General features: G+C 57.0%; 77 protein-coding genes, 2 tRNA genes, 2 rRNA genes and 2 pseudogenes (1 of these 83 cut by a window edge). 34 read left to right on the top strand and 49 right to left on the bottom strand.

Features of this window, described 5'->3' with window-relative positions; translation table 11 throughout:
* Positions 1 to 264: 264 nt before the first annotated feature.
* The 10 genes and pseudogenes from DY250_RS10470 to DY250_RS10430 all read left to right on the top strand — a co-directional run bounded on the left by DY250_RS10470 (position 265) and on the right by DY250_RS10430 (position 21,486).
* A 23S ribosomal RNA gene (locus DY250_RS10470) occupies positions 265 to 3,123 on the top strand.
* Between the two features lie 100 nt (positions 3,124 to 3,223).
* Positions 3,224 to 3,339 (top strand): 5S ribosomal RNA (rrf, locus tag DY250_RS10465).
* Positions 3,340 to 3,419: 80 nt separating this feature from the next.
* Positions 3,420 to 4,072: pseudogene (locus tag DY250_RS10460) on the top strand (IS1595 family transposase).
* 102 nt (positions 4,073 to 4,174) lie between these two features.
* The gene (locus DY250_RS10455; RefSeq protein ID WP_115612239.1) at positions 4,175 to 5,938 is read left to right on the top strand and encodes a ShlB/FhaC/HecB family hemolysin secretion/activation protein; all 1,764 of its coding nucleotides are present in this window, start codon (positions 4,175 to 4,177) and stop codon (positions 5,936 to 5,938) included.
* A 19-nt stretch (positions 5,939 to 5,957) separates the two neighbouring features.
* The gene (locus tag DY250_RS10450; protein ID WP_115612238.1) at positions 5,958 to 18,044 is read left to right on the top strand and encodes a two-partner secretion domain-containing protein; all 12,087 of its coding nucleotides are present in this window, start codon (positions 5,958 to 5,960) and stop codon (positions 18,042 to 18,044) included.
* Complete coding sequence (locus tag DY250_RS13785) at positions 18,034 to 18,459, top strand: hypothetical protein (protein WP_143312278.1); 426 nt, start codon at positions 18,034 to 18,036, stop codon at positions 18,457 to 18,459. The genes DY250_RS10450 and DY250_RS13785 overlap by 11 nt, the downstream gene beginning before the upstream one ends.
* Entirely contained in the window at positions 18,438 to 19,496 is a 1,059-nt protein-coding gene (locus DY250_RS10445; RefSeq protein WP_115612237.1) for a polymorphic toxin-type HINT domain-containing protein, read from the top strand. Before DY250_RS13785 ends, DY250_RS10445 begins: the two co-directional genes overlap by 22 nt.
* 3 nt (positions 19,497 to 19,499) lie before the next feature.
* Positions 19,500 to 20,063: an ankyrin repeat domain-containing protein gene (locus DY250_RS10440; RefSeq protein WP_115612236.1), complete on the top strand. Its 564-nt coding sequence runs from the start codon at positions 19,500 to 19,502 to the stop codon at positions 20,061 to 20,063.
* Positions 20,064 to 20,208: 145 nt separating this feature from the next.
* Complete coding sequence (locus tag DY250_RS10435) at positions 20,209 to 20,775, top strand: ankyrin repeat domain-containing protein (RefSeq protein WP_115612235.1); 567 nt, start codon at positions 20,209 to 20,211, stop codon at positions 20,773 to 20,775.
* A gap of 147 nt (positions 20,776 to 20,922) precedes the next feature.
* Positions 20,923 to 21,486: an ankyrin repeat domain-containing protein gene (locus tag DY250_RS10430; protein ID WP_115612234.1), complete on the top strand. Its 564-nt coding sequence runs from the start codon at positions 20,923 to 20,925 to the stop codon at positions 21,484 to 21,486.
* Here the strand turns inward: DY250_RS10430 and DY250_RS13780 are convergent.
* Positions 21,468 to 21,782, bottom strand: coding sequence for a hypothetical protein (locus DY250_RS13780; RefSeq protein ID WP_147293509.1), 315 nt, complete (start codon positions 21,780 to 21,782; stop codon positions 21,468 to 21,470). The two genes, DY250_RS10430 and DY250_RS13780, sit on opposite strands and share 19 nt — an antisense overlap.
* Between DY250_RS13780 and DY250_RS10425 the strand changes: the two genes are divergently transcribed.
* The 7 genes from DY250_RS10425 (at position 21,781) to DY250_RS10405 (ending at position 33,119) form a co-directional block, all read left to right on the top strand.
* Positions 21,781 to 26,553 (top strand): hemagglutinin repeat-containing protein, encoded by a 4,773-nt coding sequence (locus DY250_RS10425; RefSeq protein ID WP_115612233.1) that lies wholly within the window; start codon positions 21,781 to 21,783, stop codon positions 26,551 to 26,553. The two genes, DY250_RS13780 and DY250_RS10425, sit on opposite strands and share 2 nt — an antisense overlap.
* Before the next feature lie 14 nt (positions 26,554 to 26,567).
* Positions 26,568 to 27,107 carry a hypothetical protein gene (locus DY250_RS10420; protein ID WP_147293508.1) on the top strand — a complete coding sequence of 180 codons (540 nt, stop codon included), beginning with the start codon at positions 26,568 to 26,570 and terminating at the stop codon, positions 27,105 to 27,107.
* Positions 27,108 to 27,402: 295 nt separating this feature from the next.
* Positions 27,403 to 29,727, top strand: a complete 2,325-nt coding sequence (locus DY250_RS10415) for a hypothetical protein (RefSeq protein ID WP_147293507.1) — start codon at positions 27,403 to 27,405, stop codon at positions 29,725 to 29,727.
* A gap of 1 nt (position 29,728) precedes the next feature.
* Positions 29,729 to 30,109: a hypothetical protein gene (locus DY250_RS14060; RefSeq protein ID WP_172542332.1), complete on the top strand. Its 381-nt coding sequence runs from the start codon at positions 29,729 to 29,731 to the stop codon at positions 30,107 to 30,109.
* Positions 30,009 to 31,664: a cysteine peptidase family C39 domain-containing protein gene (locus DY250_RS10410; protein ID WP_115612230.1), complete on the top strand. Its 1,656-nt coding sequence runs from the start codon at positions 30,009 to 30,011 to the stop codon at positions 31,662 to 31,664. The genes DY250_RS14060 and DY250_RS10410 overlap by 101 nt, the downstream gene beginning before the upstream one ends.
* A gap of 95 nt (positions 31,665 to 31,759) precedes the next feature.
* Positions 31,760 to 32,176 carry a hypothetical protein gene (locus DY250_RS13775; protein ID WP_006984359.1) on the top strand — a complete coding sequence of 139 codons (417 nt, stop codon included), beginning with the start codon at positions 31,760 to 31,762 and terminating at the stop codon, positions 32,174 to 32,176.
* A gap of 316 nt (positions 32,177 to 32,492) precedes the next feature.
* Positions 32,493 to 33,119 (top strand): hypothetical protein, encoded by a 627-nt coding sequence (locus DY250_RS10405; RefSeq protein WP_115612229.1) that lies wholly within the window; start codon positions 32,493 to 32,495, stop codon positions 33,117 to 33,119.
* A 449-nt stretch (positions 33,120 to 33,568) separates the two neighbouring features.
* On the opposite strand, the gene DY250_RS10395 is transcribed toward DY250_RS10405, so the two are convergent.
* From DY250_RS10395 to metG, 6 genes are all read right to left on the bottom strand, one after another.
* Positions 33,569 to 33,946: a hypothetical protein gene (locus DY250_RS10395; protein ID WP_115612227.1), complete on the bottom strand. Its 378-nt coding sequence runs from the start codon at positions 33,944 to 33,946 to the stop codon at positions 33,569 to 33,571.
* A 109-nt stretch (positions 33,947 to 34,055) separates the two neighbouring features.
* A complete protein-coding gene (locus DY250_RS10390) occupies positions 34,056 to 34,703 on the bottom strand; it encodes a histidine phosphatase family protein (RefSeq protein WP_115612226.1) in 648 nt (215 codons plus the stop codon).
* A 3-nt stretch (positions 34,704 to 34,706) separates the two neighbouring features.
* Entirely contained in the window at positions 34,707 to 35,159 is a 453-nt protein-coding gene (locus tag DY250_RS10385) for a DUF441 domain-containing protein (RefSeq protein WP_006986049.1), read from the bottom strand.
* A gap of 5 nt (positions 35,160 to 35,164) precedes the next feature.
* Positions 35,165 to 35,587, bottom strand: a complete 423-nt coding sequence (locus DY250_RS10380; protein WP_115612225.1) for a GNAT family N-acetyltransferase — start codon at positions 35,585 to 35,587, stop codon at positions 35,165 to 35,167.
* The gene (locus tag DY250_RS10375) at positions 35,588 to 36,385 is read right to left on the bottom strand and encodes an alpha/beta hydrolase (RefSeq protein ID WP_245951109.1); all 798 of its coding nucleotides are present in this window, start codon (positions 36,383 to 36,385) and stop codon (positions 35,588 to 35,590) included.
* A gap of 135 nt (positions 36,386 to 36,520) precedes the next feature.
* The gene (metG, locus tag DY250_RS10370; protein WP_115612223.1) at positions 36,521 to 38,545 is read right to left on the bottom strand and encodes a methionine--tRNA ligase; all 2,025 of its coding nucleotides are present in this window, start codon (positions 38,543 to 38,545) and stop codon (positions 36,521 to 36,523) included.
* 216 nt (positions 38,546 to 38,761) lie between these two features.
* Here metG and DY250_RS10365 point away from each other — a divergent pair, with 216 nt between their 5' ends.
* Both DY250_RS10365 and DY250_RS10360 read left to right on the top strand, forming a co-directional pair.
* A complete protein-coding gene (locus DY250_RS10365) occupies positions 38,762 to 39,130 on the top strand; it encodes a glucarate dehydratase (RefSeq protein ID WP_245951108.1) in 369 nt (122 codons plus the stop codon).
* A gap of 185 nt (positions 39,131 to 39,315) precedes the next feature.
* A complete protein-coding gene (locus DY250_RS10360; RefSeq protein WP_245951107.1) occupies positions 39,316 to 39,801 on the top strand; it encodes a C40 family peptidase in 486 nt (161 codons plus the stop codon).
* Between the two features lie 104 nt (positions 39,802 to 39,905).
* On the opposite strand, the gene dcd is transcribed toward DY250_RS10360, so the two are convergent.
* The 8 genes and pseudogenes from dcd to def form a co-directional block, all read right to left on the bottom strand.
* Positions 39,906 to 40,475 carry a dCTP deaminase gene (dcd, locus tag DY250_RS10355; protein WP_006986043.1) on the bottom strand — a complete coding sequence of 190 codons (570 nt, stop codon included), beginning with the start codon at positions 40,473 to 40,475 and terminating at the stop codon, positions 39,906 to 39,908.
* Between the two features lie 48 nt (positions 40,476 to 40,523).
* Complete coding sequence (locus DY250_RS10350; RefSeq protein ID WP_172542330.1) at positions 40,524 to 41,030, bottom strand: dihydrofolate reductase; 507 nt, start codon at positions 41,028 to 41,030, stop codon at positions 40,524 to 40,526.
* Between the two features lie 309 nt (positions 41,031 to 41,339).
* Positions 41,340 to 42,134, bottom strand: a pseudogene (locus tag DY250_RS10345) (IS5 family transposase).
* Between the two features lie 32 nt (positions 42,135 to 42,166).
* Positions 42,167 to 42,691, bottom strand: a complete 525-nt coding sequence (locus DY250_RS10340; RefSeq protein WP_115612220.1) for a tyrosine-type recombinase/integrase — start codon at positions 42,689 to 42,691, stop codon at positions 42,167 to 42,169.
* Between the two features lie 218 nt (positions 42,692 to 42,909).
* Positions 42,910 to 42,999: transfer RNA gene (locus tag DY250_RS10335), tRNA-Ser, on the bottom strand.
* 78 nt (positions 43,000 to 43,077) lie between these two features.
* Positions 43,078 to 44,337, bottom strand: coding sequence for a 16S rRNA (cytosine(967)-C(5))-methyltransferase RsmB (rsmB, locus tag DY250_RS10330; RefSeq protein WP_115612219.1), 1,260 nt, complete (start codon positions 44,335 to 44,337; stop codon positions 43,078 to 43,080).
* Positions 44,334 to 45,269 (bottom strand): methionyl-tRNA formyltransferase, encoded by a 936-nt coding sequence (fmt, locus tag DY250_RS10325; protein WP_115612218.1) that lies wholly within the window; start codon positions 45,267 to 45,269, stop codon positions 44,334 to 44,336. The genes rsmB and fmt overlap by 4 nt, the downstream gene beginning before the upstream one ends.
* 9 nt (positions 45,270 to 45,278) lie before the next feature.
* Positions 45,279 to 45,827 (bottom strand): peptide deformylase, encoded by a 549-nt coding sequence (gene def / locus DY250_RS10320; protein WP_115612217.1) that lies wholly within the window; start codon positions 45,825 to 45,827, stop codon positions 45,279 to 45,281.
* 135 nt (positions 45,828 to 45,962) lie between these two features.
* On the opposite strand from def, the gene DY250_RS10315 reads away from it, so the two are divergent.
* Genes DY250_RS10315 through DY250_RS10300 form a run of 4 tightly spaced genes read left to right on the top strand, consistent with a single transcriptional unit; the run spans position 45,963 to position 51,107 of the window.
* On the top strand, positions 45,963 to 47,141 hold the full coding sequence (locus DY250_RS10315) for a LysM peptidoglycan-binding domain-containing protein (protein WP_245951106.1): 1,179 nt from the start codon (positions 45,963 to 45,965) through the stop codon (positions 47,139 to 47,141).
* A complete protein-coding gene (gene dprA / locus DY250_RS10310) occupies positions 47,141 to 48,262 on the top strand; it encodes a DNA-processing protein DprA (RefSeq protein WP_115612216.1) in 1,122 nt (373 codons plus the stop codon). The genes DY250_RS10315 and dprA overlap by 1 nt, the downstream gene beginning before the upstream one ends.
* Before the next feature lie 23 nt (positions 48,263 to 48,285).
* Complete coding sequence (gene topA, locus DY250_RS10305; protein ID WP_115612215.1) at positions 48,286 to 50,661, top strand: type I DNA topoisomerase; 2,376 nt, start codon at positions 48,286 to 48,288, stop codon at positions 50,659 to 50,661.
* Positions 50,658 to 51,107 carry a MarR family winged helix-turn-helix transcriptional regulator gene (locus DY250_RS10300; RefSeq protein ID WP_006986742.1) on the top strand — a complete coding sequence of 150 codons (450 nt, stop codon included), beginning with the start codon at positions 50,658 to 50,660 and terminating at the stop codon, positions 51,105 to 51,107. Before topA ends, DY250_RS10300 begins: the two co-directional genes overlap by 4 nt.
* 134 nt (positions 51,108 to 51,241) lie before the next feature.
* Here the strand turns inward: DY250_RS10300 and DY250_RS10295 are convergent, their stop codons facing one another.
* The gene (locus DY250_RS10295; RefSeq protein WP_115612214.1) at positions 51,242 to 52,387 is read right to left on the bottom strand and encodes a thioredoxin domain-containing protein; all 1,146 of its coding nucleotides are present in this window, start codon (positions 52,385 to 52,387) and stop codon (positions 51,242 to 51,244) included.
* A 306-nt stretch (positions 52,388 to 52,693) separates the two neighbouring features.
* On the opposite strand from DY250_RS10295, the gene DY250_RS10290 reads away from it, so the two are divergent.
* Complete coding sequence (locus DY250_RS10290) at positions 52,694 to 53,218, top strand: hypothetical protein (RefSeq protein ID WP_115612213.1); 525 nt, start codon at positions 52,694 to 52,696, stop codon at positions 53,216 to 53,218.
* Positions 53,219 to 53,361: 143 nt separating this feature from the next.
* On the opposite strand, the gene DY250_RS14780 is transcribed toward DY250_RS10290, so the two are convergent.
* The gene (locus tag DY250_RS14780; RefSeq protein ID WP_281270376.1) at positions 53,362 to 53,490 is read right to left on the bottom strand and encodes a hypothetical protein; all 129 of its coding nucleotides are present in this window, start codon (positions 53,488 to 53,490) and stop codon (positions 53,362 to 53,364) included.
* Between the two features lie 38 nt (positions 53,491 to 53,528).
* Here DY250_RS14780 and DY250_RS10285 point away from each other — a divergent pair, with 38 nt between their 5' ends.
* Positions 53,529 to 54,383, top strand: coding sequence for a DMT family transporter (locus DY250_RS10285; RefSeq protein WP_115612212.1), 855 nt, complete (start codon positions 53,529 to 53,531; stop codon positions 54,381 to 54,383).
* A 7-nt stretch (positions 54,384 to 54,390) separates the two neighbouring features.
* Here the strand turns inward: DY250_RS10285 and DY250_RS10280 are convergent, their stop codons facing one another.
* Both DY250_RS10280 and DY250_RS10275 read right to left on the bottom strand, forming a co-directional pair.
* Positions 54,391 to 55,134 carry a phosphatase PAP2 family protein gene (locus DY250_RS10280; RefSeq protein ID WP_115612211.1) on the bottom strand — a complete coding sequence of 248 codons (744 nt, stop codon included), beginning with the start codon at positions 55,132 to 55,134 and terminating at the stop codon, positions 54,391 to 54,393.
* Positions 55,131 to 55,706 carry a DUF1287 domain-containing protein gene (locus DY250_RS10275; RefSeq protein ID WP_425455475.1) on the bottom strand — a complete coding sequence of 192 codons (576 nt, stop codon included), beginning with the start codon at positions 55,704 to 55,706 and terminating at the stop codon, positions 55,131 to 55,133. The genes DY250_RS10280 and DY250_RS10275 overlap by 4 nt, the downstream gene beginning before the upstream one ends.
* A 377-nt stretch (positions 55,707 to 56,083) precedes the next feature.
* On the opposite strand from DY250_RS10275, the gene DY250_RS10270 reads away from it, so the two are divergent.
* Complete coding sequence (locus DY250_RS10270; RefSeq protein WP_115612209.1) at positions 56,084 to 66,814, top strand: immunoglobulin-like domain-containing protein; 10,731 nt, start codon at positions 56,084 to 56,086, stop codon at positions 66,812 to 66,814.
* Positions 66,815 to 66,953: 139 nt separating this feature from the next.
* Here DY250_RS10270 and DY250_RS10265 read toward each other — a convergent pair whose 3' ends face one another.
* Positions 66,954 to 68,243, bottom strand: a complete 1,290-nt coding sequence (locus DY250_RS10265) for a leucine-rich repeat domain-containing protein (protein ID WP_115612208.1) — start codon at positions 68,241 to 68,243, stop codon at positions 66,954 to 66,956.
* Between the two features lie 201 nt (positions 68,244 to 68,444).
* Between DY250_RS10265 and DY250_RS10260 the strand changes: the two genes are divergently transcribed.
* The 5 genes from DY250_RS10260 (at position 68,445) to rbfA (ending at position 73,651) form a co-directional block, all read left to right on the top strand.
* A tRNA-Met gene (locus DY250_RS10260) sits at positions 68,445 to 68,521 on the top strand.
* A gap of 68 nt (positions 68,522 to 68,589) precedes the next feature.
* A complete protein-coding gene (gene rimP / locus DY250_RS10255; RefSeq protein ID WP_115612207.1) occupies positions 68,590 to 69,063 on the top strand; it encodes a ribosome maturation factor RimP in 474 nt (157 codons plus the stop codon).
* Positions 69,064 to 69,074: 11 nt separating this feature from the next.
* Positions 69,075 to 70,565, top strand: a complete 1,491-nt coding sequence (gene nusA, locus DY250_RS10250) for a transcription termination factor NusA (protein WP_006986753.1) — start codon at positions 69,075 to 69,077, stop codon at positions 70,563 to 70,565.
* Positions 70,566 to 70,583: 18 nt separating this feature from the next.
* The gene (gene infB, locus DY250_RS10245) at positions 70,584 to 73,250 is read left to right on the top strand and encodes a translation initiation factor IF-2 (RefSeq protein WP_115612206.1); all 2,667 of its coding nucleotides are present in this window, start codon (positions 70,584 to 70,586) and stop codon (positions 73,248 to 73,250) included.
* Positions 73,250 to 73,651: a 30S ribosome-binding factor RbfA gene (gene rbfA / locus DY250_RS10240; RefSeq protein ID WP_245951105.1), complete on the top strand. Its 402-nt coding sequence runs from the start codon at positions 73,250 to 73,252 to the stop codon at positions 73,649 to 73,651. The genes infB and rbfA overlap by 1 nt, the downstream gene beginning before the upstream one ends.
* 60 nt (positions 73,652 to 73,711) lie before the next feature.
* Here the strand turns inward: rbfA and lpxA are convergent, their stop codons facing one another.
* Genes lpxA through bamA form a run of 5 tightly spaced genes read right to left on the bottom strand, consistent with a single transcriptional unit; the run spans position 73,712 to position 78,948 of the window.
* Positions 73,712 to 74,488: an acyl-ACP--UDP-N-acetylglucosamine O-acyltransferase gene (gene lpxA / locus DY250_RS10235; RefSeq protein ID WP_115612204.1), complete on the bottom strand. Its 777-nt coding sequence runs from the start codon at positions 74,486 to 74,488 to the stop codon at positions 73,712 to 73,714.
* Between the two features lie 2 nt (positions 74,489 to 74,490).
* Positions 74,491 to 74,964 (bottom strand): 3-hydroxyacyl-ACP dehydratase FabZ, encoded by a 474-nt coding sequence (gene fabZ / locus DY250_RS10230; RefSeq protein ID WP_006986757.1) that lies wholly within the window; start codon positions 74,962 to 74,964, stop codon positions 74,491 to 74,493.
* Positions 74,965 to 74,971: 7 nt separating this feature from the next.
* Entirely contained in the window at positions 74,972 to 75,946 is a 975-nt protein-coding gene (gene lpxD, locus DY250_RS10225) for a UDP-3-O-(3-hydroxymyristoyl)glucosamine N-acyltransferase (protein ID WP_115612203.1), read from the bottom strand.
* Positions 75,943 to 76,602: an OmpH/Skp family outer membrane protein gene (locus DY250_RS10220; RefSeq protein ID WP_115612202.1), complete on the bottom strand. Its 660-nt coding sequence runs from the start codon at positions 76,600 to 76,602 to the stop codon at positions 75,943 to 75,945. The genes lpxD and DY250_RS10220 overlap by 4 nt, the downstream gene beginning before the upstream one ends.
* Positions 76,603 to 76,653: 51 nt before the next feature.
* Positions 76,654 to 78,948: an outer membrane protein assembly factor BamA gene (bamA, locus tag DY250_RS10215; RefSeq protein ID WP_115612201.1), complete on the bottom strand. Its 2,295-nt coding sequence runs from the start codon at positions 78,946 to 78,948 to the stop codon at positions 76,654 to 76,656.
* 138 nt (positions 78,949 to 79,086) lie between these two features.
* Between bamA and gloA2 the strand changes: the two genes are divergently transcribed.
* Positions 79,087 to 79,458, top strand: coding sequence for an SMU1112c/YaeR family gloxylase I-like metalloprotein (gene gloA2 / locus DY250_RS10210; RefSeq protein WP_115612200.1), 372 nt, complete (start codon positions 79,087 to 79,089; stop codon positions 79,456 to 79,458).
* 6 nt (positions 79,459 to 79,464) lie between these two features.
* Here the strand turns inward: gloA2 and DY250_RS14360 are convergent, their stop codons facing one another.
* From DY250_RS14360 to DY250_RS10095, 24 genes are all read right to left on the bottom strand, one after another.
* Positions 79,465 to 79,686: a DUF4261 domain-containing protein gene (locus DY250_RS14360; protein ID WP_281270405.1), complete on the bottom strand. Its 222-nt coding sequence runs from the start codon at positions 79,684 to 79,686 to the stop codon at positions 79,465 to 79,467.
* Between the two features lie 54 nt (positions 79,687 to 79,740).
* Complete coding sequence (locus tag DY250_RS14355; protein ID WP_218565580.1) at positions 79,741 to 80,133, bottom strand: hypothetical protein; 393 nt, start codon at positions 80,131 to 80,133, stop codon at positions 79,741 to 79,743.
* A 337-nt stretch (positions 80,134 to 80,470) separates the two neighbouring features.
* Positions 80,471 to 80,992: a lipocalin family protein gene (locus DY250_RS10200; protein WP_115612199.1), complete on the bottom strand. Its 522-nt coding sequence runs from the start codon at positions 80,990 to 80,992 to the stop codon at positions 80,471 to 80,473.
* Between the two features lie 73 nt (positions 80,993 to 81,065).
* Positions 81,066 to 81,857, bottom strand: a complete 792-nt coding sequence (locus tag DY250_RS10195) for a pseudouridine synthase (protein ID WP_115612198.1) — start codon at positions 81,855 to 81,857, stop codon at positions 81,066 to 81,068.
* Entirely contained in the window at positions 81,854 to 82,366 is a 513-nt protein-coding gene (gene scpB / locus DY250_RS10190) for an SMC-Scp complex subunit ScpB (protein ID WP_115612197.1), read from the bottom strand. The genes DY250_RS10195 and scpB overlap by 4 nt, the downstream gene beginning before the upstream one ends.
* A 50-nt stretch (positions 82,367 to 82,416) precedes the next feature.
* Positions 82,417 to 82,932 carry an SMI1/KNR4 family protein gene (locus DY250_RS10185; RefSeq protein ID WP_115612196.1) on the bottom strand — a complete coding sequence of 172 codons (516 nt, stop codon included), beginning with the start codon at positions 82,930 to 82,932 and terminating at the stop codon, positions 82,417 to 82,419.
* 129 nt (positions 82,933 to 83,061) lie between these two features.
* Positions 83,062 to 85,464 carry a DNA topoisomerase (ATP-hydrolyzing) subunit B gene (gene gyrB, locus DY250_RS10180; protein ID WP_115612829.1) on the bottom strand — a complete coding sequence of 801 codons (2,403 nt, stop codon included), beginning with the start codon at positions 85,462 to 85,464 and terminating at the stop codon, positions 83,062 to 83,064.
* Between the two features lie 99 nt (positions 85,465 to 85,563).
* Positions 85,564 to 86,787: an aromatic amino acid transport family protein gene (locus DY250_RS10175; RefSeq protein WP_115612195.1), complete on the bottom strand. Its 1,224-nt coding sequence runs from the start codon at positions 86,785 to 86,787 to the stop codon at positions 85,564 to 85,566.
* Between the two features lie 52 nt (positions 86,788 to 86,839).
* Positions 86,840 to 88,258 carry a tryptophanase gene (tnaA, locus tag DY250_RS10170; protein WP_115612194.1) on the bottom strand — a complete coding sequence of 473 codons (1,419 nt, stop codon included), beginning with the start codon at positions 88,256 to 88,258 and terminating at the stop codon, positions 86,840 to 86,842.
* A gap of 768 nt (positions 88,259 to 89,026) precedes the next feature.
* Entirely contained in the window at positions 89,027 to 91,213 is a 2,187-nt protein-coding gene (locus tag DY250_RS10165) for a TonB-dependent siderophore receptor (protein WP_115612193.1), read from the bottom strand.
* 304 nt (positions 91,214 to 91,517) lie between these two features.
* Positions 91,518 to 92,156 (bottom strand): tyrosine-protein phosphatase, encoded by a 639-nt coding sequence (locus DY250_RS10160; protein WP_115612192.1) that lies wholly within the window; start codon positions 92,154 to 92,156, stop codon positions 91,518 to 91,520.
* On the bottom strand, positions 92,143 to 92,559 hold the full coding sequence (locus DY250_RS10155; protein ID WP_115612191.1) for a F0F1 ATP synthase subunit epsilon: 417 nt from the start codon (positions 92,557 to 92,559) through the stop codon (positions 92,143 to 92,145). Before DY250_RS10155 ends, DY250_RS10160 begins: the two co-directional genes overlap by 14 nt.
* Before the next feature lie 13 nt (positions 92,560 to 92,572).
* A complete protein-coding gene (gene atpD, locus DY250_RS10150; RefSeq protein WP_115612190.1) occupies positions 92,573 to 93,952 on the bottom strand; it encodes a F0F1 ATP synthase subunit beta in 1,380 nt (459 codons plus the stop codon).
* 32 nt (positions 93,953 to 93,984) lie between these two features.
* A complete protein-coding gene (atpG, locus tag DY250_RS10145; protein ID WP_115612189.1) occupies positions 93,985 to 94,857 on the bottom strand; it encodes a F0F1 ATP synthase subunit gamma in 873 nt (290 codons plus the stop codon).
* Positions 94,858 to 94,867: 10 nt separating this feature from the next.
* On the bottom strand, positions 94,868 to 96,409 hold the full coding sequence (atpA, locus tag DY250_RS10140) for a F0F1 ATP synthase subunit alpha (RefSeq protein ID WP_115612188.1): 1,542 nt from the start codon (positions 96,407 to 96,409) through the stop codon (positions 94,868 to 94,870).
* 12 nt (positions 96,410 to 96,421) lie between these two features.
* Complete coding sequence (locus DY250_RS10135; RefSeq protein ID WP_006984349.1) at positions 96,422 to 96,967, bottom strand: F0F1 ATP synthase subunit delta; 546 nt, start codon at positions 96,965 to 96,967, stop codon at positions 96,422 to 96,424.
* Positions 96,968 to 96,970: 3 nt separating this feature from the next.
* Entirely contained in the window at positions 96,971 to 97,441 is a 471-nt protein-coding gene (locus DY250_RS10130) for a F0F1 ATP synthase subunit B (protein WP_115612187.1), read from the bottom strand.
* A 31-nt stretch (positions 97,442 to 97,472) separates the two neighbouring features.
* Positions 97,473 to 97,748, bottom strand: coding sequence for a F0F1 ATP synthase subunit C (gene atpE, locus DY250_RS10125; protein ID WP_006984347.1), 276 nt, complete (start codon positions 97,746 to 97,748; stop codon positions 97,473 to 97,475).
* Between the two features lie 35 nt (positions 97,749 to 97,783).
* Positions 97,784 to 98,581 (bottom strand): FoF1 ATP synthase subunit A, encoded by a 798-nt coding sequence (locus tag DY250_RS10120; RefSeq protein WP_115612186.1) that lies wholly within the window; start codon positions 98,579 to 98,581, stop codon positions 97,784 to 97,786.
* 8 nt (positions 98,582 to 98,589) lie between these two features.
* Complete coding sequence (locus DY250_RS10115) at positions 98,590 to 98,937, bottom strand: adenosylcobinamide-GDP ribazoletransferase (RefSeq protein ID WP_115612828.1); 348 nt, start codon at positions 98,935 to 98,937, stop codon at positions 98,590 to 98,592.
* 165 nt (positions 98,938 to 99,102) lie between these two features.
* Complete coding sequence (locus DY250_RS10110) at positions 99,103 to 99,978, bottom strand: ParB/RepB/Spo0J family partition protein (RefSeq protein ID WP_245951104.1); 876 nt, start codon at positions 99,976 to 99,978, stop codon at positions 99,103 to 99,105.
* A gap of 8 nt (positions 99,979 to 99,986) precedes the next feature.
* On the bottom strand, positions 99,987 to 100,754 hold the full coding sequence (locus tag DY250_RS10105) for a ParA family protein (protein ID WP_115612184.1): 768 nt from the start codon (positions 100,752 to 100,754) through the stop codon (positions 99,987 to 99,989).
* Positions 100,751 to 101,380, bottom strand: coding sequence for a 16S rRNA (guanine(527)-N(7))-methyltransferase RsmG (rsmG, locus tag DY250_RS10100; protein WP_115612183.1), 630 nt, complete (start codon positions 101,378 to 101,380; stop codon positions 100,751 to 100,753). Before rsmG ends, DY250_RS10105 begins: the two co-directional genes overlap by 4 nt.
* A complete protein-coding gene (locus DY250_RS10095) occupies positions 101,380 to 102,831 on the bottom strand; it encodes a leucyl aminopeptidase (protein WP_115612182.1) in 1,452 nt (483 codons plus the stop codon). Before DY250_RS10095 ends, rsmG begins: the two co-directional genes overlap by 1 nt.
* A gap of 85 nt (positions 102,832 to 102,916) precedes the next feature.
* Here DY250_RS10095 and lptF point away from each other — a divergent pair, with 85 nt between their 5' ends.
* Together lptF and lptG are read left to right on the top strand one after the other, a co-directional pair.
* Entirely contained in the window at positions 102,917 to 103,969 is a 1,053-nt protein-coding gene (gene lptF, locus DY250_RS10090) for an LPS export ABC transporter permease LptF (RefSeq protein ID WP_115612181.1), read from the top strand.
* A protein-coding gene (gene lptG / locus DY250_RS10085) for an LPS export ABC transporter permease LptG (protein ID WP_245951103.1) crosses the window boundary here: on the top strand, positions 103,969 to 104,516 show its 5' portion. Its footprint extends 508 nt past the window's final position; only the first 548 of its 1,056 coding nucleotides appear in the window; it begins with the start codon at positions 103,969 to 103,971; the stop codon falls past the right edge of the window. The genes lptF and lptG overlap by 1 nt, the downstream gene beginning before the upstream one ends.

Below are 104,516 nucleotides of genomic sequence, written 5' to 3'. Positions count from 1 at the left end.
TAAATATAGGAGAATATTGTATATATTTTTATTATCATTGTGATAATGATCTTTAAAAACTGGAAACATTCAATTTATATCAACTTAAATTGAGTAGCTGAGAAAAACAAGACGTTGTTACTTATGTTTTCCTCTATTTAGTTTAAAGCAGAAGTTCTACATCCATATTGGGGATAGTAAAATTTCTTTGCTTAAGACGAGTAGTAGATAAAGAAGAGAACAGTAAATTGCAATCATAGAGTTAGAGATAACTTGAGGTTGTATGATCAAGTGAATAAGTGCACACGGTGGATGCCTTGGCGACAACAGGCGAAGAAGGACGTGGTAATCTGCGAAAAGCCCCGGGAAGCTGATAACAAGCTGTGATCCGGGGATCTCCGAATGGGGCAACCCGACCTTAGGGTCATTCATGACTGAATACATAGGTTATGAAAGCGAACCGGGAGAACTGAAACATCTAAGTACCCCGAGGAAAAGAAATCAACCGAGATTCCGCAAGTAGCGGCGAGCGAACGCGGATTAGCCCAATTAAGTTGCGCATGAGTTAGCAGAACACTCTGGAAAGGGTGGCCATAGAAGGTGATAGCCCGGTATGCGAAAGCCATGCGTAATGAATCGAGTAGGGCGGGACACGTGAAATCCTGTCTGAATATGGGGGGACCATCCTCCAAGGCTAAATACTCGTTGTCGACCGATAGTGAACCAGTACCGTGAGGGAAAGGCGAAAAGAACCCTGGTGAAGGGAGTGAAATAGAACCTGAAACCGTGTGCATACAAGCAGTCAGAGCCGGAGAAGACCGGTGATGGCGTACCTTTTGTATAATGGGTCAGCGAGTTACATTTAGTGGCGAGGTTAACCGGATAGGGGAGCCGTAGCGAAAGCGAGTCTTAATAGGGCGAATAGTCGCTGGATGTAGACCCGAAACCGGGCGATCTATCCATGGGCAGGTTGAAGGTTGAGTAACATCAACTGGAGGACCGAACCCACGCATGTTGAAAAATGCGGGGATGACCTGTGGATAGGAGTGAAAGGCTAAACAAGCTCGGAGATAGCTGGTTCTCCCCGAAAACTATTGAGGTAGTGCCTTGTAGATTGACTCACGGGGGTAGAGCACTGTTTCGGCTAGGGGGTCATACCGACTTACCAACCCGATGCAAACTCCGAATACCGTGAAGTATTACTACAGGAGACACACGGCGGGTGCTAACGTCCGTCGTGAAAAGGGAAACAACCCAGACCGCCAGCTAAGGTCCCTAAATGACAGTTAAGTGGGAAACGAAGTGGGAAGGCTTAGACAGCTAGGAGGTTGGCTTAGAAGCAGCCATCCTTTAAAGAAAGCGTAATAGCTCACTAGTCGAGTCGTCCTGCGCGGAAGATTTACCGGGGCTAAACTGTCTACCGAAGCTGCGGATTTGCATGCAAATGCAAGTGGTAGGGGAGCGTTGTGTAAGCTGATGAAGGTGTGTTGAGAAGCATGCTGGAGGTATCACAAGTGCGAATGCTGACATGAGTAACGATAATGCGGGTGAAAAACCCGCACACCGAAAACCCAAGGTTTCCTGCGCAACGCTAATCGGCGCAGGGTGAGTCGGCCCCTAAGGTGAGGCGGAAACGCGTAGCTGATGGGAAACAGGTTAATATTCCTGTACTGATCATAATTGCGATGGGGGGACGGAGAAAGCTAGGCCAGCACACTGTTGGATGTGTGTTTAAGCGCGTAGGTTGAAAACTTAGGCAAATCCGGGTTTTTAAGACTGAAACGTGATGACGAGTTTCTACGGAAACGAAGTGGTTGATGCTCTGCTTCCAGGAAAAGCCTCTAAGCTTCAGATTATGATTAACCGTACCCCAAACCGACACAGGTGGGTAGGAAGAGAATTCCAAGGTGCTTGAGAGAACTCGGGTAAAGGAACTCGGCAAAATGATACCGTAACTTCGGGAGAAGGTATGCCTCTGATGGTGAATAGCTGTTGGAGGCCGCAGAGAATAGGCCGCTGCGACTGTTTAACAAAAACACAGCACTCTGCAAACACGCAAGTGGACGTATAGGGTGTGACGCCTGCCCGGTGCCGGAAGGTTAATTGATGGGGTGCAAGCTCTTGATCGAAGCCCCGGTAAACGGCGGCCGTAACTATAACGGTCCTAAGGTAGCGAAATTCCTTGTCGGGTAAGTTCCGACCTGCACGAATGGCGTAACGATGGCGGCGCTGTCTCTACCCGAGACTCAGTGAAGTTGAAATCGCTGTGAAGATGCAGTGTACCCGCGGCAAGACGGAAAGACCCCGTGAACCTTCACTATAGCTTGACACTGAACGTTGAAACAAGTTGCATAGGATAGGTGGGAGGCTAAGAAGCAGAGACTCTGGTTTCTGTGGAGCCATCCTTGAAATACCACCCTGCTTGTTTTGATGTTCTAACGCTAACCCGTGATCCGGGTTGCAGACAGTGTCTGGTGGATAGTTTGACTGGGGCGGTCTCCTCCCAAAGAGTAACGGAGGAGTGCGAAGGTGGGCTCGGTGCGGTCGGAAATCGCACCAAGAGTGCAAAGGCAGAAGCCCGCTTAACTGCGAGACATACAAGTCGAGCAGATACGAAAGTAGGTCTTAGTGATCCGGTGGTTCTGAATGGAAGGGCCATCGCTCAACGGATAAAAGGTACTCCGGGGATAACAGGCTGATTCCTCCCAAGAGTCCATATCGACGGAGGAGTTTGGCACCTCGATGTCGGCTCATCACATCCTGGGGCTGTAGCAGGTCCCAAGGGTATGGCTGTTCGCCATTTAAAGTGGTACGCGAGCTGGGTTCAGAACGTCGTGAGACAGTTCGGTCCCTATCTGCCGTGGGCGTTGGAGATTTGAGGGAAGCTGTTCTTAGTACGAGAGGACCGGAATGGACGAACCTCTGGTGTACCGGTTGTCACGCCAGTGGCACAGCCGGGTAGCTATGTTCGGAAGGGATAACCGCTGAAAGCATCTAAGCGGGAAGCCCCTCCCAAGATAAGATCTCCCTGAGACTGTAAGTCTCCTAAAGATCCGTTGTAGACTACGACGTTGATAGGCTCCATGTGGAAGTGTAGTAATATATGCAGCTAAGGAGTACTAATTGATCGTGAGACTTGATCATACAACGCTCAAGTTATTTTTAGTGCTCAATAAGTTTTAGATGATGGCTCTCTTAATTTAGATAAGAGAGAACGGTTTAATAATTGAATGTAACCGGTTTTCCTGACGGTCATAGAGCTGTGGTACCACCTGAACCCATGCCGAACTCAGAAGTGAAACGCAGTATCGCCGATGGTAGTGTGGGGTTTCCCCATGTTAGAGTAGGACACTGTCAGGGTCTTATCAAGCCTCCGTATCTAATGCGGAGGCTTTCTTTATGGGGCTGTACTAGATTAGCAGATATGTTACCCTCCGAAAATAAAGATAACACACTGCAAATTAAAGAAAAAAGTACAGAAAGAACTACTCCGTTTTTTGTGCTAGAAGTTACTGCACGTTCCGCCGCCGATATTTTGGATATCCATCCCAATTCGGCAGTCCTGTTCTACCGCAAAATTCGTATGGTTATCAGCCATCGTTTGACCTTGGCTGCCGATGAAGTTTTTGATGGTTCTGTCGAATTGGACGAAAGCTATTTCGGCGGACGTCGCAAGGGCAGACGTGGTCGCGGTGCGGCGGGAAAAGTTGTTGTCTTCGGCATTCTGAAACGCAACGGACGGGTCTATACAGTTGTGGTAGATAATGCCGAATCTGAAAGCTTACTACCTGTTATCAAGAAGAAAATCATGCCTGACAGTATTGTTTATACAGACAGCCTGAGCAGTTATGACAAACTGGATGTGAGCGGTCTTATCCATCACCGCATCAACCATTGCAAAGCGTTTGCCGAGCGCCGGAATCATATCAACGGCATTGAAAATTTTTGGAACCAAGCGAAGTGTGTACTGCGCAAATACAACGGCATTGACCGCAAATCTTTTCCGCTGTTCTTGAAAGAATGTGAATTTCGGTTTAACTTCGGTACGCCGTCCCAGCAGCTAAAAACGCTGCGTGATTGGTGTGAAATTTAGGGCTAATCTAGTACAGCCCCTTTTTTTAAGGGTGTTCAAAACGGTGGTATAATATGATTTATATAATCAAACTACGGATGGACCATCATCCAAGGAAGGCCTATGCGCTACCTGCCCTGTTTCTTGCTGCTTGCCGCGATTCCTGTTACGGCGCAACAACAGCTGGTATCTCCCGCCCAACTGGAACAACAGGCTGAAGCCCGGCAGACAGAAATCAACCGTTTCCAGGCCCCGCGCGGCTTTACGCCGGGCGAGCGGGCGTCCTCTACCCCGTCCTCTCACTCCGATACTGCGGCGCAAACGCGTTGCCTGCCGATACAGCGCGTTGTCCTTGATGGTGAACGGGCGGCCCGTTTCAGCCGTTACCTCAAGCAGGCGCTTTCCCGGCAAGCGCTGCAACCGCGCCGGACAGGGGAGGCGCAATACAGCATCAGCCGCGCGGACAGGGCGGCCTGCCTGAGCGCGGCGGATATTGAGCGTCTGGGCGAGGCGGTACAAAACGCCGTGATTGATGCCGGGCTTGTCACCAGCCGCATTGTGGTTGCCGACCAGGATCTGAACAGCGGCAACCTGCGCCTCACTATCCTGCCGGGCTACGCCGGCGACAAAAGCCTCACCCCTGATACGATAAACAGGCGCACCCCCAGTCTGCGCAGCACTATTCCCGTGCGCCGTGGCGAATTGCTGAACCTGCGCGATATCGAACAGGGGCTGGAGAACCTGCGCCGCCTGCCGACCGTGGAAGCAGGCATTGACATCGTGCCGGGTGGGCAGATGGGGCAGAGCGACCTGCAAGTGCGCTGGCAACAGCAGCGCTGGTGGCGCTTCAACTTTGCCGTGGATGACAGCGGCAGCAAAGCCACCGGCAAATACGTGGGTACGCTGGGCCTCTCCCTGGATAACCCCCTGCGTTTGAGCGATACCCTGGCGCTGAACTACAGCCGTAACCTGCTGCCCGGCAAAAAACAGCGCAGCCGGAGCGGACACAGCGGGCGCGGGCGCAGCGACAACCATGCTGCCAACTACAGCCTGCCGTTGGGCTACTGGACGCTGGAACTGGGGGCGAACCGTTATTACTACGACCAGGCTGTGGCGGGACAAACCCGCACCTACCACTACCAGGGCACGAGCACCCAGGAACAGGCCAACCTGAGCCGGACCCTGTACCGTAATGCGCGGCATAAAGTGGAGGCAAGCGTGGGCGTGTGGCAGAAGACCAGCAAAAGCTACGTGGATGATGCCGAGATTACCGTGCAGCGCCGCCGCCAGGGCGGCTGGCAGGCGGGCATCACGCACACTGCCTACTTGAGTACGGGCAACCTGCAAAGCAGCCTTAACTACAAAAAAGGCACGGGTGCCTTTTCCTCCTTGCCGGCACCCGAGACTGCCTGGGGCGAAGGCACCTCGCGCTTTGCCATCTGGACGGGGGATGTGAACTGGCAGCAGCCCTTCACCCTCGGCCAACAAACCTTTATCTGGAACAGCCGCCTGCACGGACAATGGACGGATGACCGCCTGACCCCGGTGGACCGCCTCAGCATAGGCGGACGCTACAACGTGCGCGGCTACAACGGCGAGATTACCCTCTCCGGCGATAAAGGCGCTTACCTGCGCAACGACCTGCAATGGCGTTACCGGGGACAACATGGTGTCTATCTGGCACTGGACGGCGGCCACGTCAGCGGTCCTGCAACCGCACGCCTGCCCGGCAAAACCCTGCTGGGCGGCGCACTTGGCCTCAAAGGCCGCTGGGATGCGCGCGGCGCCTGGCAGTATGACATCTTTATAGGTACCCCGCTGCACCAGCCGGATACCATGAACGCTGACAAAATCGTCGGCGGTTTCAATATCAACTACAACTACTGAGCCACCAAGGACAACCACCATGAACAAAAACTGCTACAAAACCATTTACAGCCGCAATCTGGGGCGCATCGTTGTCGTCAGTGAACTGGCGCGAAACGTCGGCAAAACCCGCAGCCAGGGGAGTAGCGGCGCATGGCAGCGCCTGTTACCGCTGAGCTGGCGGGTGGCGCTGGTACTGGGCAGCCTCGGCATCCTGCCGGCCGGGGCGGAGATCATCGCCGATAGCGACGCCGTGCGCGAACACCAGCCGCAAGTGCTGCTGAGCAGCGAAGGCGTGCCGCAGGTAGACATCCAGGCGCCAACGGCGGCCGGTGTATCGGTGAACGAATACACACGCTTCGACGTGGGCGGCGAAGGTGCCATCCTCAACAACAGCCGCAAAGGCGCGCCGACCCATATCGGCGGCTGGGTCAGCGGCAACCCCAACCTGCTCAAGAGCGACGCCAGCGTGATCGTCAACCAGGTCAACAGCAGCGACCCGTCGCGCCTGCACGGCACCCTTGAAGTGGCGGGCAAGCGGGCGGACGTCATCATTGCCAACCCGGCGGGCATCAGCGTCAACGGTGGCAGATTTATCAACGCGGATAAAGCCTGGCTGACGAGCGGCAAACCCGAACTGCAAGATGGCGCCTTCCGTGGCGTCAATGTCGGGCAGGGCCGTATCACCGTTGGCGCGGGCGGACTGGACGTGCGCGACAGCAACTACGCCGCCATCATCGCCAAGGCGGCGCAAATCGACGGGCCGGTGCGCGCCGGTGACAAGAAACTGGACATCATCACCGGTACCAACCGTGTTGACAGCGACGGCAACGTGCAAAAAACCGGCGGCGGCAGTGCCGCACCCGTTGCCATTGATACCGGCCACCTCGGCGGCATGTACGGCGGCAGCATCCGCCTCATCAGCAGTGACCGGGGCGTCGGCGTCAACCACGCCGGAGTAGTGCAGGCACAACAACTGCGCATCAGTGCAGACGGCAAACTGGAGAACCGGGGCAGCATCCAGGGCGATAACCTGCAAGTGGATGCACAAGCACTGGCGAATCACGGCAAAATCAGCCAGGGCAACGGCACCCTGAACATCACGGCCGGCAACGTGGATAACCACGGCGGCATCTACCGCAACCGCGTCGCGGCACAAGACGCGGTACAAGACGGCAAAACCCCGGGAAAAGCCAAGGCCGCGACCGGCAAAAGCGCAGACGGACATATCCGCCTCAAGGGTACGCTCGCCAACAACGGACAAATCACCAGCGGCGGCGAAGTGAACCTCAGCGCCGCGCGGGACCTCAACAACAGCGGCGACATTGATGCGGGTACCCTGCGCGTGGCGGAGGGCAGCCATAAAAACAGCGGAAATATCCGCACCCGGAACGCAGCACTGAGTGGTCGCCGTCTGGATAACCGGGGCAGCATCAGCGCGGCGGACACCCTGACCGTCCACACCAAAACCCTCGAGAACGATGGCAGCCTGCGCGCCAGCGCGCTGGATCTTGCTGGTGACAGCCTGTACAACCGGGGTGAAATCAGCGGTACGGGCAGCGGCGAAATGCAGATTACGACGGCCAGCTGGCATAACCTTGGCTACGTTGGTCGTGGTGGCGAAAAAAGCGGCGCGGCAACGGGTGCGGCAACGGATAACAGCGGCGGCGGCACGGGCGGCAGCCGCCTGCGCTACACCCGCATCAACAACGAAGGCAGCATCAGCCAGGCGGGCGGAGTGTCGCTGGATGTGAAAGGCGAGTTTGCCAACCACGGCAGCATGACGCTCAACAGCCTGACCTATCGTGGCGAGACCCTGGACAACCGTGACGGACGCCTGCAAACCCAAAAGGCCGACATCAGCGCGCACACCCTGGATAACGAAAACGGCCTCTTTGCCGCCGAGCATATCAGCCGCCTGGACCTGACGGGCAAACTGAACAACAAAAACGGCACCTTTTACAGCGGTGATGACCTGCGCTTCACCGTGCCGCACTTCGAGAACCCGGAAGGCTCGAGCTTCGGCAGCGGCAAAACCCTCAGCGTCAAAAGCGATACCCTCAACAACGACGGCCGCCTCTTTGCCGCGAACGTGCTGGAACTGCAAACCCAGCAACTGAATAACCGGGGCAGCCTGCAAGGCGGGGCACTGGCCATTGACGCCGGCACCCTGACCAACAGCGGCCAGATCGAACAGACCGGACGCGGCACCCTGACCATGCGTGCACAAAACCTTGATAACCGGCAAACGGGCATCATCGGCAAAAGCCCGGCAGACGGCAAAAACGGCAGCAGCAGTGGTGCGACGAGTGCCACTGCTGCCGACGGTCACATCAGCGTCAGCGGCACCCTGACCAACAGCGGCCGCATCAGCGCGGCGGGCAAACTGCGCCTGGAAGGTGGCGCCAAAATCCATAATGCCGGGCACATCCAGATAGAAGAACTGGCGAGCCGCGGCACCCTGCTTGACAACCACGGCCACCTGCAGGCCGATAACGCCTGGTTAAGCGGCGACGTGCTCACCAACTACGGCACCCTCATCGCCGGCACCTATCACGAATTCCGCTACGACCAGAGCGTGACCAACCACGGCCATATCTATGGCCGGCACGACTACCGTATCGACAGCCCGCAAATCACCAACCACCAGGGCGCCCACATCGGTGGCGCGGCCGGCCTGCAGCTGGGCGGCAACGTGGACAACCGGGGCGACATCCGCGCGCAGCGCCTCGGCATCGATGCGGGCGGCACCCTGACGAACAGCGGCAACCTCATCGGCACGGAACAACTGCAACTCAGCGGCATTCACACCACAAACAGCAGCAGCGGCCTGATCTACGGTGGCCGTACCGACATTGACGGCGGCAGCCTGACGAACCACGGCCGCATTGGTGCGGCCCGCGAACTGCGCTTCACCCTGCCGCAACTCACCAACCACGGCCAGCTGTTCAGCGCCGGCCTGATCACGGGTGAAGTGGCACGTCTTGACAACCATGAACTGATCCGGGGACAAACCGTCACCCTGCGCGGCATGACCCTCAACAACCACGGCCAGATTGCGGCGGATAGCCGCCTGACCCTGGAACAGCAGCAACTGACGAATCACGGCCTGCTGGATGCGGCGCGCTTTGCCATTAGCGGCCGGCAACTCGATAACCACGGCATCATCCGCCAGCGCGGCGGCACCCTGGCCATCAAAACCGGCCAACTGGACAACCGGGGCAACATCGGCCTGCTGCCGGCAGACAAACCCGCCACGGGCAGCGGTAACGGCACGGGCCCTGCCCCGGGCAATAGTGTGGCAAACAGCGGCACAAGCGGCGGTTCCGGCAGCATCGAACTGGCCGGCATTAACAACCACAGCGGCGGAGCCATCCTGAGCGCGGGCCAAACCGACCTCAGCGTTAACCAGCAACAGCTCGTCAACTACGGCAAAATGCAGCTCGGCACCTTCCATTACAGCGGCGACGCCCTCGATAACTACGGGAAAATCCGTGCGCGACGCGGTGAACTGAGCGGCAAAACGCTGACGAACCGCGAAGGCGCCGTCCTGAGCGCTGGCGACTTTGCCACCTTCAACTTTACCGACAACATCAAGAACAGCGGCACCCTCTACAGCGACAGCAACTTCCGCCTGCACAGCACGCACATCGAAAACCACGGTGCGAACAGCCTCATCGCCAGCAGCGGCACACTGGACATCAACAGCGAGCGCGTGGAAAACAGAGGCCGCATCCAAAGCGGCGGCAGCTTGCAGGGCAACATCGGCAGCCTGGAAAACAGCGGCCTGCTTGGCAGCGGTGGCAACCTGCAACTCGACCTGCAACGCCTCGACAACCAGGGCACAGGCCAACTGCTGGCGCGTGGACGCCTCAGCCTGGCTGTTAGCGGCGCCATCCGCCAGTACGGGCAAATAACGGCGGGCGGGCCCCTGCAACTGCACGTCCCGCTACTGGCGAACCACGGCACCATCCAGGGCGCGGCGACCGCCCTGCACATTGACGGCAAACTGGACAACCACGGCACCATCGCCGCGCGCGGCAGCCAGCACATCAACAGCCGGCGCCTCGACAACGCCGGACTCGTCACAGCCGCCAGCCTGCACCTTAAAAGCGACACGCTCGACAACCGGGGCGACATCCGCCAGACCGGCAGCGCCGGCTTCAACATCCGCGTCGCCGAACTGGACAACCGCCAAGGCGCCACCCTGGGCGAAAACCGCGCGGCCGATCATCCCGCACCAGGCGGACGACCCCCAGCAACACCCGCCACACCGCCTGCAACGGGCAGCGGTGCGAACGGCAGCATCACCGCCACCACCCTGACAAACAGCGGCAACATCGTGGCTGGCGGGGCGGTGGACCTCACGACCACAAAGCGCCTCAACAATGACGGCACCCTGCGCGCCAGCCGCCTGCTGGCAGACGGCGAAAAAATGCGCAGCACGGGCGACATTGACGCCACCGATGCCGTCATCCGCAGCAAAGACACCGACATCGGCGGCCGCTTCAGCGGCCAGCGCCTCGACCTGGACATTGAGCACTACACCAACCGTGCCATCCTGCGCTTTGACCACATCAACTGGAACAAACTCAAAACCCTCAGCAACTACGGCGACATCGACAGCAAAACCAGCCTCAACTTCCGCATGACGCGCCTGGAAAACGGCGCGGGCGGCAGCCTGCGCACCGCCGGCACCTTTGACTTTAACGGCGAACACCTCAAAAACGACGGCACCCTGCTCAGCCAGGGGGCGCAAACCATCACCGCCAGACACATCGAAAACAGCGGCCTGCTGGCCAGCGGCGCCGGACAGACCCTGCGCGCCGGAAAAATCAGCCATCACGCCGGCGGCGAAATCGACGCGACCCACATCGACTGGCAGGCGGATACCATCAACAACGACGGCGCCGTCTTCATCGGCGGCAACAGCGCCCTCACCATCAGCGCGCCCGCCATCACCAACCACGGCATCATCGGCCAGACCGACATCAACCTGCCCAACCGCGCCCACCAACTGAGCGAGGCGGTGGCCCGGGCACGACAGGCTGCACAACCACAAAACCCACGGACAGCGCAAAACCCGCCCGCGCCCGCCCCGCAAAATCCCCCGCCGGCACTGCCGGCAAGCAAAGTCGAGGCCAGAAAACAGCTCAGCATCGGCTCCAGCCAGGGCGGCTTTATCAGCAACGGCCGGGTCAGCGTGACCACCCCCAACCTCGCCAACCACGGCAAAATGCGCCTGGCAGAACTCGACGTGGCCGGCACGGCCAGCGACCCCGGCACCTTCACCAACAGCGGCCAGATTGATGCCGATACCACCCGCATCATCACCCCGGACATCCACAACAGCGGCACCCTGGCAAGTGCCAACCTCACCCTGGAAACCGAACGCCTGCAAAACAGCGGTACCCTGGCCGGTGAGCACAGCTACACCGTCAATGCCAAAGAAAGCATCAAAAACAGCGGCAACATCCTCTCGGGCAAGACCCTCACCCTGAACAGCCCGTACCTGGAAAGCAGCGGCGGGCGCATCAGCGCGGTGGACCTCATCCTCAACCTGCCGGACTACCTGCATAACGGCGGCAAAATCATCGCCCGCCACCTCACCCTGAACACCCCGCACCTCAAGAATAGCGGCCACATCTACGGCGAAGCGGACTACCAGGTCAAAGTGGACACCCTGGTGAACAGCGGCATCCTCTCCAGCCCGGGCAAACTGACCGTTGCGGCGCTGCATGACCGGCTCGCCATTGCCAACGACGGACAAATCCTCGCCGGACAAACCGGGCTGACCGCCGACAGCCTGCACGGCAGCGGCACCGTCTCCGGCGCCGATAGCGCGACCGTCCGCGTCGGCAGCGTCAGCGGTTCACAAAGCATCACCGCCGGACGCCACCTGCAACTCGACGTCGCGGGTGAACTCAGCACAAGCGGCACCATCGGTGCTGGCGGTGTGGCGGACATCCGCGCGGCGAACATCCATAACGGCGGCAAACTGCTCGCCGGACAAGAACTCAACCTGACGGCCGGCACCCTCAACAACACCGGCCTCATCAACACCAGCGGCACGACCCGCATCCGCGTCAACCACCTTGCCAACCACGGCCGCCTCTACGGCGACTGGGTAGACCTCATCACCCCCTACCTGAAAAACCACGACGGCGCCGTCATCGCGGCGCGGCGGCACCTCGAAGTGGACGGCGGCACCATCGACAACCGCCTCGGCAGCGCGAATGGCGCCGCACCGCTGATCAAGAGCGACGGCAGCATGCTGCTCAAAGGACAAAGCCTGGATAACGGCGGCGGTACCGTACAAAGTGCGGGGAATATGGAACTGCGCGGCCTGCGCGTCAAAAACGACAACCCCTACTTCCAGACCTACACCAAAGTCGAAGAAAAAAAAGGGCAGCAGTTCATGCGCAGCCTGGACGATAACGCCCCCAATCGCGGCCTGCACGAGCGCAGCAAATTCAAAGAAGGACAGCGCAAATACATCGCCCGCGACCCGGGCGCCGTTGGCGGCATCAAAGAAATCAACCGCACCCAGGAAATCACCGCCGACGTGCGCACCGAAACCACCGAAGTACAGCACAGCACCCCGGGGCGCATCCTCGCCGGCGGCAACCTCATCGTGAATGCCACCTCCATCACCAACGACAAGGGACAAGTCATCGCCGGCGGTGCCATTACCTACCAAAATGGCGGCGACATCCACAATCAGGATGCCGAGCGCACCACCCAAACCTTCTACAACGGCACCTACGAAAACACCGTTGATACCAAAAGAAAATGGGGGATTGGACACAAACGCAGAACCTACGCCAAAGGCGAATACCACGACTCCACCCCGCCCCAGACCGGCAAAATGAACATCGTCAAAACCGCCGCACACAGCGAACCGGGACTGATCGCGCACGACAACAGCGCCGGCAGCGACGTTGCCGCGAGCAGCGGCCCGGTCGAGCGCATCGAAAGCGGCGGCTACGTGACCACCGGCGTTAACCAGCTCCTGCCGGACGGACAACTCTTCCAGAGCGCGGACAACGGGCGCGACCCCCTGCTGCGTACCGACCCGGACTACATCGGCGGCGTCACGGCAGACATCCCCGCCTACCGCAAACCGGCCGCCCCGCAAGGCGGCACACAACCCCCCGCCGTGGCGCAGGCAGACCGCAGCACACCGCAGGCCCGGGCGCGCAACGGCAAAGAAGCGCTGGCGCTGGTTGAAGCCAACCTTGCCGACCGCCTCAAAGCACGGCTGAACCGCATCGAAGGCCGCCTGGCCGATATCAACCCGCAAGATGCGCCGCAAAACGGCGTCAGGTTCGGCGTGGACCAAAACAAAATCGCCGCACTGGAACCCTGGCTGCCGCCGGGCCTGGATCCGCACGACCTGCACAAACCCATTGGCGATCTCTACGCCAACCTCGAACTCGTGCGCCGCCAGCTCGCCCTGCAAACCGGACGCCTGCAACTGCCAGGCGAAGGCGACGAAATCGGGCGCTACAAAGCACTGCTGGCGAGCGGCGAAAAAATCCGCGCCCGCTTCGGCCTCAAACCAGGCGTAGCATTGAGCGCCGCGCAAATGGCCGAACTCACCGGCGACGCCCTGCTCATGGTCAACACCCGCGTACGCGGCGCCGATGGCCGCTGGCACGACGTCAGCGTGCCGCAGCTCTACAGCAAAAAACGCCAGGGCGACGTGGATGGCCGCCGCACCCTGATCAGCGGCGAACACATCGCAGGCCGTGCCGGCAACCTCGACAACCATGCCATCTTCAACGCACGACAAAGCAACACCCTGCAAGTCGCCAAAGCCGACAACCGCGGCGGCACCCTCAGCGCGCGCGACCTGCTACTCGAGAGCGACAGCGCCATTGACAACACCGGCGGAGAAATCCGCGCCCGCCGCATCCTCAACCTCAAAAGCGGCGGCGACATCATCAACGACAGCACCACCAGCAGCGCGGGCGGCAGCAGTGCCAACAGTGCCTGGCGCAAAGAAAACATCAACCGCCGCGGCCGCATCATCCTCGACGGCGGAAACGGCGAAGAAGACAACAGCCAGGGCTACCTGCGCCTCTACGCCGGCGAGAACATCGAAAGCCGCACCGGCGACATCGAGAACCGCAACAGCGGCAGCCAGAGCATCCTCAGCGGCAAACACGTCCACTTTGACGTGCGCAGCCTGGAGAACCGCTTCACCCAGAACAGCGGCGGACAAAGCCGCCTTGGCGCGCCGGGGCGCGAGTACCTGAGCGAGCGGGCCGCAACCGAGTACGGCAGCCGCATCCAGGGCAAAGGCGACATCCTCATCCACGCCCGGGAAGGCAAAGTCCACGGCCGGGGCATGCAGATCAACAGCGATAACGGCACCGTGGCCATCTACGGCCGTGATGGCGTCGACCTGCATAACGGCTGGGAAGAACGCGACCACATCAGCAGCCGGAACCACAAAGACCACCGCCTCACCGGCCGCAAAGAAAACGAGACCTACCGCGAAGAACACGGCAAGAGCGCCATCCCCGGCCTGATCAGCGGCAAGCGGGTCGCCATCGTCGCCGGTTACGACCCGGAAAACCACACCAAACAGAACAGCAACGCCAATGTGAACCTCAGCGGCATCTACGCCGTCTCGGACAAAGGCACCCTGCTCAAAGCCGGGCACGACGTCACCGTGAGCGCGGCAGAAGAAACCTACCGCACCGCCACCCGCAGCTACCAGCGCAAGAGCGGCCTCTTCTACTCCCTGCAAAACCCGCTCAGTGTGGAAATAGGTCGCCGCGAATGGGATAACCGCAACAAGGGCCACGGCAAACACTACGCGCCCAGCCTGGTTGGCGCCCTGGACGGCAACGTCACCATCGAAGCGGACAACCACTACCAGAACAACGGCAGCATCATCCACGCCTCGCGCAAAGAAAACCTCGGCCCGGTGGCGAGCAAAGCCGAACTGGCGGCAATGACGGACGCCGAGCGCGATGCCTACTGGGCCAAACGGAAGCACGCGGGCAACGTCATCATCCGCGCAAAAAGCGCGGCGGAGACAGCGCTGGTTGCCGACCATCACAACGAACAGGAAAACCGCTTCCAGAGCCGTGGCCTGAAAATCGGCCTGATCGGGGGTGCGGCGGATAACATCAACGCCACGGCGAGCAACCTGTACACCCTGAGCCACACCGGCAACAGCCGCGTCAAAGCGATGGCGGCGGGACTTGCCGCCTACAACCTGCAACAAAGCATGATGCAGTTCCAGCAGGGCGGAAAAGGTGGTGCGGGTGGCGGCGGTGGCAACACCAAAATCGCCATCACCTACGGCGTGAGCAAAAGCAAAAGCGAGACCAAGAGCGACTGGCAGGGCGTGCAGGCGGCACAAACCACCGCCGACGGCACCGTCTACATGCAAGTGCGGGGTGGCGGAGGAAACAGCACCTACACCAACACCGGCTCGGACATCGGCGGTGGCGAACGTACTATCTTTGACGTCGAAGGCAAAAAAACCTTCCAGTCAGTGCTGACCAACCAGCACCTGCGCAACGACAACCGCTCCTGGGAAGCGCATGGCGGCATAGCCTTTGACAGAAACACCATCGGCGTTAACGCCGGCGGTGCCATCGCCGGCGGCTACTACGAAGGGACAGAAGGCCTGCACCGCCTGAGCCGCGTTGGCAGCCTGACGGGGCACACCGACCTGGGCGAAGGCAAAACCACCCTGCACGGCGGCCAAGTCTTTGGCCGCAGCATCCGGGCGCGCACCGAAGACCTGACCATCATCAGCCCGCAGGGCACGGGGCGCGAACGCGGCATGCAATATAGCCTCGGCGCAGACATTACCGTCGGCTATGGCTTCGTGAGCGGCAGTGTTGACGCTAACTACAGCCGCCTGGAAGGCGACTACAAAACCGTCAACGCCACCAGCGGTGGCCGCGACGCGGCAGACGGCCTCACCGGCAGCGACACACGCAGCCGTGACCTTGCCAGCAACATCCACGCCAGTGACGCCGCCTACAACGCGCGCCATGCCCATCTGAGCGGCCAAAGCGGCTTCTATGCGGGCGCAGACGGCTTCGACATCGAAAACAAAGGCGAAGCCCGCCTGCTGGGTGGCATCATCACCTCAGACAAAAGTGCAGAACAAAACGGCTACAACCGCTTCGTGACCGACACCCTGTACCTGGAAAACATCGAAAACCACAGCAGCAGCAAAGGCTTTGCGATCGCGGCCAATGCGGGCTACAGCAAAGAGCAGGACGAAAAAACCGGCGAATGGCAGCCGGGCATCCTGAACAGCAGCCGGGGCGCCACCCTGCACCACGACAACCAGCGTGGCACCACCTATGCCGCGATCGGTACAACCAACATCACCATCCGCGACGCCGCACAACAACAGGCGAAGACCGGACACAGCGTGGAAGAAACCATCGCGCAGGCGCAGCGTGACATCTGGACAGACAGCGCGCCCGGCGCAGGCGGGGCAACCCGGAGCAACCTGATCGGACAGGACAAACTGCACGATATGGCGGAAGAAGCGCGGGTCAAGCGCGAAGTGGACCAAACCCGCCAGCAAATCCTGCAGAAAAAAGACAAAGAACTGGAACAACTGCAAGCCCAGCGGGAAGCCGGCACCATCAGCGAAAACGAGTACCAGCGGCGCGCGAACGACATCCACAGCAGCAAACGGCTCATCGATGGCGGCCTGCGCGCCATTACCGCGCCGGGCGGCGGTGCCACCGGAGCGATGATGGGCTTTGTCCAGCCCTACGCGGCGCAGTGGCTCAAAGAAAACACCACCCCGGGCAGCTTCGCGCACGTGGGCGGGCACTTTGCCCTGGGCGCATTCAACGCCCTGGCCAACGGCGGCAACGGCGGCGATGCGCTGCTGAGCGGCACGGCGGCGGGGGCGGCAGAAATCGCCATACCGCAGCTGGCGCAACGCCTGTACGGCACCAGCGACCCGGACAAACTGACGGCGGTGCAGAAAGCGAACCTGAAAGCGGCAGCAGCCCTCTTTGGCACGGCAGTTGGCGGTGCGGGTGGCAACGCGGTCAATGCCGCCAACGCCGGCAGTGCGGCGGAGAATGCGGTGGAAAATAACCAACTTACAAATCCCTATGGTGTAAAACATCTGAACGAAAAAGAATTCGCTGTACACAACATACTCTACAAAGCAGGCGTAGAAGATGTTGAACCTTACCAGCAAGCCTTTAATCAAGCCCAAACCGTAGAAGAGCGGGATGCCATAATCCAGCAAATGAAGGAGGCAGACGAGCGTTCCTCAAAAATAGTTCATAACGTTTATATGCGGGGAGAACTGACACGAGATCAACTTTTAGATACCTACATACTCTCTTATGCAGAAAAAATGATGCATGGTGCAGGTGAAGGAGATAAAGCGAATGGAAAACTTGGCAACGCAGGTTGGTTAGAGACTTCGCCTTACACATATAACAGCCACAGTTGGACACCAGCAGGCATTGAAAAGAATAACTATATTCATAGTGCGAGAGTTCATGCTATAGAGAGCAAACTACAAGATCAAAGTCGCAGTAAAGAAGAACTGGAAGATTTTAGGCTACGTACAGATGCAGTAAAATCCCTAACTGATGGCATTCCTGGACCAGATGTAGGTAGAAAAATATACGCTAGTATTACTAGTGAAGACCCTTTAAAGGCTATTCATACCATTTCTTTGCTTAAAAAGGCGAAACCTCTAAATAATAACATTGATACATTTAAAAATAATTATCCTGAGGATCCGGTAGTTCTACAGCATGTTCCAAGAGAGTTGATTAAAGATAAAAATGGGAGATTTTGGCTCAAAAGCCCAAATGGAAGAATGATTACGCCTTCTGGATCCTATAACTACGTTACGTTGCCAGATGGACGTATAATAGTTGCAAGGCCTAATGTAAATACAGGATTCTCAACGCATTTAGGATTAAGTAGAGGTGGCGAGGTAAGGTATGCTGGGGAAATTAGATTCTTCAATAATGCTGGTCCTCAACGTGGTAATATCTCATATTGGAATTCTAATTCTGGCCACTACACACCATCTTTTGAAGCTAGGCATAATGCTGGGCTACCATTAAATCTATACAAAGAGAATGGTGTATATGGAAAATAAAATGACGTTACTTTATTTACGCAGTCTGTCAAATGAACAGGCGATGGAATGGCTAATAAAAAATTACCCTTTAGATTCAGATAAGTATTATATGGTTTTTTATTTAATCCCACATCTATCTTGGAAAAAGAAATATAGAAGAAAACTTGCTGAATATTATTTTGCAAAACTACCATTTGCAAGCGACATTCCTTTCACATCTTTTTTAAAAATAATGCCACCTCATGAGATGTTAAAAATTATTGATTACGTACTTTCCAATGATAAAAAAGATTTAAAAAGCATTGAACTTTCATTGTATTATATTAATAATGCTCTTGTAAAAAATAATAATGGCAAAGAATGGGATAATAAAAACATGGATGCCATCAATAACTTTTTTACAAAATTCAAATGTATAGTAAACTCTTTATAAAGATAGATAGAGATGCTAGGTTGAATTTATTAGAGTTCAAAACATGCTTGTGCTGGCCAAGCTGGCACAATAGCAAAAGATGCTGCGTCGTTGCCGATCAAAACGGCAAACAGCAAACCATCGTTTCAGACAGCAAACACCCGTACTTTGCCCAATACGGCGACGACCCGACCCCGCCCGCACCATCGGCAGGCAAGCCCTACCACGGCGACATTAAAAACGCCTACTGGGTCAACGCCGCCGACCTTGAAGCAGGCCACAAACTGCTGGATGATCACAACCACTGGCAAACCGTGGTCAGCGTTACCGTCAAAAAAGAGCCGCTCAACAGCTACAACCTCGAAGTCGATACTGACCACACCTACTTCATTCGCGGCTTGCAAGGCGATCGTGGTATCTGGGTGCACAACAAAGACTGTTGGAACCAGCTGCCTGCCAATGCCACCATGGACAAAGTTGGCGGACAAGAGGTCTATCGCTTTACTGACCGCAACAGAACCGTGATGGTCGTCAAAAACGATAAATGGACACCGGGTGGCAAAGAAGCAAAATACTACGAGGTCAATATTGATAACGGCAGAGCGGTTATCGCAAATGCAAACAAACCTGATCTCTATCACTCGGTGGGGAAGCAAGCTAAAAACGATAAAGGCCAGTTTATTGTAGATCCCAATAACCCACGTCAATATACTGGTTATGATCGACCCAAACTCAATGCCAAAACTCAGGAAGAGATATATAAGAATTATAAACCCCTTCCAAATGGTGATTATTGGGATATAAAAAACAACAAGCTCATTGAAGCACCTATCGATATAGGTCATGGCTACGGGCTTGAGCACAGACGCCTGGCATTGGCAGCAGAAGAAGTTGGGCTGACGCAACAAGAGTTCAACAAGTTTGTTAATTCCCATCCTGAGTATTTTCGTTTAGAGAATGCGCCACGAAACCGTGGGCATTTTGATGAAAAACCAGGGATAGATGAAATTGAAAAAATTGTAAGAGATATGAAGAAATTCATAAAACAGAATAGGTGATATATGGAAAAAAGCATTGTAATTGGCATTCAAATTCTTGATGCACTTGACGAAGCTGATTTTGCAGCGCTTGATAAATTATTCGCTGTTGATGCAGATATAAATAAAATCACAGAAAATGATAAATGGTCATGGTTACATAAAGCTTTATTAGGATTTGATTCTCAAAAACCTCCCCGAGAAAGTATTGAATATTTAATAAGGCATGGCCTTGATGTTAATGCACAAGATCGCTATGGCATGACCCCCCTACATTACGCAATGCGCAGTAAGAATGTAGCAGCCGCAACAGCCTTATTAGAAGCCGGAGCTGATCCTAATATTCCCAATATAGAAAACGTAACACCTTTAGCCTGTATAGGGGGGATGCCCGAACAGCTAGGACTATTAAAACTGATGCTAGATAAAGGCGGTAACGTAAATTATTTTAATGGACAACATGGCATATTGGAAGGATTGAAAAAATATGGCAGTGAAATACCGCACTTCCCAGAAGTTATCGCATTAATGGAGAAATATGATAAGACCGCACAAATCAACTCGACAGATAATAAAAGTGAACCATAGAATATTTATTAATGCCCATCCTGAATGTTTTCTTTTATAAAATGCACTACGAAACCGTGGACATCTTGATGAGAAACCAGGAAATAGTGGAATTAGAGATATAGTTGATAAAATGCAGGCTTTTATAAAAAAAGAGAGGTAATTTATGGATAAGGAACTGGAAATAGGCGTAAGCCTTCTTAGAGCTTTTAAGAGAGCTGACCTTTATGAGGCTGAAAGAATAATCTCAGAGAATAATATAGATATACGCAAAGTTACAGAATCTGATAAATGGTCATGGCTACATAAGGTTTTGCTAGGTTTTGAGCCAGATGTGCCGCCTAAAAAAACTGTTGAATATTTGATTCAACAAGGACTGGATGTTAATGCACAAGACCGATATGGCATGACCCCTCTACATTACGCAATGCGCAGTAAAAACGTGGCAGCCGCAACAGCCTTATTAGAAGCCGGAGCTGATCCTAATATTCCCAATATAGAAAACGTAACACCTTTAGCCTGTATAGGAGGGATGCCCGAACAGCTAGGACTATTAAAACTGATGCTAGATAAAGGCGGTGACGTAAATTATTTCAATGGACAACATGGTTTATTGGAAGGATTAAAAAAGTATGGCAGTGATATACCACACTTCCCGGAAGTTATCGCATTAATGGAGAAATATGATAAGACCGTACAAATCAACTCGACAAATAATGAAAGTGAACCATAGAATATTTGTTAATGCCCATCCTGGATATTTTCTTTATAGAAAATTTACTACAAAACCGTGGACATCTTGATGAGAAACTAGGGATTGATGAATTTGAAAAAAATTGTAGAAGAAATGAAGAATTTCATAAAACAAAATAGGTAATATATGGAAAAAAGTATTATGATTGGTATTCAAATTCTTGATGCACTTGACGAAGCTGATTTTGCAGCGCTTGATAAATTATTCTCTGTTGATGCAGATATAAATAAAATCACAGAAAATGATAAATGGTCATGGTTACATAAAGCTTTATTAGGATTTGATCCTCAAAAACCTCCCCGAGAAAGTATTGAATATTTAATAAGGCATGGTCTTGATGTTAATGCACAAGACCGATATGGCATGACCCCTCTAAATTACGCAATGCGCAGTAAGAACGTAGCAGCCGCAACAGCCTTATTAGAAGCTGGAGCTGACCCTAATATTCCCAATATAGATCGGGTAACACCATTAGCCTATATAAATGGCATGCCCGAACAGTTATCCCTGTTAAAGCTTATGTTGGATAAAGGGGGAGATGTCAATTTCCACAATGGTGATCATGGCATATTAGAAGGGGTTAAAAAATATTCTGGTGATGATCCTGCTTTTAAAGAAGTCATTGCGTTAATGGAACAATATGACAAGACAGCGAAAAACAATTCACCAAATTATAAAAACGAACCGTAGTGAGCGTAGGATGGATAACGTTTGTGAACGTCTAAAAAGCCACCAAGCGGGATAAATACCGGCTCCTTGCCGTTTACCCATGCGGCGAGACAGGCACAACGCTCAAAGCCGACACTTTCACCTTGGCGAAAACGAAAATCCGCCGCAGGACGGCGGATTTTTTGCACGAACTCAGCATTTATCTCGCTTGACGCGAAGCCAGCGTTTACCTCGCTTGGCGACGAGCCCAGTGTTTTTCTTGCTTGGCGCCCAAACAGGCATAATGCCCGCATCCTTCCCACGTCCTGTAACCCCATGACCACCACCGCAAAATCGGCACAGCGTACATTCCGCCTGTGGGCAAGGATGGCACTGCTGCCGGTTTTGCTTGTTTCCCTGCCTGCTGCTTTCAGTCATGGCGGCACCCTCAGCGCACGCGACCTGCTACTCGAGAGCGACAGCGCCATTGACAACACCGGCGGAGAAATCCGCGCCCGCCGCATCCTCCACCTCAAAAGCGGCGGCGACATCATCAACGACAGCACCACCGGCAGCGCGGGCGGCAGCAGTGCCAACAGTGCCTGGCGCAAAGAAAACATCGACCGCCGTGGCCGCATCATCCTCGACGGCGAAGGCGGCGAAGAAGACAACAGCAAAGGCGGTATGCACCTCTACGCCGGCGAGAACATCGAAAGCCGCACCGGCGACATCGAGAACCGCAACAGCGGCAGCCAAAGCATCCTCAGCGGCAAAAACGTCCACTTTGACGTCCGCACCCTGGAGAACCGCTTTACCCAAAACAGCGGCGGAGAGAGCCGCCTCGGCGCGCCGGGGCGCGAGTACCTGAGCACGCGGGTCGCAACCGACCACGGCAGCCGCATCCAGGGCAAAGGCGACATCCTCATCCACGCCCGGGAAGGCAAAGTGCACGGACGGGGCATGCAGATCAACAGCGATAACGGCACCGTGGCCATCTACGGCCGTGACGGCGTCGACCTGCATAACGGCTGGGAAGAACGCGACCACATCAGCAGCCAGTACCACAAAGGCCGCCGCCTCACCGGCCGCAAAGAAAACGAGACCTACCGCGAAGAACACGGCAAGAGCGCCATCCCCGGCCTCATCAGCGGCAAGCGCGTACAAATCGTTGCCGGCTACGACCCGGCAAGCGGAAAAAAACAGAACGGCGATGCCAACGTGAACCTCACCGGCATCTACGCCGTCTCGGACAAAGGCACCCTGCTCAAAGCCGGGCACAACGTCACCGTGAGCGCGGCAGAAGAAACCTACCGCACCGACTACCGCGACTACCAGCGCAAGAGCGGCCTCTTCTACTCCCTGCAAAACCCGCTCAGTGTGGAAACAGGTCGCCGCGAATGGGATAACCGCAACAAGGGCCACGGCAAACACTACGCGCCCAGCCTGGTTGGCGCCCTGGACGGCAACGTCACCATCGAAGCAGACAACCACTACCAGAACAACGGCAGCATCATCCACGCCTCGCGCAAAGAAAACCTCGGCCCGGTGGCGGGCAAGGCTGAACTGGCGGCGATGACGGACGCCGAGCGCGATGCCTACTGGGCCAAACGGAAGCACGCGGGCAACGTCCTCATCCGCGCAAAAAGCGCGGCGGAGACAGCGCTGGTTGCCGACCACCACAGCGAACAGGAAAACCGCTTCCAGAGCCGCGGCCTGAAAATCGGCCTGATCGGGGGCGCGGCGGATAACATCAACGCCACGGCAGGCAACCTGTACACCCTGAGCCACACTGGCAACAGCCGCGTCAAAGCGATGGCGGCGGGACTTGCCGCCTACAACCTGCAACAAAGCATGATGCAGTTCCAGCAGGGCGGAAAAGGCGGTGCGGGCGGCGGCGGTGGCAACACCAAAATCGCCATCACCTACGGCGTGAGCAAAAGCAAAAGCGAGACCAAGAGCGACTGGCAAAGCGTGCAGGCGGCACAAACCACCGCCGACGGCACCGTCTACATGCAAGTGCGGGGTGGCGGAGAAAACAGCACCTACACCAACACCGGCTCGGACACTGGCGGCGGCGAACGCACCATCTTTGATGTCGAAGGCAAAAAAACCTTCCAGTCAGTGCTGACCAACCAGCACCTGCGCAACGACAACCGCTCCTGGGAAGCACACGGCGGCATAGCCTTTGACAGAAACACCATCGGCGTCAACGCCGGCGGTGCCATCGCCGGCGGCTACTACGAAGGGACAGAAGGCCTGCACCGCCTGAGCCGCGTTGGCAGCCTGACGGGGCACACCGACCTGGGCGAAGGCAAAACCACCCTGCACGGCGGCCAAGTCTTTGGCCGCAGCATCCGGGCGCGCACCGAAGACCTGACCATCATCAGCCCGCAGGGCACGGGGCGCGAACGCGGCATGCAATATAGCCTCGGCGCAGACATTACCGTCGGCTATGGCTTCGTGAGCGGCAGTGTTGACGCCAACTACAGCCGCCTGCAAGGCAACTACAAAACCGTCAACGCCACCAGCGGTGCCCGCGACGCGGCAGACGGCCTCACCGGCAGCGACACACGCAGCCGTGACCTTGCCAGCAACATCCACGCCAGTGACGCCGCCTACAACGCCACACACGCCTGGCGCAGCGGCCAAAGCGGCTTCTATGCGGGCGCAGACGGCTTCGACATCGAAAACAAAGGCGAAGCCCGTCTGCTGGGTGGCATCATCACCTCAGACAAAAGTGCAGAACAAAACGGCTACAACCGCTTCGTGACCGACACCCTGCACCTGGAAAACGTCGAAAACCACAGCAGCAGCAAAGGCTTTGCGATAGCGGCCAATGCGAGCTACAGCAAAGAGCAGGACAAAAACACCGGCGAATGGCAGCCGGGCAGCCTGAACAGCAGCCGGGGCGCCACCCTGCACTACGACAACCAGCGTGGCACCACCTATGCCGCGATCGGCACAACCAACATCACCATCCGCGATGCCGCACAACAACAGGCGAAGACGGGACACAGCGTGGAAGACACCATCGCGCAGGCGCAGCGTGACATCTGGACAGACAGCGCACCCGGCGCAGGCGGGGCAACGCGGAGCCACCTGACCGGACAGGACAAACTGCACGATATGGCGGAAGAAGCGCGGGTCAGGCGCGAAGTGGACCAAACCCGCCAGCAAATCCTGCAGAAAAAAGACAAAGAGCTGGAACAACTGCAAGCCCAGCGGGAAGCCGGCACCATCAGCGAAAACGAATACCAGAGGCGCGCGAACGACATCCACAGCAGCAAACGGCTCATCGATGGCGGCCTGCGCGCCATTACCGCGCCGGGCGGCGCAGCCGGGGCGGCAGCGGCCTTCACCCAGCCCTACGCAGCACAATGGCTCAAAGAAAACACCACCCCGGGTAGCTTTGCGCACGTGGGCGGACACTTTGCCCTGGGCGCACTCAACGCCCTGGCCAACGGCGGCAGCGGCACGGATGCCGCGCTAAGCGGAGCGGGGGCAGCGGGGGTGGAAATGGCCATTCCGCAGCTGGCGCAACGCTGGTACGGCACAAGCGACCCGGACAAACTGACGGCGCAGCAGAAAGCGAACCTGAAAGCGGCAGCAGCCCTCTTTGGCACGGCAGTTGGCGGCGCGGGCGGCAACGCGGTCAATGCCGCAAATGCCGGCAGCGCGGCGGAAAATGCGGTGGGGAATAACTTCCTCGGTGTCTATTCGCAAGCTCGATATGACGAAAGCAGAAAAAATATTGCAGCGGGGAGAAACGCTCCTGAAGACAACATTGATTATGCGCAACTTAGTGAAAAGGATCAGATCTCTGATTACTACCTGAAAAAATGGAGAAACGGGGAGACACTTAAAGAACACCAGTTGTTATATCTAGATGAAGCAATAAAGAATTACTATTCAGAAAATGTTGAAAAATACGGGATACCGTGGGCCGTGCAAGATGTGTATTCATTACTATATGGCACGACACCCACGATGAGGCCCAAAAACTATGATTATCCATTTGCCGGAACCAAAGAACAAAAACATGAATGGGAAAAGGCAAACCCGCACCGTATTATTCAAAGACCACTTGTTGACAAAATAGACCAAGGGGCCTTCCAGGAAGATCTCCATAACTATTATCAGGCGCGTGGCGGCATACTGAGGGATGCCATTAATGACAGGGATACCTACCTAGGTATAGGTGCAACTGTTGTAGCTGGTTCAGGAACCAATCTGGGCAAGTTCGTAACAGGCGTTCTAATTGGTCATGGCTCTTCTGAAGCTTACAAGGGCAAAAAAGAGTTTGAGCAAGGCAACAAGCTGGATGCTTTCATACATTTTGGCACAGCAGCTCTGGAGTTTACCGGTGCTGGGGTAAGAACCCCCCTAGGCTCAAAACTAGGAAATTTCAACCCTTTTAAAAAAGCCATTGCAAAAGCCAAAGCAGCAGAAGCCCAAGAAAGACTGGCTGCCCAGTATTTATTACGCGATTCAGGACTTAAGCCACCAGCTCGGGTAATTAGCAACGATGTCCCGCTGGCAAAGGGTACAACCGCTACAGGGACTAATGCGGGTACAACTTTTAGGCTTGAACCCCAACCGCAAGCGGCTTTCCCCAAAGCTGTTGCTCCTGAAGCCTTACCGCTCTCTAGCAATGTTGGCGTGTACAATCCTAATACATATGGAATCCCCGCAACATCAGCGCATGCAAGGGTTTATCTGCGAGAAAATTATGCCGCTTTAGCGGGTATCCCGCGTAGAATTGATCAAATATGGGGCTCTTCCATTGATGATCTGGCTAGATCATTTCAAATGGATGGCGCAACCGTCACGCTAAAGGCGCCTAGGGGAAGTTCCTCAGGGCTCGCAAAAATATATAAAGTGGAAGGCCATCCGTTTGTCAAAGAAATCCAAAAACACCCTGGTGGTACCACGCATGGTGAAGGTGAATATTATAAAATCACTTATGAAGATGGCGTGGAGATTAGAATAATAGATCCGGATTCCGGATTTAACCCTCTATCTATAAAAGAGGGCAAGCAGTTCTATTATGACAATCATGGTCGACCCATAGACTATGATTCGGTAAATAAAAGATGGTTTAGAAAATGACAGAGGTCAAATCAATGGAAACTATAAATTTGAAATTGGCTCCCACACTAGGTGTGGGATATGATTGGATTGTCTTTTTAGACGACATAGAAAAAATCATGACAAGATTGGGCATCCCCATAGATAAAAGAGGTAGTGATAATTTTAGTTTTAATAATTTTAAATATAGAAAATTCAAATTAGGTTCTAAATTTGATAAATGTTACAAATCTATATTTGAGGAAATTACCCTTGTTGAATGTGCAGAAGATGAAGAGAGAGAGCCATTTAAAATGCGCTTCAGGGATGGTAGATTGATAGAAATATTCCTTGGCGAGGGCTGGGAAGGAGAAATTTTTGGTATCCGTATTGGCCAATTTGTCTCAGAACAACGTCCGGGTATAGAACTGGTTTTTGACACCGATTATGATGAATTTGTTGTACATGATGCATCGCAAGAAGAAGTTTTTGGCATCGCAGTTTGGCCTAAGATGGGAATCTATTCTTCTATAGACGAGTTAATAATAGAGAAAGTAAAATTGTATGGGCATGATGATGGTTACTGGGATCAGTAAGCGTTGATTGAATACAAATTACCCATTCAGATTGCAATAGAAAGAAAGACTGCCAAGCGGGACAAACACTGACTCCTTGCCGTTTAGCCATGCGACGAGACTGGCACAATGCTCAAAGCCGACGCTTTCGCCTTGGTGAAAACAAAAAATCCGTCGTCCAAGCTTGTGAGGGCGTCGGATTTTTTTGTACGACCCCAGCAACGATACCGCTTGAGCGGCCCCAGCACGACACCGCTTGACGCGAAAGAACAGGCATAATGCCCATACCCGCATCCTTCCCGCGTCCCATAACCCCATGACTTCTACCGCAAAACCGGCACAGCGTACATTCCGCCTGTGGGCAAAGATGGCGCTGCTGCTGGTTTTGCTCGTCTGTCTGCTTGCCGCCTTCGACTATAGCGATAACATCAACGCCACGGCAGGTAACCTGTACACCCTGAGCCACAGTGACAACAGCCGGGTCAAAGCGATGGCGGCGGGACTTGCCGCCTACAACCTGCAACAAAGCATGATGCAGTTCCAGCAGGGCGGAAAAGGCGGTGCGGGCGGCGGCGGTGGCAACACCAAAATCGCCATCACCTACGGCGTGAGCAAAAGCAAAAGCGAGACCAAGAGCGACTGGCAGGGCGTGCAGGCGGCACAAACCACCGCCGACGGCACCGTCTACATGCAAGTGCGGGGTGGCGGAGGAAACAGCACCTACACCAATACCGGCTCGGACATCGGCGGCGGCGAACGCACCGTCTTTGACGTCGAAGGCAAAAAAACCTTCCAGTCAGTGCTGACCAACCAGCACCTGCGCAACGACAACCGCTCCTGGGAAGCGCACGGCGGCATAGCCTTTGACAGAAACACCATCGGCGTCAACGCCGGCGGTGCCATCGCCGGCGGCTACTACGAAGGGACAGAAGGCCTGCACCGCCTGAGCCGCGTTGGCAGCCTGACGGGACATACCGACCTGGGCGAAGGCAAAACCACCCTGCACGGCGGCCAAGTCTTTGGCCGCAGCATCCGGGCGCGCACCGAAGACCTGACCATCATCAGCCCGCAGGGCACGGGCCGCGAACGCGGCATGCAATACAGCCTCGGCGCAGACGTTACCGTCGGCTATGGCTTCGTGAGCGGCAGTGTTGACGCCAACTACAGCCGCCTGCAAGGCAACTACAAAACCGTCAACGCCACCAGCGGTGGCCGCGACGCGGCAGACGGCCTCACCGGCAGCGACACACGCAGCCGGGACCTTGCCAACAACATCCACACCAGTGACGCCGCCTACAACGCCACACACGCCTGGCGCAGCGGCCAAAGCGGCTTCTACGCGGGCGCAGACGGCTTCGACATCGAAAACAAAGGCGAAACCCGCCTGCTGGGCGGCATCATCACCTCAGACAAAAGTGCAGAACAAAACGGCTACAACCGCTTCGTGACCGACACCCTGCACCTGGAAAACGTCGAAAACCACAGCAGCAGCAAAGGCTTTGCGATAGCGGCCAATGCGAGCTACAGCAAAGAGCAGGACAAAAACACCGGCGAATGGCAGCCGGGCAGCCTGAACAGCAGCCGGGGCGCCACCCTGCACTACGACAACCAGCGTGGCACCACCTATGCCGCGATCGGCACAACCAACATCACCATCCGCGATGCCGCACAACAACAGGCGAAGACGGGACACAGCGTGGAAGACACCATCGCGCAGGCGCAGCGTGACATCTGGACGGACAGCGCACCCGGCGCAGGCGGGGCGACGCGTGGCAACCTGATCGGACAGGACAAACTGCACAGCATGGCGGAAGAAGCGCGGGTCAGGCGAGAGTTCCGCAAAGTAGCTTTCGGCCTTATTGACGAGTCTATTAACCCTAAACAAGAAGAACTGAGTACTAAAGCACGAGCGGCATGGGAGACTGGTAACAAGGAAGAAGCGGCACGTCTCTTTGATGAAGTCTATGCGCTACAGCACCAAAAGAACTTGCTCAAAGCGGGTGTAGGTGCTTTCTCGGGTGTGCCGGGCGCAGCCATCAGTCAAGGTGTTTTGCGTACTATTAACACCATTGGACGACGGGAGACTCTGGATAATTCTATGCGCTTTAAAGGTATTATTGATGAGAAAACAGAGATGAGACTGGATAATATTAGTGCAGAAAGTGGCGCCTTTGATAAAACCAAACTTGGCGGGGTTCGTATTGACCTGGATGCTATTTGCGGTCCTGACGATAGCAGATGTAGTGTCCGACCAGACGGAACATATATATATAAAGGCTCTCAATATTTACCAACATTAAAAGATGCGATAGATCCAACCAAGAATAAAGATGCTAAAAGAATGTATGGTGCTACTGGTGGTTTTCAGCCAATAGAAGGTTCCCTTTTTGGAATTAAATATAAGCCAGGATCTTTTAGGGATAAAGTGATAGAGGGTTATGGTGGAATGCATGATTTAGAAGGAGGCCAATGGCCAGGGTTTTATGATGATTTAGGTAATACAACACGACATAGGACTAAAGGAATTAATAGGGCCGCTGGAACCATCACTATCATGGCTATTTTCCCGGTCACCCCTTTTGCCTGGTCAGACATACTTTCCGAGGATGATTGGACTTCATTATTTATGATAGGACAATAAGATGTTAAATCGATTTTTACTAATACTAAGTATGTTAACATTCACCGGTTGCTACAATGGTTGCTTATCCCCCATGCCGACAATTGCTTGCGGTGGGCCTTATGGCAAACCTTGGCCATCTATTGCATATATTCAAAAACCAGAAACCATAGGGCATACTGATTCAGAACAACGCTGGAGAGATGCTGTTGCTTGTGGCGCAGCATATGGGGATGTTGAGTTAAGAAGTGCCATGACTCATGATAATGATGGCCCGATTGATATGGAAATGAGAGAGGCATTTGGAATCTGTATGGCGCAAAAAGGGTATATACAATTATCATATTCCATTGACTGTGGTTCACAAGATCCAAAAGAAGATACAGGTAAATGTAATTTGTAATATAAAGGATTTTCCAAGTTGTGTTGGTAAGGTCCTAGCCCACTGCGAACTGGACCAAACCCGCCAGCAAATCCTGCAGAAAAAAGACAAAGAGCTGGAACAACTGCAAGCCCAGCGGGAAGCCGGCACCATCAGCGAAAGCGAGTACCAGAGGCGCGCGAACGACATCCACAGCAGCAAACGGCTCATCGATGGCGGCCTGCGCGCCATTACCGCGCCGGGCGGTGTGCCCGGCGCGGCGATGGGCTTTGTCCAGCCTTACGCGGCACAGTGGATCAAAGAAAACACCAGCCCGGGCAGCTTCGCGCACGTGGGCGGGCACTTTGCCCTGGGCGCACTCAACGCCCTGGCCAACGGCGGCAGCGGCACGGATGCCGCGCTAAGCGGAGCGGGGGCAGCGGGGGCGGAAATGGCCATTCCGCAGCTGGCGCAACGCCTGTACGGTACCAGCGATCCGGACAAACTGACGGCGGAGCAGAAAGCGAACCTGAAAGCGGCAGCAGCCCTCTTTGGCACAGCAGTTGGCGGCGCGGGCGGCAACGCGGTCAATGCCGCAAATGCCGGCAGTGCGGCGGAAAATGCGGTGGGGAATAACTGGCTAAGTACCAGCCAGCTTATAGACATAGACAAACGCTATCATGACTGCGGGACTGATGAACGTTGCAAGCAGGATGTTATATACACTGCACAACTAATAAGCCACTCTCAGGACACAGATCTAACTGTAGCCAAAGTAAAATGCTTCTTTACATACTGCGATACGCTTGACCAATACATTGGCGAAAGAGTTAAGGCGGCAGATTTAAATATTGCCTACAAGGAGCTGAAAAAATATTATCCCAATGCAACGGAAGAAGATTTAAGAAAAGCTGCAAAATATTATAGTGATGAAGCTGTACGCAGCTTTGACACGAGTACGGGAAGGACCCTGATAGGCGCCTTGGATGCCTCACCGGCCGTTGGGCTGGCAGGCTCAGGAGTGAGAGAAGCGACAAGCGCTATTAAGCAGGCCTTTAAAAATGGTGCGGCAAGAGCGGCTTTACGCAATGCCGAGGTTACCGCAGCAGAAGCAGCTAGCCGTGAAGCCGTATTGAATTCGGCTGCGCATGGCTCTCCTACTGCAAAAGAGCTTGCATCAATTAAAAATGTGGGAAGCGAAAAGGTTGCTGGACAAGCCGAGCATCCTTTATTACAAGATAAAATTCCCAGGACGGGGAAACCGGATAGGCCTGTGGTAAACCAAGGACCTCATCCAACCTGTGGACACAATTGCGCCCATATGGTTTTAAAAACAAAGAATAAATCTGTTGCCGTTAATGAATTGATACATCAAATCCCTCCTTCTCCTAAAGGGATCAGTAGCTATAAAGTAGAGGCATTACTGAAAAACAATGGTGTAAAAGCTCAGGCTGTTTCAAGAAGAAAGCTTGATGACATAGTTAGATACACCAAAACGGGTAATCCTGTTATTGTTCGTATCAAAAATAAGGACTTTTCACACTTTATAGTAGTAGATGGCGTAACCACTAGGGGGGGACCAAAGTTGTTGCCATAAGAGATCCTCATGGTAAACAATATTTTAGTCCGGCAACTACTTTTGAAAAGAGTTTTACTGGTGATGTAATTTTTTTAAAACCGGAGAAATAGTGCATGTATATTGTTAAAAACTTTGACGCCATTTTATTTCCAATGGCAAATTTTCTTCTTGAAACAAAGTATATCCCTTGCTTTTGTAAAATAAGGCCAGATAAATTTGAAGTTTCATTTACAATAGATTCGTTAGAAGAAATAGTTCTATCGGTTGAAAATTTTGAATTGGATAGATTGGAAGAATATGTTCCAGTTGGTGTTGGAGGTCAATGGTGGATATATAATGATTCTATAATAACAATAAAATTAAATATGAATAATCCATCAATTTTAGAAATTTTAGATTTGGCTTTTTTTGATCCTTACTTAGGTTGGTGTTGGGCTATTAAGGATGGGAAGTACGCAGAGGTTCGCGAGGTAGATGATGATGGAAATTGCATTAATGAAGCGAAACTGCGATATCCCCTATTAAAATAATATATTAGGCGCAAGGACTCTAGCTTATTTCCCATGTGGTTTGTGATAGATAGAAAAGCCACCAAGCGGGATGAATACGGCCTTCTTGTCGTTTATCCTGCAGCGAAGCAGGTAGCAATGCCAAAAACAGACGCTTTCACCTTGGCGAAAACGAAAATCCGCTGCGGGACGACAGATTTTTTGCGCACGACCTCAGCATTTATCTCACTTGACGGCGAACCCAGCATTTATCCCGCTTGGCGTCGAAGCCAGTGTTTACCCCGCTTGGCACCCAAACAGGCATAATGCCCGCATCCTTCCCACGTCCCGTAACCCCATGACCACCACCGCAAAACCGGCACAGCGTACATTCCGCCTGTGGGCAAGGATGGCACTGCTGCCGGTTTTGCTTGTTTCCCTGCCTGCTGCTTTCAGTCATGGCGGCACCCTCAGCGCGCGCGACCTGCTACTCGAGAGCGACAGCGCCATCGACAACACCGGCGGAGAAATCCGCGCCCGCCGCATCCTCCACCTCAAAAGCGGCGGCGACATCATCAACGACAGCACCACCAGCAGCGCGAGCGGCAGCAGTGCCAACAGTGCCTGGCGCAAAGAAAACATCAACCGCCGCGGCCGCATCATCCTTGACGGCGGAAACGGCGAAGAAGACAACAGCCAGGGCTACCTGCGCCTCTACGCCGGCGAGAACATCGAAAGCCGCACCGGCGACATCGAGAACCGCAACAGCGGCAGCCAGAGCATCCTCAGCGGCAAACACGTCCACTTTGACGTGCGCAGCCTGGAGAACCGCTTCACCCAGAACAGCGGCGGACAAAGCCGCCTCGGCGCGCCGGGGCGCGAGTACCTGAGCGAGCGGGCCGCAACCGACCACGGCAGCCGCATCCAGGGCAAAGGCGACATCACACATCCTCGTTGCTCACGGCTGGTCGAAAACCGGCGTTGAACACAAAAACAAAACCTACACCTTGTCGCACCCATATGACTGGGGCTACGAACTGCAAAGCAGCCCCGTCATCAACGCCGCTGACGGACAGCCTCCCGCCGTATTGGCGCAAAACCCCGTGACCAAAGACACCGTGCACAGCAGCTATGGCCACAGCGACAAAATGTCGCACCTGGACGAACTTGGCCTGCGCATGACCATAGGTATCTTCCCATCTCCACCCCGAACAACCCATGCGGCCCCCCTTATCTCTTCCGGTGTCATAAACTCCAATAATTCCTGTGTTGACAACAGTTTAAGCATCTCTTCCAGGAGCGCAGGGGCGGTAATCTCACGCCCCTTCTTTGTCTGTCGTCCCGATAGCCGCATCAGAAACTCACACAGCCGACGCCCAGCTTCGCTCCGGTTATTTTGCAGCCGCCACACCTGCAGGCAGCTCTGCCCCACAATCAGCAACCGATTGCAAATCCTTTCCCCCGTTTCCTGCTACCAGCCCTCCACCCGGTAGATGGGCGTGACAAGGTGTTGGTTTTGTTTTTGTGTTCAACGCCGATTCTCGACCAGTCGTGAGCAACGGGGATGTGTTTTGCTGCGTGACGGCTGATGTTGTCACGCGTACCCGGAATCAGGGCGGTACTGGGTTTTTCGATGCTAATCACTAGATTTTTCAGGAAACGGGACAGCTTTTGCGTGTGGGTTTTGCGCTTGGCGACGCTAAAGGGAGCGCGCATACCGCCGAATGGTGTGCAGGGGCTGATGTTGTCTTTTACGTATCTTTGGTAGCTGCGGACAAGGCGCTTGGTCGGTTTGGAGCAGTGCAGGTTCATTGTGTGTATGGTCGCCGGGTTTGAGTTGGGTAGATACCTATGCCCGCTTGGCAGATCCAGCATTTACGCCGCTTGGTCGCTAAACCGCCGAGCAGGTCGGCGGCGGCATTCAGGCGAGGTGCGCCGTATCGTTCACGCGCTCAACCTGGAAATGGCCGTTGCTGTCATCGTTTTCCGCCCGGTAGCGGACGATGTTGATTGCGGTGTTGTGCAGGGTTTCGCTGCGCCCTGCCTCGCGATGATTTTGCCAGGTCGCGCCCTGCATCAGCGCCAGGAGCAGGCGCAGGGTGTGGCCGTGCGAGACAATGAGCAGGTTGCCGCTTTCATGTACACGCACGATGTCGTTGATAGCCGCCTGGGCGCGCGCGGCAAGTTGCGCCCAGGTTTCGCCGCCGTTCGTCTCGGCGCGGTACGCGGCTGGAGCATTGACGAGTTGCTGAAACTCCGCCGTGGCGCGGATGTCTTCTACTTTCCGTCCTTCCCAGTCGCCAAAATGTTGTTCGTTCAGCCCGGTGTGCTGGAAGAGCGGTACATGAGCGGCGCGTTCGTGCAGGATGTGGCGGGCGGTGGCGATGGTGCGCGGCAGGCAGCTGCTGTAAGCAGCGGCAAAGGGGATGTCGCAGAGGGCGCGCCCGGTCAGGCAGGCAGCGTGGATGCCTTGCGCGGTGAGCGGCGAATCGCCCCAGCCCTGCATCAGCCCCTGCACGTTCCATTCGGTCTGGCCGTGGCGGATGAGGTAGAGAGTGAGGGTTTTCATCGCTCAGTTCCCTTTGCCGATGAAGAGCGAAAGGATACCGGCGGCGATGAGCGGGCCGACCGGCACGCCTTTGAGGAAGGCGACGCCGATGACGGTACCGACGATAAGCCCCGGCACGACGCCGGGCTGGTTCAGCATCAGGGTCACGCCGCGCCCGCCCAGCCAGGCGACGATGACGCCGACGCCCATCGCGGTCAGCACTTTCCAGTTGCCGAAATCGGCCATGCCGAGGGTGACTTTGCCGCTTGCCAGCGGACTGAGCACGCCAATGGTGAGCAGGATGATGCCGAGGCTGACGCCGTTTTTTTCCATCCACGGCAGGTAGCGGGTGAGCGGGGTTTGCTGAACGAGCAGCAGCAGGGTCGAGGCGATGATAACGGGGGCGTTATGGCTGATGACGCCGAGGGCGGCGAAGACCAGCAGGATGAGGGCGGTGGGATCGATGTTGAGCGGCATGGCAGTTATGGGGTGGGGTGCAGGGTCATGAGCAGCGCATCAGTGCGGCTGCCGCCGGGGTTGGGGTAGTAGGCTTTGCGTCGCCCGCTGACGCGGTAGCCGAGGCGCTGATAGAGTGCCTGCGCGCCGTGGTTGTCCGCGCGTACTTCGAGGTAGGCGGTGGCGGGGGCAATGGCAGCAAGGGCGGCGTGATGCAGGGCGGTGGCGATACCTTGTCGCTGCGCGGCGGGGGCAACGGCAAGCGCGAGCAGTTCCATTTCGTCCAGCACGCTGCGGCAGGCGATGAAGCCCAGCGGCGTGCCGTCCGCTGCCGCCAGCCAGACGCTGTCATCGCTGTCAGGGCGGCAGACGTGCGCAGCGTCGGCGAGTGCGCACAGGGCGGGCAGGTCGGCGCTGCCGGCACGATGAATAGCGGGCACGGCGTTCATTCAGTCCTGGTATTCGTTGTGGAAGACGAAGTGTTCGGGGATGTGTGAATGGACGAAGTAGAAGCTGTGGTCGTAGCGTTTGCGCCGGTTGATCCAGATTTCCCCGCTTTTGATGCGCGGCGCCACGGCTTCTTCGAAGGCATCAAGGTTGATTTTGTTGCCGAGGTGGTTGTCTTCGGTGCCCTGGTCTATCCACAGTGGCAGCGGCGCGGCATCGGGGTGGGCGAGGTACCATTGCAGCGGGTCGAATTCGGCGGGCAGGCCGTAGCGGGCAAGATGCTCTTCGTACCACGGGGTGCCGTGGAAGCCGAGCCACGGGGCCAGCGCCGAGACGCTGCGGTAATGGTCGGGCTTTTTTCGGGCGAGGTGGAAGGCCAGCGTGCCGCCGAAGCCGTAGCCCATGATGCCGCGCCCGCCGGTGGTGGCGAGGTGGGCTCGCAGCACAGCGGGCAGTTCTTCGAGAAGGTAGTCGTCCAGCGCGTCGCGCTCGTGGGCGTATTGGCCGGTGCGCGCTTCGTCGTCGCCCTGGTAGGTGTTGAAGATATCGGGGATGACGAGGATGGTGTCGTAGCGGTTGGCGTAGCGCTGGTAGTCGCTCTGGCTGGCGACGAGGCGGGCGTTGGTCTGGATGCCCGGCAGGTAGTAGGTGGTGTGGCAGGGCCGCTCTTTGAGCAGCATGGCGACGGGGACGTACACCGCGAGTTCGAGCGGGCGGCGCAGGCTGTCCGAGTAGTGGCGGTAAACGCGTTGTTCGCCTTTGAAGCTGGTGTGGGCTTCCAGTTGGTCAAGCGGGTTCATGGCGGGTTCTCCAAAAAATGCGGGCTTTTTTGTCATGGGAGCCCCACCCCGCCGCAAGCGGGAGGAGGAGCTTTTCAGAGTTTTTTAGCGTATGTCTCATGGCGGCGGGATGTTCGAACCTCTATGGGCAATGGTTCAGCTGATTTTCATCCCGGCTTTGACGTCCTCGCCGGGGTTCAGCAGGTGCAGTTCGCCGTCGCCGCTGGCGGAGAGGATCATGCCGGTGGAGACGCCGAAGCGCATTTTGCGCGGCGCGAGGTTGGCCACATACACGACCATGCGGCCGATGAGCTCTTCCGGCTGGTAATACGCCTTGATGCCGGAGAAGACTTCGCGTTCGCCGAGTTCGCCGACGTCGAGCTTGAAGCGCAGCAGTTTGTCCGAGCCTTCGATGTGGCCGCATTCGAGAACGCGGGCGATGCGCAGGTCGGGTTTGGCGAAATCATCAATGCTGATCCAGTTTTCACTTTGCACGGGTTTGCCTCCTTTGTTGATGCCGGCTTCTTCTTTGAGGTCTTCTTTGCTGTCGTTGATGACGGCAGTGATGGTTTTTTCGTCGATGCGCTGCATGAGCGGCTGGTAGGGGTTGATGGTGTGGCCGAGCAGCGGGTGCTGGGCGTCGCCCCAGGTGAGCGGGGCGATGTTGAGGAAGGCTTCGCTCGCTTCCGCCAGTTGCGGCAGCACGGGTTTGAGGTAGGTGATGAGCTGGCGGTAGGCGTTCAGGCCGACGGTGGCAATGGTTTGCACGGCGGCGCGGCTTGCGTCGTCTTTGGCTTTGACCCAGGGTTTTTCCGCATCAATGTATTCGTTGGCGGCATCGGCCAGTTTCATGATGTCACGCATTGCCTGGCTGTATTCGCGCCGCTCGTAGGCGTCGGCGATGTCATCGGCTTTGGTGGCGATGCTGTCGAGGAGGGCGGTGTCGGGCAGGGCGTCCGCCAGTTGGTTGGCGAAGTGTTTTTCGAGGAAGGGCGCGCAGCGGCTGGCGAGGTTGACGAGTTTGCCGACGAGGTCGCTGTTGTTTTTCTGGCGGAAGTCGTCGAGGTTGAGGTCGAGGTCTTCGACGCGCGCGCTCAATTTGGCAGCGTAGTAGTAGCGCAGGTTTTCCGGCGGCAGGTGTTTGAGGTAGGTCTCGGCTTTGATGAAGGTGCCGCGCGATTTGCTCATTTTTTCGCCGTTCACAGTGAGGAAGCCGTGGCAGTACACGCCACTCGGCTTGCGGTAGCCCGCGCCTTCGAGCATGGCCGGCCAGAAGAGCATGTGGAAGTAGGCGATGTCTTTGCCGATGAAGTGGTAGAGCTCGGTGTCGCTACCGACGCGCCAGTAGGCGTCGTAGTCGATGCCGCTGCTGTCGCACAGGGCGCGGAAGGCGCCCATGTAGCCGATGGGCGCATCCAGCCAGACGTAGAAGTATTTGCCCGGCGCATTCGGGATTTCAAAGCCCCAGTAGGGTGCGTCGCGCGAGATGTCCCAGGGTTGCAGGCCGGCCTCGAACCATTCGGCGAGTTTGTTGCGCATGGCGTCTTGCAGGTCGGCGGTTTGCAGCCAGTCGCGCAGGAAGGCGTCAAAGGCAGGCAGGTCGAAGAAGTAGTGCTCGGAGTCGCGCAACACGGGCGCCGCGCCGGAGAGAACGGAATAAGGCTGGATGAGGTCGGTCGGCGCGTAGGTGGTGCCGCAGTTTTCGCAGTTGTCGCCGTACTGGTCTTTGGCGTGGCATTTCGGGCATTCGCCTTTGACGAAGCGGTCGGGCAGAAAAAGATTTTTTTCGGGATCGTAAAGTTGCGAGATGGTGCGGCGCAGAATGTGGCCGTTGTTATCAAGCTTGTTGTAGATGTCGGTGGTGATGGCGCGGTTTTCTTCGCTGTGGGTGCTGTGATAGCAGTGGTGGTCGATGAGGAAACCGGCAAAGTCGCGGCAGTGTTCGGCGCGGCTTTTGTCGATAAGCGCCTGCGGGCTGATGCCTTCTTTCTCGGCGCGCAGCATGATGGGGGTGCCGTGGGCATCATCGGCGCAGACATAGTGGCATTCGTGGCCGCGCAAACGCTGGAAGCGCACCCAGATGTCGGTCTGGATGTGTTCGACCATGTGGCCGAGGTGGATGGCGCCGTTGGCATACGGCAGGGCGCTGGTTACGAGTATGCGGCGTTTGGGCTGCGTCATGTGTGCCTCTTTTAATAAATTGGAAAGGGCGGCATTTTAGCAAATCCGCCGCTCCCTCCCGTTGTGGCGGGCCAACACACTCAGCTTATTTCCGGGATGGGTGTAACCGCATTCCCGCTGCCTGCTCTGCTCGCCGCTTGCGACGAACCGCGAGCGGATAAAACGGCAATGGCATTCGCTATAATCCGCCGCGTTTTTTTCGGAGCCTTGATTTATATGATGCTGGATTCTTCTTTATTTTGGCTGCTGCTGCGTTATGCGGAAGCGGTGCATGCCCATGATCCGTTTGCCGTCCCGCCTCCGCCGCGAACGCCGCCCGCCTATATGCAGGACTGCCTGCGCAAGAGCGGTAATCCTGAGGGGGCGCTGGAAAGTTGCGCTTTTCTGGCGATGACGCAGCTTGACGGCGATATTGAGCAGCGGCACCTGCGCCACAGCAATGATGCGGACTGGCAGGACAGTTTGCAGCGTTTCAAAGACTTCCGCGCGGCGCGCTGCCGCCTGGAGCGGGAAGCACCGGATGAGCTGCTGTGCCGGGTGCGTTTGTCGCAGCAGTATTTGGAAGGTTTGCCGCGTGTGCCGTGAGGATTTCGTGGTGTTTTCTGTGCTTTTGAGACGTCTGCACATTGACGGATGAATTTTTCGTTACGTATAGTGCGCCGTCTTTTGCCGCCCGGGGCGGCGGGATACTTCTTTTTTAATCACCTAACCCTATGAAGAAAGAAACTTTTTTGGGCATACTGGCGCTCGCACTCGGAGGTTGCAGCAGTATGTCGCGCGAGACCGTGGCGCTCAATCACGGCATTGAACTGGAAAGTCTGAAAAGCGATACGCCTGCCGCTCCGCCGAAACGGATGCTCCCCACCGATTCCACCCGCCACCGCCTGATTGCCGGCGGCAAGAAATTGATCGGCATGCCGTACCGCTACGGCGGCAACAGCCCGAAAGGCTTTGATTGCTCCGGCCTGGTGCAGCACGTCTTCGCCGAACAGGGCTTCCGCCTGCCGCGCAACAGCAGCGCTCAATTTAACGCGCTCCTGCCGGTACGCGACCCGAAACCCGGCGACTTGGTCTTTTTCCACCGTGGCAACGGCAACATCAACCACGTCGGCATTTATCTCGGCGACCAAAAGATGCTGCATGCTCCGTCGCCCGGGAAGCGGGTGGAAATCGCCCGCATTGATCAGGGTTACTGGAAGAAGCGCTACGTCGGCGCCCGCACGGTCATTCACGAACGCGCCACGGTTTCCCGCTGAAGCGTCTATATCAAGAAGCCCCGCGATAGCGGGGCTTCTTTGTTTATCCCACTCCCACAATTCACGGCGCTTGGCGGTTCCAGTCATGACGCCGCTTGGCGGGATTAGGCGCGCGGCAGGGTGACGCCGGTCTGCCCCTGATACTTGCCACCCCGATCACGGTAGGACACGGCGCAGGGTTCGTCCGCCTGCAAAAAGAGCATTTGCGCCACGCCTTCATGCGCGTAGATTTTCGCTGGCAGCGGCGTGGTGTTGGAAAATTCGAGGGTCACGTGCCCTTCCCATTCGGGCTCAAGCGGGGTGACATTAACGATAATGCCGCAGCGGGCATAAGTGGATTTGCCGAGGCAGATAGTGAGGATGTCGCGCGGGATGCGGAAGTATTCGACGGTGCGCGCGAGGGCAAAGCTGTTCGGCGGGATGATGCAGACATCGCTTTGAATATCCACGAAGCTCTGCGGGTCGAAGTGTTTGGGATCGACAATGGCGCTGTTGATGTTGGTGAAGATTTTGAATTCGTCCGCACAGCGCACGTCATAGCCGTAGCTGGAGGTACCGTAGGAAATAAGACGCTCGCCGCCTGCATTGCGGCTGATGAGGGTAGGTTCGAAGGGTTCGATCATGCCGTGTGCGGCGGCCATGTGCTGTATCCAGCGGTCGTTTTTGATGCTCATGGTTTCTTGTGGATGGAGTGTAGGCGGCGATTATACGGTGGTGACGCATCAACCGGCGGGGTTCGTCGCCGCTCGGTCATAACGGCAAAAGGTCAGGGCGTAGGGATTGCGGGCATCGGCGGGGTGCTCCTCACGCGCGGTTTCCCGCCACACAGCGGGGTCAATCAGCGGAAAGAAGCGGTCGGCATCGGCGATTGTCGTGTGAACGTGCGTGACCAGCAGGACATCGGCCAGCGGCATGGCGCGGTGATAAAGCTCGCTGCCGCCGATGATGTAAAGCGTGTCGCCCTGTGCGGCGGCAAGGGCGGCGGGCAGGTTGGGACAGACTGTCGCATCGGGCAGGGTCAGCACCGGATTGCGGCTAACGACAAGGTTTTGCCGCCCCGGCAAGGCACGGCTAATACTGTCATAAGTTTTGCGCCCCATGATGACCGGATGACCGAGGGTATGTCGCTTGAAATGTTGTAAATCACGCGGCAGGTGCCACAGCATCTGATTGTCACGGCCAATGGCGCGGTTATCGCTCTGCGCCACGATAAGGATGATTTCAGGCATGGAGAAAGAGAAGGCGGAAAGGGCGCTTCTTATATCAAGCCATGCGCAGCGTGACAAGACGCGCTTGGCAATATGGGCGGCAGCCACGCCGCTTGCATCCGCCTTGCCGGAGGGCTACTGTCCGCCCCATGCCCACACCTCCTGTATGGATCGGACACATGGGTAACACTTACCCGTCCCAACCGACGGAGAACCCTCACCGTGAAAGAACAACGTACAGAACTCGTTACCTTCGCCCGTAAGCCATGTATAGACCGGATACATAGGTAACAATCCGAGATAGTCTATCATGCGTTTCTCAGAACGTGTTCATAGTCCTCGTAGCAGGATTCCCAAGAAAGCCAAAACTACCATTTGCAAACTGGTACTCAACTTACGCTCGCAGTTTTTCCAAAGCCGCCTGTGTTCTTTTCCAACCAGGAAAAACTGCGCCCTACCACCCACCGCTTCGGCAATACCGCAAAACGGTGCAATTCGTTTCGTTTGGCAATCTCTACCTCCGCACCCATCAACCCCTGTACCGACGAAGCAAATGCCTTACCTGTGTAACCACCGTCAGCAAGGATTTTTTGTACCGCGCCAAGATTATCCCTGTCACGTTCCAATGCTAGAGGCAGCCTTTCCTATCCGTAACATCCGCCGTCGTTACCGCAAGGGCATGCGGCAAACCCTGCGTGTCAACCGCTATATGCCGCTTGATACCGCTCACTTTCTTGTTGGCATCGTAGCTTTTTTCCATGGCGGTATCCGTGTTCTTCACACTCTGCGCATCAATAATCAGGAAAGTGGTTGCTTCATGGCGTCCCTGCTTGCGGCGCTCCGCAACCACCTGATTTTTTAACGCTTCCTCAAGGAGGCTGATGCCGTTTTCGCGGGGCTCGCTCCATCTCTGGAAGTAGGAATGAACGGTGCGCCATTTGGGAAAATCGCCCGGTAAGGCACGCCAGGAACAGTCGTTGCGCAGAAGATAGAGAATGGCACAAAAAAGACATCGTACCAGTCCATTTTGCGCGGTGCTGTGCGTTTGCGGGCACTTTCCAAAAGAGGGAGAAGGGGGGCAAATTGTGTGCGACTGATATCGCTTGGGTAGGCTTTTCTGTTCATGCCGATAGTTTACAGCAGAGACTATGAACACGTTATAAGGCGAAAACGGCACTGATGCGCTGTTTGACGCGGGTTCTGGTTTCGGGTTTATCGGCCAGCCGGTTCAGTATGCTGACGATGGCAGGCGGCTGAATCTCACTGACGGCTTTGCCACCAATATGCGGAAAAACGTACTGCTCCAGAGTATGGATGACCTGCCAGGCGTGTTTCTCGTTCTTCCACGCGGGGCGCTGGTGGGCGTACCACTCGCGTGCGACTTTCTCGAAGTTGTCTTGCTGCTTTTCTGCCTGTTTCCGCTTCTGCTTGTGGCGGTGCGGATCGGTGTCTTGCGCGAGCAGGCTTTGTGCGTCACGGTGCAGTTGCCGCGCCTGTTTCAGCCTGACTTTTGGATATACACCCAGCGACAGGGTGCAATCCTGGCCGTCGAAGCGGTAACGGTAACGCCAGTATTTGCCGCCGCGCGGGGTGATGAAAAGATGCAGCCCGCCGCCGTCAAATAGCTTGTAGGGGCGTTCGCCTGGCGGGGCATTTTTGATGGTTTTTTCGGTCAGTCGCATGGGGTCGGAAGATGGGGGTTCGGCGGGATTGTAACCACCGAAAATGAACCCCAAAAGAGCCCCATTTTTCTTTCGTTACGCTTAAATGGACATGAAACTTGGCAAACGCAAATAAACAAGAAATTCCTGTTACGGCTTGTTTATCAAGGATTTTTCCTCGAACCTTTGAACGAATACGGACGAAAAAAACGCCATGAAACATGGCGTTTTTGAGTAGATGGCGGAGAGACAGGGATTCGAACCCTGGGAGGGCGTGAACCCTCTTCGGCTTTCGAGACCGACGCATTCAACCACTCTGCCATCTCTCCGCGTATTGAGCGGCGGATTATACGCACTTTCTTTTGCCTGACAAGAAAGTGCCGCCCCGCTTCTTTTAGGGCTTTTTTTCAGACGTTTTTATAGAGCAGGGCGTAGTAGAAACCGTCGCCGTCAGTATCGGGCAGGTGCAGGCTGCCGTAGCCGGTGTTGCGGCAGGCAGGCAGGTCGAGGGGTCGCAGGCGGGCCTCAGGGTGGGCAGCGAGGAAGGCGCGGATGTTGCCCTGGTTTTCTGCCGGCAGGATGCTGCAGGTGGTGTAAAGCAGGCGGCCACCGGCTTTCAGGGCCGGCCAGAGGCGGTTGAGCAGGTAGCGTTGTTGGCAGGACAGGCGGTGCAGGTCAGCGGGGGTGCGCAGCCAGGCGATATCCGGGTGGCGGCGCAGGACGCCGCTGCCGCTGCATGGGGCATCGAGCAGGATGGCATCAAAGGAGGTGCCGTCCCACCAAGCGGCGGTGTCGGCGGCATCAGCGTGACTGAGGGTGGCGTGCTGGTGCAGGCGGTCGAGGTTTTCTTTGACACGGGCGAGGCGGGCGGCGTCGTGGTCAAGAGCCGTCACGTGCGCATTGGGTGCAAGTTCGAGCAGGTGGCAGGTTTTACCGCCCGGTGCAGCGCAGGCGTCAAGGATGCGTTCGCCGTCGCGCGGGACAAGAATGGTGGCGGCGTGTTGGGCAGAGGCATCCTGGACGCTGGTATCGCCGTCGCGAAAGCCGGGGATGTGCGCGACGTTGCTGCCCTGCTGCAGGGTGACGGCTTGCGGGTGCAGCGGGTTGGCGCGGGCTTCGGGGTGTTCGGTCAGCCAGGCAGCGCGGTCATGTCGCGGGTGCAGGCGCAGGGTGAGCGGCGGTGGCAGGGTGTTCACGGCAGCGATGGCGGTTTGTTCGGCTGGGTAATGCGGGCTCAGCCAGTGGGGCAGGTTGTGTGTTTGTGCAGCGGTAAGGGCGCGTTGCCAGTGCTCGCGTTCGCGCTGGACGCGGCGCAGGATGGCGTTGATGAGGCCTTTGGCACGGATTTGGCCGTTATGCGCGGCGAGGTTGACGGTTTCGTTGATAACGCCGTGGTCGCCGAGGTTCATGGTAAGCAGCTGGCAGAGGCCGAGGTTGAGGATGATGGCGAGCGGGTGGCCGGGGCGCGCTGGTGGTTTGGCCATCATTTGCGCGCAGAGGTAGCTGTAGGCACGGTATTGGCGCAGGGTGCCGTAGACCAGAGCCTGGTAGAGGGCCTGGTCGGCGGGAGCGGTGTGGCTTTTGTATTGGGCAATGAGGGTGTTGAGGGTGCGGTGCTGGTTGATGACGCCGTTGAGGGTGGCGTAGGCGGCTTGGCGTGCTTTCATGTGAGTGTCTTTCCGCTGAGGTTGCGGCCGTGGCGCAGGGCAGCGGCGCCAGTGACGGGTTTGCCGGGTTGTTGCAGGCGGGTAGCGCGCAGGGTGCCGTCAGTGCAGGCGATATCGAGGCCGTGTTCGTGGTGGGCGATGATGGTGCCGGGCGCGGCGGCAGGCGGGGTGGTACTGTGGATGTGAGCGTCGTAGAGGCGCAGGGGTTCGCCATCCAGGTTTGTGTAGGCGATGGGAACGGGGTTGTAGGCGCGGATTTTGCGCGCCAGGGTGGCGATGGGTTGTTGCCAGTTGAGGTGGGCTTCGGTTTTGCTCAGTTTGTGTGCGTAGGTAACGCCCTCTGTAGCTTGCGGCGTAGGAACGCGGGTTTGCGCAAGGATGTCGGGCAGGGTGCGCAAGAGGGTGTCAGCGCCAAGCTGCATGAGGCGGTCATGCAGGGTGGCGGCGGTGTCGTCCGGAGCGATGGTGAGGCGGCTTTCTTGCCAGACGGCACCAGTGTCAAGGCCTTCGTCCATTTGCATGATGCCGATGCCGGTTTCTCTGTCGCCCGCTTCGATAGCGCGCTGGATGGGCGCAGCCCCCCGCCAGCGCGGTAGCAGCGAGGCGTGGATGTTGATGCAGCCAAGGCGTGGGTAGGCGAGGAACCACGGCGGCAGCAGCAGGCCGTAGGCAGCGACGATGATAAGGTCAGGGTACGGTAGTTCGGGAAAGGGCGGCACGTCGGCGTGCAGTTTTTCCGGCTGGGCGACAGGGATGTGGTGCGCGGTAGCGGTTTGTTTGACGGCGCTGGCGGTGAGTTTGCGGCCGCGTCCGGCCGGGCGGTCAGGCTGGGTGAGGACGCCGTCAATGGTATATCCGGCGTCAATGAGGGCTTGTAGGCTATGCGCGGCGAAGGCGGGGGTGCCGGCGAACCAGAGGCGGGGACTGTTCATGTGTCTTGATTATTTATGAGCCTGGCTTTTGGCGAGTTTTTTTTCGATGCGTTCGCGCTTCAAGCGGGAAAGGTGGTCAATGAAGAGGACGCCGTTCAGGTGGTCGATTTCGTGCTGGATGCAGACGCCAAGCAGGCCTTCCGCTTCGGCTTCGCAACGTGCGCCGCCGAGGTCGTAGTAGGCATAGCGGATGGTTTTCGGACGTTTGACGTCGGCAAACTGGCCGGGCAGCGACAGGCAACCTTCTTGCCAGACGGCGGTTTCTGCGCTGTGGCTGATGATTTCGGGATTGATGAGGATGAGCCTTGTGTGCGGCACAGGGGTTTCCGGCGGGATGTCGTTACTTTCGTCTTCTTCGCGCTTTTCGGGGACGTCCATGACAATGATGCGGCGGTGGATGTTGACTTGTGTTGCCGCGAGGCCGATGCCGTGCGCTTCGTACATGGTGGCAAACATGTTGTCGGTGATGGTTTTCAGGCGGTTATCAAAGGCAGTGACAGGTTCGGCGGTCTGGCGCAGGCGCTGGTCGGGGTGAATGAGGATGTCAAGTAAAGACATTGTGCAGCTTCTCTTGATATTTTTTTACCGAAATATGAAATTTTGGTAGGAAAATGGTTACGAAAAGGCTATTATACGGGAACGGCCCCTCGCGGGTGTAATGGAAACCGATGTGTTCAGATAGGAGTATTTATTGTGTTGAAAACCCATATTACAGGATTGGGCCTTGCCCTCGCCGTCGTCATCGCCGGTTGCTCTTCCGCGCGCGATCCGTTCCAGAACCGGCAGGAGCGTCCGACGGAACTGTGCCTCAACGACGGCAGTTTTCCGAAGATCCTTGCCAATACGGATGAGGCTTTCCGTCAGGAATCGGAAGTGCCGATGCGTTATGTGGTCAAGAAAGGCGACACGCTGTGGGGTATTTCCAAGCGTTTCCTCGTCCTGCCGTGGTACTGGACCAATATTTGGTATGACAATCCACAGGTGAAAAACCCGCACATGATTTATCCGGGCGATGTGTTGAGCGTAGTCTCCATCAATGGCTCGAAACGCGTCACGATTGTTGAAGCGAACCAGGAATATCACGGAGTGGATACTGGCCGCAGAACGCGTGACGGCCTGCCGATTGTCCGCTACTCACCGCATATGCGCGTCGATAATTTCGGTTCACGTCCGGTTTCCATCGCTGCCGATGTGGTACAGGCTCACGCCTTGAAGACACGCATCCTGAGATCAAACGAAATCCAGAATCTGCCGTTCATCCTCGGCGATGCCGGCGATTACCTGACTCTCACCGAGCAGCAGGAAATTTATGCGAGAGGTATAAACAATCCCCAGCAGGATCAGGAATTCGGAGTCTTCCGTGTCGTGGGTGCCCCGATTCTCAAGGATGGCAAGAAAGGTCAAGTTGTTGGCTATGAAATGCGCCATATCGGTGATGTCGCCGTTACCGGTTACGACGTGGCAACCGACCTGACCAAGCTGCATATCCTTGAGGCTGTTGAGCCGATGCAGGAAGAAGATGTCATCCTGCCGATCAATGCCCACGAAGAACCTGCCAACTACTTCCCGAAAATGCCGACCGGACAATGCTCGCGCGGTTACATTGTCCGCAGCTCGAATATTTATCCGACCATCAAGGAATTCGATACGGTCATCACCAGCTTCGGTCGTGATAACGGCGCGCAAGTAGGCGATATCTGGAAGATTGTCCGCGAAGGTCCGGGTCGTGTGATGAAAGGCCAGCCGGTACAAGTGCCGGGTAAAGACATCGGCTATCTGATGATTATCCGTGTGTACGACGACGTCAGTATCGGCTTCGTGCTTGATTCCAGCCAAAGCATCTACGAAACCGACACGCTTGTTCATCCCTGATGACGGCGAACCTACGCGCTTGGTGTGCGCTCCTGCGCGCGCCGGGCGTCGGCAGCAAGACCTATCAAACGCTTCTGGAAGCTTTTGGCTCGCCGGAAGCGTTTTTTCATGCGCCGACAGCAGAAATCCGCCAACGCCTGCCGCAATACCGTGCAGAACAAATCAGCGCCTGGCAGGCAGCCGGACATGATGCAGCGGCGAGTGCCGATATGGACTGGCTGGCCGCTGGTAACGGCTCGCGTCATATCATTCCTTATGATGATCCTGCCTACCCACCACTTTTGCGCGAAATCCCCGACCCGCCGCCGCTACTTTTCGTGCAGGGCAACCCGGCATTGCTCACCACTGCACAAATTGCCATCGTCGGCAGTCGCAACGCCAGCGAACCCGCTTTGCGCACCTGCCACGCCTTCGCCGAAGCCTTTGCACAAGCGGGATTGACCGTCACCAGCGGCCTCGCTCTCGGTATCGACGGTGCTGCGCACGAAGGTGCACTTAGCGGCGGCAATACCATCGCCGTGGTTGGCACCGGCCTCGACCGTGTCTATCCCGCCCGCCATCGTAACCTTGCCCACCGTATCGCCGCGCATGGCGCTATCGTCTCCGAATATCCTATTGGCACCGGCGTGCGCGCCGGCAACTTTCCGCGCCGCAACCGTATCATCAGTGGCCTTTCGCTCGGTGTCCTCGTTGTCGAAGCCTCGGCGCAAAGCGGTTCGCTCATCACCGCCCGTCTTGCCGCCGAACAGGGGCGGGAAGTCTTCGCTATCCCCGGTTCCATCCACAACCCGCTGGTCAAAGGCTGCCACCGCCTCATCCGCGAAGGCGCCAAACTTATCGAAACCGCTCAAGATGTGCTGGAAGAACTCTATCCACTTGCTCGCGCCAACCTGGAACTGCAACAAAAACAATCGGAAAGCGCTCCAGAGGCTACCGTAGTAGCCGCCGACAGTCCCGAAGAACGCCTGCTGCAAGCGATGGGATACGACCCCTGCCGCGTGGATGACCTCGTGCCGCGCCTGGAATTGACGAGTGCGGAAATTTCGGCCATGCTGATAATACTTGAGCTGGACGGGCGCGTCGCTGCGCTGCCAGGCGGCATGTTCCAGCGCGTCACCTGAAACCGCAAAAGCGAAAGTATCCCATGAGCAAAAATCTTCTCATCGTCGAATCCCCGGCGAAAGCCAAAACCTTGCACAAATACCTCGGCAAGGACTACGCCGTCATGGCCTCTTACGGCCACGTGCGCGACCTTATCCCGAAAAACGGCGCAGTTGATACCGGCGACGATTTCGCCATGCACTACGAAATCATCGAGCGCAACGCCCGCCACGTTAACGAAATCACCAAAGCGGCCAAAAGCGCCGAAAACATCTACCTCGCGACTGACCCCGACCGCGAAGGCGAGGCCATCTCCTGGCATCTTAAAGAAATCCTGCACGAACGTGGCGCCCTGCGCGACAAAAACCTCTATCGCGTCGCCTTTCACGAGATCACCAAAAACGCTATCCAGCAGGCCGTTGCCAACCCGCGCCATCTTGAAATGGACCTCGTCAACGCCCAACAAGCGCGGCGGGCGCTGGATTACCTCGTCGGTTTCAACCTCTCACCGCTGCTGTGGCGCAAAGTCCGCCCCGGACTCTCCGCCGGTCGCGTCCAATCGCCCGCCCTGCGCATGATCGTCGAACGCGAGCGGGAAATTGAAGCCTTCAACAGCGAAGAATACTGGGATATCGCCGCCGCCCTCAGCCACGCAGGTCAGGCCTTCCCCGGCAAACTCACCGTTTACAACGGCGAAAAAACCAAAAAATTCAGTTTCACCAACGCTGCCGATACCGAAACCGCCATCGATGCCCTGAAAGCTGCCGCCCAAGGCAGCCTGCTTGTCGCCGACATCAACAAAAAAGACAGCAAGCGCAACCCCGCGCCGCCCTTTACTACCTCCACCATGCAGCAGGCGGCGGCGAGCAAACTCTATTTCGGTGCGCAAAAAACCATGCGCGTCGCGCAGCGTCTTTACGAAGAAGGCCACATCACCTACATGCGGACCGACTCCGTCAACCTTGCCCAAGAAGCCATCGCCGCCATTCGTGACTGGGTCGCCCAACAATACGGTGCGAATTACCTGCCGGACAAACCCCGTCACTACAAAACCAAATCCAAGAACGCGCAGGAAGCGCACGAAGCCATCCGCCCCACCGACTGCGGCCGGGACGGCGCCTCGCTTGGTCTCAGCGGTGACGAATACAAACTCTACGAACTCATCAGAAAACGCGCCGTCGCCTCGCAAATGGCCTCTGCCATCCTCGAAAACATCAGCGCCGACCTCTACGCCGGCAGCGAAAAACACCAATTTCGTGCCAGCGGCAGCACCGTTAAATTCCCCGGATACATGAGCGTGTACCAGGAAGAACGCGAAGATAACGAAGACGATGACAACCGCCTGCTGCCGCCGATGAAAAACGGCGACCGCATCCAGCTGCATGACATCACCGGCAGCCAGCACTTCACCCAACCACCGCCGCGCTACTCCGAAGCCGCTCTCATCAAAGAACTCGAAGCTAACGGTATCGGTCGCCCTTCTACCTACGCCAGCATCATCGGCACCCTGCAAGAGCGCGAATACGTCGAACAGGAAAACCGCCGTTTCATTCCGACCACTATCGGCAAAGTCGTCAACGACTTCCTCACCAAACACTTTGAGCGCTACGTGGACTACGACTTTACTGCCCGCCTCGAAGACGACCTCGATGCCGTCTCGCGCGGCGAACGCCAATGGAAACCGCTGCTTGGCGACTTTTGGGGCGCTTTCTCCGAACGTCTTGACGAGAAAAAAGACATCTCGCGCGAAGAAGTCATGCAGGCGCGCGAACTCGGCACCGACCCGAAAAGCGGCAAGCCTGTGACCGCCCGCTTCGGCCGCTTTGGACCCTTCGTGCAAATCGGCAGCAAAGACGACGAAGAAAAACCCCAGTTTGCGAGTATTCCGCCCGAGCGCAGCATGGACACCATCACCCTGGAAGAAGCGCTCGAACTCTTCAAACTGCCGCGCGTCATCGGCATGAGCGAAGAAGACGGCGAACTCGTCGCCAATATCGGCCGCTATGGCCCCTACATCCGCTACGGCAAACGCTACGTTTCCCTGCCCAAGGACGAAGATCCGCTCACCGTCACCCTCGAACGCGCCCTCGAACTCGTTGCCGCCAAAAAAGAAGCCGATAACCAAAAATACATAAAAGAGATAAAAAATGGCGACGAGATATTACAAATACTAAATGGTCGCTTTGGTCCATATGTAACAAATGGTAGTATTAACGCATCTATCCCAAAAACGATAGAACCCGCGACCCTCGAACTGGAAGCTGCGCTCGAACTGCTTGAAAAAGCCAAGGAGCGCAAAGCGAAGCGGGGGACAACCAACAAGGCGACGGCTGGCAAAACTGCGAAGAAAGACGGCAGTACGACAGGGAAAAACAGCCGCAGCAAAGCGACCGCGAAAAAGAAAGAGACCAAAACATGATAGAAGAACAGCACAGCCTGGATGACTTGCGTCACGGCTTCGGCTTCCTGATGCACGACACCACGCGCCTGATGAACCGTTACTACGACCGGCGGGTGCGCAACTACGGTATCACCCGAACCCAATGGACCCTGCTCACCTACCTCTCGCGCTACGAAGGTGTCAGCCAGACCAAATTGGCCGAATACATGGATCTTGCGCCGATGACGCTGACGCGGCAAATTGACAAACTTGAAAAAGACGGCCTGCTTGACCGCCGTCAGGATCCGCAAGACCGCCGCACCAACCTCATCTTCCTCACCGAAAAAAGTCAGCCGCTGATGAACCGCATGCACGAAATCGCGGTCGAGGCCAAAGAAGCGGCGCTCAAAAATTTCAACGAAGGCGAACGCGAACTCCTGCGCGACTACCTTAGCCGCATGCGGGAAAACATGGCTACCGCTTGAATCCCTAAAAACCCCGCCCTGGCGGGGTTTTTTATGGACTCTTCTTCCTTTGTACACGACAAAACCGGTATAAAAAAACCCTTCCTCTGCAAGCAGGGAAGGGTTTTGTTTTTGCTGACAGTCAATCGCGTCCTTTACGGACGCGGGCGGATGGGCGGGGCATCAATCTTGACGCGGCCACCGTTCGGATTAGCGGCAGAGGCGCCATCCGGAGCGGGTTGGGCGTGGGCATTGACGGGCTGGTCGGTAGCGGGAGCGGCATCTGCGGCAGGTTCGCGGTCTTCAGCAGCGGGCTGAATATCGGTCGGGGTCGGGTCGCTGTCTTCGCCGCTTGCAGGAGCAGAATTGTCGGTAGCGGCTGTCGTGCTGCCGTCTGCGTTTATTACAGGTTCGGCCTCGGCGGGTTTATCGTCGCTTTTTGCAGGTTGGTGCATGGTGATCCAGCTATCAAGTTCTTCGCTGGTAGCGGCGAGGACACGCGTTTCGTAGCCGTCCGGGAAGGTGAGTACAGGCAGTTCGGCGCGGTCGGCCTCTCCTGTCTCTTCTTTGATTTGTTTGAGTTTCTCGCCTTCGCGCGCGGCGCAGTCTTCTTTCGGCGCTTCTTCACTGTGCAGGCCGTAGAGCAGATGATCACGCAGCGCTTCCGGCGGATTATGGTGGCAGTTGATGGCCAGCGCGCGCTGGCGGGCGGCGTCGCTTGTGGTGTAGAGATAGCGGTAGAGGGTGACGTCGCTGATGCTGCCGAGCTGTTCTTCCAGCGTTTTGCACATGTCGCAGTCGGGCGCGGTGATAATCCACAGGCGGCGGCTGCCGTCGCCTTTTTTCTCTTTTTGCGCGAGTGCGACCGGCAGGGCGGCGAATTGGCCGTCACCTTTTTGTTTGCCGGCTTTCGGCGGCGGGTCGTCCGGGTTTTTCGCGGCGCTTCCTTTTTTATCGTCTTCGTTCGCGATGCCTTTAGCGGCGGCCAGTACTTCGCGACGCTCGCGGGTGATATTCAGCGCGTCCGGCACGGAGATGATGTCGGCCTGGAAGATGTAGTTGCCGTCTTTGCTGACGTAGAGGATTTCGTTGTTTTTGTCTTTGTAAGTGATTTCGTAGATGTCATCCGAGAAGGGGACGCGGTTGATGCTGTCTATGTATTCGACCATAGCAGCGGTGTTGCGCCCGTTTTTAAGGTTCTGGATGATGGTGTCGAGGGTTTCCTGCGGCAGCGGCTCGGATTGCTGTGCGGTGGCGAAAGGGGCGGTAAGCAGGGCGAGGGTGAGGAGAGTTTTGCGCATGGAGAGTCTTCGGTTGGGGAAAGGCAGACATTGTATAGCGGCGCTGTCGCCAGGGGATTGTGGTTTCGTACGGTGTGGGCGAAAGCCGTGTACCTGATTTGCGTGACAGACTGTAGCCCACTCTATATCCGGGGTGATTGTGTTATTCAGCGGCAGCTTGCCCGCACCATCCTTTCGTTATGTACCAGTCAAGACGCCCCGCCGCTGTTCGCACCAGATAGCGAAATTTACCGCTGCACGGTCATTTGGACGCGCATACCGGCCAATCGTTACAATCTGCATTGTCTCTTTAATTAAGGAATCCCCATGAAATCCCGCACCCTCTTCCCCCTGCTGTTCCTGCTCACCGCCTGCACCGCCATCCACAGCATCGGTACCCAGTTCAAGCCAATGGTGGAGCCGCAGGACGGTGACCGCGCCCGGGTGCGCGTCTCCGCCAATATGCTGGTGCGCGGCTCGCCCAACACTAGCTGTATGGACTGGAATAGCGAGCAGACCGGCACCATCCTTGGCGGTATCGTCGGTAGCAAGGGCTTCCGCGACCGCAATCTCGGCATCCCCGACCCGAACCACAGCAAGGTGCGCGATTACGCCGAGTTTTATGTGCGCGCGGGTGAGCCTTTCACGCTGATGCTGACCAACACGCCGGAAAGCCGCATGACCTGCAGCGTCGGTGCGACCTTTATCCCGGACAAGGATCATGATTATGAGTTCGTGCTGCTCACTGCGATGCGCGGCAGCCTTTCTTCACAATGTTCCGTGCAGGCGTATGACGTGACTGGCGGACAAAGTACACCTATCGCCATCAGCGAGGCGCGCAGTTGTCATTAAGCGGATAGGCACACGCCTTGTGGTGAGGGGAATTTTTCAGCGGCGACGCTTCGTGCGCGACAAAATTCCATGACCTCACCGCTTGACGGAACTAGTGTTTACGCTGCTTGGCGAGGCCAGTGTTTACACCGCTTGATGGGGTATCAGTACACGCTTCTTTGGTAAGCGACGATTTTTGCCGCGTACGAAGGGATAAGCGGGATGGCAGCGGGATTCGCGGAGAAGGGCAGGGCGGTTGCCGGCAAGCGGGAGGGTTGCGCGTTTTGTGGCATGATGCGCCGTCTGTTTTTCTATCCGCTTGGAGGTCGTCATGGTTTTTTTGTTGTTGAGTGTCTGTTGCAGTGTCGCGGTGTCGGTATTGCTCAAGGTGGCACGGCGGCGTAGCTGGGAGGTGGCGCTGCTGGTCGCGCTCAATTATCCGACGGCGGCGTTCACGTTATGGCTGGTGGCGCAGCCGCCGTTGCCGGATGCTGCTGTTTGGCGGAGTGGATGGTGGTTGTTCGCCGCGCTTGGCGTGTTGTTACCGTCGGTGTTTATCGTGATGGGACGCGCAGTGCAGGCGGCGGGGATTGTCCGTGCCGATGCGGCGCAGCGTCTTGCGCTGGTGATTCCGCTTGTCTCTGCATTTGTGCTTTTTCGTGAGCAGTTGTCGCCGTGGTCGCTCGTTGGGATCGGGTTGGTTTTTGCCGCGCTCTTCTGTCTGCTCTCTTATGGTGAGGCAAAGGAAAGTCTGCGCGCGTCATGGCTGCTGGTCGGCGTTTGGGCGGGCTATGGTGTGATTGATGTGTTGTTGAAGGCGTTATCGCAGCAGGCGAAGGTGACCTCGCTGTTGCTGGTGACGTTTGTGCTGGCCGGGGTGCTGATGGCGGGTTATGTGTGCTGGCGACGGGTGCGGGTGTCAGCAGCAGCCTGTGCCGCAGGCGTGTTGCTTGGTGTGCTCAATGTGGGCAATATTGTTTTTTATATCAAGGCGCATACGGCGATGAAGGAGAATCCCAGCGTGGTTTTCGCCGGGATGAATGTGGGGGTCATTGCGCTGGGGACGCTGGTTGGTGCCGGGTTCTTTGGCGAACGTTTGTTGTTTCGTCATGTGGCGGGGCTGGTATTGGCGTTGGCGGCTATTGGCTGTCTGACGTGGGCGCGTCTGTCAGCGGGGGCTGCATGAAATTCTTTTATAAATTTCGTGGGGAGGCCGTCAGATAACTGAGCAGGCGGCGCAGACGTGGCGAGTGATGACGCCGTTGCCAGGCGTGCAGCAGCGGTAGGGCGATGGCGCAGGCGAGGAGGATGGCACCTGCGAGGTCAATGGGGTAATGCAGGCCGAGGGCGACGCGGCTCGCCATAACCAGCATCGCCCACAGGGTGACGGCATGGCAGATGAGGCGTCGGCGGCGGTTGGCGTAGCCGATGATGCCGGCGAAGAGTAATGCCCAGCTCACTGCGAAGAGGCTGTGTCCCGATGGGAAACTGTATCCGGTCTCACTGGCGCGGTGTGCAGTGAGATAGGCGGGCGTCGTGCTGTCGGTGTAGTAGTGGGTGACGTAAGTACGACGCTCTGAGCGTGGTTGGGCGTAAAAGGCACGGATGCGGGACGGGTCGGCGTCGTGCATGGCGACGATGTAGGGACGCGGTTCGGCGATGAGCGGTTTGAGCAGGACTTTGGCGACTTGGGTACTGCCAATGACAAGGAGGGCAACGAGCAACAGGGCGCGCGCTTCGCCACGGCGGTGTGTCCACCACAGCAAGGCGTAAAGGCCAGCGCTGATAGGGAGGATACCGTATTTGCCAGCGGTCTGGGTGATGAGGTAGAGCGGGTAGTTGCCAGGGGTGGCCGCTTGCCAATGCCAGCCGGTGAGCCAAAAGGCAAGCGGGACGGCGAGGAGCAGGGCGATGGTGGCGAGGAGGCGTTTGGTCATGGCTGGTAGCGGGTGTGAGTGATGATGGGGTAGGCGAAGAGGATATTTTCTTCTTGGGTGCCACGGCCGATGTTGTGGATGATAAGCGGGGTGCCGTCTTCAACACGGCGGTCGGAAACGATGCCGATGTGCGGCCGGTCACCGGGCAGGCGCCAGGTGACGATGTCGCCCGCTTGGCAGCTGTCGCGATCTTCCAGCGGCAGACTTTCGCCGTGGCGGCGCAGGTAGGTTTCCAGGTTGGGGACGCGGCGGTGGTCAATGTTGCGGTCGGTGGTTTTTTGCCCCCACAGGCGTGGGTAGGCGCTGAAATGCCGCGCCATGTCTTCGTGCACGCGTTGTTGCAGGCCAATACCTTGCTGACGCAGGGCGCGGATAATAACGTCAGTGCAGACGCCGGTTTCAATGGGCACGTCGCCCAGCGGATAGGCTAAATTGCGGTAGCTGCCGTCATAACCGGTGGTAACGCCGATTTGCGCGCGGGCATCCTGCACCAGACGGCTGCTGTCAAGAGTCGCCGCCTGGATGGCAAGGGTGAGAGGTAAGGAAAGAAGCAATGTGCAATAGTTACGCATAATCATGGAGATAGCTTTTCTGGTAATGTTCTCAGGCGGGCATAATAGCGCTTTTTCCCAAGCTATCCTGCGGATTTTGCAAGGAAAGGCAGGGGAGACAGATTACATAATGCTTGATGATTTGTAATAAAATAGAAAGATAAGGTAGAAATGTAGAACTGCCTAAGTTAAGATTACTGCCACGTCTATCTATAACGCTAAGGAATTTAGCCGTATAGCGTGCGGTATGCCGCAAGGCATAAATCAAGGAGGTCGGCCCGGCATCATTAGGGGTGATGGGCTCGGTCGGAATTGAAACAGTCAAATCGCCTGAATCTCAGGGTAGAGATACCCGCCAAAGGGCAATCCCATACAGTTAAGTATTTACGAGGTAAATCATGGCTAAACAAATCGTTCTGACACTCGCCAAGGTCAAAGGCAGCAGCAGTAGTGCGGACATCGTCGATCAAGTCAACATCAACACCGCCAGCGGCAGCCCCGTACACATCCGGGCGGTGGATAACGTCTACTACCAGCTCACTGACCTCAGTACGCAATACGGGCCGGAAAACATCATGACGCAGCGCGTTGGCAATGATTTGTATATCGCGTTTGAAGGCGAGAGCATCGACAACCCCAGCCTGATTATTGACGGCTACTACGGCCTGAACCCGAACGGCAGCAAGAACCTGCTGGTCGGGCAACATGAAAACGGATCGTTCTATCCCTATATTCCGGAAAGTGCGCAGCAAGCTGATGCCGTGCACATGCTTGCCGATCACGTCGCCGCTGGACAGGCGCTCGGCGGCGATTCGCACTTTGCCGGTATCCTGCCGATTAGCAGCGGAGTCGGGAGCAGTGTCAGCCCGTGGGCCATTCTTGGCGGTTTGGCGGCCATTGGCGGCCTTGCGGCACTGGGTAGCCACAGCTGCGGCAATGGCAATAATGGCAATAATGGCAATAAAAATCCCGGCATTGAACCAGCACCGCAACCGCCCCGCCCCTATCCGCCGGGCCCGGATAACGGAGGCGGCCAGCCGCCGCAGCCTGGCACCGAGCCGGAAAAACCGCTGCTGGAAAAAGGCCAGGGGACCGAACAGGGTGGCGTGACCATCAAGCCGCAGGCCAACACCGACAAAGTCGTGATCAACTACACCGACGAAGACGGCAAGGCGCAGACCATCACCGTCAGCAAAGGCGCGAACGGCAAATGGAGCGCAACAGGCGTCCCGCCGGGCAAAGGCATCAGCGTTGACGAAAACACCGGAACCGTCAAACTGCCGCCGGATGCCGTGAAAGACCAGAGCGACGTCAATGCGACCGCAAGCAACACGGGCAGCGGCAAGACCGCCAGCGACAAAGTGACCAGCGACGTGGACGGCGGCGGCCAGCCGCCGCAGCCTGGCACCGAGCCGGAAAAACCGCTGCTGGAAAAAGGCCAGGGGACCGAACAGGGTGGCGTGACCATCAAGCCGCAGGCCAACACCGACAAAGTCGTGATCAACTACACCGACGAAGACGGCAAGGCGCAGATCATCACCGTCAGCAAAGGCGCGAACGGCAAATGGAGCGCAACAGGCGTCCCGCCGGGCAAAGGCATCAGCGTTGACGAAAACACCGGAACCGTCAAACTGCCGCCGGATGCCGTGAAAGACCAGAGCGACGTCAATGCGACCGCAAGCAACACGGGCAGCGGCAAGACCGCCAGCGACAAAGTGACCAGCGACGTGGACGGCGGCGGCCAGCCGCCGCAGCCTGGCACCGAGCCGGAAAAACCGCTGCTGGAAAAAGGCCAGGGGACCGAACAGGGTGGCGTGACCATCAAGCCGCAGGCCAACACCGACAAAGTCGTGATCAACTACACCGACGAAGACGGCAAGGCGCAGACCATCACCGTCAGCAAAGGCGCGAACGGCAAATGGAGCGCGACGGGCGTCCCGCCGGGCAAAGGCATCAGCGTTGACGAAAACACCGGAACCGTCAAACTGCCGCCGGATGCCGTGAAAGACCAGAGCGACGTCAATGCGACCGCAAGCAACACGGGCAGCGGCAAGACCGCCAGCGACAAAGTGACCAGCGACGTGGACGGCGGCGGCCAGCCGCCGCAGCCTGGCACCGAGCCGGAAAAACCGCTGCTGGAAAAAGGCCAGGGGACCGAACAGGGTGGCGTGACCATCAAGCCGCAGGCCAACACCGACAAAGTCGTGATCAACTACACCGACGAAGACGGCAAGGCGCAGACCATCACCGTCAGCAAAGGCGCGAACGGCAAATGGAGCGCGACAGGCGTCCCGCCGGGCAAAGGCATCAGCGTTGACGAAAACACCGGAACCGTCAAACTGCCGCCGGATGCCGTGAAAGACCAGAGCGACGTCAATGCGACCGCAAGCAACACGGGCAGCGGCAAGACCGCCAGCGACAAAGTGACCAGCGACGTGGACGGCGGCGGCCAGCCGCCGCAGCCTGGCACCGAGCCGGAAAAACCGCTGCTGGAAAAAGGCCAGGGGACCGAACAGGGTGGCGTGACCATCAAGCCGCAGGCCAACACCGACAAAGTCGTGATCAACTACACCGACGAAGACGGCAAGGCGCAGATCATCACCGTCAGCAAAGGCGCGAACGGCAAATGGAGCGCAACAGGCGTCCCGCCGGGCAAAGGCATCAGCGTTGACGAAAACACCGGAACCGTCAAACTGCCGCCGGATGCCGTGAAAGACCAGAGCGACGTCAATGCGACCGCAAGCAACACGGGCAGCGGCAAGACCGCCAGCGACAAAGTGACCAGCGACGTGGACGGCGGCGGCCAGCCGCCGCAGCCTGGCACCGAGCCGGAAAAACCGCTGCTGGAAAAAGGCCAGGGGACCGAACAGGGTGGCGTGACCATCAAGCCGCAGGCCAACACCGACAAAGTCGTGATCAACTACACCGACGAAGACGGCAAGGCGCAGACCATCACCGTCAGCAAAGGCGCGAACGGCAAATGGAGCGCGACAGGCGTCCCGCCGGGCAAAGGCATCAGCGTTGACGAAAACACCGGAACCGTCAAACTGCCGCCGGATGCCGTGAAAGACCAGAGCGACGTCAATGCGACCGCAAGCAACACGGGCAGCGGCAAGACCGCCAGCGACAAAGTGACCAGCGACGTGGACGGCGGCGGCCAGCCGCCGCAGCCTGGCACCGAGCCGGAAAAACCGCTGCTGGAAAAAGGCCAGGGGACCGAACAGGGTGGCGTGACCATCAAGCCGCAGGCCAACACCGACAAAGTCGTGATCAACTACACCGACGAAGACGGCAAGGCGCAGACCATCACCGTCAGCAAAGGCGCGAACGGCAAATGGAGCGCGACGGGCGTCCCGCCGGGCAAAGGCATCAGCGTTGACGAAAACACCGGAACCGTCAAACTGCCGCCGGATGCCGTGAAAGACCAGAGCGACGTCAATGCGACCGCAAGCAACACGGGCAGCGGCAAGACCGCCAGCGACAAAGTGACCAGCGACGTGGACGGCGGCGGCCAGCCGCCGCAGCCTGGCACCGAGCCGGAAAAACCGCTGCTGGAAAAAGGCCAGGGGACCGAACAGGGTGGCGTGACCATCAAGCCGCAGGCCAACACCGACAAAGTCGTGATCAACTACACCGACGAAGACGGCAAGGCGCAGACCATCACCGTCAGCAAAGGCGCGAACGGCAAATGGAGCGCGACGGGCGTCCCGCCGGGCAAAGGCATCAGCGTTGACGAAAACACCGGAACCGTCAAACTGCCGCCGGATGCCGTGAAAGACCAGAGCGACGTCAATGCGACCGCAAGCAACACGGGCAGCGGCAAGACCGCCAGCGACAAAGTGACCAGCGACGTGGACGGCGGCGGCCAGCCGCCGCAGCCTGGCACCGAGCCGGAAAAACCGCTGCTGGAAAAAGGCCAGGGGACCGAACAGGGTGGCGTGACCATCAAGCCGCAGGCCAACACCGACAAAGTCGTGATCAACTACACCGACGAAGACGGCAAGGCGCAGACCATCACCGTCAGCAAAGGCGCGAACGGCAAATGGAGCGCGACAGGCGTCCCGCCGGGCAAAGGCATCAGCGTTGACGAAAACACCGGAACCGTCAAACTGCCGCCGGATGCCGTGAAAGACCAGAGCGACGTCAATGCGACCGCAAGCAACACGGGCAGCGGCAAGACCGCCAGCGACAAAGTGACCAGCGACGTGGACGGCGGCGGCCAGCCGCCGCAGCCTGGCACCGAGCCGGAAAAACCGCTGCTGGAAAAAGGCCAGGGGACCGAACAGGGTGGCGTGACCATCAAGCCGCAGGCCAACACCGACAAAGTCGTGATCAACTACACCGACGAAGACGGCAAGGCGCAGACCATCACCGTCAGCAAAGGCGCGAACGGCAAATGGAGCGCGACGGGCGTCCCGCCGGGCAAAGGCATCAGCGTTGACGAAAACACCGGAACCGTCAAACTGCCGCCGGATGCCGTGAAAGACCAGAGCGACGTCAATGCGACCGCAAGCAACACGGGCAGCGGCAAGACCGCCAGCGACAAAGTGACCAGCGACGTGGACGGCGGCGGCCAGCCGCCGCAGCCTGGCACCGAGCCGGAAAAACCGCTGCTGGAAAAAGGCCAGGGGACCGAACAGGGTGGCGTGACCATCAAGCCGCAGGCCAACACCGACAAAGTCGTGATCAACTACACCGACGAAGACGGCAAGGCGCAGACCATCACCGTCAGCAAAGGCGCGAACGGCAAATGGAGCGCGACGGGCGTCCCGCCGGGCAAAGGCATCAGCGTTGACGAAAACACCGGAACCGTCAAACTGCCGCCGGATGCCGTGAAAGACCAGAGCGACGTCAATGCGACCGCAAGCAACACGGGCAGCGGCAAGACCGCCAGCGACAAAGTGACCAGCGACGTGGACGGCGGCGGCCAGCCGCCGCAGCCTGGCACCGAGCCGGAAAAACCGCTGCTGGAAAAAGGCCAGGGGACCGAACAGGGTGGCGTGACCATCAAGCCGCAGGCCAACACCGACAAAGTCGTGATCAACTACACCGACGAAGACGGCAAGGCGCAGACCATCACCGTCAGCAAAGGCGCGAACGGCAAATGGAGCGCGACAGGCGTCCCGCCGGGCAAAGGCATCAGCGTTGACGAAAACACCGGAACCGTCAAACTGCCGCCGGATGCCGTGAAAGACCAGAGCGACGTCAATGCGACCGCAAGCAACACGGGCAGCGGCAAGACCGCCAGCGACAAAGTGACCAGCGACGTGGACGGCGGCGGCCAGCCGCCGCAGCCTGGCACCGAGCCGGAAAAACCGCTGCTGGAAAAAGGCCAGGGGACCGAACAGGGTGGCGTGACCATCAAGCCGCAGGCCAACACCGACAAAGTCGTGATCAACTACACCGACGAAGACGGCAAGGCGCAGACCATCACCGTCAGCAAAGGCGCGAACGGCAAATGGAGCGCGACAGGCGTCCCGCCGGGCAAAGGCATCAGCGTTGACGAAAACACCGGAACCGTCAAACTGCCGCCGGATGCCGTGAAAGACCAGAGCGACGTCAATGCGACCGCAAGCAACACGGGCAGCGGCAAGACCGCCAGCGACAAAGTGACCAGCGACGTGGACGGCGGCGGCCAGCCGCCGCAGCCTGGCACCGAGCCGGAAAAACCGCTGCTGGAAAAAGGCCAGGGGACCGAACAGGGTGGCGTGACCATCAAGCCGCAGGCCAACACCGACAAAGTCGTGATCAACTACACCGACGAAGACGGCAAAGCGCAGACCATCACCGTCAGCAAAGGCGCGAACGGCAAATGGAGCGTGACGGGCGTCCCGCCGGGCAAAGGCATCAGCGTTGACGAAAACACCGGAACCGTCAAACTGCCGCCGGATGCCGTGAAAGACCAGAGCGACGTCAATGCGACCGCAAGCAACACGGGCAGCGGCAAGACCGCCAGCGACAAAGTGACCAGCGACGTGGACGGCGGCGGCCAGCCGCCGCAGCCTGGCACCGAGCCGGAAAAACCGCTGCTGGAAAAAGGCCAGGGGACCGAACAGGGTGGCGTGACCATCAAGCCGCAGGCCAACACCGACAAAGTCGTGATCAACTACACCGACGAAGACGGCAAGGCGCAGACCATCACCGTCAGCAAAGGCGCGAACGGCAAATGGAGCGCAACAGGCGTCCCGCCGGGCAAAGGCATCAGCGTTGACGAAAACACCGGAACCGTCAAACTGCCGCCGGATGCCGTGAAAGACCAGAGCGACGTCAATGCGACCGCAAGCAACACGGGCAGCGGCAAGACCGCCAGCGACAAAGTGACCAGCGACGTGGACGGCGGCGGCCAGCCGCCGCAGCCTGGCACCGAGCCGGAAAAACCGCTGCTGGAAAAAGGCCAGGGGACCGAACAGGGTGGCGTGACCATCAAGCCGCAGGCCAACACCGACAAAGTCGTGATCAACTACACCGACGAAGACGGCAAGGCGCAGACCATCACCGTCAGCAAAGGCGCGAACGGCAAATGGAGCGCGACGGGCGTCCCGCCGGGCAAAGGCATCAGCGTTGACGAAAACACCGGAACCGTCAAACTGCCGCCGGATGCCGTGAAAGACCAGAGCGACGTCAATGCGACCGCAAGCAACACGGGCAGCGGCAAGACCGCCAGCGACAAAGTGACCAGCGACGTGGACGGCGGCGGCCAGCCGCCGCAGCCTGGCACCGAGCCGGAAAAACCGCTGCTGGAAAAAGGCCAGGGGACCGAACAGGGTGGCGTGACCATCAAGCCGCAGGCCAACACCGACAAAGTCGTGATCAACTACACCGACGAAGACGGCAAGGCGCAGACCATCACCGTCAGCAAAGGCGCGAACGGCAAATGGAGCGCGACAGGCGTCCCGCCGGGCAAAGGCATCAGCGTTGACGAAAACACCGGAACCGTCAAACTGCCGCCGGATGCCGTGAAAGACCAGAGCGACGTCAATGCGACCGCAAGCAACACGGGCAGCGGCAAGACCGCCAGCGACAAAGTGACCAGCGACGTGGACGGCGGCGGCCAGCCGCCGCAGCCTGGCACCGAGCCGGAAAAACCGCTGCTGGAAAAAGGCCAGGGGACCGAACAGGGTGGCGTGACCATCAAGCCGCAGGCCAACACCGACAAAGTCGTGATCAACTACACCGACGAAGACGGCAAGGCGCAGATCATCACCGTCAGCAAAGGCGCGAACGGCAAATGGAGCGCGACGGGCGTCCCGCCGGGCAAAGGCATCAGCGTTGACGAAAACACCGGAACCGTCAAACTGCCGCCGGATGCCGTGAAAGACCAGAGCGACGTCAATGCGACCGCAAGCAACACGGGCAGCGGCAAGACCGCCAGCGACAAAGTGACCAGCGACGTGGACGGCGGCGGCCAGCCGCCGCAGCCTGGCACCGAGCCGGAAAAACCGCTGCTGGAAAAAGGCCAGGGGACCGAACAGGGTGGCGTGACCATCAAGCCGCAGGCCAACACCGACAAAGTCGTGATCAACTACACCGACGAAGACGGCAAGGCGCAGACCATCACCGTCAGCAAAGGCGCGAACGGCAAATGGAGCGCGACAGGCGTCCCGCCGGGCAAAGGCATCAGCGTTGACGAAAACACCGGAACCGTCAAACTGCCGCCGGATGCCGTGAAAGACCAGAGCGACGTCAATGCGACCGCAAGCAACACGGGCAGCGGCAAGACCGCCAGCGACAAAGTGACCAGCGACGTGGACGGCGGCGGCCAGCCGCCGCAGCCTGGCACCGAGCCGGAAAAACCGCTGCTGGAAAAAGGCCAGGGGACCGAACAGGGTGGCGTGACCATCAAGCCGCAGGCCAACACCGACAAAGTCGTGATCAACTACACCGACGAAGACGGCAAGGCGCAGACCATCACCGTCAGCAAAGGCGCGAACGGCAAATGGAGCGCGACAGGCGTCCCGCCGGGCAAAGGCATCAGCGTTGACGAAAACACCGGAACCGTCAAACTGCCGCCGGATGCCGTGAAAGACCAGAGCGACGTCAATGCGACCGCAAGCAACACGGGCAGCGGCAAGACCGCCAGCGACAAAGTGACCAGCGACGTGGACGGCGGCGGCCAGCCGCCGCAGCCTGGCACCGAGCCGGAAAAACCGCTGCTGGAAAAAGGCCAGGGGACCGAACAGGGTGGCGTGACCATCAAGCCGCAGGCCAACACCGACAAAGTCGTGATCAACTACACCGACGAAGACGGCAAGGCGCAGACCATCACCGTCAGCAAAGGCGCGAACGGCAAATGGAGCGCGACAGGCGTCCCGCCGGGCAAAGGCATCAGCGTTGACGAAAACACCGGAACCGTCAAACTGCCGCCGGATGCCGTGAAAGACCAGAGCGACGTCAATGCGACCGCAAGCAACACGGGCAGCGGCAAGACCGCCAGCGACAAAGTGACCAGCGACGTGGACGGCGGCGGCCAGCCGCCGCAGCCTGGCACCGAGCCGGAAAAACCGCTGCTGGAAAAAGGCCAGGGGACCGAACAGGGTGGCGTGACCATCAAGCCGCAGGCCAACACCGACAAAGTCGTGATCAACTACACCGACGAAGACGGCAAGGCGCAGACCATCACCGTCAGCAAAGGCGCGAACGGCAAATGGAGCGCGACAGGCGTCCCGCCGGGCAAAGGCATCAGCGTTGACGAAAACACCGGAACCGTCAAACTGCCGCCGGATGCCGTGAAAGACCAGAGCGACGTCAATGCGACCGCAAGCAACACGGGCAGCGGCAAGACCGCCAGCGACAAAGTGACCAGCGACGTGGATGGCGGCGGCCAGCAGCCTGGACCGGATAACCCATTGCTGGAAAAAGGCCAGGGGGCCGAACAGGGTGGCGTGACCATCAAGCCGCAGGCCAACACCGACAAAGTCGTGATCAACTACACCGACGAAGACGGCAAGGCGCATACCATCACCGTCAGCAAAGGCGCAAACGGCAAATGGAGCGTGACGGGCGTCCCGCCGAACAAAGGCATCAGCGTTGACGAAAACACCGGAACCGTCAAACTGCCGCCGAATGCCGTGAAAGACGGCAGCGAAGTGAAGGCGGCCGCGAGCAACACGGGCAGCACTCACACGGCACACAGCAACATCATCACTGATAACGATGCGGATGCTTTTGATGTCAGTATCAGCGGCTCTACCGAAGTGAAAGAAGGCGAGACGGCTAACTACACTGTTAAATTGTCTGGTAAGGCAACCAAGGATGTAACCGTTACTGTTACCCTGACCCACAAAGGTACGGACGATTCCGACTTTGCCCAACCGCCTGTAAGTAAGAGCGTTACTATTAAGGCAGGGGAAACCGAGGCGAAATTCTCTCTTGATATTGCCAAAGACGGTAAATTCGAGGGGACGGAGAAGTACGATCTGACGCTCAGTAACCCTCAAGGAGCGAAGTTAGGGCAATCCACGGTTGAGACCAAGATTACAGACACTGACCCGCCGCCTGCCCCGGACGTAAAAGCCGGCAGCGAGCAGGGTAGTGTAGTTGTAACACCTGCTCCTGGTGTGGATAAACTGACTGTTGACTATAAAGGTGAAGATGGCCGGAACCACAAGGTTGTAGTGAGTAAAGACGCCACAACCGGTGAGTGGAAAGGTACGGATATACCGGATGGTGTTGATGTTGATGCCAAAACCGGCAAAGTAACTATCGCTGCACGTGCTGTAGCAGATAAGAGTGAAGTCAAGGCTGTTGCCAGTGCCGGTAACCTGAACAGTGATACAGGTGTCGGAACTGCCGGTGAAGATGCTGTTAACAATCTGAACGGTAAATCAAGTAGCAACGCTATTACAGCAGATAAAGTCGGCATGACTGGTGAATACTACGGCTACAACGATGACAGCATTGACCGGTTGGTGCAAAACAATCCAAAAATTGCTGCCAATGTACGTTGGCATGCCGATGACAAAAAATCCGGTGTCAAAATGCCAGGTCACCCCGCAAATAACCTGTATGATCTTGATTTCACCGAGAAGATGATCAACGGGCGTAATGGTAGCCAGTTTACTGGCGGCGAGAAGGTTCAGTCTGCTGCTAAAGGAACTCCGGATGCACGCTTTACTGTCACCGACATTAACTATGGCGGTGCAAAAGCAGTCCAAAGCGGTCTTGCCAATAACGAGAGGGCAGCGCCTGGTGAAAAAATCTCTGCGAAAAGTGCATTGCGCAACTTCCTTGATGTCAACGGCGCGAATGATGCTGACTCGGCCAGAGCGGAAGCAGGCGCACCACACAAAGGCACTTCCGGCCTTGGTTACACCACCGACGCCGCCGTGCGCATTGCGGGTAAAGCCTATTTCAGTGAAGGTACCTACGACTTCAAGTTCGCGCTTGATAACGGGGCAACGGTCCGCATTGATGGCAAAGATATCTACAAAGACTATTCCATCAGCGAAGGCAATACGCTTGGCAAACACCCGAATGGTATCCACTTGTCGGAAGGTGTCCATACGGTGGAAATCGTCTATCTGGAAGAAGGAGCGGTTTCTACCCTGCACATGCAGTACAAAGCACATGGTGCGCCGGATAGCAGCTATAAGACCATGGGATTGAACAACACCCTGATGCTCAAACCGGAAGCCGAGCTGGATCTGAACCAGTTGCAGGATGTACACAACACCGGCACGGCAGACAATCCGGCATGGCACGTCCGCACCGGCGCAACGCTGGATGGTGGTGAAGGTAAAGACAACATCACCGGATCGGATGGTCGCGACTTCATTTACGGTCACGATGGAAACGACGCCCTGACCGGTGGCAAGGGGCGTGATACCTTTATCTACAATACGAAGGCGGGTAATGGCCATGATGTCATCAAGGACTTCAAGATTGGTGAAGACAAAATCACGCTCACCGACTTGCTGGATACCAAGAGCATCAACCCCAAAACCCCGGGCTGGAAAGGTATCTCGGAAATCCAGAACGCACAGTGGGACGACAGCGCACACAAACTGAGCTTCGACACTACTGACGGCGCCGGAAAAACCTACCACAACAGCATCACCTTTGAGGGTATGACCCACAGCTATAACAGCGTGGATGACTTCCTCAGGGAAAATGGCAACGGCATCATCTGATGTGTGCCAGTGGTACAGCAACCAAAGCCACCCGTAAGGGTGGCTTTTTTATGGTTGACAGATTTGCGGTTTGCATACAACAAAAAAGCCTCTCCCTAGGGGGAAGCTTTTTATCGCGTACGAAGGCTCCAGGTCAGGGTTATTTGAAATAGCCCGCCATGACCGCGTTACTTTCGATGCGGTTGGCCAGTGCCAGTGGGACTTTCATGCGCGTATTGCGTACATCAAGGATGCACAAATGAGTGAGGTTGGCGATAAATTTCGGCAGGAAAGGGATCTGATTGCCGGAGAGGTTGAGGGTAGTCAGTTTGTCGAGTTTGGCCACGCTATCCGGCAGAGAACCCAAATCGTTGTTGCTGACGTCAAGAATCTCCAATTCGCCCAGGTAGCCAATATGCATCGGCAGCATGGTCAGTTCGTTGTGTGCCAGATGCAGATTAGTCAAGCGGCTGAAATTACAGACGAAGTCCGGCAGGGTCATCAGGTTGTTGTGCGAGAGATCAAGGGTACTCAGGCGTAGCAGATGGCTTGTTTGCTCCGGCAGACGGGTCAGTTTGTTATGTGCCAGCGAGAGACAGCTCAGTCGTTGCAGGTTGCCAATGGATTCCGGCAAAGAAGTCAGGCGGTTATTGTGCGCGTCAAGGACGCTGAGATTTTCTAAGGCGCCGATGCTTTCCGGAAGAGTGGTGAGCAGGTTGCCGCCGATGTCCAGGTGATACAGCTGGTGCAGGTTGCTGAGGCTGTCCGGTAGAGTGCCGAGCTGGTTGCCGTAGAGCTCAAGTTCGGTCAGGTTGGTGAGTTCGCCGATGAAATCTGGCAGTTGTTTGAGCGGGTTGGCGGAAAGGTTGAGGTGGGTGAGGTGCGTCAACTTGCCGAGGAAGGCAGGCAATTCTTCCAGCTGGTTGCGCGCAAGGTTGAGTTTGGTCAGGTTAGTAAAGTTGCTGAGGTAATGCGGCACACGCGTCAAGCGATTATCACCGATGTCCAGTTCGGTGATTTGGGTAAAGCCAGCTAGGGTTTCCGGTAGGCGGGTCAGCTGGTTGTAGCCGAATTCGAGTTTGCTGAGACGGGTAAGGTTTTTCAGGCTATTCGGTAACGCTTCGAGTCGGTTCCATTTGAGATCAAGCCGTTTTAGCAGGGTGAGGTTGCCAATGGATTCAGGCAGTGTTTCCAGTTCGTTACCGCGCAGATCCAGTTCGGTCAGATGTATCAGGTCGCCAATATTGTCAGGCAGGCTTTGCAAGCGGCGGAATGAAAGATCCAGGCGCCCTAATCCGGCAAGTTCTGAGGCATCACGTGGGATGCGGTCTTCACCGATGTTATTTTCTTCCGCCCAGTTAATGATCTTGTTGAAGCCTTCCTGTTCTTCATCATCCGGAACGTCATGCCCAGATAGGCGACGTAACCCGTTGATTATTCTTATAATCATGAAAGTTTCCTTGTGTAGAAAAGAGTATGTAACTTTTTTATGGCGGCATTGTAACAATGCCTGCCGCCAAGTTAAATTCAAATACCGTGCCGGAGTTATATATTTATCGTTAAGTCAATGGATTATGTTTTTTGTGGTCATCGTTTTTATGGTGATACTTGCAAGCGGAGCGCTTTTCTCTATAATGGCGCCCCTGTCAGATGCGGGGTGGAGCAGTCTGGTAGCTCGTCGGGCTCATAACCCGAAGGTCGTTGGTTCAAATCCAGCCCCCGCTTCCAAACCGGATTTTTTTATCAGGCCCTTTTTTAAGGGCTTTTTTGTTGTATGGTTTTCATAAGGGGGCGGTATGTCGCGCGAGGAGAAGGTTACGGAGCTGCTGAAACCCGTGGTGGAATCCATGGGTTTTGCGTGGGTTGGGGTGGAATATCACCATAATTCGGTTAATTCGATTTTGCGCATTTATGTGGACCGGCCGGAAGGCGGTATTGATATGGACGGCGTTGTGGCGGTCACGGAAGCGGTGAATCCGATTCTGGATGTAGAAGACCCGATTAATGCGCCGTATACGCTGGAAGTGTCGTCCCCTGGCTTGGATCGCCCACTTTTTACGTTTGCTGATTTTGTCCGCTTTACCGGACAGACGGTGAAGCTGAATCTGCACACTCCGCTTGGTAAACGCCGCCGTTTTGAGGGAATGATTGCTGCAGCCGATGAAGCAGCGCAGCGCATCACTTTGCAGATACCAAACGGCAAGGAAATGGAAACGGTGGAAGTTGATTTTGCCCATGTGGATAAGGCGCGCTTGGTACCTGTTTTTTGAAGGAGAACATCATGTCCAGAGAATTATTGAACATCGTGGAAGCGGTGGCGAACGAGAAGGAAGTTGCTCGCAACGTCATTATTGAGGCGCTGGAAGCGGCGTTAGCGGCAGCAACGCGCAAGCGTTATCCCGATGAAGAGATTGACGCCAAGGTGGTGATTGATCCGTGCACCGGCGAATATAAGAGTTTTCGTGTATGGACGATTGTGGATGACGAGGCGATTTTGGAAAATCCCGATGCCGAAATGCGCGAGAGCGTCGCCGCTATCGAATATCCCGAACAGAACCTGCACGTTGGTGATGTGCTGGAAATCCCGATTGAGAATGAACCTTTTGGCCGCATTAGTGCGCAGCAGGCGAAGCAAATCATCATTCAAAAACTGCGTGAGGCGGAGCGGCGCAAAGTCTATGACCGCTTTATCGCTGAGGAAGGGACGTTGGTCCACGGTATTGTCCGTCGCCACGAACGCGGCAGCGTCATTGTTGATGTGAACGGCGTCGAAGCGACTATCCTGCGCGACGGCATGATCCCGCGCGAAAACCTGCGCGTGGGTGACCGCATTCGTGGTTATCTCGCCAAGGTCAATCTGGAAATGCGCGGGCCGCAGCTGGAAGTCAGCCGTGTTGCTCCGGAAATGCTGAAAGCACTTTTCACCCTGGAAGTGCCGGAAATCGGTACCGGCATTATCGAAATCATGGGTGTGGCGCGAGATCCCGGCCTGCGCGCCAAAATCGCCGTACGCACCTTTGACCCGCGCGTGGATCCGGTCGGTGCCTGCGTCGGTATTCGCGGCTCGCGTGTGCAGGGCGTGATGAACGAATTGGCGGGCGAGCGTATTGATATCGTGCTGTGGGATGACGATCCGGAGACCTTCGTGCGCAAAGCGATGGCGCCGGCGCAAATCACCGCAACTGCTGCTGACGAAGTGCGCAAAAGCATCGACATCGCCGTACCGGAAAATAAACTGCCGCAGGCAGTCGGGCGTGGCGGACAAAACGTGCGTCTCGCCAGTGAACTGACTGGCTGGACCATCAACGTGCTGAGCGAAGCTGAATTCCAAGCACGGCAGGAAGCGGCGCAGGATGCTCAGGAGCGAGAGCTGGCCGCCGCATTGGATGTGGATGACGACATTGCCGATATTCTCATCGAAGCCGGTTACAACACGGCGGAAGCCGTCGCCTCAGCTGAGCGTGAAGAACTGCTTGCTATCGAAGACTTCGACGAAGAAACCGTTGATGCGTTGATCGAGCGTGCCGCCGATCACCTGCTGCAACAAGCCTTCGTCGAAGAAGTCGAGCCGGAAGAAGAAATGCAGCTGCCGCTTGACAGCATGGAAGGTCTGGATGAAAGCGTCATCGCCGCCTTGCAGGAAAAGGGCCTGCATACTCAGGAAGACTTGGCGGAGCTGTCGGTGGATGAACTCATGACTTACACCGGCATGAACCAGGAACAGGCCTCAGTGCTCATACTCAAAGCGCGCGAACCATGGTTTCGTGGATAAACACGAGGAACAAAAACAATGACAACAGTCGCAGAAGTAGCCAAACAACTGAAAATACCAGTGGATCGCCTGATGGCGCAGCTTGCCGAAGCAGGCATCAACGTACAAGACACCGGGGATGAACTCAGCCCCGCACAAAAAGTTGCCCTGACCAAACACATGGCGGCAAAAAAAACTGGTGGCAACAAAAAACTCAGCCTGAAAGATAGCAAAACTGGCAGCAAAACCAGCAGTAGCGCCAAACCCGTCGAGAAAAAGAATGCCGCCGAAGGCGCTGCTAAAAAACCGCGTAGTAGCGGTACGAAAAAAAGTGGCGAGAAGAAACTGAGCCCGCTGGAAATTGCCAAACAAATGGCCGAACAACAGCGTCTCGCCCAGGGCGAGGCCATGCGCGACAGCGAAACGCGTGCCCGCGAAGAGGCCCAGGCTGCCGAAGCGCGCCGCATTGCCGAAGAAGCGGCGCGCAAAGAGCGCAAAGAACAAGAAGAAAAAGCCGCTATAGCAGCCGAAGACGCGCGCCGTAAGGCTGAAGCATCGTTGGCCGCCTCACTCGCCGAACAAGAAAAGCAGCGGCAACTACGCGAGGCCGAAGAAGCGAAAAAGAACGCCGAAGCACAGTTGCGCAAGCACGAAGCGCGCGAAAAAGAAGCCGCCAAAGAACACGCCGAGCTCGAACGTCAACGCCAGGAAGCCCTGCAAGACGTCGCCAAGCGGGAAAACTACGAAGAAGAAGCCGAAAGCCGCTTCCATATTCAGTCGCGCGAACGCGGCTCCGGTAGCAAAAGTAAAAACGAACGCGGTAGCAAACGCGGCGGGCGCGGCGAGGACGAACCGCGCCGCAGCAGCGGGGGTGGGCGCGGCGGACGCGGCAAACCTTCGCGTGAGAACGAGCGTAAAGGCGGTAAATTCGAAAAACCCGTCGCCCCCGTCTCGCGCGAAGTGCGCATCCCGGAAACCATCACCGTCGGTGAATTGGCACAAAAAATGAGCGTCAAAGCGGGCGAGCTCATCAAAGTCATGATGAAACTGGGTTCGATGGTGACCATCAACCAGTTGCTCGACCAAGAAACCGCCGCGCTCGTCGCCGAAGAAATGGGGCACCAGTACATCCTGCTCAAAGAAAACGAACTCGAAGCGCAAGTCATGGCCGAAGCTGATGAAGACGCAGGCAACATCATCCAGCGCGCACCGGTTGTGACCATCATGGGCCACGTTGACCACGGCAAAACCTCGCTGCTTGACTACATCCGCAAAACCAAAGTCGTCGCCGGCGAAGCGGGCGGCATCACCCAGCACATCGGCGCTTACCGCGTACAAACCCCGAAAGGCACCATTACTTTCCTTGACACCCCCGGTCACGCGGCCTTTACCGCCATGCGCGCACGTGGCGCGGACGCCACCGACATCGTCATCCTCGTTGTTGCCGCCGACGACGGCGTCATGCCGCAGACCATCGAAGCCATCCAGCATGCGAACGCCGCCAAAGTGCCGCTCATCGTCGCCGTCAACAAAATTGACAAACCCGACGCCGACCCGGACAAAGTCAAATCCGAACTGACCCAATACGGCGTTGTCGCTGAAGACTGGGGCGGCGAAAACCTCTTCGCCAACGTCTCGGCGAAAAGTGGCGAAGGCATTGACGACCTGCTTGACAAAGTCCTCATCCAGGCCGAAGTCCTCGAACTCACCGCTCCATCAACCGGCATGGGACGCGGCGTCGTCATCGAATCGCGCCTTGACCGCGGGCGCGGCAGTGTAGCCACCGTCCTCGTCCAGTCCGGCCTCGTCAAAAAAGGCGACATCATGCTGGCCGGCATGGAATACGGCAAAATCCGTGCCATGCTTGATGAAAACGGCAACGAACTCAAAGAAGCAGGCGCCTCGACGCCGATCGAAATCCTCGGCCTTTCCGGCACGCCGAATGCGGGCGATGAAGTCGTCATCGTCGAAAACGAACGCAAAGCGCGCGAAATCGCCAACTTCCGCCAGGGCAAATTCAAGGAAATCAAAATTGCCCGCCAGCAAAAAGCCAAGCTGGAAAACCTCTTTGCCAACACCAGCAGCGGTGAAGCCCAGACCGTCAACCTGATGATCAAGGCCGATGTACAGGGCTCGGTGGAAGCGCTTTCCGACTCGTTGCTCAAACTTGCGACTGACGAAGTCAAAGTCAACATCATTGCCTCCGGCATCGGTGGTATCACCGAATCTGACGTGCAGCTAGCCATTGCCTCCGAAGCCATCATCATCGCCTTCAACGTCCGTGCGGATGCGAACGCCAAAAGACTCGTCGAAAGCGAAGGTGTGGACCTGCGTTACTACAGCATCATTTACGAAGCCATTGACCAGGTCAAAGCGGCGATGCAGGGGCTGCTCTCGCCGGAAGTGCGCGAAGACATCATCGGCCTCGCCGAAGTGCGCGAAGTCTTCCGTTCCTCCAAATTCGGCACCGTGGCAGGCTGCATCGTCGAAGATGGCATCCTCAAACGCAACAACCCCATCCGCGTCCTGCGCAACAACGTCGTTATCTACGAAGGTGCGCTCGAATCCCTGCGCCGCTTCAAAGATGACGTGGGTGAAGTGCGTGCGGGCACCGAATGCGGCCTCGGTGTGAAAAACTACAACGACGTGCGCATCGGTGACCAAATCGAATGCTACGAGCGCGTCTCTGTCGAAAGGACCTTATGATGCAACACAACAAACACGGCGACCGCACTCGTCGCATCGGCGAACAAATCCGGCGCGATCTCGCGCCGAGCCTCATTGCGCAACTCCTTAATCACCCGCACGCCTCACTACTGTCGATTACGGCAGTGCGGGTTACGCGTGATCTGTCCTTTGCCAAAGTGTACGTTACTCATGTCATCAGTGATCTGGACGAACGTCAGGATCTCATCCGCGCGCTGAACGAACACGCCGGCCAGTTTCGTCACTACCTCGCGCAAAAACTCACCACGCGCAAAGTACCGGAACTCACCTTCGTGTATGACGAATCCGTGGAATACGGCGCGCGTATGGACAATCTTCTGCACGATTTGGTGAAAGACCTGCCACCGGCTGAAGAGGATGATGAAGCCCTTGCGCCATAAGTAATCTTTTCCAATAAAAAAGCCGCAGAGTAACTGCGGCTTTTTTATTTAACTGACGGTTCAGCGGGTCAGGCCGCGTTTGCCGACGGTGTTGTTGAGAAAGGTGGCGATTTTTTGCGCCGGAGCGGATTCTGCCGCGAGCGCGTTGATTTTCTCGCGCGCTTCGTCCAGCAGCAGGTTTTCCTGATAGAGGTGGTGGTGGCAGCGCTTGATCATGGCGATGTCGTCGGCGCTGAAATGGTGGCGTTTCAGGCCTTCGAGGTTGATGCCCGCGATGCGCGCCGGGGATTCGACCACAAGCGAGTAGGGCGCAACGTTTTGTTTGACCCCCGCGCAGTAACCGACCATGGTGTAGGCACCGATGTGCACGAATTGGTACACGAGGGCGAAGCCGCCCATGACGACGTGGTCTTCAATGTGGACGTGGCCGGCGAGGGTGACGTTGTTGGCGATGGTGGTGTCGTTACCAATGACGCAGTCATGCGCGAGGTGGACGTAGGCCATGATCCAGTTGTCGTTGCCGAGGATGGTGGTGCCGATGTCCTGCACGGTGCCACGGTTAAAGGTGGTGTATTCGCGGATGGTGTTGTTGTCGCCGATTTGCAGGGTGGTCGCTTCGCCGCCGTATTTTTTATCCTGCGGCGCGGCGCCCAGCGAGGCAAAGGGGTAGATGTGGTTGTTTTTGCCGATGCGGGTCGGGCCTTCGATGACAACGTGCGGGGCGATGGTGGTGCCGCTGTCAATGTGCACGTCTGCGCCGATGACGCTGTATGCGCCGATATTGACGTCCGGCGCGAGTTCGGCTTTGGAATCGATGATGGCAGTCGGATGGATCATGTTTATCCCCCTCTGCCTGCGGTGGTGCACATGATTTCCGCTTCGCAGACGAGTTTGCCATCCACGTGCGCTTCGGCGTTGAATGACCAGATGCCGCGCCGCGAGCGGATGATGTTGATGTCGAAATGCAGTTGGTCGCCGGGGACAACGGTTTTGCGGAAGCGGGCTTTGTCAATGCCGACGAAGAAGTAGATGTTGTCTTCTTCGGGGATGTCGGGCAGGCCGAGTTCTTTACGGCCGCTTTTGACGCCAAGAATGCCGGCCGCCTGCGCCATTGCCTCGATGACCAGTACACCAGGCATGACGGCTTTGCCGGGGAAGTGGCCCTGGAAGAAGGGTTCGTTGGCGCTGACGTTTTTGATGGCCTTGATGTATTTGCCGACTTCGATGTCGGTGACGCGGTCTATCAGCAGGAAGGGGTAGCGGTGCGGCAGGTAGCGGCGGATTTCTTCGATGTCCATGATGGTGGGGTGCATAGGAGGCTCACTTTTCTTTGGCTAGGAGTTTGAGTTTGGCGAAGAATTTTTTCCATTGCAGCGCGGGCATGGCAGGGATGCCGGAGGAGTAGGCGCCCGGCTGGTGGATGCTTTTGCTGATGGAGGAGTGTCCGGTGAACTGGGCGCCGTCGCAGATGGTGATGTGGCCGGTGAAGACGCAGGCACCGCCGACGACGCAGTATCTGCCGAAGGTGACGGAGCCGGCGATGACGGCGGAACCGGCGATGACGGTGTGATCGCCAATGCGGACGTTGTGCCCGATCTGGATGTGGTTGTCGAGTTTGACGCCGTTGCCGATGATGGTGTCGCTCACCGCGCCCCGGTCGATGGTGGTGCAGGCGCCGATTTCGACGTCATCACCGATGCGCACGCCGCCGAGCTGGGCGACGGGCAGCCAGCGGCCGTCTTCAAAGTTGTTGCCGAAGCCGCGTTCGCCGATGACGGCGTTGGCGAGGATATTGGCACGGGCGCCGATAGTGGTTTTTTCAAGGATGCGCACACCGGAACCGATGTTGCTGTCGCGGCCAATGGTTACGCCGTCCGCGATGTAGGCGAGCGGGGCAATGCGGCAGCCGTCACCGATGTCCGCGCCTGCACCGATGACGGCACCGGCACCGATGCTGATGTTCGCACCGAGGGTGGCACTGGGGTCAATGTGCGCTTGCGGGGAGATGACAGGCGCTGGGGGCGGTGGGGCGAAGCCGTCGGTGAGGTGGCGCCAGGCGCGCTTGACGTCTTTGACGATGATTTGGGTCATCGGCGCTTCGGGACAGGCTTCAGCGACGAGGATGGCGGCAAGGCGGCTCGCCGGCAGGTATTGGCGGTAATGTGCATCGGTAAGGAAGCCGATTTCACCTGCCTGGCCGTCTTGCAGGGTGCCAACGCCGTGGATGGGGGTAGCGGGGTCGCCGTGGAGGGTGCCGCCGAGCCGGGCGGCGATGTCGCCTGCGCTGGTCTTCATGGTTTTCCTGCCTTGTCTTGCAGTCGTTTGATAATGAGCGGGCTGAGGTCGGCACGTTCGCTGACGTAGAAGACGCCGATATCGTTCAGGATGATGTCATAACCCGCTTCTTTGGCCTGGCTGAGGATTTCGTCACCGATCATTTTTTGCAGTTTGGCCATTTCTTCGTTGCGGCGGACGTTAATGTTGTCGCGGTAGTCGCTGTCACGACGGCTGACGTCACGGCGTTTGTTGATAACCTGGCGTTCGAGTTCGTTGTAGGCGTCGCCGTGGCGGATGGTTTCCAGGCGGCGTTCCATGTCGCGCAATTCGCTTTGTGCTTGCAGCAGGGCATCGCGCTCAACGCCAAATTCGCGTTCGAGGCGCTCGTTGACTTCTTCACGCTGCGGCGCGGCAGCTATGATGCGGCGGAAATTGACGAAGCCGATGCGCAGGTCGGCAGGGTCAACGGCAGCGGCAGGTTGGGTGGGGGGATTGGGTAGTGCGGTACCGGCAGCGTTGTAGTCGCGGTTTTCGCCAGCCGGGGCTGCTGTTGTACTGTCGGCAGTTGGTGTTGCAGGGGTAGGTGTTGCCGCTGAGGCGGTAGATGTATCCGCTTCTTGGGCGTGCAAGGTAGCGGCAAGGGCGAGGAGTGCCGCCAGCGGTAGTGTTTTCATGGTGTGGCCGGGTAAGTGGTGCCGCGCCATCCGTGGCACGGCGGGATGGGTTTAGAAGCCCATGCCGAAGCTGAACTGGAAGGCTTCTTTCTGGTCGCCGTTTTTTTTCTTGATGGGGACGGCATAGCTCAGGTTGAGCGGCCCCAAGGGCGACATCCACTGCACGAAGAGGCCGCCGGAATAGCGGAATTCTCCGAGATCAAAGTCTTTGGGCTTGCTGTACACGTTACCGAAATCAACGAAGGTGCCGACACGGACGTTATTGGATTTTTCGTTTAATTTCCACGGGGTCATCAGCTCAACCCCGCCGACGGTGCGGAAGTCGCCGCCAGAGTTGTCGCCATTGCCGTAGCGCGGGCCGAGCGAGCTGTGCTCGAAGCCGCGCACGGTAGTGAGGCCGCCAGCATAGTAGTGACGGTAGAACGGCAGGTCGTCGGTTTTGCCGTAGCCGCCACCATAGGCGATGTCGCCACGCAGGCCGAGGATAAGGCTTTTGTCGTTGTTGAGCGGGAAGTAGGTACGGTTGCGGTAGCCGATTTTGTAGTAGGTGTCATCCGAGCCGGGCAGGGTGATTTCACCGCTGATTTTGTTCAGGCTGCCTTTGGTCGGCAGGTAGGTGTTGTCCTGGGTATCTTTGCTCCAGGCGAGGGTGACAACACCTTCTTTATAGCGGCGGCCATTTTTATCGAGGTAATCGGTGATTTCGCTCGCCACGTTGGTGCCTGTGTTGATTTTCAGGGTGCGGAAGCCGCCGCCGAAATAGACATTTTGGTATTCGGTGAGCGGGTAGCCGAAGGTGATGGTGGCATCCAGGGTATCTGCCGCCCAGTCGGACAGGCGTTCTTTGCGGTAATTGGTTTTGCTGTAATCAAAGGCGTAGTTGATACTGACGCCATCAGCGGTGAAATACGGGTCGGTGAAGTTGAAACCGTAGCGTTGTTCGGACGAGCTTTTGCCGAAGTTGATACCCAGCGAGTTGCCGGTGCCGAGGAAGTTGTTGTCGTTGTATTCGAGGTTAAACAGTGCTCCGCTGCTTTGTCCGTAGCCGACACCGCCCTGGATGCTGCTGGTGCTGCGCTCGGTGATTTTGTATTCGAGGTCAACCTGGTCAGGCGTGCCGGGGACGGGGTGGATGGCCTGTTCAAGGCTGTCCACCTGCGGCAGGCGGCGCAGGCGCTCTTCCGAGCGAGCGACATCGGAGCCGGAGTAGAGGCTGGCTTCCTGCTGGCGCAGTTCGCGGCGCAGCACGCGGTCATAGGTTTTGGTGTTGCCGGTGAAGCTGATTTGCCGCACATAGGTCTTGATGCCGGGGGTAACGAGTATGTCGAAGCTCACTTCGCCGCTTAGTTTGTCGGCATTCGGCACGACATTGACTTGTGCCTGGGCATAGCCTTCGTCAGCAAGACGGGTGCGCAGGGCGTCGGTACTCTTGCGTACTTCGCTGCGGTTGTAGCGATCTCCGGGTTTGAAGGTGATGAGCGATTCCAGCTCGGTACGCGGCACGATGAGGTCGCCCTGCAACTGATAGCCCTTGACGCGATAGACCTTGCCTTCGTCCACGTTGACGGTGAGGTAAATCCATTTGCGGTCAGGTGAGAGCGAGACTTGGGTCGAAGTCACGGCGAAATCCATAAAGCCCCGGTCACGGTAGAAGGATTCGAGGCGGTCAATATCCGCTTGCAGCTTGTCGCGGTCATACTGATCAGACTTGGTCAGCCAGGAATTCCAGCGTGGGGTCGAGGTATCGAAGAGGGAAATGAGCTGTTTGTCGGAATAGATCTTGTTGCCGACGATGTCGATTTGCTTGATGCGGCTGGAACGCCCTTCGCTGATATCAAGATCAATGGCGACGCGGCCTCGCGGCAGTTGGCGTACTTTCGGCTCAATTTTCACTGCGTACTTGCTGCGCGCCTGATACTGCTCGGTAAGTTCCTGCACCAGCTGCTGCAACATCTGCGGATTGTAAGCCTGTCCCTCGCTGATGCCGGCGGCGGATAGCGCCTTTTGCAGGTCTTCCGATTTCAGGTCGCGGTTACCTTTGAGATTGACCTCGGCGATGACGGGGAATTCCTCCACCTGCACCACCAGCACATTGCCGTCGCGGGCGAGGCGGACTTGCGAGAAGAGGTTGGATTTATACAGGGCATCAATAGTCTGGGCGCTATTTGCCATATCGAACTGCTGGCCGGCGGCGACAGGCAAATAAGTGAAGACTGTGCCGGCGGAAATCCGCTGCAAACCTTCAATACGAATATCGGCGACCCGGAAAGATTCGGCGTATGCCGAGAGGGAGAAAAAGAGGACTGCGGCACAGGGTAAAACCCGCGTTTTCAGCGTGTTGCGCATAATGAGGAACCATCAAAAGGGGTTGATTTGAAAGGGCGGCATGATAACAAAGGGCAGAAAGGGCGGCAATGGAAGCACAGCGGGGCGGCGGCTTATAATCACGACGTTTTGCCAATCACACAGGGGGAAATTTTGAGGATGCATCATGTGGCGCTGATTGTCGCCGATTATGCGCGCAGCAAGCGCTTTTACACCGAAATCCTGGGGCTGGAAATCCTTGCCGAAAACTACCGCGCCGCACGCGATTCCTGGAAGCTGGATCTTGGCAGCGATGGGCGCTACCTGCTCGAACTTTTTTCCTTTCCTGACCCGCCGCCACGGCAGAATAGCCCGGAAGCCTGCGGCTTGCGCCATCTTGCCTTCGTAGTAGACGACGTGGCCGCCCAGCGGGCGGCGTTACAGGCGAAAGGCGTGGATTGCGAAGCGGTGCGCATCGATGAATACACCGGCAAGGCTTTCTTCTTTATTAAAGATCCGGACGGGCTGCCGATTGAGTTTTATCAGGGGTAAAGCGGCTTAATAGGCGATTTTCAGCGTTTCTTCAGCGACGCCGACGACACGTGGCGAGCGGGTAATCGCCAGTTTTTCATCTTCGCTGAAACCGATGGTTTCGCCGTCACGCAGGGTTATGTCATTGGTGATGAGGTAGTCGCAGATGCTGCATAGGAAAGTGAATAACTCGTTCGGTTCGTGCTGGCTGGCGAGGATTTCCAGTTCCATTTTGCCGAATTGTTCCAGGCCGATGGTGTAGGCGTTGCTGCTGCCTTCGTCACCATACAGGCCGATGAAAATTCACGCCATGACAGGCAGAGCGCCGTGGCACAGGGCGTTGCAGGCATCGCGGTAAAAAGCGGGGGCGAAGATGGTACCGGAGGTGTACACGCCGAGGTTGTTGTCATCGGCAAGGCAGGCGCAGACGAGTTTGCTGTACAGACTCATCACCTCGATGGTGCTAGGCGCGCCGTCGCCAAGCGGCAGGATCGCGACCAGCAGATGCGCCTGATGCTGGCGTGCAGCCCCGACAGCATCCCAGCGGAAATAGTGGAAGGCGGCATTCAGCGCGACCCGTTCAGCTTCACCGCCGGGAACGGGCGCGGGCATCAGTGCTACCGAGCAGAGCAGGCCGTTGACGTTAAACATCAGCGAATCTTCCGCGACGGTCGGCGTATCGCCGCTATTGGGCACGATACCCCAGTCGTGTTGCAGGGCGTCGAGAATGCGGGCGGGGTCGTAACGCTATTCTTTGAGCAGGACAAAGTCTTGGGCGTGTTGCATGGGGTTCTCCGATTGTATGGGAATTGTCGGCGGGATGGTTGCCAGGTTTAGGGCGCCCGCCAAGCGGCGTAGTTACTGGATTTTGCCGCTGTGCCTTTTGCTTTTGAGACGTTGCAGGCAACGTCTCTACACTTTTCTTTCTTCGTAGCGCCATCGTGCTGAGAATCCGTCAAGCAGCATCGTTACCGGGACAGCCAAGCGGCGTCGTTACTGGGCTCGCGCCAAACGGATGATCGTCGGTTCCTTTTTACAGGCGTGTGCATACGGTTTTAGCCATTTCCGGCCCACCGGCGCGTTCCAGTTGGGTTTGCCGCATGGTGTTGCCTTCAATGCTGTCAACACGCAGGACGATATTGGCGTCCACCTCAGTGTTTTCATCCGGTTTGAGGATGGCGGCAATTTCTTGTTCCAATTCACGCACCTTTGCTTTGGTTGTGATCAGTTTTTGTATTTCCGGATCGTGGGCCGGGGTAAGTGGGCCGTCCCGCCAGGTCAGGCTGAGTGTGTCGCCATCCAGTTTCCAGCTGCCGTACGAAGGTTGTGTGTAGCGGAAGGTCAGATTTTGCACGCGGAATGTGTATTTTCCTGCGTTTTCAGCAAGATGATCAGCATGCAATGTCACAGTGTCGTCTGTTTTGGCAATGAAGTAGTCTCCCGAATATTCAGTAACGCATTGCCAGCGTCCGGTGATTTGCGCTTCGCTGATGTTGTTGGCGGCAGCGAGGGCAGGTATGGCGGCGCATAGCAGCAGGATGTGGTGTTTTTTCATGATATTTCCTTTGGATAGTTAGGAGATGGATTGGCCTGTATGTGAAAGGACGCCAAGTAGGGGCTTACGCGCTTCAGCGCGGGCCTGGGGTGCGGGCCGGGCCTTTTTTGGGGCGGATCGGTTCGAGCAGGGCGTTTGTTTCGCCAGGGGTAAGCAGGCGGTAGCGGCCTTGTGCGAGATCTTTCGGCAGGGCCACGTTGCCGAAGCGGATGCGTTTCAGGCGGCTGACCTGGCAGCCGACGGCTTCCCACAGGCGGCGCACTTCGCGGTTGCGTCCTTCTTTGAGGGTGACGCTGAAGTAGCGGTTGTACTGGCTGTCGTCTTCGTGCAGGGCTTGCAGCGGCATGATGTCGTCGAAGCGGGCGAAGCCGTCATCGAGTTCGATGCCGTGGCGCAGGGCTTCCAGGGTGTTCTCGTTGACATCGCCAGCGACGCGTACCCAGTATTCGCGCGGGATTTCGGCGCTGGGGTGCATCAGGCGGTGGGCGAGGGTGCCGTCGTTGGTGAAGAGCAGGAGGCCGGCGGTGTTGAGGTCGAGGCGGCCGACGCTGACCCAGCGGCCCTGGCGTATTTTCGGCAGGCGGTCGAAGACGCTGGGGCGGCCTTCGGGGTCGTGGCGGGTGCAGATTTCGCCCGGCGGTTTGTGGTACATCAGGATTTTGCGCGGGGTTTTTTGTTCCGGCGAGACGTGCAGCGGGCGGCCATCCAGGCTGAAGCGTTCGTGCCCGCTGACGGGCTGGCCGATTTCAGCGGGTTTGCCGTTCACTTTGAGGCGGCCTGCGCGGATCCAGCCTTCGATTTCGCGGCGCGAGCCGTGGCCACGCGCGGCCAGCCATTTTTGGATGCGTTCTTTGGGTTCTTTCATGCGGGGTCTCCGTCTTCTTCGGGCAGGGCGGGCAGCGCGTCAAGGCTGGCCACGGAAAAGTCGTTCAGGAATTGGGTGGTGGTTGCCAGCAGTTCGGGGCGGCCAGGCACTTCTTTGGTACCGATGACTTCGATCCATTCGAGATCGAAGAGTTGGCGGTAGATGCCGCTACTGGTGGTCACGCCGCGCACGGCATCAATTTCGGCGCGGGTGACGGGCTGGTGGTAGGCGATGTAGGCGAGGGTTTCCCAGAAGGCGCGCGAGTAACGTACCGGCTGGGCTTCGGCGAAGGCAGCGACGGCCTCAAAATAGTCGCTGCGCAGTTGCAGGCGCCAGCCGTCCTTGATGTGGACGAGGGTCATCGCCGAGGTTTCGTAACGCGCGGCGAGGTCGTCCAGCGCGGTGCACACGGCGTCTTCCGTGGTGGCGAGCGCCTGCGCGAGCTGGGCGGCGCTGACGGCTTCGTCACGGGTGAAGAGGATGGCTTCGATGCGGCGGGAGAGGTTCAAAGGGATGCCTTAGTGGAAGGTAAATGCGTCAAGCGGGGTAATGGCGCGGTTTATGCGTCGTCTTTGTCGCGGTTGCTGGTAAATGGGGTAAATGTCCACTCGTTGGCGGGGATGGGTTCGTAGATGACGCCGGATGTCATGAACCAGTCGGCAACGGTGGTGAAGGTGTCGCCGACGGGGTAGATGGTTTCGCTGTCGCGCGGCAGGATGTAGTAGTGGCCGTCGCGGTAGATGATTTCGTCGCCGTTGAAGGTATCGGCAAGGCAGATGGAGTCTTGTACTTGTGCTTTGCTGAGGATGTCTGCGCCATCGTCCCAGAACCAGTATTCGCTGATGCGCGCCAGCCATTCGTTTTGTTCCCGCTGGATTTTTTCCGGCGAATAGGTGCGGATGCAGTAGGCGATGGTGCCTTCGCCGTATTGCAGCAGCAGGTTTTTGTAGTCGTTTTCAAAGTGGAAGTGCAGGGCTTCTTCGCAAGCGGCGATTTGTGCGGCGGTGGCGCGGTAAAGCTGTTTGCGGGTGTCTTGTTCGTGGTATTCGATGGGCAGGGCGGTGAGGTTGATCATAGGTTGTGTGAGGGCCGGATTCAGCGTTGATAGTTTTGTTTTTTCCTGCCCTCTCCCCGGATGGGGAGGGGCTGTTGTCGCGGGATGCTGCAAGCGGGAGAGCGCTTGTATTCGGGGAAGGCGTTTGTCTCAGATGTCGATGTTGGCGCTGTTGGCGTTGTCTTCGATGAAGGCGCGGCGCGGTTCGACTTCTTCGCCCATCAGGGTGGTGAAGATTTCATCCGCGAGGCGCGCGTCTTTGAGCTGGACTTGCAGCATGCGGCGCACGGCGGGGTCAAGCGTGGTTTCCCACAGTTGGTCCGGGTTCATTTCACCGAGGCCTTTGTAGCGCTGGATTTCGTAGGCGCGTTTGCCTTCGGCGAGCAGGGCGGTGATGACCTGGTGGAAGTGTTCGACTTCGATGCGTTCTTTGCTGTTGGTGAAGTAGGCTCCTTCGCCGAGCATACCGCGCACTTTTTGCCCGAAGCTGTTGATGCGGCGGTATTCGTTGCTGTCGGCAAAGTGCGGGTCAATGTAGTTGTGGTGCTGGTTGGCGTGTTGTTCGATGCGGATGTCGATGCGCGGGTTATCGCCCGGCAGGTAGTCGGCGGTGAGGGTGACGCCGGCCTCAACGAAGCGGGCAAGTTGCTGGCGGTAGGCGGCAAGCCATGTCTGCATGGCGTCTGCGTCGGCGAAGGTGGCGCGGCTGAGTTCTGGCGCTTCGACGAGGGCGCGCAGGACGCGGTTGTCGTAGCGGTGCGAGAGGCGCTTGATCAGTCCATCAATCACGGCGTGTTCGCGCGCGAGTGCTTCAAAGGCGGTTTTGTTGATGGCGGGGGCGTCGGCGGAGAGGTGCAGGCTGGCGTCATCCAGTGCCTGGGTGAGCAGCAGTTCGTTCAGTTCGTGGTCGTCTTTGAGGTATTGTTTGTTGCGGCCTTTGCTGGCGCGGTAGAGCGGCGGCTGGGCGATGTAGATGTGGCCGCGTTCGACGAGTTCGGGCATTTGCCGGTAGAAGAAGGTGAGGAGCAGGGTGCGGATGTGTGCGCCGTCCACGTCGGCATCGGTCATGATGATGATGCGGTGGTAGCGCAGTTTGGCGGCGTCGAAGTCGTCTTTGCCGATACCGGTGCCGAGTGCGGTGATCAGGGTGCCGATTTCCGCCGAGCCGAGCATTTTGTCGAAGCGGGCTTTTTCGACGTTGAGGATTTTGCCTTTGAGCGGCAGGATGGCCTGGAATTTGCGGTTGCGCCCCTGTTTGGCCGAACCGCCTGCGGAGTCACCTTCCACGATGAAGATTTCGGAGAGAGCAGGGTCTTTTTCCTGGCAGTCGGCGAGTTTGCCGGGCAGGCCTGCGATGTCGAGCACGTCTTTGCGCCGCGTCATTTCGCGGGCTTTGCGCGCGGCTTCGCGGGCGCGGGCGGCGTCAACGATTTTGCCGGCGATGGTTTTAGCTTCTTGCGGGTTTTCCAGCAGGTATTCTTTGAGTTTTTCGCCGAGGACGCTTTCCACGGCGCTTTTGACTTCGCTGGAGACGAGTTTGTCTTTGGTTTGCGAGCTGAATTTGGGGTCGTGTACTTTCACGGAGACGATGGCGGTCAGTCCTTCGCGCGCGTCGTCGCCGCTGGTCGAGATTTTCGCTTTTTTCAGGAGGCCTTCTTCTTCCATGTAGGCGTTCAGGGTGCGGGTCATCGCTGCGCGGAAGCCGGCCAGGTGGGTGCCGCCGTCGCGTTGCGGGATGTTGTTGGTGAAGCAGTAGACGTTTTCCTGGTAGCTGTCGTTCCATTGCAGGGAGATTTCGACGTACACGCCGTCTTTGTCGGCACTGCAATAGAAGATGGTGGGGTGGATGGGGGTTTTGTTGCGGTTGAGGTATTCGGTGAAGGCGCGTACGCCGCCTTCGTATTCGTAGGTCTGGGTTTTGTCGGTGCGTTCGTCGCTCAGGGTGATGCGCACGCCCGCGTTCAGGAAGGAGAGTTCTTGCAGGCGTTTGGCAAGGGTGTCGTAGTCGTAAATGATGCTGCCGAAGGTGTCGCTCGCGGCGAGGAAGTTGATTTCGGTACCGCTCTCTGCCGTATCGCCGATGACGGCCAGCGGCGCGTCGGGTTCGCCGTGGTGGTAGTGTTGCTGGTGGATGTGGCCGTCGCGGCGGATGGTCATGGTCAGGCGTTCGGAGAGGGCGTTGACGACAGAGACGCCGACGCCGTGCAGGCCGCCGGAGACTTTGTAGCTGTTGTCGTCGAATTTGCCGCCCGCGTGCAGTACGGTCATGATGACTTCGGCGGCGCTGCGGCCTTCTTCGGGGTGGATGTCCACCGGTATGCCGCGCCCGTTGTCGCGTACGGTGATGGATTCGTCCTGGTGGATGATGACGCTGATTTCGCTGCAATAGCCGGCAAGGGCTTCGTCAATGGCGTTATCAACGACTTCAAAGACCATGTGGTGCAGGCCGCTGCCGTCGTCGGTGTTGCCGATGTACATGCCCGGGCGGGTGCGGACGGCTTCGAGGCCTTTCAAAACGCGGATGTTGGAGGAGTCGTATTTTTTTTCGGTCATGATCGTTCCCGTGGGCTGTACAAAGGCGCGCATTTTAGCATAAACGGCGGTTTTACCGCCGTTTCCTGCCTGCAAATAGGGGGATATTGCCCCTGCTTTTCAGCCCTGATAGACGGGCAGTTTGTGCAGCATGTTGAGGAAGTGGAAGAGGGCGACCAGGATGCCGTAGAGGAAGAGCAGGGCGACGAAGACCATGCCGCCCGGAGCGGTGAAACCTGCTTTATGGTCGGGACGCTGCCGCGTCTTCCAGGCAAGTGCAGCGGGCACCATGCAGGTCCAGATGGTGGCGACTGCGCCGGCGTAGCCGATGGCTTTCACGAACCCGGCAGGCGAGATAAGCGAGCAGGCCAGTGGCGGCAGGAAGGTCACGAGCCAGGTTTTGCTGCGGCCTGCGCGGTTATCGGCGAAATGGAAACAGTCGGCGAGGTAGTCGAAGACGCCAAGCCCGACACCGATGAAGGAGGAAACGACGGCGGCAAGCGAGAAGGCGGCAATGATGTTTTTCATGCTGGTGGCATTCACTACGTCGCCGAGTTTGTCGATAAGGATGTTGACGTCGCCGCCTGCCGCGACAATTGGTGCAAAAGCTGGGCGGGGCAGGTTGCCGAAGATGGCAATCAGCCAGACGAGGTAGATGCTGACGGTGATGATGGTGCCGTAGAGGATGGCGCGCGACGCCTTCTTCTCTTCGCCGTAGTAGGCGCGCATTGAGGCGACGGAATGGTGATAGCCGAACGAGGTCAGGCCGACCGGCAGCAGCATCATGGTGTATTTCGCGTAATCGCCTTGCCCGGCGGTGGCGGTATCAAACAGGGTATCAAACCGGATATGCCCAAGCAGGCCAAAGATGCTGAACGCAAAAGTGAGCACCATCGTGATGATGAGCAGCTCGGAAATGCGGTCCACAGCGCGGGTCGAATGCCAGACGAAGGCACCGCAGACGATGCAGGTGAGGATGGAGGCGAGCTTGCTGTTGAGCGCACCACCCGTCAAATGTTCCAGCGTACCGCCCAGGCTGGTGGTGTAGGCATAAAGCAGGATGCCGCCGACGAAATACACGGCGAGATTGTTGATGACGTTGACCTGTGGGCCAAGCACATCGCGCGTTACCGTATTAAACGAAGCGTGCAGGTCATAGTGCTTGTAGGATTCGAGCAGCAGCCAGCCGGAAAGTGTCATCATGATCATCGTCATCACGATTACGGCGGTTGACCACACCGTCCAGGCACCGGAACCGGCGCTGGGCAGGGCGAGCATCCCCGCACCGACACAGACACTGGCAATAATGCAGGCGCCGCCAAAAACGGAAGGTTGTTTGTCCATCGTTTTTCCTTTGAAAAAAGAAGGGCGCGGCTGAAAAACCGCGCCCGGAAAATTAACCGACTTCCTTCAGGAGCGCGGTGAAGTGCCGCAGCACCTTCGGCTCATAAGTGAAAGTTAACCCTTTGATTTTCGGCGCGTTGGCCTTGACCTGTTTGAACGCCTCGACGATGAAGTCCATGTGCGACTGCGTATAAGTGGCGCGTGGAATCGTCAGGCGCAGCAACTCGGCAGGGCAGGGCAGCTGCTTGCCCGTCTTCGGGTCGCGGCCTTGCAGGAACGAGCCGATTTCTACTGCACGGATACCGGCGACCTTATATAACTCGCAGGCGAGCGCCTGGGCGGGGAACTGCTCCTGCGGAATATGCGGCAACAACTTGCCGGCATCAACAAAAGCCGCGTGACCGCCCGGCTGCTGGCAAACCACACCGATGGCTTCCAGACGGTTGGCCAGATACTCCACCTGTCCGATGCGGTAAGCGAGCCAGTCCTGACGCATACCATCACGCAGGCCGACCGCCAGCCGCTCCATCGCGCCGCCTTCCAGCCCGCCGTAAGTCGGGAAACCTTCCTGCACCACGCAGAGCGTGCGGCATTCCGTATAAACATCCTGGTAGCGTTCATTCTTCACGCACAACAGGCCGCCCATCGGTACCATCGCATCCTTCTTCGCGGACATGGCGAGCATGTCGGCATACTGATAACTCTCGAAAGTAATCTCTTCAATAGACTTATCCTTATAGCCGGGCTCACGCTGCTGGATAAAATAAGCATTCTCGGCAAAACGCGCCGAATCCATTACCACCGGAATATCATACTTCTGCGCAACCGCATACATACCGCGCAAATTGGCAATAGAAACCGGCTGGCCACCGGCAGAATTACAAGTAATCGTGCAGACAATATAAGGCACATTGGCTGCGCCTACTTCCTGAATACCCGCTTCCAATTTCTCCAAATCAAAATTACCCTTGAAATCGGATTTAACGCCGGTATCAAAAGCTTCTTTCGTATAAACATTGCGCACCGTGCAGCCATTAATCTGACTGTGCCCCTGCGTCGTATCAAAAAAATAATTAGAAAAAGCGACCATCTTGCTGCGGTCCAGCCCCTTTTCCTGCTCGCGCTTCTTGATTAACACCGGAATATAAATCTGCTCGGCACCGCGTCCCTGGTGCGTCGGAATCGTATAGTCATAGCCAAAAATCTCCTTGACTGCGCGGGCAAGGGCGTAATAACTGCGGCTGCCGCTATAAGCCTCATCACCGCGCAACATGGCGGCCTGCATATCCTGCGTGACGGCACCAGTACCGCTATCTGTCAGTAAATCAATAAACACATCCTCACTATCGAGCAAAAACGGATTCATGCCTGCTTTAACAATAGCCTTTTCGCGATACTCGCGCGTCGTCCTTTTTACCGGTTCAATAACACGAATACGGAAAGGTTCGGGAATATGGGTAAAGTTTTCCATGAAAATTATCCTCTAAAAAGAAAAAACAAGAATTGTCACAGACAAAATTAAAGACAAAAAAGTATAAAAGCATTCGTATAAAATACACAAATACTACGGAAAACTTGCTGAAAGGACATGATCCAGATTGAACCAGTGAATGAAGGGGAATATAGCGGTACACATAAAATATTCCTCGGACTGACAGGAATTGACGCAACAGGCTGCGGAAAACCGTTTACCTGTTGAGGATAATGTAGTCCGTTCTGTTGAAAACCGCAATAAATATCTGTCTTTTGATGGTGAAATGTGACCTTGTGCGTAAAAATGTGGAATAACCTTGCTCAGGAGCGCTTGATTTCAAAGGGACTCACCAAAGAGAGTAGGAAGATAGCAAGTTACATAAATACTGAGTTTGTCACCAAGCGGCGTGGTTACTGGGTTTGCCAAGCGTCGTGGTTACTGGGTTTGCCAAGCGGCGTGGTTACTGGGTTTGCCAAGCGGCGTGGTTACTGGGTTTGCCAAGCGTCGTGGTTACTGGGTTTGCCAAGCGTCGTGGTTACTGGGTTTGCCAAGCGTCGTGGTTACTGGGTTTGCCAAGCGTCGTGGTTACTGGGTTTGCCAAGCGGCGTCATTACTGGGTTTGTCAAGCGGCGTGGTTACTGAGTCGGCCAAGCGGCGTGGTTATTGGGCTCGGCAAGCGGTGTCATTACTGGGTCACGCTCTTGTCTCTAGGAATACGGCTTATGAAAAAGCCCCGCTTGGCGGGGCTTTTGTGGGTGGCGATTCTCAGAGTTCCCAGTGGAAGTTGAGCATGATGTTGCGCGGTTCGCCAAGGTAATTGTTGGCACCGTTCATGCGCGTCGGGTGGTTTTCGAAGTAGTGCTTGTTGGTGATGTTTTCCAGGGCAAGGCCAACGTTGAATTGGTCGTTGATTTTGAACTGCACGTCAGCGTTGAAGAGGGCATAGCCTTTTTGTTCGACGCCCCACAGGCTGCTGGTGCTGCTCTGGTAGTTCATGCCGCCACCGATGGTCCATTTTTCCGCAGCCCCCGGCAGGCGGTAGCTGGTGTAGAGGCGCATCTGGTGTTTCGGTGTGTGTTTGCTGGCATTGCCGCCTTTCAGGTCGCGTACGTTTTCGTTTTTCTGGTATTTGCTGCTGTTGTAGGTGTAGCCGGCGTTGATTTTCCAGGCATCAGTGATGTTGCCGGTGGCTTCGGCATCCAGGCCACGGCTGCGGATTTTGCCGTGTGCGGCGGCGTATTCTTGTCCGGAGGCAAGTGCCAGTTGCACGGGGCGGTTTTTTTGTTCTATTTGATAAAGGGCAATGCTGGTGTTGAGTTTGCCGCCCAACCATTCGCCTTTCCAGCCGACTTCATAGCTGTTGCCGGTCACGGGGCTCAGGAAGTTGCCCTTGTTGTCGCGGTAGTACTGCGGCTTGAAGATGCTGCTGTAATGGGTGTAAAGGCTGTTGTTGGCGTTTATGTCGTAGGTGATGCCAAGGTAGGGGGTGACGCGGCTGCGACTTTGTTTGTCGTTGCGGTCAGCGGTGTTGTCCGGCTGGTCGTTCCACCAGTTGTAGTCGGTAAATTCACGTCCGCTCCAATGGGTGTAGCGCGCGCCGCCCAGTATGTGCAGGTTGTCAAGCGCATTGACGCGGGTGCCGAGGTTGAAGGCATGAGTTTTCTGTTTGCTGCCGTAGTAGGTGCGGTCAATGTAATCGCCCCATCCCGGATAGGCAATTTCATTGCCTTGGAAGGTATAGGGGTTGTAGGCGGTGTTGTTACGGATGCGTTTCCAGCGGGTATTGCTGGCTTCCTGGCCGAAGGTATAGCTGGTAAAGGCGTCGTGTTCGCGGCCAAAGAGGCGGTATTTGCCGCTGAGTGCGATTTGTGCAGCAGCCTGACGGCCAGCGTTGTCGTAGCGGTTCAGGCCGTTCAGCGGGAGGGTGGCACCACGGGTAAGGCCGCTGTAACCGGGGTTTTCGTTGGCCAGCGCACCAAAGGCGCTCATGGAGTCGTTACGGGTGTAGCTGACTTTGGTGTTGAGTTTCCAGTCGTCGTTGAAGCGGGTTTCTGTACCGGCAAAGAAGTTGGCTTTGTTGTAGTCGTCTTTATTCCATTTGAAGCCGAGGCTCTTGTCACGCGGGAAGGCGATATTAGCTTGCGGCAGCCCGTAGGGGTCTGGGTGACCGTGGCTGTTTTGCATCATGCCGCCGAGGGTGACAGTGGTCGTTGCGCCGGCATCTTTTTCGGCGACGCCATAGACGAGGTAATGGCTGCCGTCTACGTCATCCTTGAAGGTTTTGTCTTTGCTGACGACGCTGATGACGCGTGCGCGCAGGGTTTTCTCGGGATCCAGCGCGCCGCTTGCGTCAACGGTGCTATAGACTTTGCCGTAGCGATCCACGCTGATGTCGCCACCGATGCGGCGTTCGGCAGTCGGTTTTTTACGCACAGCGCTGATGGTGCCGCCCGGTTCGGCGTTTGCCTGGGTGAGACCGGTCGCACCACGCACAACTTCTATGCGCTCGTAGATGGCAAGATCGCTCGGGCTTTGTGAATTGTGGTAGGGATTGCCATAGGCACCATGCAGACTGGTAGAGAGGCCGTCTTCTTCAATTTGGTCAATATTGAAGCCGCGCGTCTGGTAGCGGTAGTGCCCGCCTTCATCGCGGACGACATTCACGCCGCCGGTTTTCAGTGCGCCTGCCATATCATGGATACCGCGTGCTTTCAGCTCATCCTGATCAATCACGGTCACGCTTTGCGGGACTTCACGCTGGCGCAATTCAAGGCCGGTGGTGTTGTGCAGGGAGGAGATGCGGTAGAGGTTAATTCTGCTATCGGTGGTGGTTTTGGTGGCAGCAACGTTGACGGCTGCCGATGCCGTGTTGCCTTGCTGTGCGGCAGCACAAGTGCAGGCAAGTAACAAGGCAGTGGCTAGGGTGGTATGCGGGAAGGTGTGGTTCTTCATGGCGGTTCCTTGAGTGTTTGCGAATGAATGAGGTGTTAACCTGCCGTCATGATAACGGCTTTCCGGCGGGCTTGGAAAGGTTTCTGTGTCATTTCTACCACAGTTTCCCCATCATTTTTTGCCACAAACGGCGTCATCTTCCCGTTAACTAGCTGGGAAAATCATGAAATCGTCCCAATCGCCATACCCACCACATTAGCACGCACCCACAGACAAGAATTGGTGCGAACTACGTCTCTCGTGTATTACTTGATCAATGACATCACCAAAATTTAACTGCTAGCGTTTTGCTGGCGGCAGTATTTTATCCGTGATGGTTCAGGCGGAAGAGGGCGGTAAATTCATCGCTGCGACGTAGCGCTTCCAGAGCGCGGCGTACGGCGGCGATTTTCTTCGGCTTGTAGAAGTGGGGGATATTGCGCCAGATGCGGTTGTAGCCGTAGCGACGCATTTCCGCTTCTGCGTCTGTGGAGCTCCAGTTCTGATAAAGGATACGATAGAGACCGATAGTCAGACCGGTGCGATCTTCGCCGCGGTAGCAATGCACCAGTACGCTGCCGTATTTTTCGCTTTGTTCGATGGTGTACAGCACTTGCGCCATTTCTTCAACCTCAATGTCCCAAGTCAGCAGCGGGATATTGATGATGCGGATGTCGGTATGGCCAAAGTGACGGTGGTCATTGTTGCGGTTGAAGTAGCGCAGGTTGATGATGGTGCGGATGTTCAGCGCCTGTAACAAGGCGGTGTCATCTTGGTCCAGTTGTTCACTGCGATAGAGGGTCGGCGTGACTTCGTGCAGGTGATTTGTTCTTGCCAAAAGCACCGCACGTTCTTGGGCGGTGATAGTCGGAGATGTTGCGTTTTCTCCATAAGAAACGGTGCTGCTTGCCAGTAGGCAGAGCAGTACCGCGAGGACGGTGGTTAGTCGCTTAATTTTTGGCACGGCGGATGGCGGCAAGTTGGGCCATAGTTTGTGCCAGTTCAGCTTGCGCGCGAGCCAGTTCAAGTTTCGTACTGGTTTTGTCGCGCATTTTTTCTTCGGCACGCCGACGGGCTTCACGAACGCGTTCTTCGTCAAGTTGCTCGGCACGTTCGGCGTCATCGGCGAGGATGATGGTCTGTCCTTGCTGTACTTCGATAAAGCCGCCGGAGATGTAGATGACTTCTTCTTTGCTATCCGGCAGAGTCAGGCGGACTTGCCCCGCTTTGAGAATGGAAAGAAATGGAGCGTGGCCGGCGAGGATGCCCAGTTCGCCGCGTTCGGCGGTCGCGACAAGGCGCTCCGCTTCCCCGCTGTATAGCTGGCGGTCGGCGCTGACCATGCTGACGTGAAAGGTGTTCGCCATGTCGGTCCCCCGTTTATTTTACGGTCTCGGCTTTAGCCAGCACTTCATCAATGGTGCCAACCATGTAGAAGGCTTGCTCTGGGATGTGATCGTATTCGCCGTCAACGATGCCTTTGAAGCCACGGATAGTTTCTTTAAGCGGGACGTATTTGCCGGCAGAACCGGTGAACACCTCAGCAACAAAGAAGGGTTGGGACAGAAAACGTTGGATTTTCCGTGCACGATAGACAACTTGCTTGTCTTCTTCTGACAGTTCGTCCATACCGAGGATAGCGATGATGTCGCGCAGTTCTTTGTAGCGTTGCAGGACGCCCTGGACGCGGCGTGCAGTTTCGTAGTGTTCGTCGCCGATAATCAAGGGATCAAGCTGGCGTGAGGTAGAATCCAGCGGGTCAACGGCCGGGTAGATACCAAGTTCGGCGATTTGCCGCGACAATACAACGGTTGCATCCAAGTGGGCAAAGGTAGTTGCCGGAGAGGGGTCGGTCAGGTCGTCCGCTGGGACATATACGGCTTGAATTGAGGTGATGGATCCGGTCTTGGTCGAGGTGATGCGTTCTTGCAGTTTGCCCATTTCTTCCGCCAGCGTCGGCTGATAGCCCACCGCAGACGGCATCCGACCAAGCAATGCGGATACTTCGGTACCGGCCAGGGTGTAGCGGTAGATGTTATCCACGAAAAAGAGAACGTCACGGCCTTCGTCACGGAAATATTCCGCCATGGTGAGGCCGGTCAGGGCGACACGGAAGCGGTTACCGGCCGGCTCGTTCATTTGTCCATAGACCAGCGATACTTTGTCGAGCACGTTGGATTCTTTCATTTCGTAGTAGAAGTCGTTACCTTCGCGCGTCCGCTCGCCAACGCCGGCGAAGACTGAATAGCCGCTGTGCTCAATAGCGATGTTACGGATCAGCTCCATCATGTTGACAGTCTTGCCGACACCCGCACCGCCGAAGAGGCCGACTTTACCACCTTTGGCGAAGGGGCAGAGTAGGTCGATAACTTTGATGCCGGTTTCCAGCAACTCGGTAGAGTTGGCCAGTTCGTCATAAGCAGGAGCTTTGCGGTGGATACCCCAATGCGCTTCGGCGTCAATCTCTGGACCGTGGTCAATTGCTTCGCCCAAGACGTTCATGATGCGTCCCAAGGTGGCTTTGCCGACAGGTACGGTAATCGGGTTGCCGGTGTTCTTCACTTCCATGCCGCGCGTTAGTCCTTCCGAGGAACCCATGGTGATTGTCCGTACAACACCGTCCCCCAATTGTTGCTGCACTTCAAATACGGTGCCGCCTTTTTCTGCAACCAGTGCATCGTTAATTTTCGGCACTGCGTCTTCGGGGAATTCGATATCGACTACCGCGCCGATGACTTGAACGATTTTTCCGGTACTCATCTTCACCTCTTGTTAATTCAATCCGTTTCGTCTCATACGGCTGCTGCGCCGCCGACGATCTCCGTCAGTTCTTGCGTAATCGCGGCCTGACGGGCTTTGTTATATTGCAATTCCAGCTCGCCAATCAGGTTGGCGGCATTGTCAGATGCGTTCTTCATCGCAATCATCCGCGCCGACATTTCACAGGCAATATTCTCCGCTACCGCTTGTTTGACTACGGATTCCAGATAACGCACCGCCAGTTTGTCGAGAATCTGCTCAACACCGGGCTCGTATTCATAAGTCCAAGCGTGTTCGGGCACGTATTTGTCATTAACGACAATGGTCGCTGGCAAGAACTGAACGATATTTGGCTCTTGCGTCATGGTGTTGACAAAGCGGTTACCGACCAGATAGACGCGGTCGATTTCGCCCACGCGGTAGGCATCAATCATGGAGCTGATGCCGCCAATCAATTCGCGCAACGGAGGGTTATCACCATAGGCATCCACGCTGGTCATGATATGGCCATTCATGCGGTTGACGAAGGCAATGCCCTTGCGACCAAAGATGCTGAACTCTACTTCGCAACCTTTGTTGCTCCATTCCTGCACATGCGCCAGTAGGGCTTTGAACTGGTTAATGTTCAAACCGCCACACAAGCCACGGTCAGTACTGATAACGATATAGCCCACTTTTTTAATGTTATCGCGTGTCTCATTAAAAAATGGATGCGGAGTTTCGCCGTGTGCTTTTAGCAAGTGCGCGATAACGCGCAGGATGTTTTCAACATAAGGGCGTCCTTCCAGCATCGCATCCTGCGAACGCCGCATTTTTGATGCCGCGACCATTTGCATGGCTTTGGTAATTTTCTGCGTGCTCTTGATGCTTTTTATCTGCGAACGGATGTCCTTGGCATTAGACATGGCTGTTTCCTCACCAAGCGCCTTTGTCTTTGAACGCGTTTAATGCAGTGCCAAATCCTTGTCGGATTTCGTCATCATAGATTCCACGTTCGTTGACTTTATCTAGAAGGACCTGATGGTCGCTGTGCATATATTGCAAAAGAGCCTGTTCGTAGGCCTGGATTTTTTCCACCGGAATATCATCCAAGAAGCCGTTTTCTGCGGCAAACAGTGAGACGCTCATTTCAGCAACGCTCATCGGCGAGAATTGTTTCTGCTTCATCAACTCAGTGACACGTTGACCGCGCTCGAGCTGTTTGCGGGTGGCGTCGTCAAGGTCGGAAGCGAATTGGGCGAATGCGGCAAGCTCGCGGTATTGCGCCAAGGCAAGGCGTACACCGCCGCCCAGTTTTTTGATGACCTTGGTTTGTGCGGCACCGCCGACACGCGATACTGAGAGACCGGCGTTGATAGCGGGACGGATACCGGCATTGAACAAGTCAGTCTCCAGGAAGATTTGTCCATCCGTGATGGAAATAACGTTGGTTGGCACGAAGGCGGAAACGTCACCCGCTTGAGTTTCGATAATTGGTAGTGCGGTCAGAGAGCCCGTTTTACCCTTGACTTCTCCTTTGGTCAGGCGCTCAACTTCGTCGGCATTGATGCGTGCCGCGCGTTCCAGCAAGCGGGAATGCAGGTAGAACACGTCGCCCGGATAAGCTTCACGACCCGGCGGACGTTTCAGCAGCAAAGAAACTTGACGATAGGCCCATGCCTGCTTGGTCAGATCATCGTAAACGATCAGGGCGTCTTCGCCACGGTCACGGAAATATTCACCCATGGCACAACCGGCATAAGGGGCGATATATTGCATCGCGGCGGAATCGGAGGCGGTTGCGGCAACTATGATGGTGTGCTTGAGTGCATCGTGCTCTTCCAGTTTGCGCACGACAGCTGCGATAGAGGAGGCTTTTTGTCCAATAGCAACGTAGATACATTTCACACCGGTATCACGCTGGTTGATGATGGCGTCAACAGCAATCGCGGTTTTCCCCGTTTGACGGTCGCCGATAATCAGCTCGCGTTGTCCACGTCCGATTGGCACCATAGAGTCAATGGATTTCAAGCCGGTTTGCAACGGCTGGTCAACGGATTGGCGTTCGATAACGCCAGGAGCAATTTTCTCAATGGGTGAGGTCGCAAGCGTCTTGATATCACCTTTACCATCAATGGGTTGACCCAAAGCATTAACAACGCGGCCTAAGAGTTCGCTTCCTACCGGAACTTCCAAGATCCTACCGGTACAGGTAACTTTATCGCCTTCCGACAAATGATCGTATTCGCCAAGGATAACGACGCCGACGCTGTCACGCTCAAGGTTGAGTGCCAATCCATAAACACCGCCGGGGAATGCAATCATTTCCCCCAACATTGCCTGACGCAGGCCTTGTACACGAGCAACACCATCATAAAGACTGATGATGGTACCTTCAGCTTTGCTTTCGACTTTGTTGTCGTAGTCGGCTATTTTTTCCTGAATAAAGCCGCTGATTTCAGCAGGATTAAGTTGCATTCTTCGTTTCCCCTAGTCATCGAGTTTCTGGGCAAATTCGGCGATTCTGCCCCGCAGTGTCTGGTCAATGACCAGTCCGTCGTATTCTATTATCACGCCCGCAAGCAGTGCGGCGTCTTCATGGATGTCCAGTACCACATCGCGCCCGGTCTTTTCCTGCATCAGCATCTGCAAGCTTTTTTCTTCAGCAGACGAGAGCGACTGCGCAGTCGTGATATGTACCATGCAGACATCGCTTTTGGCGTAGAGCAGTTCGTCGTAGATGTCGGCTATTTCCGGCAGTATGGCAATGCGATCGTGTTCTTCCAGTAAACGCAGCAGGTTATTTTCTTCGCTATAAAGACCGTGCCTGCGCTGTTTTTTCAGCAGTTGTTCTAACCAGTCCTGCAACTGGGACAAGAATCCCGGTAGAGCTAAATGTTCTGGCACTTCCGGTGACTGCATAACAGCTTTTGCGGTATGCAGAAATTGTTGCCATTGTTGCTGCGCTTTACCATCGCTTGCGTTAGCAAGAATGGCTTTGGCGTAAGGACGGGCAACGGTTTTTGACTCAGCCATGATTTACAGTTTCTCGCTCAGTTCATCCAGTAGGCGTTTATGGTCATCAGTTTTAACTTCGCGACCAATTACTTTTTCGGTCCCCTGAATCACCAGTTCGGCGACTTGCCCGCGCAGTGCTTCGCGAGCTTTGCGTTTTTCCTGCTCAAAGTTATCGCGTACCGCCGCGATCTCACGTTCACCAGCGTTTTTTGCCTCGATACGCGCATCCACAACCAGTTGTTCTGCCTGTTTTTGTGCACGCCCGACAATTTCGGTTGCCTGAGTCTTGGCCTGCGCGATGATGCGCGCAGTTTCTTCTTCGGCGGCGGCAACGCTGTGTTTCGCTTTATCCGCCATGCTCAGCCCATCGGCAATCTTTTGGCGGCGTTTTTCCATAGCCTCGGCAAAAAGTGGCCAAATAAATTTGTGGGTAAACCACCACAGAACGAGGAATGTGCCGATCTGGCCAATCAGCGTCAGATTGAGATTCATGTTGCAGACACCTTCCGGCGGTTCGCCGTGATTAGCCGTTCAACGCACTCAGCAGCGGGTTGCCGAAAACGAGGATCAATGCGATAACCACACCAATCATGGAAACGGCGTCCAAGAGACCGGCAATGATGAAGAATTTGACTTGTAGCGGGTTCATCATTTCCGGCTGGCGGGCGCTGCTTTCGATGTATTTGCCACCGAGCAGACCGAAGCCGAGAGCCGTACCCAAAGCGGCAAGGCTGAGGATGATCGCAGCAGCGATAACGGTTGCGCCTTGCAGTTGGGCAATAGCGGCGATTTTTTCCATGGGAACCTCCAATTAATTAAGTGAAAGGAAAAAAGTTAGTGATGTGGTTCAGTCATCGATAGGTAGACGACAGACAACACCATGGCGACATAGGCTTGCAGCACTACGATCAGAATGTGGAAGATTATCCATACTCCGCCAGGGATGAATTGCACAAACCACGGCAGGAAAGCGATCAGGATAAAGACCAGCTCACCAGCAAAGAGGTTGCCGAATAGCCGCAGCGAAAGCGAAATAACCTTGGCCAAGTCTTCAACTATTTTCAGCGCCAAGTTGAGCGGATAAAGAATGATTTGTCCTAAAAGGCTTTTTGCTTCAAAAGGATGTCCGCCCAATGCTTTAATGAAGCCAAGCGGTTTGTAGTTTTTGAAGAGGTAGATATAGGTCAGGGTAATAACGGTAATGGAAAGCGCGAAGGTAGTGTTGGCATCGGTTGAAGGTACGATTTTCAAATGATGGATGCCAAACTGGGCGGCAACACTGGGCAGGAAATCAACTGGAATCATGTCCATGACGTTCCAAAGCAAAACCCAGCAGAAGATGGTGAAAGCAAGTGAGCCGATGTCGGCGCGCGATTTGCCAAAAAAGTCTTTGATGGTGCCGTCAATAAATTCAAAGATCACTTCGGCGACGTTGGCAGCAAAGGATGGCGGTTCGTTATTTTCAACGTGTTGCAGGGAGCGCAACGCCATTCTGCGCATCCACCAGCAGAAGAGGCTGCCGAGCAGAATGGAAAAGAAGAGAGTGTCAATATGCAGAGAATAGAAACCTTCGCCAATGCTCAGGTTGGTCATATGGTGATTGATGATTTCCGCAGCAGTCTGTCCGGCCATATGTTCCTCTATTTTTTCAAAATTGCCCAAAAATAGGCGGTAGTGTAGGGTATTGCGAAACCGGTGAGTACACCCAATGGTTGCCAGTGTTGCACGAGTATCGTGCCCAAGATGGCAACGATCAGCCATTTCCGTATTTCAGCCTGCTTAGCGGCGCGTAAAAACCGTTGTGTGGGCAAGACATCCGGTAATCGGCAAAATATCAGCAGCGCCTGCACGATGGTCAATAAGCAAAGCACGCCACCTAATAGTACGGCGGTTACTGCCGCACGCCATGGGCTTAAGAGAACACAAAGTATCAATGCTATCAAGATAATACTTTGTATTTTCAGCAGATATTTTAGGGTTTCCTTCATTGGTAGGCCGCGGATTATAAGAGCTTGCCCGACAAGGGTCAACGGATTTCCATGTTTTGGTAATGTCTCTAATTTTTTCTTTATTATTTTCTTTATGGTAACTGCCTGGATCGTTGTACTTCAGCGATAAACTGCGTGACTATCCACTTGGCAGTTATTTCAGGGTTATTTGAAGCCCCATTTGGCGAGGATGCCGTCAAGTTCGTCAAGGTTGTTGTATTTGAGGGTGACGCTGCCACGCCCTTTGCTGCCGTGGCGGATGGTGACATGGTAACCGAGGAAGCCGCTCAGGCGTTCTTCCAGTGCGCCGATGTTGATGTCGCGCGGGGTCGGAGCGGGCGGTGTGTCAGGGTCTTTTTGCAGTTGTCTGACCCGCGCTTCGACTTGCCGCACGCTGTAGCCGCGTTCGAGGGTTTCCGCCAGCAGTTTTTTTTGCTGGATTGTGCCCAGGGTCAGCATGGCGCGGGCGTGGCCCATTTCGATGTCATTATTGTAGAGTGCTTCTTTGACCGGCTCGCTCAGTTCGAGCAGGCGCAGGATGTTGGTCACCGCCGAGCGTGAGCGGCCAACGAGTTCGGCGGCTTTTTCGTGGGTGAGTTTGAAGTCCTGCACGAGTTGTTGCAGGGCGCTCGCGACTTCGAGGATGTTGAGGTCGCTGCGTTGCAGGTTTTCGATCAGGGCGACGGCGAGCGCCTGCTGGTCGGTGTAGTTTTTGACGACGCAGGGGATTTTGGTGAGGCCGGCGATGCGGCTGGCGCGGAAGCGGCGTTCGCCAGCGATGATTTCGTACTGGCCATCGCTGATGGGGCGCACGACGAGCGGTTGCAGGATGCCGTGCTCGGCGATGGATTGGGCGAGTTCTTGCAGGGCGGCGTCATGGAAGACTTTGCGCGGCTGGTACACGCCGGCGCGGATTTTGGCGGCGTCAATTTGTTTCAGGGCTTCGAATTCGGGCTGGGCGATAACGTCGCGGGCGGCTTCGCCCAAGAGGGATTCGAAGCCGCGTCCGAGGCCGCCGCGTTTGGGTTTTTGCATGGTCATGGGTTCCTTCATTGTCCGAGGCGTTGTTGGAGTTCGGCGGCGATTTCGCGGTAGGCGATGGCGCCTTTGGCGCTGGTGTCGTATTGCACGATAGGCAGGCCGTAGCTGGGCGCTTCTGCGAGGCGCACGTTGCGCGGCACCACGGTCGTGAACATCAGGCCTTTCAGGTAGGATTCGAGGCTGTCCGAGACGTCGCGGGTAAGGCGCGAGCGGTTGTCGTACATGGTGCGGATGAAGCCGGCGACGCGCAGGTCGGGGTTGACGGTCTGACGCAGTTGGCCGACGGTATCGAGCAGGGCGCTGACGCCTTCGAGCGCAAAGTATTCGCACTGGATGGGGACGAGGACGTAGTGCGCGGCGACGAGCGCGTTCACGGTGAGCAGGTTGAGGGTCGGCGGGCAGTCGATGAAGACCCAGTCGAAGCGTTCCGCCCAGCCGTGGATGTGTTTTTTCAGCAGGGCGTGGCGCATGTTTTCGCGAAAGAGGGCTTCGTCCGAACCGGTCAGGTCGGCATTGGCGGGCATCAGCCAGATGCGCGAGTTGTCGCAATAGAGGCAGGTGTCTTCGACGCTGCGTGTGCCTAGCATGACGTCCATGACGCCATGTTCGACACCGCGCCGGTCCACGCCGCAAGCGACGGTGGCGTTGGCCTGCGGGTCCATGTCAATCAGCAGCACGTCTGCGCCGTTTTCGGCGAAGACGGCAGCGAGGCTGACGGCGGTGGTGGTTTTGCCGACGCCGCCTTTCTGGTTGGTGATGGCGATGATGCGGCTCATGTGTCCTCCCGCCGGATGTCAAGCAGTACCCGTTCGGCGTCAAGACAGGGCACATGCAGCGGGTGGGCGGCGTGCAGCGTAAAGCCAGCGGTCTCCACGTTTTCTGCTTCGCGCCCTTTCATCAGTAACCAGCGGCTGTGCGTGCCGCCGAAGTGCGCGGTCATTTGCACGAAGGCGGTTGCCGGGGCGAGGGCGCGGCTGATGATGATGTCTTGTGGCTCACCCTGCCAGTCTTCTGCCCGCTGCGCGGCGACTTGCACGTTCGGCAGCTGCAATACGGTCACCACCTGGCGGATGAAGGCGGCTTTTTTGCCGTTACTTTCAACTGCCAGCACGGCAAGCTGTGGCTGCATCACCGCAAGCAGCAGCGCGGGCAGTCCGGCGCCGGAACCGATGTCGGCCAGCGTATGCGCATCTTCGAGATAGGGAATGACGGTAAGGCAGTCCAGCACGTGGCGCGGCACTTGTTGCAGCGGATCGCGCACGGCGGTGAGGTTATGCACGGCATTCCAGCGGTTAAGCAAAGTCAGGTATTGCGCGAGTTGCGCCCGCTGTTCAGGCGAGACGGCAAACGGCAGCGCGTCCAGCCCGCGTTCCAGCAGTTCCAGGGCGGCTTGCGGCAGCATCAAACAACCTTGTTGCGGAAAAATTCCAGCAGCAGGCCGACGGGGCGGCCGGTGCCGCCTTTCGGCGTGCTGCCCTTGAAGGCACTGCCGGCGATGTCGAGGTGCGCCCAGGGGTAATCCACGAAGGCCGAGAGGAAGGCGGCAGCTGTGACTGCACCCGCTTCGCGCGAGCCGGAGATGTTTGGCAAGTCGGCAAACGGGCTTTTCAACATATCGCGATAAGCGGGGTCAAGCGGCATTTTCCACGCCAAATCGCGCGCAGCTTCACCGGCGGCAAAGAGTGCATCGGCTAGCGCGTCATCATTGGCGAAGAGGCCGCTGCGCACACCGCCGAGGGCGACTACCATTGCACCGGTCAGGGTTGCCATGTCAATCACCGCCTGCGGCTTGTAACGCGCGGCATAAGTCAGGGCATCACACAGAATCAGGCGGCCTTCGGCGTCGGTATTGAGCACTTCCACTGTCTTGCCGGACATCGAAGTCAGAATGTCGCCGGGGCGGATGGCGTTGCCGTCCGGCATATTTTCAACAGCGGCGACGAGGCCGACCACATACAGCGGCAATTCCGCTTCGCACAGGGCTTTCAGCGCACCAAACACTGCCGCCGCGCCGCCCATATCGCCCTTCATCTCGTCCATCGCCGCCGATGGCTTGATGGAAATCCCGCCAGTGTCGAAAGTCACGCCTTTGCCGACCAGCACAAACGGCTGCGCGTTCTGCGCATTGGCAGGGTGGTGTTCAAAGACGATAAAACGCGGCTCGTTGGCGCTGCCCTGCGCCACGCCGAGCAGCGCGCCCATACCGAGCGCCTCGATTTCCTTGCGTTTCAATACATTCACTGACAGTGGCGCATATGCCTTGGCCAGTGCCTTGGCCTGCTCGCCCAGCCATGCCGGGGTACAGACATTCGGCGGCATATTGACCAGATCACGGGTGAACGCACTGCCCAGCGCCCAGGCATGGGCGAGTTCCAGTGCCGCCTGCACCCCGGCCTTTTCCGGATGGTCGCAGACAAACAGCCATTCATGCTTGCGCGCCTTGCCCGCGTCTGACTTGAACGCATCGAAGCGGTACGCCGCATAGGCCGCCGCGCGCGCCATCACATCAGCCGCATGCGCGCCATCGCCAAGCAGCAGCCCGACCTTGCCCCAGCCGGACTCATCTGCGAGCGCCTGCACGGTGGCTGTCGCGCGTTCCAGCGCCGCATCCGTGCCGTCATGGCGCACCACGACCACACGCGACGCTGCCACATTCGGCACATTCACAAACAGGCGCGAAACCCCGTCCTTGGGCGGGAAATTGCCCGCATCACGCTGCGCGGCAAAAAAACCGCCTGACACCGCGTCCAGCGCGGCGAGGCAGGCAGAAAACGCACCATCGGCAGCCACGGACACTGCCAACACATCCGCCGCCAACTCGGCAGGCGCACACACCTTCAAAGAAAATTTCATCAACGGATACCTCAAAAATTCGGCTAAACTGCGCGGAAAACGCGCCAAAAAAGAGGCGTGAAGCATAGCACAAACCCCGCTCACCATGCCGATACTCTACCGCTACCTCATCCGCGAAACCCTCGCCGTTTTCCTCGCCACCAACCTCATCCTCCTCGCCATCCTCCTCAGCTTCCGCCTCTCCTCCCTGCTAGCTGCCGCAGCCGCCGGCAACATGGCTTTGAGCGCCGTATGGCAGCTCGTCGGCCTGCAAGCCGTGCGCTTCCTCGTCGTCCTCATGCCCATCGCCTTCGTCCTCGCCGCCGTGATGACCCTTGGCCGCCTCTACCGCGACCAGGAAATCAGCGCCATCCTCGCCTGCGGCATCGCCCCCGGACACCAGACCCGCGCCCTCATCCTGTGTGCCGCCCCCATCTGCCTGCTGCTGCTCATCCTCAGCCTCACCATCCTGCCCGGCGTCTATCGCAGCCAGGAAGGCCTGCGCCAACAGGCCCAGCAGGAAGCGGGCATGATCCTCTTCACCCCCAACACCTTCCGCCGCCTTGATGATGGCACCGTCGTCCACACCGGCGCCATCGAAAACGGCGAACTGCGCGATTTCTTCATCGCCCACCAGGAACCTGACGGCCACAGCATCATCCTCGCCGACAGTGGCCGCCTCGGCGGCAGCGAACAAGAACGCCACCTCTACCTCAACAACGGCCGCCGCCTCGCCTGGACGGATAATCACGAGCCCACCCGTACCACCCTCTTTACCTTCGACAGTGCCGACCTGCGCCTGCCCGGCGCCAGCGCCCTCACCGGCGAAAACACCCGCCTGCGCAACATCCCGACCAGCGAACTCGGCGCCAGCCCCGAACACCTCAGCGAATGGCAGACGCGCAGCAACCCCGCCCTCGCCCTCATCATCTACACCCTCTGCCTGCCGCTCCTCGCACGCAGCCAGCCACGCCAGGGCCGCTACCAGAAAATCCTGCCCGCCTTCATCGGCTTCGCCCTCTACATCAACCTGCTTGACCTCGCAACCGTCGCCATCCGCAAACACCAACTCGCGCCGCTGCCCGGCAGCTACTGGCTGCACAGCGCCGTCCTTGCCCTCATCCTTGCCGCCTGGCACCGCCATACAAGGAGGGCCTGATGCTGACCCGCTTCGACCGCTACTTGCTGCGCACCATCCTCATTACCACCCTCATCACCCTCGTCTTCCTCCTCAGCGTCGACCTCATCATCCAAATCTCGGCCGAAGCGGACGACCTCGGTCGCGGCCACTACACCCTGCGCGTCCTCCTCATCCAGCAACTCCTCGTCCTGCCGGAAAAACTCATCCTCTTCACCCCGGCCGCCGTCCTCGTCGGCACCATCATGGGCCTCGGCCAACTCGCCGCGCAGAACGAAATCGCCGTCGTCCGCGCGGCGGGCATCTCGCGCCTGCGCCTCGCCCGCGCCGGATTACTGCTCGCCTTCATCATTGGCGTGCTTAACATCGTCAACGGCGAAGCCTTCGCGCCGCAACTCGCCGCGAAAAGCCGCCTCATCCATCACCTCGCCCTCGGCGAAAGCGCAGAGACCACCACAGCCCAGGGCATCTGGCTCAAACAGCGCGATACCATCATCCACATTGGCGCCCTGAACCCCGATGGCAGCCTGCAACACCTGCGCTACTACCAGGCCGATGCCGACCATAT

This window comes from Cardiobacterium valvarum (genome assembly GCF_900460955.1).
GTDB lineage: Bacteria > Pseudomonadota > Gammaproteobacteria > Cardiobacteriales > Cardiobacteriaceae > Cardiobacterium > Cardiobacterium valvarum.
This window is presented reverse-complemented; position numbering and strand designations above follow the sequence as displayed.

Coding starts and splice junctions, on each gene's coding strand:
- DY250_RS10340 (WP_115612220.1), bottom strand. CDS start 42,691: ATGCGACTGACCGAAAAAACCATCAAAAATGCCCCGCCAGGCGAACGC.
- DY250_RS10395 (WP_115612227.1), bottom strand. CDS start 33,946: ATGAACCTGCACTGCTCCAAACCGACCAAGCGCCTTGTCCGCAGCTAC.
- DY250_RS10275 (WP_425455475.1), bottom strand. CDS start 55,706: ATGCGTAACTATTGCACATTGCTTCTTTCCTTACCTCTCACCCTTGCC.
- DY250_RS10095 (WP_115612182.1), bottom strand. CDS start 102,831: ATGAAATTTTCTTTGAAGGTGTGTGCGCCTGCCGAGTTGGCGGCGGAT.
- lpxA (WP_115612204.1), bottom strand. CDS start 74,488: ATGATCCATCCGACTGCCATCATCGATTCCAAAGCCGAACTCGCGCCG.
- DY250_RS10365 (WP_245951108.1), top strand. CDS start 38,762: ATGATGCTGGATTCTTCTTTATTTTGGCTGCTGCTGCGTTATGCGGAA.
- DY250_RS10405 (WP_115612229.1), top strand. CDS start 32,493: ATGACCACCACCGCAAAACCGGCACAGCGTACATTCCGCCTGTGGGCA.
- DY250_RS10295 (WP_115612214.1), bottom strand. CDS start 52,387: ATGCGCAAAACTCTCCTCACCCTCGCCCTGCTTACCGCCCCTTTCGCC.
- DY250_RS10380 (WP_115612225.1), bottom strand. CDS start 35,587: ATGAACGCCGTGCCCGCTATTCATCGTGCCGGCAGCGCCGACCTGCCC.
- fabZ (WP_006986757.1), bottom strand. CDS start 74,964: ATGCACCCCACCATCATGGACATCGAAGAAATCCGCCGCTACCTGCCG.
- fmt (WP_115612218.1), bottom strand. CDS start 45,269: ATGAACAGTCCCCGCCTCTGGTTCGCCGGCACCCCCGCCTTCGCCGCG.
- DY250_RS10430 (WP_115612234.1), top strand. CDS start 20,923: ATGGAAAAAAGTATTATGATTGGTATTCAAATTCTTGATGCACTTGAC.
- DY250_RS10185 (WP_115612196.1), bottom strand. CDS start 82,932: ATGATCAACCTCACCGCCCTGCCCATCGAATACCACGAACAAGACACC.
- tnaA (WP_115612194.1), bottom strand. CDS start 88,258: ATGGAAAACTTTACCCATATTCCCGAACCTTTCCGTATTCGTGTTATT.
- lptF (WP_115612181.1), top strand. CDS start 102,917: ATGCCGATACTCTACCGCTACCTCATCCGCGAAACCCTCGCCGTTTTC.
- DY250_RS10415 (WP_147293507.1), top strand. CDS start 27,403: ATGACTTCTACCGCAAAACCGGCACAGCGTACATTCCGCCTGTGGGCA.
- atpA (WP_115612188.1), bottom strand. CDS start 96,409: ATGCAACTTAATCCTGCTGAAATCAGCGGCTTTATTCAGGAAAAAATA.
- DY250_RS10290 (WP_115612213.1), top strand. CDS start 52,694: ATGAAATCCCGCACCCTCTTCCCCCTGCTGTTCCTGCTCACCGCCTGC.
- DY250_RS10300 (WP_006986742.1), top strand. CDS start 50,658: ATGATAGAAGAACAGCACAGCCTGGATGACTTGCGTCACGGCTTCGGC.
- DY250_RS10105 (WP_115612184.1), bottom strand. CDS start 100,754: ATGAGCCGCATCATCGCCATCACCAACCAGAAAGGCGGCGTCGGCAAA.
- DY250_RS10195 (WP_115612198.1), bottom strand. CDS start 81,857: ATGAAAGAACCCAAAGAACGCATCCAAAAATGGCTGGCCGCGCGTGGC.
- DY250_RS13785 (WP_143312278.1), top strand. CDS start 18,034: ATGGAAAATAAAATGACGTTACTTTATTTACGCAGTCTGTCAAATGAA.
- DY250_RS10220 (WP_115612202.1), bottom strand. CDS start 76,602: ATGAAAACACTACCGCTGGCGGCACTCCTCGCCCTTGCCGCTACCTTG.
- DY250_RS10360 (WP_245951107.1), top strand. CDS start 39,316: ATGTCGCGCGAGACCGTGGCGCTCAATCACGGCATTGAACTGGAAAGT.
- rbfA (WP_245951105.1), top strand. CDS start 73,250: ATGCAACACAACAAACACGGCGACCGCACTCGTCGCATCGGCGAACAA.
- lpxD (WP_115612203.1), bottom strand. CDS start 75,946: ATGAAGACCAGCGCAGGCGACATCGCCGCCCGGCTCGGCGGCACCCTC.
- dcd (WP_006986043.1), bottom strand. CDS start 40,475: ATGAGCATCAAAAACGACCGCTGGATACAGCACATGGCCGCCGCACAC.
- rsmG (WP_115612183.1), bottom strand. CDS start 101,380: ATGCTGCCGCAAGCCGCCCTGGAACTGCTGGAACGCGGGCTGGACGCG.
- gloA2 (WP_115612200.1), top strand. CDS start 79,087: ATGCATCATGTGGCGCTGATTGTCGCCGATTATGCGCGCAGCAAGCGC.
- DY250_RS10130 (WP_115612187.1), bottom strand. CDS start 97,441: ATGAATCTCAATCTGACGCTGATTGGCCAGATCGGCACATTCCTCGTT.
- DY250_RS10165 (WP_115612193.1), bottom strand. CDS start 91,213: ATGAAGAACCACACCTTCCCGCATACCACCCTAGCCACTGCCTTGTTA.
- infB (WP_115612206.1), top strand. CDS start 70,584: ATGACAACAGTCGCAGAAGTAGCCAAACAACTGAAAATACCAGTGGAT.
- DY250_RS10115 (WP_115612828.1), bottom strand. CDS start 98,937: ATGAAGGAAACCCTAAAATATCTGCTGAAAATACAAAGTATTATCTTG.
- DY250_RS10280 (WP_115612211.1), bottom strand. CDS start 55,134: ATGACCAAACGCCTCCTCGCCACCATCGCCCTGCTCCTCGCCGTCCCG.
- DY250_RS14780 (WP_281270376.1), bottom strand. CDS start 53,490: ATGCCACAAAACGCGCAACCCTCCCGCTTGCCGGCAACCGCCCTGCCC.
- metG (WP_115612223.1), bottom strand. CDS start 38,545: ATGACGCAGCCCAAACGCCGCATACTCGTAACCAGCGCCCTGCCGTAT.
- DY250_RS10445 (WP_115612237.1), top strand. CDS start 18,438: ATGTATAGTAAACTCTTTATAAAGATAGATAGAGATGCTAGGTTGAAT.
- rimP (WP_115612207.1), top strand. CDS start 68,590: ATGTCGCGCGAGGAGAAGGTTACGGAGCTGCTGAAACCCGTGGTGGAA.
- nusA (WP_006986753.1), top strand. CDS start 69,075: ATGTCCAGAGAATTATTGAACATCGTGGAAGCGGTGGCGAACGAGAAG.
- DY250_RS10155 (WP_115612191.1), bottom strand. CDS start 92,559: ATGGCGAACACCTTTCACGTCAGCATGGTCAGCGCCGACCGCCAGCTA.
- DY250_RS10455 (WP_115612239.1), top strand. CDS start 4,175: ATGCGCTACCTGCCCTGTTTCTTGCTGCTTGCCGCGATTCCTGTTACG.
- DY250_RS10135 (WP_006984349.1), bottom strand. CDS start 96,967: ATGGCTGAGTCAAAAACCGTTGCCCGTCCTTACGCCAAAGCCATTCTT.
- DY250_RS10450 (WP_115612238.1), top strand. CDS start 5,958: ATGAACAAAAACTGCTACAAAACCATTTACAGCCGCAATCTGGGGCGC.
- DY250_RS10120 (WP_115612186.1), bottom strand. CDS start 98,581: ATGGCCGGACAGACTGCTGCGGAAATCATCAATCACCATATGACCAAC.
- DY250_RS13780 (WP_147293509.1), bottom strand. CDS start 21,782: ATGGGGTTACAGGACGTGGGAAGGATGCGGGCATTATGCCTGTTTGGG.
- DY250_RS10200 (WP_115612199.1), bottom strand. CDS start 80,992: ATGAAAAAACACCACATCCTGCTGCTATGCGCCGCCATACCTGCCCTC.
- DY250_RS10420 (WP_147293508.1), top strand. CDS start 26,568: ATGGAAACTATAAATTTGAAATTGGCTCCCACACTAGGTGTGGGATAT.
- DY250_RS10425 (WP_115612233.1), top strand. CDS start 21,781: ATGACCACCACCGCAAAATCGGCACAGCGTACATTCCGCCTGTGGGCA.
- bamA (WP_115612201.1), bottom strand. CDS start 78,948: ATGCGCAACACGCTGAAAACGCGGGTTTTACCCTGTGCCGCAGTCCTC.
- atpD (WP_115612190.1), bottom strand. CDS start 93,952: ATGAGTACCGGAAAAATCGTTCAAGTCATCGGCGCGGTAGTCGATATC.
- DY250_RS13775 (WP_006984359.1), top strand. CDS start 31,760: ATGTATATTGTTAAAAACTTTGACGCCATTTTATTTCCAATGGCAAAT.
- DY250_RS10385 (WP_006986049.1), bottom strand. CDS start 35,159: ATGCCGCTCAACATCGATCCCACCGCCCTCATCCTGCTGGTCTTCGCC.
- DY250_RS10265 (WP_115612208.1), bottom strand. CDS start 68,243: ATGATTATAAGAATAATCAACGGGTTACGTCGCCTATCTGGGCATGAC.
- gyrB (WP_115612829.1), bottom strand. CDS start 85,464: ATGACCGAAAAAAAATACGACTCCTCCAACATCCGCGTTTTGAAAGGC.
- DY250_RS14060 (WP_172542332.1), top strand. CDS start 29,729: ATGTTAAATCGATTTTTACTAATACTAAGTATGTTAACATTCACCGGT.
- def (WP_115612217.1), bottom strand. CDS start 45,827: ATGTCTTTACTTGACATCCTCATTCACCCCGACCAGCGCCTGCGCCAG.
- dprA (WP_115612216.1), top strand. CDS start 47,141: ATGACGGCGAACCTACGCGCTTGGTGTGCGCTCCTGCGCGCGCCGGGC.
- DY250_RS10435 (WP_115612235.1), top strand. CDS start 20,209: ATGGATAAGGAACTGGAAATAGGCGTAAGCCTTCTTAGAGCTTTTAAG.
- DY250_RS10350 (WP_172542330.1), bottom strand. CDS start 41,030: ATGCCTGAAATCATCCTTATCGTGGCGCAGAGCGATAACCGCGCCATT.
- topA (WP_115612215.1), top strand. CDS start 48,286: ATGAGCAAAAATCTTCTCATCGTCGAATCCCCGGCGAAAGCCAAAACC.
- DY250_RS10375 (WP_245951109.1), bottom strand. CDS start 36,385: ATGAACCCGCTTGACCAACTGGAAGCCCACACCAGCTTCAAAGGCGAA.
- atpG (WP_115612189.1), bottom strand. CDS start 94,857: ATGTCTAATGCCAAGGACATCCGTTCGCAGATAAAAAGCATCAAGAGC.
- DY250_RS10285 (WP_115612212.1), top strand. CDS start 53,529: ATGGTTTTTTTGTTGTTGAGTGTCTGTTGCAGTGTCGCGGTGTCGGTA.
- DY250_RS10175 (WP_115612195.1), bottom strand. CDS start 86,787: ATGGACAAACAACCTTCCGTTTTTGGCGGCGCCTGCATTATTGCCAGT.
- DY250_RS10110 (WP_245951104.1), bottom strand. CDS start 99,978: ATGACCATGCAAAAACCCAAACGCGGCGGCCTCGGACGCGGCTTCGAA.
- DY250_RS10390 (WP_115612226.1), bottom strand. CDS start 34,703: ATGAAAACCCTCACTCTCTACCTCATCCGCCACGGCCAGACCGAATGG.
- atpE (WP_006984347.1), bottom strand. CDS start 97,748: ATGGAAAAAATCGCCGCTATTGCCCAACTGCAAGGCGCAACCGTTATC.
- DY250_RS10440 (WP_115612236.1), top strand. CDS start 19,500: ATGGAAAAAAGCATTGTAATTGGCATTCAAATTCTTGATGCACTTGAC.
- DY250_RS10270 (WP_115612209.1), top strand. CDS start 56,084: ATGGCTAAACAAATCGTTCTGACACTCGCCAAGGTCAAAGGCAGCAGC.
- rsmB (WP_115612219.1), bottom strand. CDS start 44,337: ATGAAAGCACGCCAAGCCGCCTACGCCACCCTCAACGGCGTCATCAAC.